At 69.3% G+C, this 96,402-nt stretch carries 97 protein-coding genes and 2 pseudogenes; 39 read left to right on the top strand and 60 right to left on the bottom strand.

From position 1 onward, the window contains the following. The 10 genes from ACFPZ3_RS61830 to ACFPZ3_RS61785 form a co-directional block, all read right to left on the bottom strand. On the bottom strand, nucleotides 1–444 hold a 444-nt coding region (locus ACFPZ3_RS61830; RefSeq protein ID WP_379523769.1), incomplete at its 3' end, for an NADH-quinone oxidoreductase subunit H. Then, entirely contained in the window at nucleotides 441–2,816 is a 2,376-nt protein-coding gene (locus tag ACFPZ3_RS61825) for an NADH-quinone oxidoreductase subunit G (RefSeq protein ID WP_379523768.1), read from the bottom strand. The genes ACFPZ3_RS61830 and ACFPZ3_RS61825, both read right to left, overlap by 4 nt. Further along, nucleotides 2,813–4,102: an NADH-quinone oxidoreductase subunit NuoF gene (gene nuoF / locus ACFPZ3_RS61820; RefSeq protein WP_379523767.1), complete on the bottom strand. Its 1,290-nt coding sequence runs from the start codon at nucleotides 4,100–4,102 to the stop codon at nucleotides 2,813–2,815. Before nuoF ends, ACFPZ3_RS61825 begins: the two co-directional genes overlap by 4 nt. After that, nucleotides 4,099–4,755, bottom strand: a complete 657-nt coding sequence (gene nuoE, locus ACFPZ3_RS61815) for an NADH-quinone oxidoreductase subunit NuoE (protein WP_379523766.1) — start codon at nucleotides 4,753–4,755, stop codon at nucleotides 4,099–4,101. The genes nuoF and nuoE overlap by 4 nt, the downstream gene beginning before the upstream one ends. A gap of 64 nt (nucleotides 4,756–4,819) precedes the next feature. Continuing rightward, on the bottom strand, nucleotides 4,820–6,145 hold the full coding sequence (locus ACFPZ3_RS61810; RefSeq protein ID WP_379523765.1) for an NADH-quinone oxidoreductase subunit D: 1,326 nt from the start codon (nucleotides 6,143–6,145) through the stop codon (nucleotides 4,820–4,822). Further along, nucleotides 6,142–6,846 (bottom strand): NADH-quinone oxidoreductase subunit C, encoded by a 705-nt coding sequence (locus ACFPZ3_RS61805; RefSeq protein WP_379523764.1) that lies wholly within the window; start codon nucleotides 6,844–6,846, stop codon nucleotides 6,142–6,144. The genes ACFPZ3_RS61810 and ACFPZ3_RS61805 overlap by 4 nt, the downstream gene beginning before the upstream one ends. After that, nucleotides 6,843–7,394, bottom strand: coding sequence for a NuoB/complex I 20 kDa subunit family protein (locus ACFPZ3_RS61800; RefSeq protein WP_379523763.1), 552 nt, complete (start codon nucleotides 7,392–7,394; stop codon nucleotides 6,843–6,845). The genes ACFPZ3_RS61805 and ACFPZ3_RS61800 overlap by 4 nt, the downstream gene beginning before the upstream one ends. Before the next feature lies 1 nt (nucleotide 7,395). Then, on the bottom strand, nucleotides 7,396–7,791 hold the full coding sequence (locus tag ACFPZ3_RS61795) for an NADH-quinone oxidoreductase subunit A (protein ID WP_379523762.1): 396 nt from the start codon (nucleotides 7,789–7,791) through the stop codon (nucleotides 7,396–7,398). Nucleotides 7,792–7,855: 64 nt separating this feature from the next. Continuing rightward, entirely contained in the window at nucleotides 7,856–9,094 is a 1,239-nt protein-coding gene (locus ACFPZ3_RS61790) for a geranylgeranyl reductase family protein (protein WP_379523761.1), read from the bottom strand. A gap of 299 nt (nucleotides 9,095–9,393) precedes the next feature. Then, nucleotides 9,394–10,263 (bottom strand): helix-turn-helix domain-containing protein, encoded by an 870-nt coding sequence (locus ACFPZ3_RS61785; protein WP_379523760.1) that lies wholly within the window; start codon nucleotides 10,261–10,263, stop codon nucleotides 9,394–9,396. Between the two features lie 347 nt (nucleotides 10,264–10,610). Here ACFPZ3_RS61785 and ACFPZ3_RS61780 point away from each other — a divergent pair, with 347 nt between their 5' ends. Further along, entirely contained in the window at nucleotides 10,611–11,282 is a 672-nt protein-coding gene (locus tag ACFPZ3_RS61780) for a hypothetical protein (RefSeq protein ID WP_379523759.1), read from the top strand. On the opposite strand, the gene ACFPZ3_RS61775 is transcribed toward ACFPZ3_RS61780, so the two are convergent. After that, the gene (locus tag ACFPZ3_RS61775) at nucleotides 11,269–11,985 is read right to left on the bottom strand and encodes a demethylmenaquinone methyltransferase (protein WP_379523758.1); all 717 of its coding nucleotides are present in this window, start codon (nucleotides 11,983–11,985) and stop codon (nucleotides 11,269–11,271) included. The two genes, ACFPZ3_RS61780 and ACFPZ3_RS61775, sit on opposite strands and share 14 nt — an antisense overlap. Before the next feature lie 107 nt (nucleotides 11,986–12,092). Here ACFPZ3_RS61775 and ACFPZ3_RS61770 point away from each other — a divergent pair, with 107 nt between their 5' ends. Next, nucleotides 12,093–13,298 (top strand): hypothetical protein, encoded by a 1,206-nt coding sequence (locus ACFPZ3_RS61770; protein ID WP_379523757.1) that lies wholly within the window; start codon nucleotides 12,093–12,095, stop codon nucleotides 13,296–13,298. Here the strand turns inward: ACFPZ3_RS61770 and ACFPZ3_RS61765 are convergent. Beyond that, the gene (locus ACFPZ3_RS61765; protein ID WP_379523756.1) at nucleotides 13,295–13,513 is read right to left on the bottom strand and encodes a DUF4229 domain-containing protein; all 219 of its coding nucleotides are present in this window, start codon (nucleotides 13,511–13,513) and stop codon (nucleotides 13,295–13,297) included. The genes ACFPZ3_RS61770 and ACFPZ3_RS61765 overlap by 4 nt on opposite strands. A gap of 256 nt (nucleotides 13,514–13,769) precedes the next feature. Here ACFPZ3_RS61765 and ACFPZ3_RS61760 point away from each other — a divergent pair, with 256 nt between their 5' ends. Next, entirely contained in the window at nucleotides 13,770–13,991 is a 222-nt protein-coding gene (locus tag ACFPZ3_RS61760; protein WP_026214226.1) for a BldC family transcriptional regulator, read from the top strand. Nucleotides 13,992–14,166: 175 nt separating this feature from the next. Here the strand turns inward: ACFPZ3_RS61760 and ACFPZ3_RS61755 are convergent, their stop codons facing one another. Both ACFPZ3_RS61755 and ACFPZ3_RS61750 read right to left on the bottom strand, forming a co-directional pair. After that, the gene (locus ACFPZ3_RS61755) at nucleotides 14,167–14,409 is read right to left on the bottom strand and encodes a hypothetical protein (RefSeq protein WP_379523755.1); all 243 of its coding nucleotides are present in this window, start codon (nucleotides 14,407–14,409) and stop codon (nucleotides 14,167–14,169) included. A gap of 10 nt (nucleotides 14,410–14,419) precedes the next feature. Further along, nucleotides 14,420–15,496 carry a hypothetical protein gene (locus ACFPZ3_RS61750; protein WP_379523754.1) on the bottom strand — a complete coding sequence of 359 codons (1,077 nt, stop codon included), beginning with the start codon at nucleotides 15,494–15,496 and terminating at the stop codon, nucleotides 14,420–14,422. 138 nt (nucleotides 15,497–15,634) lie between these two features. Between ACFPZ3_RS61750 and ACFPZ3_RS61745 the strand changes: the two genes are divergently transcribed. Beyond that, complete coding sequence (locus tag ACFPZ3_RS61745) at nucleotides 15,635–15,928, top strand: PLD nuclease N-terminal domain-containing protein (RefSeq protein WP_379523753.1); 294 nt, start codon at nucleotides 15,635–15,637, stop codon at nucleotides 15,926–15,928. On the opposite strand, the gene ccsA is transcribed toward ACFPZ3_RS61745, so the two are convergent. The 6 genes from ccsA to ACFPZ3_RS61715 form a co-directional block, all read right to left on the bottom strand. Then, the gene (gene ccsA, locus ACFPZ3_RS61740; RefSeq protein ID WP_379523752.1) at nucleotides 15,925–16,893 is read right to left on the bottom strand and encodes a cytochrome c biogenesis protein CcsA; all 969 of its coding nucleotides are present in this window, start codon (nucleotides 16,891–16,893) and stop codon (nucleotides 15,925–15,927) included. The genes ACFPZ3_RS61745 and ccsA overlap by 4 nt on opposite strands. Next, nucleotides 16,883–18,454, bottom strand: a complete 1,572-nt coding sequence (gene resB, locus ACFPZ3_RS61735) for a cytochrome c biogenesis protein ResB (protein WP_379523751.1) — start codon at nucleotides 18,452–18,454, stop codon at nucleotides 16,883–16,885. The genes ccsA and resB overlap by 11 nt, the downstream gene beginning before the upstream one ends. Beyond that, nucleotides 18,454–19,176 carry a cytochrome c biogenesis CcdA family protein gene (locus tag ACFPZ3_RS61730; RefSeq protein WP_379523750.1) on the bottom strand — a complete coding sequence of 241 codons (723 nt, stop codon included), beginning with the start codon at nucleotides 19,174–19,176 and terminating at the stop codon, nucleotides 18,454–18,456. Before ACFPZ3_RS61730 ends, resB begins: the two co-directional genes overlap by 1 nt. Beyond that, on the bottom strand, nucleotides 19,169–19,735 hold the full coding sequence (locus ACFPZ3_RS61725) for a TlpA family protein disulfide reductase (protein WP_379523749.1): 567 nt from the start codon (nucleotides 19,733–19,735) through the stop codon (nucleotides 19,169–19,171). Before ACFPZ3_RS61725 ends, ACFPZ3_RS61730 begins: the two co-directional genes overlap by 8 nt. Nucleotides 19,736–19,806: 71 nt before the next feature. After that, entirely contained in the window at nucleotides 19,807–20,445 is a 639-nt protein-coding gene (locus tag ACFPZ3_RS61720) for a histidine phosphatase family protein (RefSeq protein WP_379523748.1), read from the bottom strand. Between the two features lie 59 nt (nucleotides 20,446–20,504). Beyond that, the gene (locus ACFPZ3_RS61715) at nucleotides 20,505–21,425 is read right to left on the bottom strand and encodes a LysR family transcriptional regulator (protein WP_379523747.1); all 921 of its coding nucleotides are present in this window, start codon (nucleotides 21,423–21,425) and stop codon (nucleotides 20,505–20,507) included. A 193-nt stretch (nucleotides 21,426–21,618) separates the two neighbouring features. Between ACFPZ3_RS61715 and ACFPZ3_RS61710 the strand changes: the two genes are divergently transcribed. Both ACFPZ3_RS61710 and ACFPZ3_RS61705 read left to right on the top strand, forming a co-directional pair. Continuing rightward, nucleotides 21,619–22,500, top strand: coding sequence for an EamA family transporter (locus tag ACFPZ3_RS61710; RefSeq protein WP_379523746.1), 882 nt, complete (start codon nucleotides 21,619–21,621; stop codon nucleotides 22,498–22,500). 49 nt (nucleotides 22,501–22,549) lie between these two features. Beyond that, complete coding sequence (locus tag ACFPZ3_RS61705; RefSeq protein ID WP_379523745.1) at nucleotides 22,550–23,389, top strand: ATP-binding protein; 840 nt, start codon at nucleotides 22,550–22,552, stop codon at nucleotides 23,387–23,389. A gap of 151 nt (nucleotides 23,390–23,540) precedes the next feature. On the opposite strand, the gene hemL is transcribed toward ACFPZ3_RS61705, so the two are convergent. After that, nucleotides 23,541–24,830, bottom strand: a complete 1,290-nt coding sequence (gene hemL, locus ACFPZ3_RS61700) for a glutamate-1-semialdehyde 2,1-aminomutase (RefSeq protein ID WP_379523744.1) — start codon at nucleotides 24,828–24,830, stop codon at nucleotides 23,541–23,543. A 105-nt stretch (nucleotides 24,831–24,935) separates the two neighbouring features. Between hemL and ACFPZ3_RS61695 the strand changes: the two genes are divergently transcribed. Both ACFPZ3_RS61695 and ACFPZ3_RS61690 read left to right on the top strand, forming a co-directional pair. Further along, nucleotides 24,936–25,169, top strand: coding sequence for a type II toxin-antitoxin system VapB family antitoxin (locus ACFPZ3_RS61695; RefSeq protein ID WP_379523743.1), 234 nt, complete (start codon nucleotides 24,936–24,938; stop codon nucleotides 25,167–25,169). Further along, a complete protein-coding gene (locus ACFPZ3_RS61690; RefSeq protein ID WP_379523742.1) occupies nucleotides 25,169–25,576 on the top strand; it encodes a PIN domain nuclease in 408 nt (135 codons plus the stop codon). The genes ACFPZ3_RS61695 and ACFPZ3_RS61690 overlap by 1 nt, the downstream gene beginning before the upstream one ends. A gap of 2 nt (nucleotides 25,577–25,578) precedes the next feature. Here ACFPZ3_RS61690 and ACFPZ3_RS61685 read toward each other — a convergent pair whose 3' ends face one another. The 6 genes from ACFPZ3_RS61685 to ACFPZ3_RS61660 form a co-directional block, all read right to left on the bottom strand. Further along, nucleotides 25,579–26,208, bottom strand: a complete 630-nt coding sequence (locus ACFPZ3_RS61685; RefSeq protein ID WP_379523741.1) for a bifunctional DNA primase/polymerase — start codon at nucleotides 26,206–26,208, stop codon at nucleotides 25,579–25,581. 171 nt (nucleotides 26,209–26,379) lie between these two features. Further along, nucleotides 26,380–27,363 carry a porphobilinogen synthase gene (gene hemB, locus ACFPZ3_RS61680; RefSeq protein ID WP_379523740.1) on the bottom strand — a complete coding sequence of 328 codons (984 nt, stop codon included), beginning with the start codon at nucleotides 27,361–27,363 and terminating at the stop codon, nucleotides 26,380–26,382. Further along, entirely contained in the window at nucleotides 27,360–28,904 is a 1,545-nt protein-coding gene (locus ACFPZ3_RS61675) for a bifunctional uroporphyrinogen-III C-methyltransferase/uroporphyrinogen-III synthase (RefSeq protein ID WP_379523739.1), read from the bottom strand. The genes hemB and ACFPZ3_RS61675 overlap by 4 nt, the downstream gene beginning before the upstream one ends. Further along, nucleotides 28,901–29,821, bottom strand: a complete 921-nt coding sequence (gene hemC / locus ACFPZ3_RS61670; protein WP_379523738.1) for a hydroxymethylbilane synthase — start codon at nucleotides 29,819–29,821, stop codon at nucleotides 28,901–28,903. Before hemC ends, ACFPZ3_RS61675 begins: the two co-directional genes overlap by 4 nt. Further along, nucleotides 29,818–31,074, bottom strand: coding sequence for a glutamyl-tRNA reductase (locus ACFPZ3_RS61665; protein WP_379523737.1), 1,257 nt, complete (start codon nucleotides 31,072–31,074; stop codon nucleotides 29,818–29,820). The genes hemC and ACFPZ3_RS61665 overlap by 4 nt, the downstream gene beginning before the upstream one ends. Beyond that, on the bottom strand, nucleotides 31,071–31,748 hold the full coding sequence (locus ACFPZ3_RS61660) for a redox-sensing transcriptional repressor Rex (RefSeq protein WP_379523736.1): 678 nt from the start codon (nucleotides 31,746–31,748) through the stop codon (nucleotides 31,071–31,073). Before ACFPZ3_RS61660 ends, ACFPZ3_RS61665 begins: the two co-directional genes overlap by 4 nt. Nucleotides 31,749–31,862: 114 nt before the next feature. Between ACFPZ3_RS61660 and ACFPZ3_RS61655 the strand changes: the two genes are divergently transcribed. Beyond that, nucleotides 31,863–32,099 (top strand): glutaredoxin family protein, encoded by a 237-nt coding sequence (locus tag ACFPZ3_RS61655; protein WP_379523735.1) that lies wholly within the window; start codon nucleotides 31,863–31,865, stop codon nucleotides 32,097–32,099. Here ACFPZ3_RS61655 and ACFPZ3_RS61650 read toward each other — a convergent pair. Next, nucleotides 32,093–33,577, bottom strand: coding sequence for a putative quinol monooxygenase (locus ACFPZ3_RS61650; RefSeq protein ID WP_379523734.1), 1,485 nt, complete (start codon nucleotides 33,575–33,577; stop codon nucleotides 32,093–32,095). The genes ACFPZ3_RS61655 and ACFPZ3_RS61650 overlap by 7 nt on opposite strands. 179 nt (nucleotides 33,578–33,756) lie before the next feature. Between ACFPZ3_RS61650 and ACFPZ3_RS61645 the strand changes: the two genes are divergently transcribed. Both ACFPZ3_RS61645 and ACFPZ3_RS61640 read left to right on the top strand, forming a co-directional pair. Beyond that, nucleotides 33,757–34,407: a sigma-70 family RNA polymerase sigma factor gene (locus ACFPZ3_RS61645; protein WP_379523733.1), complete on the top strand. Its 651-nt coding sequence runs from the start codon at nucleotides 33,757–33,759 to the stop codon at nucleotides 34,405–34,407. 59 nt (nucleotides 34,408–34,466) lie between these two features. Further along, on the top strand, nucleotides 34,467–35,111 hold the full coding sequence (locus ACFPZ3_RS61640) for a DUF5667 domain-containing protein (RefSeq protein ID WP_379523732.1): 645 nt from the start codon (nucleotides 34,467–34,469) through the stop codon (nucleotides 35,109–35,111). Here ACFPZ3_RS61640 and ACFPZ3_RS61635 read toward each other — a convergent pair. Beyond that, on the bottom strand, nucleotides 35,081–36,229 hold the full coding sequence (locus ACFPZ3_RS61635) for an RNA-guided endonuclease InsQ/TnpB family protein (RefSeq protein ID WP_379523731.1): 1,149 nt from the start codon (nucleotides 36,227–36,229) through the stop codon (nucleotides 35,081–35,083). The two genes, ACFPZ3_RS61640 and ACFPZ3_RS61635, sit on opposite strands and share 31 nt — an antisense overlap. 127 nt (nucleotides 36,230–36,356) lie before the next feature. Here ACFPZ3_RS61635 and tnpA point away from each other — a divergent pair. Next, a pseudogene (tnpA, locus tag ACFPZ3_RS61630) lies at nucleotides 36,357–36,605 on the top strand (IS200/IS605 family transposase); the annotation flags it as partial. Between the two features lie 69 nt (nucleotides 36,606–36,674). After that, nucleotides 36,675–37,538: an HAD family hydrolase gene (locus ACFPZ3_RS61625; RefSeq protein WP_379523730.1), complete on the top strand. Its 864-nt coding sequence runs from the start codon at nucleotides 36,675–36,677 to the stop codon at nucleotides 37,536–37,538. Between the two features lies 1 nt (nucleotide 37,539). On the opposite strand, the gene ACFPZ3_RS61620 is transcribed toward ACFPZ3_RS61625, so the two are convergent. From ACFPZ3_RS61620 to ACFPZ3_RS61580, 9 genes are all read right to left on the bottom strand, one after another. Then, nucleotides 37,540–38,544 carry an LCP family protein gene (locus tag ACFPZ3_RS61620; protein WP_379523729.1) on the bottom strand — a complete coding sequence of 335 codons (1,005 nt, stop codon included), beginning with the start codon at nucleotides 38,542–38,544 and terminating at the stop codon, nucleotides 37,540–37,542. Between the two features lie 2 nt (nucleotides 38,545–38,546). After that, nucleotides 38,547–39,125 carry an RNA polymerase sigma factor gene (locus ACFPZ3_RS61615; RefSeq protein ID WP_379523728.1) on the bottom strand — a complete coding sequence of 193 codons (579 nt, stop codon included), beginning with the start codon at nucleotides 39,123–39,125 and terminating at the stop codon, nucleotides 38,547–38,549. Nucleotides 39,126–39,183: 58 nt separating this feature from the next. After that, nucleotides 39,184–39,969: an SDR family NAD(P)-dependent oxidoreductase gene (locus ACFPZ3_RS61610; RefSeq protein WP_379523727.1), complete on the bottom strand. Its 786-nt coding sequence runs from the start codon at nucleotides 39,967–39,969 to the stop codon at nucleotides 39,184–39,186. Between the two features lie 58 nt (nucleotides 39,970–40,027). Continuing rightward, nucleotides 40,028–40,924 (bottom strand): lysophospholipid acyltransferase family protein, encoded by an 897-nt coding sequence (locus ACFPZ3_RS61605; RefSeq protein WP_379523726.1) that lies wholly within the window; start codon nucleotides 40,922–40,924, stop codon nucleotides 40,028–40,030. After that, a complete protein-coding gene (locus tag ACFPZ3_RS61600) occupies nucleotides 40,921–41,916 on the bottom strand; it encodes an NAD-dependent epimerase/dehydratase family protein (RefSeq protein WP_379523725.1) in 996 nt (331 codons plus the stop codon). The genes ACFPZ3_RS61605 and ACFPZ3_RS61600 overlap by 4 nt, the downstream gene beginning before the upstream one ends. A gap of 22 nt (nucleotides 41,917–41,938) precedes the next feature. Further along, a complete protein-coding gene (locus ACFPZ3_RS61595; RefSeq protein WP_018654693.1) occupies nucleotides 41,939–42,037 on the bottom strand; it encodes a 30S ribosomal protein bS22 in 99 nt (32 codons plus the stop codon). A gap of 176 nt (nucleotides 42,038–42,213) precedes the next feature. Then, nucleotides 42,214–42,417, bottom strand: coding sequence for a helix-turn-helix domain-containing protein (locus tag ACFPZ3_RS61590; RefSeq protein WP_026214222.1), 204 nt, complete (start codon nucleotides 42,415–42,417; stop codon nucleotides 42,214–42,216). Nucleotides 42,418–42,730: 313 nt separating this feature from the next. Continuing rightward, entirely contained in the window at nucleotides 42,731–43,513 is a 783-nt protein-coding gene (locus ACFPZ3_RS61585) for a phosphatase (RefSeq protein ID WP_379523724.1), read from the bottom strand. A 14-nt stretch (nucleotides 43,514–43,527) separates the two neighbouring features. Then, nucleotides 43,528–44,691: an acetoin utilization protein AcuC gene (locus ACFPZ3_RS61580; protein WP_379523723.1), complete on the bottom strand. Its 1,164-nt coding sequence runs from the start codon at nucleotides 44,689–44,691 to the stop codon at nucleotides 43,528–43,530. Between the two features lie 121 nt (nucleotides 44,692–44,812). Between ACFPZ3_RS61580 and ACFPZ3_RS61575 the strand changes: the two genes are divergently transcribed. The 4 genes from ACFPZ3_RS61575 to ACFPZ3_RS61560 all read left to right on the top strand — a co-directional run bounded on the left by ACFPZ3_RS61575 (nucleotide 44,813) and on the right by ACFPZ3_RS61560 (nucleotide 48,356). Then, a complete protein-coding gene (locus ACFPZ3_RS61575; RefSeq protein ID WP_379523722.1) occupies nucleotides 44,813–45,988 on the top strand; it encodes a sensor histidine kinase in 1,176 nt (391 codons plus the stop codon). Next, nucleotides 45,985–46,644, top strand: coding sequence for a response regulator (locus ACFPZ3_RS61570; protein WP_379523721.1), 660 nt, complete (start codon nucleotides 45,985–45,987; stop codon nucleotides 46,642–46,644). Before ACFPZ3_RS61575 ends, ACFPZ3_RS61570 begins: the two co-directional genes overlap by 4 nt. Nucleotides 46,645–46,725: 81 nt before the next feature. Continuing rightward, nucleotides 46,726–47,616 carry an ABC transporter ATP-binding protein gene (locus ACFPZ3_RS61565; RefSeq protein WP_379523720.1) on the top strand — a complete coding sequence of 297 codons (891 nt, stop codon included), beginning with the start codon at nucleotides 46,726–46,728 and terminating at the stop codon, nucleotides 47,614–47,616. Continuing rightward, nucleotides 47,613–48,356, top strand: a complete 744-nt coding sequence (locus ACFPZ3_RS61560) for an ABC transporter permease (RefSeq protein ID WP_379523719.1) — start codon at nucleotides 47,613–47,615, stop codon at nucleotides 48,354–48,356. The genes ACFPZ3_RS61565 and ACFPZ3_RS61560 overlap by 4 nt, the downstream gene beginning before the upstream one ends. Nucleotides 48,357–48,358: 2 nt before the next feature. On the opposite strand, the gene ACFPZ3_RS61555 is transcribed toward ACFPZ3_RS61560, so the two are convergent. The 5 genes from ACFPZ3_RS61555 to ACFPZ3_RS61535 are packed head-to-tail and all read right to left on the bottom strand — an operon-like array spanning nucleotide 48,359 to nucleotide 53,328. Beyond that, complete coding sequence (locus tag ACFPZ3_RS61555; protein ID WP_379523718.1) at nucleotides 48,359–49,543, bottom strand: ABC transporter permease; 1,185 nt, start codon at nucleotides 49,541–49,543, stop codon at nucleotides 48,359–48,361. Next, on the bottom strand, nucleotides 49,540–50,223 hold the full coding sequence (locus ACFPZ3_RS61550) for an ABC transporter ATP-binding protein (RefSeq protein WP_379523717.1): 684 nt from the start codon (nucleotides 50,221–50,223) through the stop codon (nucleotides 49,540–49,542). The genes ACFPZ3_RS61555 and ACFPZ3_RS61550 overlap by 4 nt, the downstream gene beginning before the upstream one ends. Next, nucleotides 50,220–51,569 (bottom strand): efflux RND transporter periplasmic adaptor subunit, encoded by a 1,350-nt coding sequence (locus ACFPZ3_RS61545; RefSeq protein WP_379523716.1) that lies wholly within the window; start codon nucleotides 51,567–51,569, stop codon nucleotides 50,220–50,222. Before ACFPZ3_RS61545 ends, ACFPZ3_RS61550 begins: the two co-directional genes overlap by 4 nt. Before the next feature lie 35 nt (nucleotides 51,570–51,604). Further along, complete coding sequence (gene proC, locus ACFPZ3_RS61540; RefSeq protein WP_379523715.1) at nucleotides 51,605–52,399, bottom strand: pyrroline-5-carboxylate reductase; 795 nt, start codon at nucleotides 52,397–52,399, stop codon at nucleotides 51,605–51,607. Nucleotides 52,400–52,446: 47 nt separating this feature from the next. Next, nucleotides 52,447–53,328, bottom strand: a complete 882-nt coding sequence (locus tag ACFPZ3_RS61535; RefSeq protein WP_379523714.1) for a proline dehydrogenase family protein — start codon at nucleotides 53,326–53,328, stop codon at nucleotides 52,447–52,449. 62 nt (nucleotides 53,329–53,390) lie between these two features. Here ACFPZ3_RS61535 and ACFPZ3_RS61530 point away from each other — a divergent pair, with 62 nt between their 5' ends. The 8 genes and pseudogenes from ACFPZ3_RS61530 (at nucleotide 53,391) to ACFPZ3_RS61495 (ending at nucleotide 65,451) form a co-directional block, all read left to right on the top strand. Next, nucleotides 53,391–53,849 (top strand): hypothetical protein, encoded by a 459-nt coding sequence (locus ACFPZ3_RS61530; protein WP_379523713.1) that lies wholly within the window; start codon nucleotides 53,391–53,393, stop codon nucleotides 53,847–53,849. 115 nt (nucleotides 53,850–53,964) lie between these two features. After that, a complete protein-coding gene (locus tag ACFPZ3_RS61525; RefSeq protein ID WP_379523712.1) occupies nucleotides 53,965–57,762 on the top strand; it encodes a LamG-like jellyroll fold domain-containing protein in 3,798 nt (1,265 codons plus the stop codon). 227 nt (nucleotides 57,763–57,989) lie between these two features. Then, entirely contained in the window at nucleotides 57,990–59,861 is a 1,872-nt protein-coding gene (gene dnaK, locus ACFPZ3_RS61520) for a molecular chaperone DnaK (RefSeq protein ID WP_379523711.1), read from the top strand. Further along, nucleotides 59,861–60,451, top strand: coding sequence for a nucleotide exchange factor GrpE (gene grpE / locus ACFPZ3_RS61515; protein WP_379523710.1), 591 nt, complete (start codon nucleotides 59,861–59,863; stop codon nucleotides 60,449–60,451). The genes dnaK and grpE overlap by 1 nt, the downstream gene beginning before the upstream one ends. A 22-nt stretch (nucleotides 60,452–60,473) precedes the next feature. Continuing rightward, the gene (dnaJ, locus tag ACFPZ3_RS61510; RefSeq protein ID WP_379523709.1) at nucleotides 60,474–61,658 is read left to right on the top strand and encodes a molecular chaperone DnaJ; all 1,185 of its coding nucleotides are present in this window, start codon (nucleotides 60,474–60,476) and stop codon (nucleotides 61,656–61,658) included. 4 nt (nucleotides 61,659–61,662) lie between these two features. Beyond that, a pseudogene (locus ACFPZ3_RS61505) lies at nucleotides 61,663–61,986 on the top strand (heat shock protein transcriptional repressor HspR); the annotation flags it as partial. Between the two features lie 33 nt (nucleotides 61,987–62,019). After that, nucleotides 62,020–64,593: an ATP-dependent chaperone ClpB gene (clpB, locus tag ACFPZ3_RS61500; RefSeq protein WP_379523708.1), complete on the top strand. Its 2,574-nt coding sequence runs from the start codon at nucleotides 62,020–62,022 to the stop codon at nucleotides 64,591–64,593. Between the two features lie 168 nt (nucleotides 64,594–64,761). After that, complete coding sequence (locus tag ACFPZ3_RS61495) at nucleotides 64,762–65,451, top strand: hypothetical protein (protein ID WP_379523707.1); 690 nt, start codon at nucleotides 64,762–64,764, stop codon at nucleotides 65,449–65,451. Between the two features lie 165 nt (nucleotides 65,452–65,616). On the opposite strand, the gene ACFPZ3_RS61490 is transcribed toward ACFPZ3_RS61495, so the two are convergent. Beyond that, nucleotides 65,617–66,147, bottom strand: coding sequence for a tetratricopeptide repeat protein (locus tag ACFPZ3_RS61490; RefSeq protein ID WP_379523706.1), 531 nt, complete (start codon nucleotides 66,145–66,147; stop codon nucleotides 65,617–65,619). Between the two features lie 173 nt (nucleotides 66,148–66,320). Between ACFPZ3_RS61490 and ACFPZ3_RS61485 the strand changes: the two genes are divergently transcribed. Continuing rightward, nucleotides 66,321–66,641 carry a hypothetical protein gene (locus tag ACFPZ3_RS61485; RefSeq protein WP_379523705.1) on the top strand — a complete coding sequence of 107 codons (321 nt, stop codon included), beginning with the start codon at nucleotides 66,321–66,323 and terminating at the stop codon, nucleotides 66,639–66,641. On the opposite strand, the gene ACFPZ3_RS61480 is transcribed toward ACFPZ3_RS61485, so the two are convergent. Genes ACFPZ3_RS61480 through ACFPZ3_RS61465 form a run of 4 tightly spaced genes read right to left on the bottom strand, consistent with a single transcriptional unit; the run spans nucleotide 66,642 to nucleotide 71,032 of the window. After that, nucleotides 66,642–67,283, bottom strand: coding sequence for a TetR/AcrR family transcriptional regulator (locus tag ACFPZ3_RS61480; protein ID WP_379523704.1), 642 nt, complete (start codon nucleotides 67,281–67,283; stop codon nucleotides 66,642–66,644). It abuts the gene before it with no gap. Nucleotides 67,284–67,339: 56 nt separating this feature from the next. Next, nucleotides 67,340–69,025, bottom strand: a complete 1,686-nt coding sequence (locus tag ACFPZ3_RS61475) for an SDR family oxidoreductase (protein ID WP_379523703.1) — start codon at nucleotides 69,023–69,025, stop codon at nucleotides 67,340–67,342. A 42-nt stretch (nucleotides 69,026–69,067) separates the two neighbouring features. Beyond that, nucleotides 69,068–70,141: a CapA family protein gene (locus ACFPZ3_RS61470; protein ID WP_379523702.1), complete on the bottom strand. Its 1,074-nt coding sequence runs from the start codon at nucleotides 70,139–70,141 to the stop codon at nucleotides 69,068–69,070. A gap of 60 nt (nucleotides 70,142–70,201) precedes the next feature. Continuing rightward, a complete protein-coding gene (locus tag ACFPZ3_RS61465) occupies nucleotides 70,202–71,032 on the bottom strand; it encodes a helix-turn-helix transcriptional regulator (protein WP_379523701.1) in 831 nt (276 codons plus the stop codon). Nucleotides 71,033–71,171: 139 nt separating this feature from the next. On the opposite strand from ACFPZ3_RS61465, the gene ACFPZ3_RS61460 reads away from it, so the two are divergent. Both ACFPZ3_RS61460 and ACFPZ3_RS61455 read left to right on the top strand, forming a co-directional pair. Next, a complete protein-coding gene (locus ACFPZ3_RS61460; RefSeq protein ID WP_379523700.1) occupies nucleotides 71,172–72,557 on the top strand; it encodes an MFS transporter in 1,386 nt (461 codons plus the stop codon). A gap of 140 nt (nucleotides 72,558–72,697) precedes the next feature. Beyond that, nucleotides 72,698–74,146: a catalase gene (locus ACFPZ3_RS61455; RefSeq protein WP_379523699.1), complete on the top strand. Its 1,449-nt coding sequence runs from the start codon at nucleotides 72,698–72,700 to the stop codon at nucleotides 74,144–74,146. Nucleotides 74,147–74,276: 130 nt separating this feature from the next. Here the strand turns inward: ACFPZ3_RS61455 and ACFPZ3_RS61450 are convergent, their stop codons facing one another. Continuing rightward, nucleotides 74,277–74,501: a DUF397 domain-containing protein gene (locus tag ACFPZ3_RS61450; RefSeq protein ID WP_379523698.1), complete on the bottom strand. Its 225-nt coding sequence runs from the start codon at nucleotides 74,499–74,501 to the stop codon at nucleotides 74,277–74,279. A gap of 53 nt (nucleotides 74,502–74,554) precedes the next feature. Then, nucleotides 74,555–75,415, bottom strand: coding sequence for a helix-turn-helix domain-containing protein (locus ACFPZ3_RS61445; RefSeq protein WP_379523697.1), 861 nt, complete (start codon nucleotides 75,413–75,415; stop codon nucleotides 74,555–74,557). A 664-nt stretch (nucleotides 75,416–76,079) separates the two neighbouring features. Here ACFPZ3_RS61445 and ACFPZ3_RS61440 point away from each other — a divergent pair. From ACFPZ3_RS61440 to ACFPZ3_RS61415, 6 genes are all read left to right on the top strand, one after another. Beyond that, a complete protein-coding gene (locus ACFPZ3_RS61440) occupies nucleotides 76,080–76,295 on the top strand; it encodes a hypothetical protein (protein WP_379523696.1) in 216 nt (71 codons plus the stop codon). Between the two features lies 1 nt (nucleotide 76,296). After that, the gene (locus ACFPZ3_RS61435; RefSeq protein WP_379523695.1) at nucleotides 76,297–76,944 is read left to right on the top strand and encodes a hypothetical protein; all 648 of its coding nucleotides are present in this window, start codon (nucleotides 76,297–76,299) and stop codon (nucleotides 76,942–76,944) included. Nucleotides 76,945–77,068: 124 nt separating this feature from the next. Further along, nucleotides 77,069–79,249, top strand: coding sequence for a molybdopterin-dependent oxidoreductase (locus ACFPZ3_RS61430; protein ID WP_379523694.1), 2,181 nt, complete (start codon nucleotides 77,069–77,071; stop codon nucleotides 79,247–79,249). Nucleotide 79,250: 1 nt separating this feature from the next. After that, nucleotides 79,251–79,862, top strand: a complete 612-nt coding sequence (locus ACFPZ3_RS61425) for an HD domain-containing protein (protein ID WP_379523693.1) — start codon at nucleotides 79,251–79,253, stop codon at nucleotides 79,860–79,862. A 120-nt stretch (nucleotides 79,863–79,982) separates the two neighbouring features. Further along, entirely contained in the window at nucleotides 79,983–80,804 is an 822-nt protein-coding gene (locus ACFPZ3_RS61420; protein WP_379523692.1) for a Rieske 2Fe-2S domain-containing protein, read from the top strand. A 29-nt stretch (nucleotides 80,805–80,833) separates the two neighbouring features. Beyond that, nucleotides 80,834–81,658, top strand: coding sequence for an NAD(P)H-binding protein (locus ACFPZ3_RS61415; protein WP_379523691.1), 825 nt, complete (start codon nucleotides 80,834–80,836; stop codon nucleotides 81,656–81,658). On the opposite strand, the gene ACFPZ3_RS61410 is transcribed toward ACFPZ3_RS61415, so the two are convergent. The 4 genes from ACFPZ3_RS61410 to ACFPZ3_RS61395 form a co-directional block, all read right to left on the bottom strand. Beyond that, nucleotides 81,655–81,876 (bottom strand): hypothetical protein, encoded by a 222-nt coding sequence (locus tag ACFPZ3_RS61410; protein ID WP_379523690.1) that lies wholly within the window; start codon nucleotides 81,874–81,876, stop codon nucleotides 81,655–81,657. The two genes, ACFPZ3_RS61415 and ACFPZ3_RS61410, sit on opposite strands and share 4 nt — an antisense overlap. Before the next feature lie 23 nt (nucleotides 81,877–81,899). After that, on the bottom strand, nucleotides 81,900–82,655 hold the full coding sequence (locus ACFPZ3_RS61405) for a sulfite exporter TauE/SafE family protein (RefSeq protein WP_379523689.1): 756 nt from the start codon (nucleotides 82,653–82,655) through the stop codon (nucleotides 81,900–81,902). A gap of 59 nt (nucleotides 82,656–82,714) precedes the next feature. Continuing rightward, entirely contained in the window at nucleotides 82,715–83,605 is an 891-nt protein-coding gene (locus ACFPZ3_RS61400) for an SPFH domain-containing protein (protein ID WP_379523688.1), read from the bottom strand. Between the two features lie 119 nt (nucleotides 83,606–83,724). After that, nucleotides 83,725–84,513, bottom strand: a complete 789-nt coding sequence (locus tag ACFPZ3_RS61395; RefSeq protein WP_379523687.1) for an ABC transporter ATP-binding protein — start codon at nucleotides 84,511–84,513, stop codon at nucleotides 83,725–83,727. A 68-nt stretch (nucleotides 84,514–84,581) separates the two neighbouring features. On the opposite strand from ACFPZ3_RS61395, the gene ACFPZ3_RS61390 reads away from it, so the two are divergent. After that, the gene (locus ACFPZ3_RS61390; RefSeq protein ID WP_379523686.1) at nucleotides 84,582–85,301 is read left to right on the top strand and encodes a hypothetical protein; all 720 of its coding nucleotides are present in this window, start codon (nucleotides 84,582–84,584) and stop codon (nucleotides 85,299–85,301) included. On the opposite strand, the gene ACFPZ3_RS61385 is transcribed toward ACFPZ3_RS61390, so the two are convergent. Both ACFPZ3_RS61385 and ACFPZ3_RS61380 read right to left on the bottom strand, forming a co-directional pair. Beyond that, nucleotides 85,286–85,906: a response regulator gene (locus ACFPZ3_RS61385; RefSeq protein ID WP_379523685.1), complete on the bottom strand. Its 621-nt coding sequence runs from the start codon at nucleotides 85,904–85,906 to the stop codon at nucleotides 85,286–85,288. The genes ACFPZ3_RS61390 and ACFPZ3_RS61385 overlap by 16 nt on opposite strands. Then, entirely contained in the window at nucleotides 85,903–87,012 is a 1,110-nt protein-coding gene (locus ACFPZ3_RS61380; protein WP_379523684.1) for a GAF domain-containing sensor histidine kinase, read from the bottom strand. The genes ACFPZ3_RS61385 and ACFPZ3_RS61380 overlap by 4 nt, the downstream gene beginning before the upstream one ends. 92 nt (nucleotides 87,013–87,104) lie before the next feature. On the opposite strand from ACFPZ3_RS61380, the gene ACFPZ3_RS61375 reads away from it, so the two are divergent. From ACFPZ3_RS61375 to serB, 3 genes are all read left to right on the top strand, one after another. Beyond that, nucleotides 87,105–87,761 carry an SDR family oxidoreductase gene (locus ACFPZ3_RS61375; protein ID WP_379523683.1) on the top strand — a complete coding sequence of 219 codons (657 nt, stop codon included), beginning with the start codon at nucleotides 87,105–87,107 and terminating at the stop codon, nucleotides 87,759–87,761. After that, on the top strand, nucleotides 87,758–88,768 hold the full coding sequence (locus tag ACFPZ3_RS61370; protein ID WP_379523682.1) for an S-adenosylmethionine:tRNA ribosyltransferase-isomerase: 1,011 nt from the start codon (nucleotides 87,758–87,760) through the stop codon (nucleotides 88,766–88,768). The genes ACFPZ3_RS61375 and ACFPZ3_RS61370 overlap by 4 nt, the downstream gene beginning before the upstream one ends. 75 nt (nucleotides 88,769–88,843) lie before the next feature. Next, complete coding sequence (gene serB, locus ACFPZ3_RS61365) at nucleotides 88,844–90,064, top strand: phosphoserine phosphatase SerB (RefSeq protein WP_379523681.1); 1,221 nt, start codon at nucleotides 88,844–88,846, stop codon at nucleotides 90,062–90,064. On the opposite strand, the gene ACFPZ3_RS61360 is transcribed toward serB, so the two are convergent. The 4 genes from ACFPZ3_RS61360 to ACFPZ3_RS61345 all read right to left on the bottom strand — a co-directional run bounded on the left by ACFPZ3_RS61360 (nucleotide 90,051) and on the right by ACFPZ3_RS61345 (nucleotide 95,143). Next, nucleotides 90,051–90,530 carry a SixA phosphatase family protein gene (locus ACFPZ3_RS61360; RefSeq protein WP_379523680.1) on the bottom strand — a complete coding sequence of 160 codons (480 nt, stop codon included), beginning with the start codon at nucleotides 90,528–90,530 and terminating at the stop codon, nucleotides 90,051–90,053. The genes serB and ACFPZ3_RS61360 overlap by 14 nt on opposite strands. Before the next feature lie 210 nt (nucleotides 90,531–90,740). Then, entirely contained in the window at nucleotides 90,741–93,062 is a 2,322-nt protein-coding gene (locus ACFPZ3_RS61355; RefSeq protein ID WP_379523679.1) for a sodium-translocating pyrophosphatase, read from the bottom strand. Between the two features lie 1,309 nt (nucleotides 93,063–94,371). Beyond that, a complete protein-coding gene (locus ACFPZ3_RS61350) occupies nucleotides 94,372–94,791 on the bottom strand; it encodes an ATP-binding protein (RefSeq protein WP_379523678.1) in 420 nt (139 codons plus the stop codon). A 1-nt stretch (nucleotide 94,792) separates the two neighbouring features. Further along, nucleotides 94,793–95,143 (bottom strand): STAS domain-containing protein, encoded by a 351-nt coding sequence (locus tag ACFPZ3_RS61345; RefSeq protein ID WP_043629845.1) that lies wholly within the window; start codon nucleotides 95,141–95,143, stop codon nucleotides 94,793–94,795. A 409-nt stretch (nucleotides 95,144–95,552) separates the two neighbouring features. Here ACFPZ3_RS61345 and ACFPZ3_RS61340 point away from each other — a divergent pair. Continuing rightward, a partial coding sequence (locus ACFPZ3_RS61340; RefSeq protein WP_379523677.1) for a DEAD/DEAH box helicase occupies nucleotides 95,553–96,402 on the top strand: 850 nt, incomplete at its 3' end.

Below are 96,402 nucleotides of genomic sequence, written 5' to 3'. Positions count from 1 at the left end.
CACCACGCCGTAGACGGAGACGGCGCCCATGGCCAGCATGAACAGCACCGCCACCGGCAGATCCACCAGCTGCAGCGGGGTCTTGACCCCGAACATGCTCACGACCGGCCCGAACGGCACGATCGAGAAGGCCAGGAAGGCCGGCACCACCATGATGACCGGCGCCAGCAGATAGAGCGCCTTGTCCACCGTCCGCGGGAACAGGTCCTCCTTCAGCCCCATCTTCAGGCCGTCGGCCACGGACTGCAGGAGGCCGAACTTACCGGCCCGGTTGGGCCCGTAGCGGTTCTGCATCCGCGAGATCAGCTTGCGCTCGAACCAGACGCCGAACAGAACGCCCAGCATCAGGAAGACGAACAACATCACGGCCTTGATGATGGTGATCCACAGCGGGTCCTTGCCGAAGTCGGCGAGGGTGGGATCGGCCGCGAGAACGTGGGTCATGATGCGCTCCCGATGGTGACGATGTCGCCGGCCACCGCGCGCAGGTCACGCGTGACCGAGCAGCCGCCGGAGTTCGAGGGCACCCAGACCACCCGGTCGGGCAGGTCGGCGACGCGGACAGGCAACGTCACGGTGTCACCCACGACGAGCTTGTCACCGTCGGCGATGCCCAGCTCGGCTGCCGTGCTCTCGGAGACCAGTGCTTCGGCGGTGCGGGCGGTGCCCGCGAGGTACGGCTCACCGTCCTGCAGCCTGCCGTCGTCGAGCAGCAGGTGCCAGGTGGCCAGCAGTGCCTGCCCCTGCTCCGGCACCTCCTGGGTGCGGGTCAGGGAGTTCGGGGCGCTGATGCGGCTGCCGCGCCAGGAGCCCAGGCCGGACAGCTCGCGCCGGGCGGCCTTGGCGTCCGGCAGGCCCAGGTGCACGTCCATCCGGTCGGCCAGGTTGCCCACCACGGCCAGGTCGGACTGCAGGCCCGGCACCTTGAGCGGGGCCTCGAACGAGCGGCCCCTGCCCTCCCAGTTGACGAACGTGCCGCCCTTCTCCTGTACGGAGGCGACGGGCAGGACCACGTCGGCGCGGTCGGTGACGGCGCTGGCGCGGATCTCCAGGCTGACGACGAACGGCGTGTTCTCGAGCGCTTCGAGCGCCGCCGCCGGGTCGGCCAGGTCGTAGGGGTCCACGCCGGCCACGACCAGCGCGTCCATTTCGCCGGCGCGGGCGGCGGCCAGGATGCCGTCGGTGTCGCGGCCCGGCGTGGCGGGCAGCGAGGCCACGTTCCACGCCCTGGCGACCTCGGCCCTGGCCGTCTCGTCGCCCACCGGCCGGCCGATCGGCAGCAGGTTGGGCAGCGCCCCCGCCTCGACCGCGCCACGCTCGCCGGCCCTGCGCGGGACCCAGGCGATCCTGGCGTCGGAGGCGGCGGCGACGCGTACGAGGGCGGACAGCGCGCCCGGCACGGTGGCCAGCCGCTCGCCGGCGAGCACGACCGTGCCCTCGGCCAGCGTGCCGACCAGGTCACCGATCGCGTCGGCCTCGGCGCCCGGCGCGGTGCGGATGAGCGTGCCGCCCATCTTCGCCAGGCTCGGGAAGGCGAACGGCGCGATCGCGGTGACCTTGAGGCCCCTCTTCATCCACGCCTTGCGCAGGCGCAGGAAGACGATCGGCGACTCCTCCTCGGGCTCGAACCCGACGAGCAGCACGTGCGGGGCGTTCTCGAGATCGGCGTAGCTGATCTCGATGCCCTTGCCGGCCACCGCGTGCGCCAGGAACTGCGCCTCCTCCGCGGAGTGCGGCCTGGCGCGGAAGTCGACGTCGTTGGTGCCCAGGGCGAGCCTGGCGAACTTGGCGTAGGCGTAGGAGTCCTCGACCGTGACCCGGCCGCCGACCAGCACACCGGCCTTGCCGCGGGCCTTGGCCAGGCCCCTGCTCGCGACCTCCAGCGCCTCCGGCCACGAGGCGGGCACGAGCACGCCCTCCTCGTTACGGATCAGAGGCTGCTTGAGGCGGTCGGGCTGGGTGGCGTAGGAGAAGGCCCAGCGGCCCTTGTCGCAGTTCCACTCCTCGTTCACCTGCGGGTCGTTGCCCGCCAGGCGGCGGGTGACCCGGCCGCGCCGGTGGTCGGTGCGCTGGGCGCAGCCGGAGGCGCAGTGCTCGCACGCGCTGGGCGTGGAGACCAGGTCGAACGGGCGGGCCCGGAACCGGTAGGCGGCGCCGGTGAGCGCGCCGACCGGGCAGATCTGCACCGTGTTGCCGGAGAAGTAGGAGTTGAACGGCTTGCCGTCGGCGACCCGCACCTGCTCCTTGGCCCCGCGCTCGAAGAACTCGATGAGCGGGTCACCGGCGATCTGGTCGGAGAAGCGGATGCAGCGCGCGCACTGGACGCAGCGCTCGCGGTCGAGCAGCACCTGCGTGGACAGCGGCAGCGGCTTGGGGAAGGTCCGCTTCTGCTCCTGGAACCTGGACTCGCCCTGGCCGTTGGACATGGCCTGGTTCTGCAGGGGGCACTCGCCGCCCTTGTCGCAGACCGGGCAGTCCAGCGGGTGGTTCATGAGCAGCAGCTCCATGGCCCCGCGCTGCGCCTTCTCGGCGACCGGCGAGGTGAGCTGGGTCTGCACCACCATGCCCTCGGCGACGTCGATCGCGCACGACGGCTGCGGCTTGGGGAAGCCGCGGCCGTTGCCCGCGTCGGGGATGTCGACCAGGCACTGACGGCAGTTGGCCGCCGGGTCGAGCAGCGGGTGGTCGCAGAACCTGGGGATCTGGATGCCCAGCAGTTCGGCGGCTCTGATGATCAGAGTGCCCTTGGGGACACTGACCTGGAACCCGTCGATGGTCAGGGTCACCAGGTTCGTTTCGGTTTCTACGACGGTCACTGCTCACCCCAGAGAGTGGACTTCTTCGGGTCGAACGGGCAACCGCCGATCTCGAAGTGCTTGAGGTACTCCTCGCGGAAGTACTTCACCGAGGAGTGGATCGGGCTGGTCGCGCCGTCACCCAGTGCGCAGAACGAGCGGCCGAGGATGTTGTCCGCGATGTCGGTGATCGTGGCCAGATCCTCTTCGCCCCCCTGGCCCTTCTCCAGGCGCTTGAGCACCTGCTTGAGCCAGTACGTGCCCTCGCGGCAGGGCGTGCACTTGCCGCAGGACTCGTGGGCGTAGAACTCGGTCCAGCGCAGCACCGTGCGGACCACGCAGGTGGTCTCGTCGAAGATCTGCAGCGCGCGGGTGCCGAGCATGGAGCCCTTGGCGCCGACCGCCTCGAAGTCGAGCGGCACGTCGAGGTGCTCGTCGGTGAAGATCGGCGTGGAGGAGCCGCCCGGGGTCCAGAACTTGATCTCGTGACCCTCGCGGATGCCGCCCGCCATGTCGAGCAGTTCGCGCAGCGTGATGCCGAGCGGGGCCTCGTACTGGCCGGGCCTGGTGACGTGGCCGCTGAGGGAGAAGATGCCGAAGCCCTTGGACTTCTCGGTGCCCATCCCGGCGAACCAGTCGGCGCCGTTCCCGATGATGGAGGGAACACTGGCGATCGACTCCACGTTGTTCACCACAGTAGGCGAGGCGTACAGGCCCGCCACGGCCGGGAACGGGGGCTTGAGCCGCGGTTGACCTCTGAAACCTTCGAGCGAGTCCAGCAGCGCCGTCTCCTCGCCGCAGATGTAGGCGCCCGCGCCGCTGTGCACGACCAGCTCCAGGTCATATCCGGAGCCGAGGATGTCGTTGCCCAGATAGCCCTTCTCATACGCCTCCCGCACGGCCGCGTGCAGCCGCCGGATCACGTGGAGCACCTCGCCGCGCACGTAGATGAAGGCGTGGTTGGCCCGGATCGCGTAGGAGGTGATGATGATGCCCTCGACCAGCGCGTGCGGGTTGGCCATCATCAGCGGGATGTCCTTGCAGGTCCCCGGCTCCGACTCGTCGGCGTTGACGACGAGATAGTGCGGTTTGCCGTCGCCCTGCGGGATGAAACCCCACTTCATGCCGGTGGGGAAGCCCGCGCCGCCGCGGCCGCGCAGGCCCGAGTCCTTGACGGACTGGATGACGGCGTCGGGCTCCATGCCCAGCGCCTTCTTGGCCGCCTCATACTCGCCGTACACGTCGAGTGTGAAGGAATTCGGCTGATCCCAGTTCGCGGTCAGGATCGGTGTCAAAGTCGTCGTCATGCTTCTGGGGCCTTCCATCCCTTGGCCTTGGCGACCTTCAGGCCCTCGAGTGAGGCACCGGCGGCCGACGGACCGTCGCCCGCGAGGTCGTCGGGCAGTCCGGCGAGCACCCGCGAGGCCTCCTTGAAGCTGCACAGCCTCTTCGGGCCGCGCGTGGGCCGCACGTCCTTGCCGTCACGCAGGTCGTCCACGAGCTGCTTGGCCGAGTCGGGCGTCTGGTTGTCGAAGAACTCCCAGTTGACCATCATGACCGGGGCGAAGTCGCAGGCCGCGTTGCACTCGAGGCGCTCCAGCGAGATCTTGCCGTCCGGGGTCGCCTCCTCGTGACCGACGCCGACGTGCTCGGTGAGCTCGTCCCAGATCTGGTCGCCGCCCATGACCGCGCACAACGCGTTGATGCACACGCCGACGTGGAACTCGCCGGCGGGCTTGCGCTTGTACATGGTGTAGAAGGTCGCCACGCCCGTGACCTCGGCCTTGCTGACGCCCAGCATCTCCGCGCAGAACTCCTGCCCGTCGTCCGTGACGTAACCGTCCTCGGACTGCACGAGGTGGAGCAGCGGCAACAGGGCGGAGCGGGTCTTCGGGTAACGCCCGATGATCTCCTTGGCGTCTCGTTCGAGACGCTCCCGGACCTCCGGTGAATATGTCATGAGCGTGCCTCCGGCCCACTCATGACATGAGTGCTGCGTCTAATTGTGTGCTCGACAAGCTCGCTCACCTGTCCACACCTCCCATGACGGGGTCGATAGAAGCCACTGCGGCGATCACGTCGGCGATCTGGCCGCCCTCCGCCATCGCGGGAAAGCCCTGCAGGTTGCAGAAGGACGGCTCGCGGAAGTGCACGCGGTAGGGCCGGGTGCCACCGTCGCTCACCACGTGGGCGCCGAGTTCGCCCTTGGGCGACTCGATGCTGGCGTACGCCTGCCCGGCCGGCACCCTGAAGCCCTCGGTCACCAGCTTGAAGTGGTGGATGAGGGCCTCCATGGAGGTTCCCATGATGTGGGCGATGTGGTCGGGCGAGTTGCCGAACCCGTCGGGGCCGAGCGCGAGCTGCGCGGGCCAGCCGATCTTCTTGTCCTCGATCATCACCGGGTCACCCTTGAGCGGGCCGGCGATGCGGTCCAGGGCCTGCTCGACGATCTTGAGGGACTCTTCCATCTCCTTCATGCGTACGAGATAGCGCGAGTAGACGTCGCAGCCGCGCTCAGTGGCCACGTCGAACTCGTAGGTCTCGTAACCGCAGTAGGGCTGCGACTTGCGCAGGTCCCACGGCAGCCCGGCGGCGCGCAGGATCGGGCCGGTGATGCCCAGGGCCATGCAGCCGGTCAGGTCGAGGTAGCCCACGTCCCTGGTGCGGCGCGTGTAGACCGGGTTCTCGTCGAGGAGCTTGCGGATGTCCTTGATCCGCTTGGGCATCTCCTTGAGGAACTCACCGACCTTGTCCACGGCCCCCGCGGGCAGGTCGACGCTGACGCCGCCCGGCCTGACGTAGGCGTGGTTCATGCGCAGGCCGGTGATGTACTCGAACAGGTCCATGATCATTTCACGATCGCGGTACCCGAAGAGGAACGGCGTAGTCGCGCCCAGCTCCATGCCGAACGTGCCCATCGCGACCAGGTGCGAGGAGATGCGGTTGAGCTCCATCATCATCACGCGGATGGCCTGCGCCCGGTCCGGGATGCGGTCCTCGACGCCGAGCAGCTTCTCCACACCGAGGCAGTAGGCCGTCTCGTTGAAGATCGGCGAGAGGTAGTCCATGCGGGTCACGAACGTGGTCCCCTGGGTCCACGTCCGGTATTCCATGTTCTTCTCGATGCCGGTGTGCAGGTAGCCGATGACGCCGCGCGCCTCGGTGACCGTCTCGCCGTCGAGCGTCAGGACCAGGCGGAGCACGCCGTGCGTGGACGGGTGCTGCGGGCCCATGTTGATGACCAGGCGCTCTTCCTCGCGGTCGCGCACATTGGTGACGACCTCGTCCCAGTCGGCTCCGGAGACGGAGTAGACCTTGCCCTCGGTCGCCTCGTCATAAGCGGTGCTCATGAGTAGCTCCTCCTCTGGTCGGGCGACGGGATGGTGGCGCCGCGGTATTCGACCGGGATGCCGCCCAGCGGGTAGTCCTTACGCTGCGGGTGACCGTCCCAGTCGTCCGGCATCATGATCCGGGTGAGCGCGGGGTGACCGTCGAAGATGATCCCGAAGAAGTCGTACGTCTCGCGCTCATGCCAGTCATGACCAGGGTAAACGCTCACCGTGGATGGAATGTGCGGGTCGGAGTCAGGTGCGCCGGCCTCGACGCGTACACGCCGGTTGTGGGTGATCGAGCACAGGTGGATGACCGCGTGCAGCTCCTCGCCCGCCAGATGCGGGTAGTGCACCCCGGACACGCCGAGCGAGAGCTCGAAGCGCAGCGCCGGGTCGTCGCGCAGCTTCTGGCAGACCTCCACCAGCCGCTCCCGCTTGACGTGCAGGGTCAGCTCGCCGCGGTCCACGACCACGCGCTCGATCGCGTCGTCGAACGCGAGGGTGTCGACGAGCTCGTCGAAGTAGCTCCCGTACGGGCGGGGCGTCGAGATCTGCGGCGCCCTGCGTACGACGAGGCCGCCGTAACCGGAGGTGTCACCGGTGTCCTCCGCCCCGAACATGCCACGCCGCGCGACGGGCGACTCGGGCACCGCGGGAAGCGGCGCCTCCGGGGTCTGCCCGCCTTCCGGGCTACCGGGGAGGTTGTCGGGCGAGGTCACTTCGCGGCCCCCTGGTCGATCAGCGGCAGCGTCCGCAGCGCCTGCAGCTCGAGGTCCTCGATCTGCTTGGCGCGGTGCGCGCCGAACTTCATGTTCTGGATCTTGTCGTGCAGCTTGACGATCGCGTCGATGAGCATCTCGGGCCGCGGCGGGCAGCCCGGCAGGTAGATGTCCACGGGCACGATGTGGTCGACGCCCTGCACGATGGCGTAGTTGTTGAACATGCCGCCGCTGGAGGCGCACACGCCCATGGAGATGACCCACTTGGGCTCGGCCATCTGGTCGTAGATCTGACGCAGGACCGGGGCCATCTTCTGGGAGACCCGGCCGGCGACGATCATGAGGTCGGCCTGACGGGGAGATGCCGAAGCGCGCTCCATACCGAAGCGCGCCAGGTCGTAGTGGGGGCCACCGGTGGCCATCAGTTCGATGGCGCAACACGCGAGGCCGAACGTGGCCGGCCAGACGGAGTTCTTACGCGCCCATCCGGCGGCCGCTTCGACCGTGCTGAGGATGAACCCGCTGGGGAGTTTTTCTTCGAGTCCCATTTCAGTCCCACTCCAGACCCTTGCGGCGCCACACGTACGCGTAGGCGACGAGCACGGTGACGATGAACAGCAGCATCTCGACGAGCGCGAACAGCCCCAGGCCCGAGGAGAGCACGCGGCCGAGGTCGTCCGTCTGCGGAGCGAACGAGACGGCCCACGGGTAAAGGAAGATGATCTCGATGTCGAAGACGATGAAGAGCATCGCCGTGATCATGTATTTGAGTGGGAACCGTCCACCACCGACAGGCTGGGGCGTCGGCTCGATGCCGCATTCGTAGGCGTCAAGCTTGGCGCGGTTCCAGCGCTTGGGACCGGTGAAGGGAGCGATGGCGACCGAGAAGATCGCGAAGCCCCCCGCGAGAACGGCGAGCACCAGGATGGGCACGTAAAGGTCCATCGCTACGCCTCCTCTGGAGTCGCCGCGCGCGAGGGCGCGCAGCCAGATCTGTTGATTGCGGGATTCATGCTCGTGGCGCGACCTTTGAGAGTGCGTTGATGATCATGTCCGACGCATCGCCTCGCCGGTCGGTGAGATTACCAAGGAGTTTGAGCGCGAAGCGCATCAGCCTCGGGTGGGGCAACCCGTGCCTGGTGCCGAAGCTCATCACACCCGGCTTTCCGATCGCCTCGACGAAATACCTGCCGAGTGTGAAGTAGCCGCCGTAGGCGTCCTTCAGCACTCGAGGATAGGTCCGCAGGGTCCGCTCTCGCTCCGCGGGGGTGGCTTCCCTGAGGGCCTTCGCGATGATCTCGGCGGCGATCTCACCGGTCTCCATGGCGTAGGCGATGCCCTCGCCGTTGAACGGGTTGATCGCTCCGCCGGAGTCTCCCACGAGCACCAGGCCGCGGGTGTAATGGGGTTGCCGGTTGAAGGCCATCGGGAGCGCGGCGCCGCGGATGGGGGCCGTCATGTTCTCCTCGGTGAACTCCCACTCAGGGGGCATGGCCTTGCACCATTGGCGCAGCAGGTCCCGGTAGTCGATGTTCTTGAACTCGGCGCTGGTGTTGAGCAGGCCGAGCCCCACGTTGGCGGTGCCGTCGCCGACGCCGAAGATCCAGCCGTAGCCGGGCAGCAGCCGCTCCTCCGCCCACAGCTCCAGCCAGATCTCAAGGTAGTCGTCGTCGTGGCGCGGGCTCTCGAAGTAGGTCCGCACGGCCACACCCATCGGGCGGTCTTCCCGCTTGTGCAGGCCCATGCCCAGGGCCAGGCGGGTGCTGTTGCCGTCGGCGGCCACCACAACGGGGGCGCGGAAGACGCGGCCGTCCTTGGTCGTCACGCCGACGATGTGGCCGCTGCGGTCGTCGAGCACCGGTCCTGTGACGGTGACGCCCTCCATGAGGTGCACACCGTTCTTGACCGTGTTGGCCGCGAGGATCTGGTCGAAGTCCTGGCGGGTGCGTACGAGCCCGAAGTCGGGGAAACGATCGAGCTGCGGCCAGTCGAGGTCGAAGCGATGCCCCCCGCCGACGACGCGCAGGCCCTTGTTCCTGACCCAGCCGGGGGCGTCGATGTCGATGCCCATGTTCTGCAGCTGCTTGACCGCACGGGGGGTCAGGCCGTCGCCGCAGACCTTCTCCCGGGGGAACTTGGTCTTCTCCAGGAGCAGCACGTCGAGGCCGGCCTGCGCGAGATAGAAGGCGGTCGTGGAGCCGGCTGGACCGGCGCCTACGACGATGACGTCTGCATCGGCAGTGCTCATGGTCGCGCCCGCTTCGCCACTCGTTGGCTCCTACGTCGCTCTCTGGCGTCGAGCACCTGCGCTTGGCCGATGGCTGTTGGCACGGTCACTGGACTGATCCTGTCCCTACATGCTCGAAGGCTGTGGGGTGTCGCGCCTTCGTTCCTTTGTGAACCCCTTCACAAACTTACCGGCCCGTAGTCTACTGCTTTTCCTGTACATAGTGGCAGTCGGGGGCCCGTTCTGTGATCCAGGGGGACGGCGTGTCGCCTGTGGCAGCGCGGTCATGATCGTCACGCTAGCAGCAGGGCCTCACGCGATCAGAGCCCGGCCAGTGAGGCGATGCGATCTCGAGATGCTTCTTCGTCGAGTGCGGCCTCCCGGAGAAGATCGAATAACAAGAAATAGCGGTAGACCCGCTCCTCCGATTCGATCAGCTCCAGCGCCGGATAGTCCTCGGTGTAGACCACGTCCGCGGAGATCGGCCCGAGCAGCGGCATCGAGGGGAATTCCAGATGCACGAAACTCGACAGGTCGATCGGATGCGCCTGCTCCAGCAGCAGAACATGAATGGTGATATTCGGCAGGTCGGAGAGTTTCAGCAGATGGCGTAACTGCTCGCGCATCGTCGCCACGTCGGCCTCGCCGAACCTGCGGCGCAGAGCGGCCTCCTCCACCACCGCCGTGTACGTCAGCCGGTCATCGGTCAGCAGTTGCTGGCGGCGCATGCGCGCCCGGGTCCTGCGCTCGATCTGGGTGGGCGTGGCCAGTTCGACCGCGCGGTAGAGCCGGGCCAGTTCGGTGGCGTAGGGGCGGGTCTGCAACAGGCCGGGCAGAACGTTGTTGTTCCAGGCCTTGATCTTGCGCGCCCCGTCCTCCAGCCCGATGTACTCCAGCGCGGTCTCCGACAGGACATCGGAGTAGGGCTCCCACCAGGCCTTGGCGGTGTGGTTACCGGCCAGTTCGAGCAGCAGGCCGGAGTTTTCCTCCGCCTGGTAGTGCTTGAGCAGCTTGGCGACGTCCTTGACGGACGGAGCGACCTGTCCCGTCTCGACGCGGGAGAGCTTCGAGGTCGACCAGTGCAGCGCCCGCGACACCTGAACACCGTTGATCCCCAGGTCCTCGCGAAGCCGCCGCAGCTCAGAGGCGAGTTTCCGGCGACGGAGTATCGGATTGATCTCGCCGATCACCCAGCCTCCTCTCGGACGTTCGACTTATGTGCCCGAAAGCGCTGGGCACAATCGTCGCCGGGAAGGATGAATTGCGTTCCGGAAGGAATCCCCGCCGTCATCTCTGCGGGAATTGCACCGGGCCGCCCTCCGGCACACCCTAAGGGTAGCCCGCAGAGTGGAAAGCGGGCCAGATGGAAACGAGGTTTTCGCCAGACGCGAGCGGGCGGATGGTGGGACCCCATCCGCCCGTGACCGCGCAGCACCCGACTCTGACCGAAGAGCTGGAAATGGGAGCGGCGGACATGGCCGACGCTACACGTGGCAGCGGAGATCACAAGGGTGGATGGCGGCGATTAACCATCGCCGTGAACCGGTGGTTCTGGAGCGGATCCAACGAGTTCGCGAGACAGCAGGGATGGGAGATCGACCGGTCGGCCCGGGGCGGGCGCAGATACCGCGACCCCCGGTTCGAGTCACGCAAGAAGGAGATCCTGGAGGGCACACCCCAGGAGGAGCCGGTCAGTGAGCCGCCTCCGCGCAAGTTCAGCCCCGGGGACGGCTTCCCCAGGAAACATCCGAAGGTGGCCAGGGCACACGACCTCATCGCGACCACGGGCCTGGTCTGGCGATGGCGGGCCGAGATCGCCCTGGCCTGCGCCGTTCCGATGGTCGCCGTCCCGCTGCTGCGGTGGCTGGGGCCGGCGGCGGCACTGCTGCTCGCGGGGGCGGTGCTCGCCGGCGGCGTGATCCCGGGGGTGCGCAGGGCCGCGGGCCGGCTGATCGTACGCCACCGGTTCCAGGGCCTGTGCCTGCGTACGTCGACGCGTACGCCGGAGGGCCGCCTGCCCCTCGTCGTCCACACCCGGTCGACGCCCGACGGGGCGGCGCTGCTGATCTGGTGCAGGTCGGGCATGAGCCCCGAGTTGTTCGAGGACTACATCCCCGAGATCAAGGTCGCCTGCTTCGCCAGGGAGGTGATCCTCCACCGGCACCATCGCCACGCCCACCTGCTGACGATCGAGCTCAGGCGGGCTTGAACCCTCTGTGCACGGCGACGATCCCCATCGTGAGATTGCGCCAGGCCACTCGTTCCCAGCCGGCGTCCTGGATCGTCCGGGCCAGCGTCGGCTGGTCGGGCCAGTCTCTGATCGACTCGGCCAGGTATTCGTAGGAGTCGTCGTTGGACCCGAACACCTTGGCCACCATCGGCAGCAGCCGCATCAGGTATTCGCGGTAGACCAGGTCGAACACGCCGACCGTCACGTGCGAGAACTCCAGGATGACCAGCCGCCCGCCCGGCTTGGTCACGCGCGCCATCTCCCGCAGCGCCTGCCCGGTGTCGTGCACGTTGCGCAGCGCCACGGAGATCGTCACCGCGTCGAACACCCCGTCGCCGAACGGCAGCCGCAGCGCGTCACCCGCGACGAACGGCACGCCCGGCCCCGACAGCGCGTTGCCGCCGTGCCGCTGCACCCCGGTGCGCAGCATGCCGAGCGAGAAGTCGGAGGCGATCGCCCGCGCGCCCAGCGTGGTGAACGAGTCGGTGGACGTGCCGGTGCCGGCCCCCAGGTCGAGCACGAGCTCCCCGGGCCCCGCGTCGACGGCGGCGGCCACCGCCTTGCGCCAGAGCCTGACCTGGCCGAGGGAGATTACGTCATTGACCAGGTCGTAGCGCCGGGCGGTGCGATCGAACATCGCGGCGACCTCATCCGGCTGTTTGTCCAACTGAGCGCGCGTCATGCCCCACAGCCTATGGGGAGGAGCCCCCGGGTCCGCTGTCATGCCCTTCCGGGACAATCGACGGAAAGTAGCAGCATGATTACCCAACGTCTGCTAGATATTGGCGAATGCTTGCCCGTGTCGCCCTTGCGGCGATCATCGCCTCGGCTCCCGTCGCGCATTCGCGCGTCGTGTCGGCCGACCCGATCGACAGCACCCCCCATGTGCTCGACGGCATCGTCAACGCCATCACCGTCATCGGGCGCACCGTCGTCGTCGGTGGCTCGTTCAGCGAAGTGAGCGATCCGGACCGTGGAACGATCCATCCGCGCGACAACCTGTTCGCCTACGACCTGGTCACCGGCCGCGTGCTGCAGGACTTCGCGCCCAGCGTCGGCGGCCCCGTGCACGGCCTGGCCGCCGGCGACCGCGGCACCGTCTACGTCGGCGGCGAGTTCGAGGGCATCGACAACCGGGCGGCCCGCGGTCTGGCCAGGGTCAACCTGGCCGACGGCACTCTCGTGCCCGGCTTCGAGCCGGGCATCGGCGGCGGCATGGTGAGCGCGCTGGCCAGGCGGGGTCCGAAGCTCTATGTCGGCGGCGACTTCATCCGGCCGCGCACCGCGCTGGCCGGGCTCGACGCCACCACGGGCGCGCCGGACCCGGCCTTCGACATCACGCCGGGAGCGTCACTGACGTCGACGGTGAAGGTCTACGCGCTGGCGCTCTCCCGCGACAGGCTCGCCGTGGACGGCTCGTTCACCACGCTCGGCGGCCGGTCCAGGCCGCAGCTCGGGCTGATCGACGTGGGCGGCGCCACCGCGCGGCTGGCCCCGTGGCGGACCGAGGTGTACGCGCGCAAGTGCGCGCCCGCGTTCCCCTCCTATGTGCGCGGCCTCGACTTCTCCCCCGACGGACGCTATTTCGCGCTCGTCACCACGGGCGGCGCCAGAGGCGGGATGTGCGACACGGCGGCCAGGTTCGAGACCTACACCAGTGGCTCGGCCATCAGGCCGACCTGGGTCAACAGCACGGGCGGCGATTCGCTCTACGCGGTCTCGGCGACCGGGGCGGCGGTCTACGTCGGCGGGCATCAGCGCTGGTTGGACAATCCGCGGGGCCGCGACTCCGCCGGTCCTGGCGCGGTGTCACGGCCCGGCATCGGCGCCATTCATCCGCGTACCGGAAAGGCTCTGAGTTGGAATCCCGGGCGGGAGCGCGGCATCGGTGTGAAGGCGTTTTACGCGCACGGCAGTGGACTACTTGTCGGTAGTGACACAACGAGACTCGGACGGGAGTACCATGCCCGGATTGGCATGTTCCCCCTGCCCTAGTCGTCTTGTGGCTTCGGTTGGTCGATCTTGTGGCTGAGGCGTTCGCTCATGGCGTCGCGCTGCTTGGACAGCAACACGTAGCTCGCTATGCCGCTGATCAAGAAAGAAGCCAGGATCAGCACTAGCGGGTTTTGCAGTCCGAGCAGGGCCAGAACACCGAGGGTCACGCCAAACAGCAGGATCCGGCACAGGGTGTAAACGAGAACAGGACGCACGGTTCGAGGTTACTCGGACCTGCGCGGCGGTCGCTCTTCGCATCGGACGCGAGCGCTGCTACTGTTCCCAGTTAGGGAGTTTCGTAAAGAAACACCCACGAGAGCCCCAAAGAGGCTCTATCATATAACAATCGGGCAGTCAGCTGATAACAACCCGTGATCTTTGTAGAAAACCACGGATAAATCAGGCTTCGCTCGACACACTGGTTACCTGTCCGCCCGCTGGCAGGAAGCGGGATGCGAGGGGGAGAGATTGGTGGAGAGTAGCAGCGAGCGTCTGCTGACCCCAGGAGAGGTTGCCGCCCTCTTCCGGGTAGACCCAAAGACGGTTACGCGCTGGGCAGCGGCAGGCCGCATCAGCAGTATCCGCACCCCCGGAGGGCACCGGCGCTTCCGCGAGTCGGAAGTTCACGCCCTTCTTCGAGGCGAGGACGTTCTTACGGCCGACAGGCCAGCAGGTGAGTCCCCGCGCGTCTGACGTTCCGTCAAGTCGGTGATCCTGCACGGCGGGCCGCTTTCACAGTGGCCCGGCGCCGCCAGGATCACCGCTGGCGGAACCCTCTGTACGACGTGCTTTCCGGCCACACTTACGTACGGCGAGCACAGGGCGGCGCCAACCGCAGACCGTGGCTGGCGCCTGTCCGTTGCTCGTCTCAGGCATCTTCCTGCTGCGCCTTGAAGGCCAGGAACTCGCGCTCCAGGTCGTCGTTCTCCTCTTCCCAGCGACGGCGGCGCACTTCGGCCTCCTCCTCGGTCAGCGACTCCGGCAGCCACTGTTCGTAGTCGGGATCACCAGGCCGCAGTTCCACGTACGCGTTGCCGATCAGACGCCCGTCTTCGCTGGCCAGGCTCTGCGGCACGCGCAGGGTCCCGTCCGCGAGCCGGATGACGTACATCGCCGATCACCTAGATTCCGTAGCGCCGGTTGAAGAACAGCATGATGTCGAGCGCCAGGCGCGTGTCTCCCCCGAGCATGTCCACGAGGGCCGGGCGCTGGCGGGAGGCGATGGCGGCGAAGGCGTCGGCGAAGAACTCCTTGCGGCCCAGTCCGCCTCCCTGGCGGTGGAACGTCGAGGCCAGCAGCGGGATCGCCGTGTTGTAGAGACGTACAAACTCGGGCGAGTCCGACACCCAGTCGCCGTATGCCGAGTCGATGTCGTCGATCGCGTGGCCGGCCTCGTGCATCATCACGTCGGGTGTGGGCGAGGGGCGGTCTCCTACGACGATCTTGCGGTCGCCGTACGCGCCCGCGCAGATGTCCCAGGTCGCGCGGCCCGACGGGAGCGGGGCGCCGCGTAAGTAGCCCATGTCGTCGAGGTCGGGCACTCCCCCAGGACCGACGTAGATGCCCTCCAGGCCCGTCGCGAGCAGTTCCTTCAGCCGTTCCGGCAGCCTGGCCAGGCTCTCCACGGCCCTGATGACCTCCGGCGACGGCGGTCCCTGCCTGGCGTCCCACTGGCGGTGCAGGATCGTCTCCAGCCTGCCGCAGTGGCGCAGGCCGTCTCCGCGCGAGGGCGCGTCCGGGCGGTCGGGCTGGGCTCTGGGGGGCTGGTCGGGCAGCTCGAAGTCGTACCAGGTGTAGCGGGGGCGGTCCATCATGACGGCGGCCGGCAGGCGTTCGACGCGTTCGCGTATCGCGAAACCGTCCCAGGTCGCCGCCTCGGGCGAACGCCGCCCGTTCGGCGCGCCCGGCCACGTCCTGCGCTCGGGCTCCTCACTACCGGGCCGCATCCCGCGCTCAGACTCCTCACCGCCGGGCCACATCCTGCGCTCGGGCTCGCCGCCGCCGGGCCACGACAGCCGCTCGGGGCGCTCGTCACGGTGCTTGTCCCGGGTCTTCCTGCGGGTATCCGACCAGAAGGAGCGCTCGGCGTCGGGGGGAGCCTCGCCGCGGCGGGAGAAGAGGTATGACCCGCGCCGCCACCAGCGACCTCGCCGATGCCGGCCTTTGTCGCTCGGAGCCTTGTCGTGAGAAAAGGCCATCGCACCCCTCAACGCCCATGGAGCCCCGTGGAGACCGCCACATCCGATTCCACCGTACGACGTCGATCTTCCGCTAGTCACCCGAAATGGGACATCGGGCAGCACGATCAGGTCGCATCATGGCTTACAGTTCGGGTCATGGCAGGTGTTCTGATCGGCCTGGCGCTGCTGGCCTTCTGGCTCTTCTCACTGTTCGACGTGGTCACCACGCCGGAAGACGAGGTTAGGAACGTACCAAAGGCACTTTGGGTCCTCATCGTCGTGCTCATCCCGCTGCTCGGCGGCCTGGTGTGGATGGCCCGCGGCCGTCCGCGGGCTCCGCGCGCGCCGTGGCCCGTCCCCCCGGGTCCCGGCATGCCGAAGGGACCGGACGACGACCCCGACTTCCTGCGCGACCTTGAGCGCCGCATGCGCGGCGATGACATGAGTTAGTCCACGTCGGCGTAGCTGTGCAGCCCCTCGATGAAGATGTTGACCCCGACGAGGTTGAACATGAGACAGCCGAACGCCATGAGCTGCACGATCGTCGCGGCCCTGCCCCGCCATCCCGCCGTCGCCCTGGCGTGCAGGTAGGCCGCGTAGGCCACCCACGTGATGAAGGACCAGACCTCCTTGGGGTCCCAGCCCCAGTAGCGGCCCCAGGCGCGGTCCGCCCAGAGTGCGCCCGCGATGACGGCGAACGTCCACAGCGGGAAGGCGAACACGATCGCCCGGTGCGCCACCCGCTCCAGATCGGCGCGGGAGGGCAGGCGTGACATCCCGTCTCCGCGCACGAGGTAGAGCACACCGGACACGCCGGCGATCGTCAGCAGGCCGCTGGAGATGATCGCGGCGGTGACGTGGATGGCGATCCAGTACGAGTTCAGCGCGGGCATGACCGGCCCCGCGACGGTGTAGAAGAACTTGACGGCCAGCCCTAGCCCGAGCGCGGTTGTGAGCATGACGAACGCGCCCATGAAGCGCACGTTGTGGCGGAGCTGGGTGCCGAGGAACGCGGTCACGGCGGCGAAGCAGATCGCGACCACGAACTCGTACATGTTGCCCCAGGGCCACCGGTCCGCGGACAGGCCGCGGGTGACGATGGCGCCGAAGTTAGCGGCCCAGCCGAGCCAGGCGAGCGCGAGCGCCACCGTGCCGGCCCTGGCGGCCCCGGGGGACGCTTTGACGGGGACCTGCTCCGACGCGGCGGCAGCGGGCACGTCAGACGCGCCTCCCGCCGCCCCGACCGCGACCGGCAGCTTGACCTCGACCGGCGTCTCGACGGCGGCCTCCGCCTTGTTCGGGCGGGATCGGCCGAAGGCCAGCTCGATCGCGAAGCCGACCATGGCGAACACGTAGAGCAGCACGGCTGCGACGACGAAGAAATCGCTCAGCTCGGCGAGTTGTTCAGCGGACATACTTCTCTCCTGCTGATAGAACCTTGACGATGTCGGCGAACTCCTCCGCGAAGCCCGCCGCGGAGCCCTCTGTACGGGTCAGGCCGCCCACATGGACCCGGCCTTCCTGGATCCGCACGAACACCCTGCGGCGGCGGATCATGAGCGAGAGCGCGATGGCGACGACGGCCGTGCCGGCCGCGAGCAGGGCGGCCATGCGCCCGGGATCGTAGGCCGTCTGGAGCGTGATCCACTCCTTGACGCCGGTGAACTCGAGCTTGCCCAGCCCGTCGGGCAGGTCCACCGACTGCCCGACGGCCAGCGGCTTGGGCGCGTTGGACCCCATGATCAGGCGTTTGAGTTTCTTCTCCACCTCGGGCTCGGCCAGCATGTAGACCGACTGCGGCTTGCCCGAGCGCACGCCCAGGTCGCCCGAGAACGCCCCGAGCACCTGCACCTCGGGGTTGAGCTCGCCGGGGAAGGCCGAGGCGTAGCCGCCGTTGGTCAGCGGCACGCTGGTGGGCAGGAACCGCAGCAGGAACCCGAGCTGCGACGGCTGCGCGTCGGGCACCTTGACCACGCACCCGGAGGTCATCGTGGCCTTCTCCTCGATCAGGCAGGCCACCGGCCCCTCGAAGGCCACCTGCCCCTTGCCGTCGGTGACCTTGAACACAGGCGCGTAGCCGTTGCCGATCAGGTAGGTCTGCGTGCCGTTGATCTCCAGCGGATCGTTGACCTTGAGGTCGTAGTCACGAGCGGGCGCCGTCGGCGAGTCGTTGACCTTGAGGCGGGCCGTGTAGTCGAGCGCCTGCCCCTTCTTGTCGCCGGTGACCTGGTAGGACACCTTGAAGTCGGCGAGCTGGAAGGAGAACGGCTCCAGCGACTCGGCCGAGACCTGGCTGCCCGGGATGAACCGGTCATAGGCCGCGACGGTGTTGGCGAACCCGTCGCCCTCGACGACCAGCACGTTGCCCCGGTAGCCGAACAGGGACCCGGCGCCGATCGAGAGCAGGATGCCGAGCAGGGCGACGTGGAAGAACAGGTTGCCGGTCTCGCGCAGGTAGCCCTTCTCCGCCGACACCCAGCCGTCGCCCGTCACGACGCGGAAGCGCAGCTTACGCAGCCGCCGCGCGGCCTCCTCGGCCTCCAGGCCATCCTCGAGAGAGGCCTCGAAGGAGGCGGAGTGCGGCAGGCGGGACAGGTTCTTGGGCGCGGCCGGCGGCTTGCGGCGCAACTCGCGCACGTAGACCGCGGCACGCGGGACGACGCAGCCGATCAGCGACGCGAACAGCAGCAGGTAGACGGCGGCGAACCAGGCCGAGGTGAACACCTCGAAGAGCTGGAACCTGTCATACCACTCGGCCAGTGTCGGGCTCTGCTCGTAGAGCCGGGCCACCTTGTCGGGATCGACACCGCGCTGCGGCACCAGCGAGCCGGGCACCGAGCCCAGCGCGAGCAGGAACAGCAGGATCAGCGCCGTCTTCATCGAGGTGAGCGTGCGCCAGGTCCAGCGCAGCCAGGCCACCGGCCCGAACCCGGCCTGCCTGGGCGCCTGCTCCTTCTCCAGCTCCTCGACGCTCATCAGATCACCGGCTCGAAGGCGCCGATCAGTCCCTGCATGGCCGCGATCATCTCTCCCCAGAGCCCGGTCACGAGCAGCACGCCGACGGCGACCATCATGCCGCCGCCGACCCTGGTGATCAGGCGCGAATGCTTGCGGATGGCCCGGAACGTACGCAGTGCCCGGCTGTAGGCGAGCGCGGCGGCGACGAAGGGCAGGCCGAGGCCCAGGGCGTACGCGACGGCCAGGAGTGCGCCGCGGCCCGCGCTGCCCTCGTTGAGCCCGAGCGTCAGCACGACGGCGAGCGTGGGCCCGATGCACGGCGTCCAGCCGAGCCCGAACACCACTCCGAGCAGCGGCGCGCCCGCCAGGCCCGCGGCGGGCAGGCGGTGGATGCGCACGTCGCGCATCAGCCCAGGCAGCACGCCCAGGAAGGCCAGCCCGAGCACGATGGTCAGCACGCCGAGCACCTGCGTGATGATCTCCGCGTTGCCCAGCATGACCGACCCGAGCCCGCCGAACAGCGCCCCGCTGAGCACGAACACCAGCCCGAACCCGGCCACGAACAGCGCCGTCCCCAGCACCAGCCGCCCCCGCTTGGGGTCGGCGCTCATGCCGGTGACGTAGGACAGGTAGCCGGGCACCAGCGGCAGCACGCACGGCGAGAGGAAGGACACCACCCCGGCCAGCACCGCGATGGGCACGGCCAGCAGCAGCGAGCCGGAGGCGACGACGTCATTCATCGCGCACCTTGGTCACCGTGTTCATCAGGTCGTTGTACTTGACCGCGCCCAGCGCCCTGGCCGCGATCCTGCCCTGTTTGTCGATGATCAGCGTGGACGGGATGGCCGCGGGCGGCACGGTGCCCTGGAAGGCCAGCGCGACCTTGCCTGGCTGGTCGAAGAGGTGGGGGTAGCCGGTCTGCTCCGTACGCTCGAACGCCCGCGCGTCGGCCTGGCGGTCCTTGAAGTCGACCCCGAGGAACCGCACGCCGCTGTCCTTGGTCTTGGCCGCGACCTCCTTGAGCACCGGCGCCTCCGCCCGGCACGGGCCGCACCACGACGCCCAGAAGTTGAGCACCACGACCTTGCCCTTGTGCGCGGCCAGCGAGGCGGTGGCGCCGTCAAGGGTCGGCCCCTCGATCGCCGGCGCGGCCTTGCGCTCGCCCGCCTCGAACACCTGCATCTTCCCGTCGCCCGCGACGAATCGCGTGTCGCCGGCCTGCGGCTGAGCACTCTGGTTGCCGGCGCAGCCCGCGGCCAGCACGACCAGGAGAACGAGGGGAATGAATGTGGCGCGCACGGAGGAAGATCTCCTTGTACTACAACCGGTAGAGCTTGCAACTCTACCGGTGGGCCCCCGCGCCCCGGACATCAGGCCCCGGGGACGGAGGGCCCCGTCTCCAGGGATCCGGCGGGCTCGCTGTAGCCGATGCTGACCAGGCGGTCGCCGTCGAACATGAGCGTGGTGAGGCTGGCCAGCGCGCACTGCCGGCGCCGCGGATCGTGCCAGAGCCTGCGGCCCTCGGCGGCCGACCTGAGCGCCCAGATCGGGAGCTGGTGGCTGACGAGCACCACCTCGTGCCCGCGCGCCGCCGCCCTGGCGTCGTCGATCACCGACTTCATGCGGCGGACGATGACCGGGTAGGGCTCGCCCCAGGATGGGCGCAGCGGGTTCCAGAAATAGCGGTAGTTGCGCGGGTTTCGCAGCACCGACAGGCCCTGGCCCAGGGCGCGCCCCTCCAGGAGGTTGCCCGCCTCGATCAGCCGGGGGTCCTGGACGACGTCGAGACCGAGCTTCTCCGCGAGGGGAGCCGCGGTCTCCAGGGCGCGTTCGAGCGGTGAGCTGTAGAGAGCGACGATGTCACGGCCGCCGACCGCCTTGGCGACCGTCTCGGCCATGAGGTGGCCCGTCTCCGAGAGGTGGTATCCCGGCAGCCTGCCGTAAAGGACGCCTGCGGGGTTGTGCACCTCACCGTGGCGCAATAGGTGAACGACGGTGGTTTCAGCCATGGTGCGCACAGCCTATCCGCTCGCCCGACTCGTGCCACCAGGGCCCACGCCGACGCGGCTCAGCTGACGGCCCAGGCGTTCTCCTGCTTCCTGCTCGCCTCCGCCAGCGCCTCGACCATGGCCCTGATCGCGGGCCTGCGCGCCGCGTCCGTACGCCACACCGCGTAGATGCGGCGCGTCTGCCGCGGCCTGATCGGGACGAGCCGCGCGCCGTCGGGCACGCAGTCCCGGCCGAGCCGCGGCACGATCGCGCAGCCCAGGCCCGCCGCCACCAGCGCGAGCTGGGTCGGGTATTCGTCGGCCATGCACCGGATCTCCGGCTCCAGCGAGGCGCTGCGCAGCGTGAACACCAGCCAGTCGTGGCAGATCGTGCCGGGCGTGGAGCTGATCCACTGCTCGCCGTGCAGCGCCGCCAGCTCGACCTCCCGCTCCCCGGCCAGCGGATGACCGGCCGGTACGGCCACGTCGGCCACGTCGTCGAGCAGCGCCGCCTTGGACAGGCCCTCGGGCACGGCCATGGGCCGGTTGAGCCAGTCCTGGATGATGCCGAGGTCCAGCTCGCCTCGGGACACCTCGCGGATCACCCGCTCAGGCTCGCGCTCGTTGAGCTGGACGTGCAGGTCGGGATGGCGCTGCTGGAGCTCGGCGAGCGCGCCGGGCATGAGGCCGCGCACGGCTGTGGGGAAGGCGGCGATGTTCAGCCGGCCGACGACCTCGCCGCGCAGCGCCTCGAAGTCGGCCTCGGCGGTCTCGACGAGGGCGAGGATGCGCTCGGCATGGTCGGCCAGCAGCCCCGCCGCGTCCGTCAGGCGCACGCCGCGGCCGTTGCGCTCCATGAGCCGCGCGCCGGTCTCCCGTTCCAGCTTGGCGATCTGCTGGGAGACCGCCGACGGGGTGACCATGAGCGCGTCAGCCGCTGCTCCCACGGACCCGTAGACGTGAACGGCGTGAAGGGCCTTGAGCCGGTTCAAGTCCAACATGTAAGCCAGCCTAAACGGTTTAGCGTAGAAAGTCTCGCTTGTGGTTGAATGTGTAGCGTATGAAAATAGTTGCATGAGAATCATCAAGACGAAGAAGCAGCAGACCGGCTCCGTGTCCTACCTCCAGGCGCTCGCCGAGCAGGCGCGCGACCAGCGCATCCGTTACCAGAAGCCCACTCGCTGAGCTCTCTGAGTGACCCCCCGCCATCTCGCCCTCGCCGTCGGCCTCGCGGCCGTCTGGGGCTTCAACTTCGTGGTCATGCAGGTGGGCCTGGAGCACTTCCCACCCCTGCTGTACGCGGGCGTGCGGTTCGCCATGGCGGCGTTCCCCGCCCTGCTGTTCGCAGGCCGGCCCGGAGTCGCCTGGCGCTGGGTCGCCGGGGTGGCGGCCACCATCGGGGTCGGCCAGTTCGGACTGCTGCTCGTGGGAATGCGAGCGGGCATGCCGGCCGGCCTGACCTCACTCGTCCTGCAGATGCAGGCTCTGTTCACCGTGGTGTTCGCGGTGAGGCTGCTCGGGGAGCGGCTCACCGCCCGCCGCGTGCTCGGGCTGACCGTCGCGTTCGGCGGTCTCGCCCTGGTCGCGGTCGACTTCGGCCTCTCCGGCCCGCTCGGAGCCTTCCTCCTGTGCGTGGCCGCCGCGGCCGCCTGGGGCCTCGGCAACGTCGTTCAGCGCCGCGCCGCCCCGCCCGACTCGCTGCGCTTCATGGTCTGGGTGAGCGCCTTCTCCGCGCCCCCGCTCCTGCTGCTGTCTCTGGTGCTGGAAGGCCCACCGGTGCTGACCTCCCCCGTCGAGGGCTGGTTGTCGCTGCTGTACGTGGCCTTCGTCTCCACCCTGGGCGGCTTCGGCGTCTGGGGCTGGCTGCTGCGCCGGTACGACGCTTCGACGGTGGCGCCGTACACGCTGCTCGTGCCGGTGTTCGGCATGTCGTCGGCGGCGCTCGTCACGGGTGAGCCCCTGTCCTGGCCCAAGCTGCTGGCGGCGGCGCTCATCGTCTCCGGCGTCCTGTACGCCGGCACCAGACCCCGCCGCCCCTCACTCCCCGAACCCGCCCCGGCACGTCGGCCGTCCTGACGCCCCCGATCGGCGATTCCACGAGCCGGATTCCCGCGAATCAGGGAAAATGAAGTCCGCGAAACTGGGAAAACCCGCCCCGCGGATCTGGGAAAACCAACTCCGCGAAACTGGGACTCAGAGTACGCGCGACCGTTTATTCCCAGGTGAGGGGCAACATGGATCTTCTACCCCGGAGGTCCTGCGCCTTGCCTCGCCGGTCGCGATCCGGTCCTGGTTCCGCGGCTACCTGGACACTGTGATCTTCCGCGACATCCGTGAGTTCGCCCACGTCAACAAGGCGCAGGCGATCCCTGACCTGATCGCGCACGTCGCGGAGGGGCTTGGGCTCGATGTCGCGACCGTACGCACGTATCTCGCGTATTTGGAGACCGTCTTCCTGGTCGCCTCCGCACCGGCTTGGTCCAACAATCTCTCTTCTCGGGTGACCCACGCGCCCAAGACGTACGTAACCGACAGCGGGTTGGCCGCGTACCTCATGGATGTGGACGCCGAATCGCTCCTCTCGCCGGGTCATCCCGCTCTCGGCGGGCTCCTTGAGACCTTCGTCTTCGCCGAACTCGTCAAACTTTCGACCTTCGCGCGGCGGCACGTCACTGTGCGCCACTACCGCGACAGGGAAAAGCGCGAGATCGACTTCATCCTCGAACGCCGGGACGGCAGCGTGGTGGGCATCGAGGTCAAGGCCTCCGCCACGCCCAAGAGCGAGGACGCCAAGCATCTGCGCTGGTTGAGAGACAAGCTCGGCGACAAGTTCCAGGCCGGTTACGTCCTGCACCTCGGCAGGACGAACCTCCCCTCGGGTGACCGCATCTTCTTCTCACCCTTGTCGGCGCTGTGGGGTCATGCGACACCCGATGCGCTCGTACCGAGCCTGCCCTCACTCTGAAGAATGACAGCGACCACTTTCACCACCTCCGAGGGCGAGGTTCCGCGCTGGAACTGGGGCGCCTCCAGGAACGGCGAGCGGCGGGGTGCTGGACTGGCGGCCGTCGGGATCCTCACAGCCGCCGGCCCGCGCGCCGACCGATGGGCGGCGATCACAGAATGGCGGCGGCCGCCTTCGCCGCCGCGGGAAGGGCCTCGGCGACGCGGCCGATCGCCTCGTCGTCGTGCGAGGCAGACAGGAACCACGCCTCGTACGCCGACGGCGGCAGGTAGACGCCCTGGTCGAGCATCGAGTGGAAGAACGCGGTGAACGCGGCCGTGTTCTGTGTCTTGGCCTCGGCGAAGTTCGTCACCTCGGCCTCCGTGAAGAAGATCGAGAACAGGCTTCCCGCCCGCTGCAGCCGATGCGGCACCCCCGCCGCCGCGAGCGCCTCTGAAGCGAGATCGCCGACCTTGCCCGCCGCCGCGTCCACCCGCGCGTACGCCGCCGCGTTCAGGGCACGCAACGTCGCCAGCCCCGCCGCGCAGGCCAGCGGATTGCCGGACAACGTCCCCGCCTGGTAGACGGGCCCTTCGGGAGCGAGGCACGCCATGACATCGGCCCGCCCGCCGAACGCCGCGGCCGGCAGCCCCCCGCCCATGACCTTGCCGAACGTCATCAGGTCGGCCTCCACCGGGTCCAGCCCGTACCACCCAGCCTGGGAGACCCGGAACCCCGTCAGCACCTCATCCACGATGAGCAACGCCCCGTTGGCCGTGCACAGCTCGCGCAGGCGCGCGTTGAAGCCGGGCCGCGGCGGGACGATCCCCATGTTCGCCGGGCACGCCTCCGTGATCACGCACGCGACGTCCGCCGCCGCGAACGCCTCCTCGACAGCCGCGACATCGTTGTACGGCAGCACGATCGTGTCCGCCGCCGACGCCCCCGTCACCCCAGGCGTGTCCGGCAACCCGAACGTCGCGACCCCGGATCCCGCGGAGGCCAGCAGCGCGTCCACATGCCCGTGGTAGCACCCCGCGAACTTGATCACCTTCGACCGCCCGGTGAACCCCCTGGCCAGCCGCACCGCGCTCATCGTCGCCTCGGTGCCAGAACTGACCAGCCGCACCTTCTCGACCGGCGCCACCCTGGCCACGAGCTCCTCTGCCAGCTCCACCTCGCCCCGCGTCGCGGTGCCATAGGAGAACCCGGTCGCCACGGCCTCTGACACGGCCTCGACGACCGCGGGGTGGCGATGCCCGAGGATCATCGGCCCCCAGGAGCAGACCAGGTCGACGTAGCTGTTGCCGTCGACGTCCGTGAGGTAGGGCCCCTGGCCCGAAGCCATGAAACGCGGCGTGCCGCCCACCGCGCCGAACGCGCGCACCGGAGAGTTGACGCCTCCCGGCACGATCTGGCGGGCGCGGGCGAACAGGTCCTCGGATTTCTGTGTACGGCTCACGCGACCCAGATTAGCCGGGGCAGTCGCCGATCCCGAGATCGGGCACAGGCGAGCTATAGTGACTATGTACATAGCCTTTAGTGGTTACCAACATTAGGGGGCAACGTGTCAGTCACTCAGGTCGACATAGACGACGACACTCTCAAAGAGGCCATGAGACTGATGGGCACGACGACGAAGAAGGAGACGGTGAACCTCGCTCTTAGCGAGTATGTCGCGCGGATCAAGCGGATCGAGGCGCTGGACAGGCTCGCCGCCCGCGGTCAGCGGGGCGAGTTCGACCAGGCCGCGGCAGCGCGCCAGGCATCGAGAACCGCCTGGAAAGACGCGATCACCTGATGGCCTACCTCATCGACACCTCCGCGCTGTGGTACGTCCTGCGGAACACCGAGGTGCTGGAGGCATGGGCCGATCGGATCACGACGCAGCCGCTGCGGATTTGCGAACCGACCAGGACGGAATTCCTCTATTCGGCCACAGGTCCAGCTCACCGGGACGAACTGGAAGACGATCTCAATATCCTGTGCGAACTGACACCCGTCCCTAAGTCGGCTTGGAGATGGGTCGAGAACGCGCAGTACAAGCTGACGCAGAAGGGGCAACACCGTTCCGCCGGCGTCGTGGACCTGCTGCTGTGCGCCACCGCCGTGCATCATGGGCTCACGGTGCTGCACATTGACGATGACTTCGCCACCGTGGCCGGCATCATGACCGAGGTCGACCAGCGCGACATCCGCCGGTTCTGACCTCAGTCGGCCAGCCACTCCAGGATGCGCAGCGGATCGGGCAGGGGCCGTCCGTCGGGGGGCCGGAGCCAGGTGGCGGGCCGGCCGCCGGGCAGGGTCGAGGGCGGCGCCAGGACGTAGCTGTCGCGGCAGTGCCACCGCAGCCCAGGCGTGTCGTCAATGGTGGCGGGGTCGCAGTCGAGGTGGCACGACCACCACTCGTCCTCGTCCTCGGGGTTGCCCCGGGTGGCCACATAGAACAAGACCCGGTCGCCGTGAGCGGCGACCGGGCCTGAGTGGGCGTCGGCGGCGTCGATCCTGGTGAGGGCCGACAGGCCCGCGGCGAGCGGTACGTCGAAGACGTCGAACACGCGCCCCGTGGGCAGAATCACATTGGCCTCGGGCTCGGCCTGCCACCAGCGCGTGAGCAGGGCCGGGTCGGTCGTGGCCTGCATGTGCCAGGCGGGGGACAGCGGATGGGCACCGGGGTCGGGACAACCGAGGCGGTCGCAGGAGCAGGCGCGCCGCCCGTGTGGCAGCGGATAGGCGCCCGGCACGACGGGCCAGCCCAGGGCGGCATATTCGAGCAAGGTTCCGATACGTGTCGGCCGCGCCCGCTTTTTGGTACGCCGAGCCAGTGGTACCCCCACCATGGTGTCTCCCGTCGACTCACAGTGCCTGAGGAGGTCCCGTCTCCGGGCGGCACTATCGGCCGCCAACCGCGCGGGCAGCAGGAATCTGCACCTATGCGCACGCGGGACACACCAGCACTTGTCATGCAACTCTAACCCACGGGCCCCAGGAGTTGACGGGAAACCCCTTGGTTAGAGCCTTCGCGCCACTTCGGTGGCCCAGTACGTCAGGATCAGGTCGGCCCCGGCCCGCTTGATCGAGACCAGCGATTCCATGATCATCCGATCCCGGTCCACCCAGCCGTTGGCCGCGGCGGCCTCGATCATCGCGTACTCGCCGCTCACCTGGTAGGCGGCCACCGGCACGTCCACCTCGTCCCTGAAGCGGGTGATGACGTCGAGGTAGGCCAGCGCCGGCTTGACCATGACCGCGTCCGCGCCCTCGGCCAGGTCGAGGCGGACCTCGCGCAGCGCCTCCTCCAGCGGCCCCGCCGGGTCCTGCTGGTGGGTGCTGCGGTCGCCGAACTGCGGCGCGCACTCGGCGGCCTCGCGGAACGGGCCGAAGAAGGCGGAGGCGTATTTGGCGGAATAGGCAAGGATCGGGATGTTTCCGTAACCGGCCCCGTCCAGGGCCGCGCGGATCACCCCCACCTGGCCGTCCATCATCCCGCTCGGCGCCACCATCTGCGAGCCCGCGGCGGCCTGGGCCACCGCGATCGAGGCGTACCGCTCCAGCGTGGCGTCGTTGTCCACGTCACCCGACGGCGTCAGGATCCCGCAGTGCCCGTTGTCGGTGAACTCGTCGAGGCACGTGTCGGCCATCACCACGATGGAGTCGCCGACCTCGGCGTTCACCTCACGCAGCGCCACCTGCAGGATCCCGTCGGGATCGTCGGCGGCCGAGCCGCGCGCGTCCTTCACCGCGGGGATGCCGAACAGGATCAGCCCGCCCACCCCGGCCTCGGCGGCCTCGCGGGCGGCCTTGCGCACCGAGTCGCGGGTGTGCTGCAGGACGCCCGGCATCGAGGCCACGGGGTTGGGCTCGGAGATGCCTTCCTTGACGAACACGGGCAGGATCAGGTCCGCGGCGTGCAGCCTGGTGCCGGCCACCATCCGGCGCAGCGCGGGGTTGCGGCGCAGCCGCCGGGGGCGGGCGACGGGGAATTGCGCGCTCATTTGGCTCTCCTTCTGGCGCCCCGGCGGTTCTGTGAGGGCCGGCGCGGGGTGTCGCCCACGGCCAGGGCCGCCTGACGCTGCTTGGCTCCGAACTCGGCCACCGCGGCGGCCAGGGCGGAGGCGGATGGCGTGTCGGCCATGACGTCGACCCGGAGCCCGAACTCCTCGGCCGTCTTGGCCGTCTGCGGCCCGATGACCGCGATCACGGTGACGTTGTGCGGCTTGCCCGCGATCCCCACCAGGTTGCGCACGGTGGAGGAGGAGGTGAAGAGCACGGCGTCGAAGCCGCCGCCCTTGATCGCCTCGCGGGTGGGCGCGGGCGGCGGCGCGGCCCGCACGGTGCGGTACGCGGTGACGTCGTCGCACTCCCAGCCCAGCTCGGTCAGCCCGGCGACGAGCGTGTCGGTGGAGATGTCGGCCCGCGGCAGCAGCACCCGGTTGATCGGGTCGAGCATCGAGTCATAGGGCGGCCACTCGGCCACCAGCCCCTCGGACGACTGCTCGCCGGAGGGCAGCAGGTCCGGCTTGACCCCGAACTCGACCAGGGCCCGCGAGGTCGCGTCGCCCACGGCGGCCACCTTGAGCCCGGCGAAGGCACGGGCGTCGAGGCCGTATTCCTCGAACTTCTCGCGTACGGCCTTGACCGCGTTCGCGCTGGTGAAGGCCACCCACTCGTAGCGCCCCGTGACCAGGCCCTTGATGGCGCGGTCCATCTGCTGCGGCGTGCGCGGCGGCTCGACCGAGATGGTCGGCACCTCCTCGGGCACCGCGCCGTAGGCCACGAGCTGATCGGACAGGCTGCGCGACTGCTCCTTCGTACGCGGAACCAGCACCCGCCACCCGAACAGCGGCTTGGTCTCGAACCACGACAGCTTGTCGCGCATCCCGACGGCCTCGCCGACCACGATCAGCGCGGGCTCGGTGAACCCGGCGTGCTTGAGGTCGGCCTGGAGCCGGCCGAGCGAGGACACGACGGTGTACTGCTCGGTGGTGGTGCCTGCGCTGCTGACCGCGACGGGCGTGGTGTCGGGCTTGCCGCCGGCGATGAGGGCCTTGCCAATGGCCACCGCGTCGCCGATGCCGCTGTAGATCACCAGCGTGCCCCGGCAGGCGGCGTGGTCGGCCCAGTCCTGGTCCTGGGCGGCGTCGACCACCCTGAACTCGGGCACGCCGGTCGCCGGCGGGATGCCCGCGTAGGTGAGCACGGCGGTCGCGGGCGGCACGCCGGGCACGATCTCGAAGTCCACCTCCGCCGCGGCGCAGGCCGCGACCTCCTCGGTGATCGAGGAGAACAGCATCGGGTCGCCTTCGTACAGGCGCACCACGAACTGTCCCCGTGCCGCGCGCTTGACGAAGTCACCCTCGGCGACCTCGACGTTCTCACGGCAGTGACGCAGCAACGGGGTTTGTGTCTCGTCGTCGAGCACCACGGCGTCGGCCTTGGCCAGCAGCTCGGCGGCGCGGAGCGTGAGTAGGTTGGGATCACCGGGACCCGCGCCCACGAACGCGACGAAACCGGAGGTCGGACTATCGGAGCTCAATGGGAATGCTCCCCCATCAATCTGTCGGCCCCTTCGGCGAGCATCTCGGCCGCGAGGAGGCGGCCCAGGTTCGCTGCCTCCGAAGGAGAGCCGGCGGCGGACTTGCGGACCGCTTCGCGGCCGTCGATGGAGACGACCACAGCGGTCAGGTTCAGAGTGTGCCCGTCATCGGACGCGAAAGCACCCACCGGTGCGGCGCATCCGGCCTCGAGAGCTGCCAGAACGGCGCGTTCCGCGATCACCGCGGAGCGGGTACGGGGGTCGTCGAGGACGCCCAGGAACTCGATCAGATCGGCGCGGTCGGAGCGGCACTCGACGGCCAGCGCCCCCTGTCCTGGGGCGGGCAGCAGCTCCTCGACCTCGAAGATCTGGGCGATGTCGGCGCTGCGGCCGATCCTGGTCAGCCCGGCAGAGGCGAGCACGACCGCGTCCAGCTCACCCGAGGTGACCTTGCCGATGCGCGTGTCGGCGTTGCCGCGGATCGGGACGTATTCCAGATCGGGACGCAACGCGCTCAGCATGGCGACGCGGCGCGGCGAGCCGGTGCCGACCCTCGCGCCCGGCGCGAGGTCGGCGAACTTGTGCGAGCCGACCAGCGCGTCGCGGTGGTCGTGCCGGGCGGGGATGGCCGCCAGCGTGAAGCGCGGGTCCTGCTTGGTCGGCAGGTCCTTCAGCGAGTGCACGGCGAAGTCGACCTCGTCCTCGAGCAACTTGTCGCGCAGGGCGCCGACGAACACGCCCGTGCCGCCGAGCTGCGCCAGGTGCGCCTTCGTCACGTCACCGAACGTGGTGATCCCGACGAGCTCCACCGCGCGCCCGGTGCGCTGGGTGTAGGCGTCGGCCACCATCCCGGACTGCGTGGTCGCCATGAGGCTGCGGCGGGTGCCGAGGCGCAGCGTGGCCAACCGCGTCGTCACAGCTCCACCTCTCTCACGGCCTCGGGCATCTTCGGATCCAGGTTGAACAACTCCCGCAGGGCTTCCGCATAATGATCGCCTCCTGGGCAGGTGGCGAGCTGCTTGACACGCACAGTCGGCTCGTGAAGCAGTTTGTCGACGACCCGCTGCACGGTCATGGCGACCTCGTCCTTCGCCCGATCGTCCAGGTCGGGCACCCGCATCAGCAGGCGGCCGAGCTCCGACTCGACCACGCCGGCCGCCTTGCTGCGCAGCGCCACCACGGTCGGGGTGACCTTGGCCGCCCGTTCGGCGTCGAGGTAGGCGCGCAGCTCCGCGGCGACGAGGTCGCGTACGGACCGTACGGCGTCGCCCTCGCGTGAGCCGATGCCGGACTCCTGGATCGTCTCCAGGTCCACCAGGGTAATGCCGGGAACCTCGCGCACGGCCGGGTCGATGTCGTGGGGCAGCGCCAGGTCCAGCAGAAACGCGGGCCTGGTGAGCATGCCGGCGGTGATGAGGTGACGGCCGGCGCCGGTGCAGGTGATGACGATGTCGGCCGCGGCGAGTTCGGCGGCCACGGCGGTGAACTCGACCGCCCGCCCGCCGACGGACTCGGCCAGCCGGGCGCCCCGCTCGTAGGTGCGGTTGGCCACGACGATGTCGGTGACCCCGGCGCGCGCCAGCGTGACGGCGGCCAGCGAGCTCATGGAGCCCGCGCCGACGACCAGGGCCCTGCGCCCGGGCAGCTCGCCCGCCAGGCCGAGGCCCGCGGAGACGAGGGAGGCGCCGTGCTTGTCGATGCCGGTGTCGTGGTGCGCCCGCTTGCCGACCCGCAGCGCCTGCTGGACCAGCTCGTTGAGGGTGGCGCCGACGGTGCCCTGGCGCTGCGCCAGCTTGAGCGCCTGGCGGACCTGCCCGAGGATCTGGCCCTCGCCGACGACCATGGAGTCGAGGCCGCACACCACGGAGAACAGGTGCTCGACCGCCCGCTCCTCGTAATGCACGTAGAAGTGCGGCGTCAGCTCTTCCACGGGGACGCCCGAGTGCTCGCCCAGCAGCGTGCTGACGGCGGTGACGGCGGCGTGGAAGCGGTCGACCGTGACGTAGACCTCGACCCGGTTGCAGGTCGAGACCACCATGGCCTCCGCGACGCAGGGATCGCTCTGTACGTCGTGCAGGAGCTTGACGAGCGCGTCGCCAGTCATCGAGACACGCTCCAGCATGGCCACCGGTGCGGTCCGGTGGCTGAGTCCTATAGCCAGAACACTCACTGACTGTCCACCGCCATGAGTGGCCCCCCAGCCTTGCGTTGCTCGTGGAACGCGAGAATCTGCAGTTCGATTGATAGGTCGACTTTACGGACATCGACGCCGTCGGGGACGGAAAGCACAACTGGGGCGAAGTTCAGGATGCTGGTGACGCCCACGCCGATCACGCGATCGCACACCTTCTGCGCGGCTGCCGCCGGTGTCGCCAGAACCACGATCGAGACCCCACGCCGTTTGATCACGGCTTCCAATTCGTCGATGTGCTCCACATTCAACCCCGCGATGGTGTCGCCCACGACTTCGGGGTCGGCGTCCACGAGCGCCGCGACCCGGAAGCCTCTGGAGACGAAACCGCCGTAGTTGGCCAGCGCGCGGCCGAGGTTACCGACTCCGACGATCGCGACCGCCCAGTCTTGTGTCAGGCCGAGCTCACGGGAGATCTGGTAGACGAGGTATTCAACGTCATACCCTACGCCGCGGGTGCCGTAGGAGCCGAGGTGTGACAGATCTTTGCGCAATTTGGCGGAATTGACCCCGGCGGCCACGGCCAGGTCCTCGGAGCTGACGGTCGCGACACCCCGCTCGGCCATCCCGTGCAGCGCCCTGAGGTACAGCGGAAGCCTGGCGACCGTCGCCTCGGGAATGCCCCGGTCACGGGGCTGGGACGGGCTCTTCACGTGCCGGTGCTCCAGGGAACGGGCGGCTTGGGGCCGCGTGAACGGAATCGGACCGCCTTTCAGGTTAATCCCTTTGTGAACCGATGCACAAAGTCAGCGGGGTACGGTTGCGTTATGCATCGCATCACGTTGCTCTCCAAGCCCGGCTGTCACTTGTGTGACGACGCGCGCGAGGTCGTCGCCAGGGTGGCGGGCGAGCTCGGCGTGCCGTGGGAGGAGATCAGCATCGAGAGCTCCGAGGAGCTCCAGGAGAAATACCGGGAGATGATCCCGGTCACACTGATCGACGGGGTGCAGCACGACTTCTGGCGGGTGAGCGAGAGCCGGTTGCGGGCCGCCCTCGCTCAGTAGACGGCCATGGGCAGCGGCACCACCTTCGCGGCGTTGACGGTGAGCTCGATGACGTTGGTGGCCAGCACCATCGACTGCCGCTCGTTGACGAACCGCTCCACGTGCGGCTGGCGCTGGTGGTCGCGATAGGCGACCTCGTCACGGTAGAGCTCGTAGACGATGCGCTGCAGGGGGGCCGACTTGACCGCGTGGCAGGCGTACACGAGGGTGTCGGGCTCGCCCCTGCGCACGGCCTCGACGGTCGCCTCGGCCAGCCGGTCGAACGCGTCGCCCGCGCCGTCCATGATCGTGAAGACGGTGAGCAGGCCGAAGATGCTCGGTGAGGGCTTGCCCGAGCCGGGCTGCTGCTGCTGCGCGGGCGTGAACACGTCGGCGCCGGGATAGACCGCTCCCGTTCCCGGCATGGCGTAGTCGGGCCGCTGGGGTCCGGTGCCGTTCATGATGTAGCCGGTCGAGGGTCCCGCGTCGGGCGGCGGCGCCATGCGGGCGGCGTAGTCGACCTCCTGGTCGCCCGCGCGATACTCGGCCACCAGGTCCCCCAGCCCCGAGGACCTGCGCGGCGGCAGGTCGGCGGGCGGCGCCGGCTCCCGCATCGCTCCGCGGCCGGGAGGGGGCGGCGGCTCGTCGCGGAACATCCGGCGCTCGTCCATGGCCAGGGGCCGCTCCTCGCGGAGCGCCACGGGCTCGTCCCTGAGCGGCGGACGCTCCACGCGCGGCGGCATACGCTCTTCCCGGCGCTGAGAGCGATCGTCACGGCGTGGGGAGCGATCGTCGTGCTCTGGGCCGAAGTCGTCCTCGTCGTCGTCCTCGTACGGCGCCAGCGGCCGCAGCACGGTGTACCAGACCGCCGCCGCGGCGACGGCGAGCAGCGCCGTGGCGAACAACGGCGGCACCGCGAACCTCATCGCACCCACGAGCGCGAGCCCCGACGGGACGACGACCACGGTCGCGTGCAGGTTGTCGGTGTCGTATTCGTCGCCGTTGCGCCACTTGAGCCCGGCGACCACCAGCATCGCCAGCATGACCACCACGTCGATGACGTGTACGCCGATCAGCAGGTAACTGGGGACGAGGTTCCAGTGGTTGGCGGCGGAGGGCAGGGACTTGCCCATCTCCTCGGTCTTCAGCGGGTCCCAGACCATGATCACGGCGGCCACGACGGTCAGCGCGATGCCGAACAACCACGCCAGGAACCTGGGAGGCGCCTTCTCCGACAGCAGCTGCACCAGCCCGACGCCCAGCCACAGCGGCGCCAGCAGGGACCCGGTCACCTGATAGACCCGGAAGGTGAACCCGCCGAAGCCCATGAGATAGCCGAAGCCGATCACACCGAGTGATAGGCACAAAGCCACGACTGCAACGGTCCAGGCGACCAACCACCCCTCAGGCTCGTCGCGGAGTCGTTGGATCAGGGCTCCCGCCGCGATCGCGGCCAGGAGCGCACCGGCAAGAGCTAGGACAGCAACGAGGATCTCCATGGTGACTCCAATGCTGCCGGACGATGCCTCCCAGCCGGTAGCCGAAGAGGGAACGGGTCGGTCCAACACGGTATCCGCCGATTACGCCTAGTCATGCACCCAAGCCGTGGATTGTGGAATTTCCGGTTGATTTCTAGAGTGTTCGAGCACGCCGCACCCCTTACCCCTAGGGATACCGGATGCCTGACTCGTCGCCGTTCGCCGGGCTCCTCGCTCCAGCGGTCGCTGGACCTGCCCGGACGGGCGAGCTCGCCGTGCGCGAAGACGTGCGCGAAGACGTGCCCGATGACCTCCGTACGCTGGTGACGCATGCCAAGAACGGATGCACGCAGTCCTTTGGCACGCTCTATGACCGCTATGTGGACCTTGTCTACCGCTACATCTACTTCCGGGTCGGCTCCCATCCGCTGGCCGAAGACCTCACCAGCGAGACCTTCCTGCGCGCCCTGCGCAGGATCGGCGACTTCACCTGGCAGGGCCGCGACTTCGGGGCCTGGCTCGTGACCATCGCGAGAAACCTGGTGACCGACCACTTCAAGTCGGGCCGCTATCGGCTGGAGATCCCGACGGGCGAGGTGATGGACGTTCCACTCGACGGCTCCCACATCCCGGAGAACGCCGTGGTCACGGCCATCATCAACGATCGGGTGCTGCGCGCCGTACGAGATCTCAATCCCGAACAACAGGAATGCGTGGTCCTGCGCTTCCTGCACGGCCTCTCGCTCGCGGAAACCGCGCTGATCATGGGGAAGAAGAGTGGAGCGATCAAAGCGCTGCAGTTCCGGGCCGTACGGTCGCTGGCCAGAGCCCTCAAGCACGACTTGGCGTAACCTCCACCATCCGCCCCTCGTTAAGCAGGTGTCATGGCCGCAACGGTCGGGGAGCCGTCATGAGTAGGGGGCGCCGCCGACGAGAGCGCGTGCTGGAGCAGCTCACCGAACTTCGGGAGCTGCCGCTCGGCGGTGGGCCGGAACCGGCCTTCAGGGAACGACTGCGCGCCGAGCTGCTGTCCGGCGCGCTCGCAACGCGGCAGGAGCAGGAGACGGCCGCCAAGCCGGCCTCGCACCGCCGCCCCGCGCGGCGCAGGCCGCTGCTGTCCCAGCTCGCCGCGCTGGGGCTGGCGACGGCGATGACGGTCTCCTCCTTCGCCACCTACCGGGCGGTACCCGGTGACTCGCTCTACCCGCTCAAGCGCGCCGCCGAGAGCACCTTCGTCCATCTCACCTCCGACGACGCCAAACGCGGCGAGCGCGAGCTCAACGCGGCCAAGACGCGCGCCAATGAGGTCGCCAGCCTGCTCGGCTCGTCCACAGACGGCCCGCTGATCAACAAGACGCTGAAGGACATGGAGGAGTCGACCCGGGCGGGCATCCGCCGGCTCGAACGCGCCGAGCCCCGCTCACCGAAGATCAAGAAGTTCGCGCGGGACCAGGAGGAGACCGTCAAGCCCATGCTTCAGCAGCTCGGCGAGGATCAGCTGGCCCAGGCGGAGGGCTATCTCGACTACATCGAGGGTCTGGTCGCCCCTGAGTAGTTGACCTGCTCCTCACCCTGAAGGGGCGGGGATTCCCGTGCTCTGGAACGGGGTGCTTGGCGTTTCGCGGACCCGGCTGGGTCTCCACGCCCTGAGACGACCGGCCCGGCCGCCTGTCCTTTGGACTTGATGTTCCTCGCCCCGACGATGTCGGCGTGCTCGGTGTGCCCGCAAGAGGTGCAGGAGAAGATCGCTTGGCTCTTGCGGCTCTTCTCGTCCACCTTCCCGCATGCGGGTTCCGGGCACGTCTGGGACGTGTACGCGGGGTTGATCTTATGGATGGCGCTGCCGGTGTAGCGCGCCTTGGAGCGCAGGGCGACTTCCAGGCCGTACCAGCCCTTGTCGAGAATCGCCTTGTTGAGCCCGGATTTAGCGGCTGCGCCGTTGCGCAGGAACCTGCCTGGCCGGGCGGGGTCGGGCTTCGGCGTGACGGCCGCGCTCATGCCCTTGGTGTTCAGCTCTTCGATGACCACGTGCCCGTACCCGCCAGTGAGTCGGTGCGCGGTCTGCGCGTTGAAGTCGGCGCGCCGCCACCGCACCCGCCGCATGATCTCACCCATCGCGGCCCTGACCCTCTTGCGCCGCTTCGATCCCTTCGTGGTGCGGGCGAGTTGGCGTTGCAGCCGGAGATACCGTTGCGCTTCGCCGGGCGTGAGATACCCGGGGTCGTTCTTTCGATGCCCTGGCATCTGCGGTGGCGGACGCGTGGAGGAGACACCGCCGGTTGCGGCGTGGCGGCGGTCGAAGAACTCCCCGTCGGAGGTCACGGCTGCCGTGACCACCCCCCGGTCCACGCCTACCCATCGCGGGGACGCGTGTTGCTCACGCTCGGCGATGCCATCGTCGATCAGGAAGCTGATGAACCAGTGCCTGCCGTCCCGGGACACGGTCGCGGACCTGACGCTTCCCCCGAGCCGGCGCGACATGCGAAACCGGGCCCAGCCGAACTTGGGCAGGTACACCCGCCCCCACTTGCGGCCGATCCGCTCTACCGGCAGGTGTTTGGCGGTAGGGAACCGAAACGAGGGCCACCACTTCGCCTTCGACTTCCAGCGCACCTTCCACGTGCCGTGCTTGCGGCACGCCTCGTCCAGGTCCTTGAGGGTCTGCTGGATCACCTGGGCGGGCGCGTCGACGAGCCAGTCGCAGTACGGGTCCTTCTTGGCCTCAGCCAGTTGCCTGCACTGCTCCTCATAAGCGATCCCTGCTGCGCCGCTGCGCAGACATCATGATCGAGGTGTGTGACAGTTCAACGGCGAGCACGACCACGTCCACCTGCTCGTCCATTACCCGCCCAAGGTCGCGATCAGCAAACTCGTCAACTCGTTGAAGGGCGTCTCCTCGCACTACCTGCGCAAGGAGTTCACCGGCCGGGTCGACCCCGCCGTCATGCACGGCCCCTTCTGGTCGCCCAGCTACCTCGCCGCCTCCTGCGGCGGAGCACCACCATCGATCATCGAGGCGTACATCGAACAGCAGCGCCGCCCCACCTGAGGTCCCGAGCAACGCCGAGGGCCTTCTGCCAGCCTTTGGGTAAGTAAGCTGAAGCCCATGTGGCGGCTTATGCGACGACGACAGGAAGTGCAGCCCGAGGTCGCCGGCGAGGCCGCGGCGCAGGCGGCGGTGACCGTCGCCCCGGCGAACCCGGACCTGCAGGCCGCGGCCTTCTTCGACGTGGACAACACGATGATGCGCGGCGCCTCGATCTACCACTTCGCCAGAGGGCTGGCCACGCGCGGGCTGTTCACCACGTCGGACCTGTTCAAGTTCGCGGTGGGGCAGGCGGTGTTCCGGCTGCGCGGCAACGAGAACCCCGACCACATCGCGGTGGCCAGGGAGACCGCGCTGGCGTTCGTCGCGGGAGCCAAGGTCGACGACGTCGTACGCCTCGGCGAGGAGATCTACGACGAGGTCATGGCCGACCGCATCTGGGGCGGCACCCGGGCACTCGCCCAGCGGCACCTCGACGCCGGCCAGCGGGTCTGGCTGGTCACCGCCACGCCGGTCGAGCTGGCCAGGGTCATCGCGCAGCGGCTCGGCCTGACCGGCGCGCTCGGCACGGTCGCCGAGACCAGCGACGGCGTCTACACCGGGCGGCTGGTCGGCGACCTGCTGCACGGGCCCGCCAAGGCGGAGGCCGTCCGGGCGCTGGCCCGCAGGGAGGGGCTCGACCTGGCCCGGTGCACCGCCTACAGCGACTCGGCCAACGACCTGCCGTTGTTGTCGCTGGTGGGGCGTCCCGTGGCCATCAACCCGGACAGCGAGCTGCGTGAGCACTCCAAGAAGCACGACTGGCCGATCAGGGACTTCCGCACCGGGCGCAAGGCCACGATGACGGCCCTGCCGATCGCGGCGGGCCTGGGGGCGGTCGCGGGCGGGGTGGCCGCGGGCATCGCCCTGCGCCGGCACTACCGCGGCCGCCCCTGAGCTACTTCAGCGACTTGAACAGCTTGTTCGCCTCCGGTTGTTTCCACTGGAGCCGGTTGCGGTCCGGGGGGAAGGGCTCCCAGGGCACGGCGACGAAGTTCACCTTGGTGCCGGCGAGTTGTGTGGCGAGCTCGTACATCTCCTCCACGCCGAGATCCGTCTTCACAGCCGCTCGCACCGCCCCGAGGAAGCTCTTGACCTTGCCCGGGTCGGTGAGCACCTGCCGCTGCGCCTTCTTGAGCATCGCCAGCATGAGCGCCTGCTGCCTCTTGATCCGCGAGACGTCGGAGCCGTCGCCGTACTGGCGCAGCCGTGCCCAGCCGAGGGCCGCCTCCCCGTTGAGCATGTTCTCGCCGGCGGGCAGCTTGAGCTTCGCCTTGCGGTCGTCCACCGGCTCCGGCACCTTGACGCTCACGCCCCCGAGCGCGTCCACCATGTTCTTGAACCCGGCGAAGTCCATCTCGACCGTGTGGTGCAGGCGCAGGCCCGTCAACTTCTCCAGCGTCGTCCTGAGGCAGGCGGCCCCGCCCGAGTTGTACGCCGAATTGATCATGTCGGCCCTGGCCGGGTCGGAGCCGCAGCGCGGGATGCGCACGATCGAGTCGCGCGGGACGCTGACCGCGGTGGCCCTACCCCTGTCGGCCGGCACGTGGACGATGATGATGGTGTCGGAGCGCTGGCCGGAGCCCTGGCTCAGCGGACCGTACTCGGCGTTGCGCTCTCCGGCCCGCGTGTCCGAGCCGATCACCAGCACGTTGCGGGCGCCGCTCATGTCCACCGGTTCGGCCCCGGCCGGCGGCGCGGCCGTGTGGTGGTCTCCGACGAGCAGCGTGGGCACCGCGACGGCGGCGGCCGTGGCGACGGCGACGAGCCCGGCCGCCCACCATCCCGTCCACCTGCGCCGCGGGCGGTCGCGCAGGAAACGGTCGCGCTGGCGGACGAGCGTGGGAGGCGGTTCGTGCTGGAGCCCGGCCCCGAGGTCTCTGAGCAGGTTCAGGTCGTCCATCCTCACTCCTCCTCCATCGGGTTGGCGTCGCCGAGCGCGGCACGTACCTTCCGCCTGCCCCTGTTGAGGCGGGAGCGCACGGTTCCGATCGGGATGCCGAGCGCTCGCGCGGCCTCCTCGTAGGTGAGATCGCCCCAGGCGATCAGCAGCAGGACGTCGCGGTCCTTGGCGGACAGCGCGGCCAGGGCGCCGGCCAGCTCCGAGCGGACGGCCTGGGCGGTCACGCCGGCCGCCACCCGGTCGGCGGGCGACTCCACCTCGGAGTCGACAGGGGCGCGCAGGAGGGCCCGGTAGCGGGCGGCCTCCGTGCGGCGGTGGCGGGAGATGAGCTTGGTGAGGATGCCGAAGAGCCACGGCCTGGCGTCCTGGTAGGCCAGGTCGTAGCTCCTCCTGCGGGAGAAGGCGACCAGGAACGTCTCTCCGACCAGGTCCTCGGCGGGGCCGGGGCCGAGGCGTTGGGAGACGTACCGGTAGAGCATGGCGGAGTAGCGGTCGAAGAGCTGGGCGAACGCCTCGGGTTCTGTCCACGAGGCGCTCACGAGCTCGGAGTCCGCACCCTTGACGGCGGGTTGCGTGATCATCTCCGCCCTTCTGTGGGGGATCGGTCACGGATGTCTTGCCACAACCCGCCTTTCAGGTTCAGATTTCCTTCAGCTGGCCTCCGTCGATCACGAACTCGGCGCCGGTCGTGCTGCCCGAGCGGGGGGAGACGAGCAGGGCGACCGCGTCGGCGATCTCCTGCGGGTGCACGAGCCGCCCGGTGGTGAGTTTCATCATGGCAGGAGCCACTTCGGCGATCACGCTGTCCTTGTCGGAGCCGGTCACGCCCGCCATGACCTCGGCCGCGCCGCCGTCCTTGGTCCACCAGTCCGTCAGCACCGCGCCGGGCGAGACGGTGTTGACCCGGATGCCCTGGGGCCCGTACTCCTCCGACAACGACTTGCCCACCGCCAGGACGGCCGCCTTGGCCGCGCCGTAGTCCACGTTCATGGCCCCGGGCTGCTTGGCCATCGTGGAGGACACGTTGACGATCGAGCTGCCGCCCCGCTCCAGCATGTGGGGTACGGCGGCGCGGATCATGCGTACGGCGGCGAACAGGTTGAACTCGAACATCGCCCGCCAGTCCGCGTCGTCCGGCGTCATGAACCCGAACCGCGGCAACGTCGTCCCGGGCGGCGGGCCGCCGGCGTTGTTGACCAGGATGTCGACGCCGCCGAACTCCTCGACCGCACGCGCGACGACCTGGGCCGGCGCGTCCGGGTCCATCAGGTCCACCGCGACGTGCGTCACCTTGGCGTCGGGAGCGGTACGGGACGCGGCGACCACGTGGACGCCCTCGTCCACGAGGGTCTGGGCGATGGCCAGGCCGATGCCCTTGGACGCGCCGGTGACAATGGCGACGCGGCCGGAAAGTTGAAGATCCATGAGGGTTCCCTTCGGTGTGTTCGCTCAGAGAACACCGAGGGGCCCATGGAGGTTGCAGTCAGAGGAACGGCGGGAAGGCGTGCCCTCTGCGCAGCCGCAACTGGTTGAGCAGTTGCTGGATGACCTCGCGCACGTGGTCGGTGATGTTGAAGACCAGCATGGGGTCGTCGGCCGCGGAGGGTTCGTACTCGTCGGTGCGGATCGGCTCGCCGAACTCGATCATCCACTTCGACGGCAGCGGCACCAGGCCGAGCGGCCCGAGCAGCGGGAAGAACGGGGTGATCGGCAGGTAGGGCAGCCCCAGCATCCTGGCCAGGAACTTCAGGTCGCCGATCTTGGGATAGATCTCCTCGGCCCCGACGATCGCGGTGGGCACGATGGGCACACCGGCGCGGATGGCGGAGGCCACGAAGCCGCCGCGGCCGAAGCGCTGCAGCTTGTAACGCTCGGAGAAGGACTTGCCGACGCCCTTGAACCCCTCGGGGAACACCCCGACCAGCTCGCCCTTGCGCAGCAGCCGGTCGGCGTCCTCGCGGCAGGCCAGCGTGTGGCCGGTCTTGCGCGCCAGGTGGCTGAGGAACGGCAGCTGGTAGACCAGGTCGGCGCCGAGCAGCCGCAGCGGCCTGCCCGCGTCGTCGTGCAGCGCCACCTGCAACATCAGCGCGTCCATCGGCAGCGTGCCGGAGTGGTTGGCGACGATCAGCGCGCCGCTGTCGTCGGGGATGTTCTTGAGCTCGACCGTCTCGACCCTGAACCAGTGGTTGTAGAGCGGCCTGATCAGCTCGAGGACGACCTTGTCCGTCAGCTCGGCGTCGTAGCCGAACTCGTCGACCTCGTAGTCGCCTGTGACGCGCCTGCGGAGGAAGGCCAGCAGCCTGGCCATCGGGTCGGGCTCCTCGAAGGACGGCGCCGCGCTGATCGGGATCACGCCGGCGTCTTCGTGGGGAACGCTCAAGTACGGACACCTCCGAGCGGCCGCAGGCCGCGAGAGCGCAGGAAGTCGTCGAAGGCGGCCCCGGTGGTGAACTTGGGCTTCCAGCCCAGCTCGACCTCCAGCCTGGAGCTGTCGACCGCGCGGCCGTGGCTCATCAGCCTGACCTGCTCGGGCGAGTATTCGACCAGCCCGATCCTGCGTACGGCGCTGCCCAGCACCCTGAAGGCGGGCGAGAACAGCGGCAGCGACGGCCGCCCCGCCCTCCTGGCGCACTGCGACAGCAGCAACACACCTGCCCCGGCCACGTTGTACGTGCCGGGGTGATCTTCGGTCGCCATCCGGCGCAGCACCTCGACCGCGTCGTCCTCATGGACGAACTGCAGCCGCGGGTCGAAGCCGAACACGGTCGGCAGCACCGGCTGGGTGAAGTAACGCGTCAGCGGCGAGTCGACGCCGGGACCCATGAAGTTGGCGAAGCGCAGCAGCGACACGGTGACGTCGGGACGGCGGCGCGCGAAACCCCGCACGTAGCCCTCGACCTCGGCCGCGTCCTTGGCGTAGCCGTGGATGGGGCCGTCGTGCGGCTCCAGGTCCTCGGTGAACACCGCAGGATCCCGCGGCGACGAGCCGTAGACGGCGGTGGTGGAGCGCACCACCACGCGCCGCACGGTCGCCGACCTCTGGCAGGCACCGAGCAGCTGCATGGTGCCGATCACGTTGTGCTCTTTCATGGCCGCCCTGCCACCGCTCCTCGACGGAGCGCTGACCAGACTCATGTGCACAACGGTGTCGATGTCCGCGGCCGCGATCACCTGGGTGATGTCGGGGCTGCGCAGATCCACACGGACGAATTCCGTCCGACCGAGAGAGATGCCGCCGTCTCGCGTCAGCGAGGGGGGCGGCACTGTGTCCACTCCGATGACGCGACTGATGTCCGGGTCCGCCGCCAGAACGCTCGCCACCCGGGCGCCTATGTGGCGCGAGACCCCGGTGACGAGCACGGTGTGGGTCATCAGCGCCTCGCAGCTGCGTCGGTTACTTCTTGTTACGCCGCTGGATGCGCGTCTTCTTGAGCAGCTTGCGGTGCTTCTTCTTAGCCATCCGCTTGCGGCGCTTCTTGATCACAGAGCCCATACGGGACCCCCAGGTACTGATAGCAAGTATGAACCGATGTGCGAGCGCACACCGGCTCACAGACTACCGGCGATCCACGGTGGATCGCCCATTGGGGGGCGAGAGCCCGGTCGCATCAGCGGCGGCCGGGCCTCTCCCGCGACAGCATTCACGACACGGCCTGGCGTGTCGCTACGTCAACCTGCCTCGATGTAGGCCTCCCGCAGATAGTCGTGTACCGCCTGCTCAGGCACCCTGAACGATCGGCCGACTCGGATGGCCGGCAGCTCGCCAGAGTGAACGAGCCGGTACACCGTCATCTTGGACACCCTCATGACCGTCGCCACTTCTGCGACGGTCAGGAACTTCACCTCGCTGAGAGGTCTTTCGCCTGCACCCATCGGACGCCTCTTCCGCACGTGTTTCCGGGTTATCCCCACTGGTGCCATTGCTCACGCACGTGTACTGCCGTCAGCGTAAGTCGGGACTCCGAGTGCGCAAACCCCCTATTTTCTCAGCCGACGGAGCCACCTGTCAGCCGAACCAGCGAATTCGCTGGCCAAACAGCCTGTCCGAGCACGTCACCCGGACGTTGGAACTGTCCAAGCTGCCACATATAAGAGTCGCCGGAGCCTCGTCAAAAGTTGGCAAAGGGACAGCGAGCCCCTTGGAATGCAGGCGCGAAAAGACGGTATGGGGATGACCGAATTCGACTCAAAGGGCTCGTGAGACTCCTGTGACGAGTCTCTCGGTCAACGGAGCGTAGTAGCGCGGTAGCACATTGTCATCGAGTGGCACGACCACTTCAATTTTGCCTTCCGCCTCACCGACGAACAGCCCAGGGTCGTTGCAATCGGCGAACGCCACTGTCGGCACACCGGACTCCCCCGCCGCTCCCGCCCAGCCGTGATCGGCGATCACCAGGTCGGGAAGATCATCACCGAGCTCGCCGAGCATGTGCCGCATCGGAGCCGCGTCGTGGGTGTGCACGAGGGCTCCCCTGTCGTCGAGCATGGCGATGTCCTGGAGGTAACGGACCCTTCTCGGACGACCGAAACCCGACCCCGCGTACGTCCAGCCCTCCGCGGGCGACAACAGCCGAGCGCCCTTCGCCACGCACAGGGCGGCCAGCGACAGGTGGATGGCCAGCACGCCGGTGGGGTGCCCGGTGGCGAACAGGATGCGCGGGCTCGGCCGCGACAGCACCGCGGCGATGCGCTCGGCCATGGCGTCGGCCGCGTCGATCGTCAGGTCGGGGTCGATCGTGTCCTGGCCCCAGCGGTGCCCGGGGTCGGAGACGACGCCGGCGGACTTGGCCATCAGCGCCAGGATGTCGCGGTAGGACCACGGCTGATCGAAGGTCAGGCCGAGCGCGTAGTACGGGTCGCCGTTGGCCAGCGAACTGTAGTGGTCGAGGTTGTTCTCGCGCGAGGTCGCGACATCGCCCGCGATGCGGCTGTGGACAAGCTGTTCTCGAAGTTCGTCGCGGCTCAGCACTGGTTCTTTCCTCGTCAGGGCATCGGATCGAGGCCGTGCAGGGGGAAGACCGCGTGCCGGGTCGCCATGACCGCACGGTCAATGGGGTCCGCTGGATCATAACCACCGGAGAAGTCGCGAAATTCCGGGTTTCGGCCGTCCGTCATGGTGAGGGGCGGGGTCTCGCCCGTGCGTTCGCGTACGAACTGGCGCCAGTCCTCGCTCGTCGGCGTGGCCGGGTCGATCGGATGGCCCGCCATCTCGGCGATGAGGTGCGTCCACGCCCGTGGCACCACCTGCACCAGCTCGTAGCCGCCCCCGCCGGTCGCGATCCAGCGGCCGCCCGCCGTCTCGTGGGCCAGGCGGTGCAGGGCGGCGTAGGCGGCGCGCTGGCCGTCGACGCTGAGCATCAGGTTGGCCAGGGGGTCGAGCGCGTGGCTGTCGCAGCCGTGCTGCGTCACCAGGATCTCCGGCCCGAACTCGTGCAGCAGCGGCGGCACGACCGCGTGGAAGGCCCGCAGCCAGCCGGAGTCGCCGGAGCCGGCCGGGAGCGCGACGTTGACGGCCGTGCCGTCGGCGCCGGTCTCCTCGGGGAACCCGGTGCCGGGGAACAACGTGCGCGGGCTCTCGTGCAGGCTGATCGTCAGGACCCTGGGGTCGTCGTAGAAGACCGTCTGCACGCCGTCGCCGTGGTGGACGTCCACGTCCACGTACGCGATGCGGCCCGCCCCCTGCTTGAGCAGCCAGGCGATGGCCAGCGCCGGGTCGTTGTACACGCAGAACCCGCTGGCCTGGGCGGGCATCGCGTGGTGCAGCCCGCCCGCGATGTTGACCGCGTGCTCGGCCGAGCCCTCCCAGACCGAGCGGGCGGCGGCCAGCGAGGCGCCGGCGATCAGCGCGGACGCCTCGTGGACGCCCGCGAACGCGGGGTTGTCGCTCGTGCCCAGCCCGGCGCCGAAGTCGGGCAGGCCGGAGGCGGAGACCCGCTTGACGGCCTCGATGTAGTCGCGCTCGTGCACCAGGGCCAGCTCGTCGTCGCTCGCGGGCACGCAGCCCGCCATCTCGACCTTGTCGAGCACTCCGAGCTCGCGGGCGAGCGCCATGGTCAGCTCCACGCGCACGGGGGCGAGCGGATGGCTGGGGCCGAAATTGTAGGAGGTGAGAGCGTCGTCCCAGATCACCCGTGCCGACCGGCTCATGCCAACCCCTCCGCGTGCTCCCTCGCCTTGCGCAGACGTTACCGCAGCGCAGACGCCTCAGCGTAGCTTCGGTTCGGCGCGCGGAAGCTCTCCCCATATTTCGTGACTTATGGTCTTTAGCGTGGCGCGGGCCTTCGTGAAGTTCTGGCGACTCTTCCAGCGTCCCAAGGTGTTCGACCGGACGCTCGTGATCGTGCTGGCCCTTCCCTGGTTCATCGGGGCCGTCGCGCTGATCGGCCGGGGCGACACGAGCGTCGTCCCAGGTGGCGCGCACTACCTGCTGGGGCTGGCGCTGCTGCTCATGCGCCGTCGCCGCCCGGTCCTGACGGCGGCGCTGGTGGCGGCGGTGGACTTCGCAGGGCTCGCGACGCAGGTCGTGACGCTCACCAACTTGCCCACGGCCATCGCCCTCTACAGCGTGGGCCGCTACACCACCGGCCGCACGACCGCGATCACCGCGGCGGTCGCGGCCGTGTTCTACGCCACCACGATGGAGCTGTTCTGGCGCGCGCAGGGCGGCTGGGTGGCCGCCATGTTCCTGGTCGGGGTGTCCACGGGCGTCGGGCAACTCGTCCTGCTCAGGGCCGAGCTCAGAGACCGCGGCAGGCGCGAGGCCACCGACGCGGCGGTACGCGCCGAGCGGCGCCGCATCGCCAGGGAGCTGCACGACGTCGTGGCACACCACATCACCGTGATCAACGCGCTGGTCGGCGGCGCGCGGGCCACGCTCCCGCCGGAGCAGGTGGTCACCAGAGGCGCCCTGGAGAGCGCCGAGCAGACCGCCCGCCAGGCCATGTCGGAGATGCGCCGCCTGCTCGACGTGCTCAGGGCCGACGGGAACGAGGGCCCTGACGCCGCGACCGGGGTGGGCGCTGAGCGGTTGCCCGCACTGATCAAGGAAGCCGGGTCGGCCGGGGTGCCCGCCAGCCTCACCGTGACCGGGGATCCCGCCGAACTGCCCGCCGCCGTGGACCACGCGGTCTACCGGATCGTCCAGGAGGCGCTGACCAACACGCGCAAGCACGCCGCCGGCGCCAGGGCCAGCGTCCGCCTGGCCTACGAGCCCGCCGCCGTCGAGGTCGAGGTGCTCGACGACGGCCTGGCGAAGCGCGGGGGCCTGGCGAAGGACGGGGGCCCGGCGAAGGACGGGGGCCTGGCGAACGACGGGGGCACGCCGGGATTCGGGCTCGGCGGCATGGCCGAGCGGGTGGCCCTGTGCGGCGGCCGGCTCTCCACGGGCCCCCGGCCCGAGGGAGGATTCCGCGTGCACGCCCGCATCCCCCTGGAGAAGACATGACGATCAACGTGCTGCTGGCCGACGACTACGCCCTGGTGCGCGTGGGCTTCAAGCTCATGCTCGACGCGCAGCCCGACCTGTGCGTGGTCGGCGAGGCCGCGGACGGCGAGCAGGCGGTGGACCTGAGCAGGCGGCTGCGCCCCGACGTGGTGGTGATGGACCTGCACATGCCGGGCATGGACGGGGTGCGCGCGACCGAGCTGATCACCGCGGAGCTGCCGGGCGTACGGGTGCTCGCGCTGAGTACGTTCGACCTGGACGAGAACGTGGTAGCGGCGCTGCGGGCGGGCGCGAACGGCTTCCTGCCCAAGGACGTCTCCCCCGAGGAGCTGATCGAGGGCGTACGCGTGGTGTACCGGGGCGAGTCGGCCGTCGCGCCGCGCCTGCTGACCCGGCTCATCGGCGCCTTCGTCCGCACCTCGCCCCCGCGCCAGGAGGCCGCCCCCGAGCTGGGCGGCCTCACGGAGCGCGAGCGGGAGATCCTCGTGCTCATCGCCCGCGGCCGGTCGAACGCGGAGATCGCGGCCGAGCTGTCGGTCTCCCCCTCGACCGTCAAGAACCACGTGACGAGCCTGTTCGCCAAGATCGGCGTCAGGGACCGGGCACAGGCCGTGATCGTCGCGTACGAGGCCTCCCTGGTACACCCCGGAGACTAGGACCAGGGTCCTACTCCGCCCCGGCGGAAACAGTCCTCGGGCAGGAAGAAACCGCGCGTCCACGACGGCACGCTTGGGATCATGACCACGATCCGGGCTACGAACCTGAGCAAGCGCTACGGTGACACCGTCGCCGTGGCCGACCTGTCGTTCGACGTCCAGCCGGGCCAGGTGACCGGCTTCCTCGGCCCCAACGGCGCGGGCAAGTCAACGACCATGCGCATGATCCTCGGGCTCGACCGGCCGTCGGGCGGCTCGGTGCTCGTGGACGGGCGGCCGTACGCGGAGTTGAGCCACCCCCTGCGCAAGGTCGGCGCGCTGCTGGACGCCAAGGCCGTGCACGGCGGGCGCAGCGCCCGCAACCACCTGCTGGCCATCGCGCAGAGCAACGGCATCCCGAGCAGCCGGGTGGGCGAGGTGCTGGAGGCCGTCGGCCTGCGCGAGGTCGCCAGACGGCGGGTCGGCGGGTTCTCGCTGGGCATGGCGCAGCGGCTGGGCATCGCCGCGGCGCTGCTCGGAGATCCGGAGATCCTGCTGTTCGACGAGCCCGTCAACGGGCTCGACCCCGACGGAATCCTGTGGATCCGCACGTTCATGCGCAAGCTCGCGGCCGAGGGGCGGACGGTGTTCGTCTCCAGCCACCTCATGAGCGAGATGGCGCAGACGGCCGACCACCTGATCGTGATCGGCAAGGGCAGTCTCATCGCCGACACGAGCGTGCGGGAGTTCATCGGGCGCAGCTCCCAGGGGTACGTACGGGTCCGCTCGCCCCGGCTGGCCGAGGTGGCCGAGCTGGTCAAGGTGGGCGAGCTGCACCCCGACCACCTGCGCGTGACCGCGATGAGCACCCTCGAGATCGGCACGCTCACCGCGCGGGCCGGTCTGCCGCTGGAGGAGCTGACGTTCGTGCAGCCCTCGCTCGAAGCGGCGTACATGGAGCTGACCAAGGACAGCCTGGAGTTCTCCTCATGATCGACATTTTCCGGTCCGAATGGACCAAGATCCGCTCGGTGCGTTCCACGGTGTGGACGCTGGCCGTCACCGCGCTGCTGATGATCGGCATCGGGGGCCTGATCAGCGCCGCCGCCTCGGGCTCCGCCGACGGGCCCGTGCCCGGCGACCAGGTCGTCGTGCTGGGCCTGGCGGGCATCATGTTCGCCTCGCTCTCCATGGCCACGCTGGGCGTCCTGGTGATCTCCAGCGAATATCGCACGGGCGGCATCAGGACCTCGCTCATGGCCGTGCCGAAGCGGCTGCGCCTGCTCACCGGCAAGATCGTGGTGTTCACCGCGATGTCGCTGGTCGTGACCGTGCTCGCGTCGGCCGCCGCGCTCATCGTGAGCCTGGCGATCGCCCAGCCGCCGTCGGTCCCGATCGGCGCCGCTGTGGAGGCCGTGCTCGGGGCCGGTCTCTACCTGACCGCCTGCGGCCTGTTCGGGCTGGGTCTGGGCACCCTGGTCCGGCACACGCCCGGCGCGCTCGTGTCGGCCATCGCGCTGATGCTGGTGCTTCCCCAGCTGACCGCCCAGCTCCCGGGTCAGTGGGGCAGGATCGTGAACGAGTTCTTCACCACCAACGCCGGGATGCTCGTCGTGATCCCCCCGCGGGGCGAGGCCATGCTGGGGGCGTGGAGCGGGTTCGGCGTCTACCTGGTGTGGGTGGCCGCCGCCATGATCGCGGGCGCCGTCCTGCTCCAGCGGCGCGACGCCTGAGCTCATTCGGCGCGGAGGGCGATCACGGGGTCCAGTCTGCCCGCCCTCCGCGCCGGCGCCACGCCGAAGAACACCCCGACCGCCGCCGACACCCCGAAGGCCAGCGCGATCGACCACCAGGTGATCGTGGCCGGCACCTCGGTGAACGTGGAGATGGCCAGCGAGCCGCCGACCCCGAGCATGATCCCGATGAGCCCGCCGATCGTGGTCAGCAGCACCGCCTCGATGAGGAACTGGGCCAGGATGTCGCGCTGCCTGGCCCCCAGCGCCTTGCGCAGCCCGATCTCACGGGTCCGCTCACGCACGCTGACCAGCATGATGTTCGACACGCCCACGCCTCCGACCAGCAGCGAGATGCCCGCGATGGCGGCCAGCACGCCGGTGAGCATGCTCAGCACGCTGCCGATCGTGCCGAGCAGCGCGGTCTGGGTGACCGCCGAGAACTGCTCGCCCGGATACCTGTCCCGCAGCGCCGCCGTGACCCGGGCCGACAGCGGGTCGATCTCGTCAGGCCCCGAGGCGCCGACGGCCAGCCCGTTGATCCGCTCGATCCCGAGCAGCCGCTGCGCCGTCGTCACCGGGATGTGGATCTCCTGGTCGCGGGAGAGCCCGAACGTCTGCCCCACCGTGGCGTACACGCCCACCACCCGGAACCGCGCCCCCGCCACCGTCACCTGCCGCCCGATCGGATCCAGCTCGCCGAACAGCCGGTCGGCGACCTCCGAGCCCAGCACGGCGACCCTGCGCCGGGTGTCGACGTCCGTCTCGCTCAGCGGGCGGCCCTTGGCGAGGGGCCGGTCGAAGATGTTGACCAGGTTCTGGTCGGTGCCGACGACCGTGACGAACGCCTCGGTCCTGCCCACGCGTACGGTCTCGCCCGACTGCAACGAGACCGTCACCTTCGACGGGTCGCCCACCACGCGCCGCACGTACGCCACATCGGCCAGGCCGAGCCTGCTCTGGGAAGGGGCCGCGCCCAGGCTGATGCGGCCGGGGACGACGAGGATGATGTTCGTGCCCAGGCCGGAGATCTGCTTCTCGATCTCGTCCTTCGCGCCGGTGCCGATGGCCACCAGGATCACCACGGCCAGCACGCCGATGATGACGCCCAGCATGGTCAGCACGCTGCGCATCCGATTCACCCGCAGCGCTTCCAGCGCCATCACCAGCGCCTCGGCGCTGTTCATGCGGTGTCCCGCTCGATCAGGCCGTCGCGTACGTGGATCTGCCGCCTGGCGTGGGCCGCGACCGCCGCCTCGTGCGTGACGAGCACCACGGCCACGTCGCTCTCGGCGTTGAGCCGGTCGAGTATGGCCATGACCTCGGCCCCGTTGCTGGTGTCGAGGTTGCCGGTGGGCTCGTCGGCCAGCAGCACCTTGGGCTCGCCGACCAGCGCCCTGGCGATGGCCACGCGCTGCTGCTCCCCACCGGACATCTGCGAGGGCCGGTGCTCCATCCGGTGCCCGAGCCCCACCGACTCCAGCGCCGCGCGGGCCCTGGCACGCCGCTCGGCCCGCCCCAGCCCCCGGTACACCAGCGGCAGCGCCACGTTGTCCAGCGCCGTGGTCCTGGCCAGCAGGTGGAAGGACTGGAAGACGAAGCCGACCGTCTTGTTGCGCAACTCGGCCAGCTCGGTGTCGGACAGGCGGGAGATGTCCACCCCGTTGATCCTCAGCACGCCCGTCGAGGGCCGGTCGAGGCAGCCGAGCAGATGCATGAGCGTGGACTTGCCGGACCCGGACGGGCCGACGACGGCGGCGAACTCGCCCTGGTCGATCCGGAGCGAGACACCCCGCAGCGCCTCGACGGCCACGCCGTCGAGCTGGTAGTGGCGGGTCAGATCCACCGCCTCGATGGCGAGGGTCATGAGAGACGCTGCCCTTCCCGTACGGAATCCGCGCCCTTGACCACGATCCGCTCGCCCACGGACACCCCGCTCAGCACCTCCACGACGGCGTCGCCCTGGGCGCCGAGCTTGACCACGCGCCGCTGCGCCACGCCGTTCCTGACCGCCCACACCACGCTCTCGCGCCCGCTGGAGACGATCGCGGCGGCGGGGGCGGAGACGGCCGAGGGCGACTCGCGCACGGTCAGCCGCGTGACCGCGCTCATGCCCGGTTTGGGGGTGGGGGCCTTGGAGCCGTCGTCGAAGGCGCCGGGGCCGAGGGTGAGGCGTACCGGGTAGCTGACGCCGCCCGTGGTGCCCTCCATGGGGGTGACGCCGATGGCGGTGACGGCGGCCGTGTACGTGGCGCCGGGGACCGCGTCCAGTTCGACGGCGGCCTTCACCCCTTCGCGCACCAGCAGCACGTCCGTCTCGTCCACGTCGGCGTCCAGGGTGAGTTTGGAGACGTCGGTGACGGTGGCGATCGAGTCACCCGCCGAGACCGGCACCCCGGTGGCGACCGGCGTGCCCGCCGAGGTGGATCCGCCCGAGGGCACGGACGGGAGTTGCTGCCCGCCGCCCGGGAGCCGGCTGAGCAGGCCCTCGACGCCGCTCGGCGCCGCGCCGCCCGAGACGCGGCCCAGGGTGACGACGCCGGAGAACGGCGCCTTGATCGTCAGCGACTTCACCGCGCTCTCCGCCGCCTTGACCGCGGCCTTGGCCTGCGACTTCGAGACGGCCTGGAGCGAGGCCATGGAGGTGGAGATGCCGCTGGTCACGCCGGTCAGGACGCCGCTGATCGACTGGTTGAGCCGGGCGGTCAGGGACTCCAGGGCCTTCGTCTGCGCCTTGTGCTGGGTCTGGGCCAGGTCGATGGCGCTCAGGAGCTGCTTGCGGGCCCGCGAGTCCTTGACCTTCCGCGCCTCCTTGCGCGCCTTGGCGAAGTGGACGGCCACCTGGCGGTCGAACCCGCCGGTGTCGAAGGAGGGCAGGCGCACGTTCGGGGCGAAGCTCGCGGGGGTCGCCATCTCGGATGCCTGGCGGGCCTGGCGGAGCTGGTCCTGGGCCTGGGGTGAGCGGATCTTGGCGAGGGTCTCGCCCTTGCTGACGTGGTCGCCCTCGCGGACGTACAGCTTGGCGATCGTGCCCTGGGCGGGAGAGCGCAGTGTCGCCGAGGCACGCGCGCCGATGGTGGCGGGGGCCTCGACGACTTCGGTGACCGGTGCACGGCGCACGTCGGCGAGCTGGACGCCCGCCGGCTCCTCGGAGGTGCAGCCGGTCAGTGCTAAAAGGACGAGCAACGGGGCAGCCCCGCGACGGATCGTCACGCGACCCACCGTAGTAACCCGGGCGGCGCCGTGGGTCAGCCTGAGGCGAGTTGGCGGCCTCGGTCGCGGGCGGCCTCGATGGCCGCCAGGAACGCGGCCCTGACGCTGTGCCGTTCGAGCTCGGCGATGGCCGCGATGGTCGTGCCGCCCGGCGAGGTGACGGCCTCGCGCAGGATCACCGGGTGCTCCCCCGAGTCGCGCAACATCACCGCCGCCCCCACGATCGACTGCGTGACCATGTCGAGCGCGGCCGCACGCGGCATGCCGAGCAGGATGCCCGCGTCCACCATGGCCTCCACCAGGTAGAAGAAGTAGGCGGGCCCGCTGCCGGAGAGCGCCGTCGCGGCGTCCTGCTGGGCCTCGGGGATGCGCAGCACCTTGCCGACCGGCTCCAGCAGGCCCTCGGTGAGCTTGAGGTGGTCCTCGGTGGCGTGCGCACCGGCCGAGATCACGCTCATCGCCTCGTCGAACCTGATCGGCGTGTTGGACATCACCCGTACCACCGGCACCCGCACGCCGAGCCGCTGCTCGACGAAGGACGTCGTGATGCCGGCCGCGGCGCTGATCACCAGGCGTTCGGCGGGCACGTGGGGGGCGATCTCGGCCAGCAGCGTGCCCATGTCCTGCGGTTTGACGGCCAGGATGAGGGTGTCGGCGGACTTGGCCGCCTCGGCGTTGGTGACCGTGCGCACGCCGTAGGTGTCACGCAGCACCTGCGCGCGCTCCTCACGGCGGGTGGTCGCCATGATGTCGCCCGGCTTGAACCCCGCGCGCAGCAGCCCGGACAGCAGGGCCTCGCCCATCTTGCCCGTGCCCAGAATCGCGATCATTTCGGCCCCTCAGAAGGAAAACAGACCCTGCTCCGGCAGCCTATCGGCTAGCGTCGCGACGCCAGCGACCGCAGGAAGAAGGCCAGGTTGCGGGGGCGTTCTGCCAGGCGGCGCATGAGGTAGGCGTACCAGTCGGAGCCATAGGGTACGTAGACGCGCATGCGGGCTTCGAGCCCGGCCAGGCGGGTCTGCTCTTCAGGGCGCACGCCGTACAACATCTGGTATTCGAAGCCCGTCACGTCGCGTCCGTCGAGGACGGCGAGCGTGGAGGCGATGCGCAGGAGGCGGGGATCGTGCGTGGCGACCATGGGGTAGCCGGTGCCGGACATGAGGACTTTGAGGCACCGTACGAAGGAGCGGTCGATGTCGGCGGTCCTGGCGTAGGCGCCGGGAGCGGTGTAGGCCCCCTTGCACAGCCGCACGCGCGCCCCGCCCAGCTTCTCGCACCGGTCCAGCGAGTCCGGCAGGTATGCCTGCACCACCACCCCCACCTCGGGATGGTCCCTGCGCAGCGCGGCGTGCACGGCGTGCAGCCCCGGGATCGTGTCGTGCTCCTCGGCGTCGAGCGTCACCGTCACGCCACGGCCCTCGGCGGCCGCGCAGATGGTGGCGGCGTGGCCCTGCGCGAGCCGCTGCGACAACCGCAGCCCCAGCGCCGTGAGCTTGACCGACACGTCCGCGCCCGCGGGCAGCAGGTCGAGCAGCGACACGTAGGTGGCGACGGCGGCCCGCGCCTGCGCCTCGTCGGTCACCTCCTCGCCGAGGTGATCGACGCTGACGAGCAGCCCTCTGCGCGTCAGCTCGCCCACCACGGCGCCGATGTCGGAGGCGACGTAACGCCTGACCACGTCGGCGGTCAGCGGCGAGGTGGAGACGAGCCGCTCGGCGCGTCGGCTCTTGGAGATGGCCAGCATGGCCTGACGGAGCACGCGATCCACACTAACGATTTGAACCCCTCGCGGGCGTGATCCGTCGTATGGGTATGCGGACTATGACAGCGACTCTCCTGGCCGGATGTCTGGTGCTGGCCACGGGCTGCGGCACGGCCAGTGCCCCCTCGACCTCGGCGAAGCCCTCCGCGGACAAGCCCCCCGTCGTGTCGGAGCCGGTCACCACGGCGCCCACCACGGCCCCCGCGAAGGCCCCTGAGCCGGTCAAGCCGACGCGCAACGCCATCAACGTCCACAAGATCCGTTGGACCAAGGCCAAGGCCGTCTCGAAGGGCAAGAAGGTTCAACTCACCTGGTGGTCGGGGGTGGCGCCGTGCACGGTGCTGGACCGCGTCAAGGTGAAGGAGACGGGCAAGACGGTCATGATCACCCTGTACGAGGGCACCGCGCCCAAGGCCAGGAACACGTCGTGCATCATGATCGCGGTCGAGAAGACCACGACGGTCAAGCTCAAGAAGAACCTGGGCAAGCGCAAGGTGGTAGACGGCACCAAGTCGTGACATGTCCACATACGGACAACCCCAGTGACAAATGATCGATTTGTTGCGATACATCGATCAGAACACCAAGGCGTGGGGGCGCCAGTGGTGATGGCACGCTCCAATGGGGGAACCCGTGAGACGGCTCTTACGCTGCCTGATTTCCGCTGCCCTGATCATGACCGGCCTGATCGCGCTGTCATCCCCGGCGGCGGCGCTGCCCCAACGCTTCCACAAGCAGACCGTCTTCAGCGGGCTGATCAGCCCGACCAACATAGAGTTCGCCGCCGACGGCCGTGTCTTCGTGGCCGAGAAGGGCGGCTACATCAAGGTCTTCGACTCGCTCTCGGACACCACCCCCACCGTGTACGCCGACCTGCGTACCAAGGTGCACGACTTCTGGGACCGCGGCCTGCTGGGCATGGCCCTGCACCCGAACTTCCCGGCCGACCCCCGCGTGTACGTGCTCTACTCCCACGACGCCGAGCCCGGCGGCACCGCGCCCCGCTGGGGCGAGGTGAACGAGGACTACGACGAGTGCCCCTCGCCTCCCGGCCCGACGGGGGACGGCTGCCGCATCACCGGCCGCCTGTCCGTCATCTCCCCCACCGGCGCGGAGACCCCGCTGATCACCGACTGGTGCCAGCAGTACCCCAGCCACTCCATCGGCGATCTGCAGTTCGGCCGTGACGGCATGCTCTACGCCTCCGCGGGTGACGGCGCCAGCTTCGAGTTCCCCGACTACGGCCAGGACAACCAGACCGGCTCCGACGTCGTGCCGGACAACCCGTGCGGCGACCCGCCGAACGCGGTGGGCACAGCGCTGAGCCCGCCCAGCGCGCAGGGCGGCGCGCTGCGGTCCCAGGACGTGCGCACGACCGGCGACCCGACCGGCCTCGACGGCACGATTATCCGGATAAATCCGGACACGGGGGCTGCTGCGGCCGGTAACCCGAACGCGGGCAACGCCGACCCCAACACCGCCAGGATCGTCGCCCACGGCCTGCGCAACCCGTTCCGCTTCACCCAGCGCCCCGGCACCGACGAGATCTGGTCCGGCGAGGTCGGCTGGGGCGCGTACGAGGAGATCAACAGGATCACCAACCCGACCGGCGGCGTGGCCAACTTCGGCTGGCCCTGCTACGAGGGCCCGGGACGCGAGGACGGCTACGACGCCCTCAACCTGACGATCTGCGAGAACCTCTACAGCGCCGGCGCCTCGGCCCACACACAGCCGTACTACTCCTGGCACCACGGCCAGCGCCTCTACACCGGCGACCCCTGCACGCCCGGCAACCAGTCCTCCTCCAGCGGCGTCGCCTTCTACGACGGCGGCGCGTACCCGGACTCCTACGACGGCTCCCTGTTCCTGTCCGACTACAGCCGCAAATGCGTCTGGGTGATGACCAAGGGCTCGAACGGCCTGCCCGACCCGGCCACGATCACCTCGTTCGACACCGGCATCGGCACGGTCGAACTGGAGACCGGCCCGAACGGCGACCTGTTCGCGGTGGACTACGACAACGGCACGATCGTCCGCTACATCTTCGACAACGCGCCGCCCACCGCGGTGATCAACGCCATTCCGACCTCGGGCAGCGCCCCGCTGGCCGTCTCCTTCTCCGCCACGGGCTCCACCGACGCCGACGGCGACCCGATGACCTACGCCTGGGACCTCGACGGCGACGGGGAACTGGACGACTCGACCTCGGCCACGCCGTCGCGCACGTACTCGCAGATCGGCTCGTACGTGGTCAAGCTGCGGGTGCGAGACGACAAGGGCGGCCAGGGCGACGCCACGGTCACCGTCAACGTCGGCAACACCGCGCCCACCGCGACGATCAACACCCCGTTGCCCACCACCACCTGGGCGGTCGGCGACACCATCGGCTTCTCAGGCGTCGGCGCGGACCCGGAGGAGGGCACGATCCCGGGATCCCGCATGATCTGGCGCCTGATCATGCACCACTGTCCCGGGTCCTGCCACGAGCACGAGATCACCTCCTACACCGGGGCCTCCGGGTCCTTCCAGGCGCCCGACCACGAGTACCCGTCGCATCTGGAGCTGCGGCTGACCGTCACGGACGAGCACGGGCTGACCGACACCAAGAGCGTGTTGCTGCAGCCCAGGACCGTGAGCCTGACGTTCCAGACCAACCCGTCGGGGCTCCGGCTCGGCTTCAACCAGGAGCAGACGGTGACGCCCTTCACCCGTACGGTGATCGTGGGCTCCAGCAACCTCGTCACGGCGCCCTCACCGCAGGACGACCAGGCGTTCGGCACCTGGTCCGACGGCGGCGCCGGCACCCACAACTTCGCCGCGCCGGCGACCGCGACCACGTACACGGCGACGTACCAACCCACGCAGACCCCCGCGGGGCTGGTGGCCGCGTACGCCATGAACGAAGGCGCGGGCACCAGCGTCGGCGACGCCTCGGCCACCGGCAACACCGGCACGGCCACGTCCACCGCCTGGGCGGCGACCGGCAAGTACGGCAAGGCGCTGTCCTTCAACGGCACCAGCAGCTGGGTCACCGTCAACGACGCCGCCAGCCTTCGTCTCACCACCGGCATGACCCTGGAAGCCTGGGTCAACCCCAGCACCGTCACGAGCTGGCGAACCGTCCTCATGAAACAGCACACCGGCGGCCTCGCCTACGTCCTGTCGGCCGGCAGTGACAGCAACAGACCCCACACCGTCATCCACACCACCGGCGAAGTGGACACGGGCGGCACCGCCTCACTCGCCCTCAACACCTGGAGCCACCTGGCGGCCACCTATGACGGCACGACGATCCGCCTGTACGTCAACGGCACGCAGGTCAGCCAGCGCACCGCCGGCGGCCCCATCCGCACCGACAACGGCGTGCTCCGCATCGGCGGCAACAGCCTCTGGGGCGAATACTTCACCGGCCTCATCGACGAGGTACGCGTCTACAACCGGGCGCTGACCCCCATCCAGCTCCAGGCCGACATGAACACCCCGATCGGCCAGGAGCCGGCGCCCGACACCCAGGCGCCGACCGCTCCCGGCTCGCCCACGGCGACCGGCGGCGCGGGCAGCGCCCAGCTCTCCTGGACCGCCTCGACGGACAACGTGGCCGTGGACGGCTACACGGTGCACCGCTCGGCCACGCCGGGCTTCACCCCGTCGGGCGCGAACCAGGTCGGCTCCTCCCAGACCACCACGTTCACGGACGCGGGCCTGGCGGCCGGGACGTACTACTACCGGGTCCGCGCCTTCGACGCGGCCGGCAACGTGAGCACGTCGTCGGCCGAGGTCTCCGCCGCGGTCACCGCGCCGCCGACGAACCCGGGGCTGGTGGCGGCGTACGGGATGAACGAGAACGCCGGATCCACCGTCGCCGACGCCTCGGCCACCGGCAACACCGGCACCCTCACCAACACGAGCTGGACCGGCACCGGCAGGTACGGCCCGGCCCTCGCCTTCAACGGCACCAGCAGCTGGGTCACCGTCAACGACGCCGCCAGCCTTCGCCTCACCACCGGCATGACCCTGGAAGCCTGGGTCAACCCCAGCACCGTCACGAGCTGGCGAACCGTCCTCATGAAACAGCACACCGGCGGCCTCGCCTACGTCCTGTCCGCGGGCAGCGACAGCAACAGACCCCACACCGTCATCCACACCACCGGCGAGGTCGACATCGGCGGCACCGCCTCGCTCCCCCTCAACACCTGGAGCCACCTCGCCACCACCTACGACGGCACCACGATCCGCCTGTACGTCAACGGCACCCAGGTCAGCCAGCGCACCGCCGGCGGACCCATCCGCACCGACAACGGCGTGCTCCGCATCGGCGGCAACAGCCTCTGGGGCGAGTACTTCACCGGCCTCATCGACGAGGTACGCGTCTACAACCGGGCACTCAACGGCACCGAGATCCAGTCGGACATGAGCGCCCCTGTCACCTGAGCCATCTCCCTATGCGGACCCCGGTACGTGCCCACCGTGCCGGGGTCCGCTCTTTCCGCAGGAACCACCGAGCTCCCGATCCCGTTACGCGTGGTGTGCGCCGGAATCCCGGGAATGCTTTCGCACTCATCAGGGTTGAGTCGAGTAGGCTCAAGTCGATTGACAAAGCTGACAGATATCCATAGGTTGAGTCTGACCGACTCAACTTTGACTACAAGGACGTACTCATGGCACGTGCGGTAGGTATCGACCTTGGGACGACCAACTCCGTCGTCTCGATCCTCGAGGGCGGTGAGCCCACCGTCATCGCGAATGCGCAGGGCTCACGGACCACGCCGTCCGTGGTCGCCTTCGCGAAGAATGGCGAGGTCCTGGTCGGCGAGGTCGCCAAGCGTCAGGCCGTCACCAACGTGGACCGGACGATCCGTTCGGTCAAGCGCGAGATGGGCACCAACTGGTCCCAGGAGATCGACGGCAAGAAGTTCTCCCCGCAGCAGATCAGCGCCTTCGTGCTGCAGAAGCTGAAGCAGGACGCCGAGGCCTATCTGGGCGAGAAGATCACCGACGCGGTGGTCACCGTCCCGGCCTACTTCAACGACGCCCAGCGCCAGGCCACCAAGGAGGCCGGCACGGTCGCGGGCCTCAACGTGCTCCGCATCATCAACGAGCCCACCGCGGCGGCCCTCGCCTACGGGCTCGACAAGGAGCAGGACCAGACGATCCTGGTCTTCGACCTCGGTGGCGGCACCTTCGACGTGTCGCTGCTCGACGTCGGCCAGGAGGACGGCCACGGCTTCGTCGAGGTCAAGGCCACCTCGGGTGACAACCACCTCGGCGGCGACGACTGGGACCAGCGCGTCATGGACGAGCTCGTCAAGCGCTTCCAGAACGCGCACGGCGTCGACCTGGCCAAGGACAAGATGGCGCTCCAGCGACTGCGCGAGGCGGCCGAGAAGGCCAAGATCGAGCTGTCCAGCCAGTCCGAGACCAACATCAACCTGCCCTACATCACGGCCTCCTCCGAGGGCCCGCTGCACCTGGACGAGAAGCTCACGCGCAGCGAGTTCCAGCGGCTGACGGCCGATCTGCTCGATCGGACCAAGGGCCCGTTCCACCAGGTCATCAAGGACGCCGGCATCAAGGTCGCCGACATCGCCCACGTGGTGCTCGTCGGCGGTTCGACCCGCATGCCCGCCGTCTCCGAGCTCGTCAAGGAGCTGACCGGCGGCAAGGAGCCCAACAAGGGCGTCAACCCGGACGAGGTCGTCGCCATCGGCGCCGCCCTGCAGGCCGGTGTGCTCAAGGGTGAGGTCAAGGACGTCCTGCTGCTCGACGTGACCCCGCTGTCGCTGGGCATCGAGACCAAGGGCGGGATCTTCACCAAGATCATCGAGCGCAACACGACGATCCCGACCAAGCGCTCCGAGGTCTTCACCACGGCCGAGGACAACCAGCCGTCGGTGCAGATCCAGGTCTACCAGGGCGAGCGCGAGATCGCCTCGTACAACAAGAAGCTGGCCACCTTCGAGCTGACCGGCATCGCGCCGGCGCCGCGCGGCATCCCGCAGATCGAGGTCACCTTCGACATCGACGCCAACGGCATCGTCAACGTCTCCGCCAAGGACCTGGGCACGGGCAAGGAGCAGACGATGACGATCACCGGCGGCTCCGCGCTGCCGAAGGACGACATCGAGCGGATGATGCGCGAGGCCGAGTCCTACGCGGAAGAGGACAAGAAGCGCCGCGAGGAGGCCGAGGTCCGCAACAACGCCGACGGGCTCGCCTACCAGACGGAGAAGTTCCTCCGCGAGAACGACGACAAGGTCCCCGGCGACATCAAGACCGAGGTCAACGACGCCCTGGCCGAGCTGAAGAAGGCTCTTGAGGGCACCGACACCGACGTCATCCGCAACTCGGCGGAGAAACTCGCCACGGTCAGCCAGAAGATGGGCTCCGCGATCTACGCTCAGAGCCAGGGCCAGCAGGCCGGCGGCGAGGGCGTCCCGCAGGACGCCACGCCCGGCCAGGACGAGAAGGCCGACGACGACGTGGTCGAGGCCGAGATCGTCGATGATGACCAGCCGAAGAAGGACAAGTGATGCCGCCGCGTGAAAACGGGCAAGAGGAGCCAGTGATCCGCGACAACCGCAAGATCGACCCGGAGACGGGCCAGGTCAGAGAGGCGTCGGCCGTGCCGCAAGACATCCCGGCCGACGTGCTCGGCCCGCACGACGGCGAGCTGGCGGCCCAGCTCGCCGAGCGGACCGCCGACCTGCAGCGCGTCCAGGCGGAGTACACGAACTACCGCAGGAGGGTCGAGCGCGACCGGGTCGCGGTTCGTGAGCAGGCGGTCGCCGGGGTGCTGGCCGAGCTCCTTCCCGTGCTCGACGACATCGGCAGGGCTCGTGATCACGGCGAGCTGACCGGCGGCTTCGCGAAGGTGGCGGAGTCGCTGGAGTCGGCGGTCACCAAGCTGGGCCTCAGCGCGTTCGGTCAGAAGGGCGACCCGTTCGACCCGACGGTCCACGAGGCGCTGATGCACAGTTATTCGACGGAAGTCACCGAGCCGACCGCCGTCGAAGTGTTGCAGCCTGGATACCGGATGGGTGACAGGGTGCTGCGCCCGGCGCGGGTGGCCGTCGCCGAGCCGGAGGACGCTCCACCCGCGTCCAATGACGACGACAACTGATCACAAGAACGAAGGGCCGCAGATGAGCACCAAGGACTACCTGGAAAAGGACTACTACGCCGTCCTTGGTGTGCCCAAGACCGCCACCGCCGACGAGATCAAGAAGGCCTACCGGAAGCTGGCCAGGCAATACCACCCCGACACCAACCAGGGCGACGCGACCAAGGAGACCAAGTTCAAGGAGGTCTCCGAGGCTTACGACGTCCTGTCCGACAGCAAGCGCCGTAAGGAATATGACGACGCGCGCACGCTGTTCGGGTCCGGGGTGGGTGGCCAGCGGGCCGGCGGTGGCGGTTTCCCGTTCGACTTCGGCGACCTTTTCGGCGGCACCGGCCAGCAGGCCGGCGGTCAGGGCGGGGGTGCGGGCGAGCGGCTCGGCGACCTGTTCGGCGGGCTGTTCAACCGTGGCGGGGGCGCCACCCGGACAACCGGCGCGACCAGGCCGCGGCGGGGCCAGGACATCGAGTCCGAGGTCACGCTGACGTTCACGGAAGCGGTCGAGGGCGCCACCGTCTCGCTCAGGCTGACCAGCTCCGCCGCCTGCACCGCGTGCAGCGGCACCGGCGCCAAGGCGGGCACGACCCCCAGGGTCTGCCCCACCTGCGAGGGCACCGGCGCGGCCAGCCGCAACCTGGGCAACTTCGCCTTCTCCGAGCCCTGCCGCGACTGCAAGGGCCGCGGGCTGCTCGTGGACGATCCCTGCCCCGTGTGCGAGGGCAGCGGCCGGGCCAAGAGCACCCGCACCATCCAGGCGCGCATTCCCGCGGGGGTGGCCGACGGCCAGCGGGTCAAGCTCAAGGCGAAGGGCGCTCCGGGCGAGAACGGCGGCCCGGCGGGCGACCTCTACATCCAGACGCACGTCAAGGCGCACGCCGTGTTCGGCCGGCTGGGCGACAACCTGACGATCACCGTGCCGGTGACGTTCACGGAGGCCGCTCTCGGGGCCGAGATCAAGGTGCCGATCCTCAAGGGCCTGCCGGTCACCCTGCGCATTCCCTCGGGCACGCCCAACGGGCGCACGTTCCGCGTCCGCGGCAGGGGCGTCACCAGGAAAGACGGGACCAAGGGCGACCTGCTCGCCAGCGTCGAGGTGATCGTGCCGAAGACGCTCGACGACAAGTCGCGCGAGCTTCTCACCGAGTTCAACACCGCGACCGCGGGTGAGGACCCGCGCGCTGAGCTCATTCAGCGAGCCAGAAGCGAGTAAGCCGATGGACGCCAACTATTTCGACCTGTCAGATGACACCCCTGTCTATGTGATTTCGGTGGCCGCGCAGCTGTCCGGGCTCCACCCGCAGACGCTGCGCCAGTACGACCGGCTCGGGCTGGTCAGTCCTGGCCGCACGGCGGGGCGCGGCCGCCTCTACTCGACACGCGACATCATCCAGCTCCGCGAGGTGCAGCGGCTCTCCCAGGAGGAGGGCATCAACCTCGCGGGGATCAAACGGATCCTCGAGCTCGAGAACGAAGCTCTGCGGCTGCGTGAGGAGGTTCATCGCCTGCGCGCCGAGATGCGGATGGTCAGAGCGCTGATCCGTTACGAGCTGCCACCGGGGGCCTAGAAAGACATGGACTACAAGCTCACCCAGAAGAGCCAGGAAGCGCTCGCGGGTGCCATGCGGCGTGCCGCCGCGGAGGGCAATCCGGAGATCTCTCCCGCTCACCTGCTGACCACGCTGCTCTCCCAGACAGGCGGCACCGCCGTACCCCTGCTGGAGGCCGTCGGCGCCGACTGGCGCACGATGCGCGCACGGGTGGAGGAGCAGCTCGCGGCGCTCCCGAAGGCGCAGGGCTCGACGGTGGGGGCGCCGTCCAGTTCCCGGCAGCTCCTGACGGTGATGAACACCGCGGCCCAGCACGCCAACCGTCTCGAAGACCTCTACGTCTCGACCGAGCACCTCCTGGTCGGCCTGGCCGCCGACGGCGGCCAGTCGGCGGAGCTGCTCAGGGCGCAGGGCGCCACGCCGCAGGCGCTGCTCGACGCGTTCGAGAAGGTACGCGGCAACGCCCGCGTCACCAGCGAGACCCCTGAGGACACCTACCAGGCTCTGGAGAAGTACGGCGTCGACCTGACCGAGCGCGCCCGCGGCGGCAAGCTCGACCCGGTCATCGGCCGTGACTCCGAGATCCGCCGCGTCGTCCAGGTCCTCAGCCGCCGCACCAAGAACAACCCGGTGCTCATCGGCGAGCCAGGCGTCGGCAAGACCGCGGTCGTCGAGGGCCTGGCCCAGCGCATCGTGGCCGGCGACGTGCCGGAGTCCCTGCGCAACAAGCGCCTGATCTCACTCGACCTGGGCGCGATGGTGGCCGGCGCGAAATACCGCGGTGAGTTCGAGGAGCGGCTCAAGGCCGTGCTCTCCGAGATCAAGGAGAGCGACGGGCAGATCGTCACGTTCATCGACGAGTTGCACACCGTTGTCGGCGCGGGGGCCGCCGAGGGCGCGATGGACGCCGGCAACATGCTCAAGCCCATGCTGGCCCGCGGCGAGCTGCGCATGATCGGCGCGACCACGCTCGACGAATACCGCGAGCGCATCGAGAAGGACCCGGCGCTGGAGCGCCGCTTCCAGCAGGTCTACGTGGGCGAGCCCACGGTCGAGGACACGATCGCGATCCTGCGTGGGCTCAAGGGCCGCTACGAGGCACACCACCAGGTGCAGATCGCCGACGCCGCGCTGGTGGCCGCCGCCGCGCTGTCCGACCGCTACATCACCAACCGCTTCCTCCCCGACAAGGCCATCGACCTGGTCGACGAGGCCGCCTCGCGGCTGCGCATGGAGATCGACTCCCGTCCCGTGGAGATCGACCAGCTCCAGCGCAACGTGGACCGGATGAAGATGGAGGAGCTGGCCCTGTCGAAGGAGACCGACGAGGCCTCCGTCCAGCGGCTCGATCGGCTGCGCCAGGAGCTGGCCGACCGCCAGGAGGAGCTCAACGCCCTCGTCGGCCGCTGGGAGCACGAGAAGGCCGGGCTCAACAAGGTCGGCGAGCTGAAGAAGCAGCTCGACGAGGCGCGCGGCTCGGCCGAGCGGGCCCAGCGCGACGGCGACTTCGAGGCGGCCTCCAGGCTCATGTACGCCGAGGTGCCCCGGCTGGAGCAGGCGCTCAAGGCCGCCTCCGACGCCGCGCCGCCGGACAACGCCATGGTCAAGGAGGAGGTCGGGGCCGACGACATCGCCGAGGTGATCTCGTCGTGGACCGGCATCCCCTCGGGGCGGCTGCTTGAGGCTGAGACGGCCAAACTCCTCCGCATGGAGCAGGAGCTGGGCAGGCGGCTGATCGGGCAGCAGCAGGCCGTACAGGCCGTCTCCGACGCCGTACGCCGCAGCCGCGCCGGCATCGCCGACCCCGACAGGCCGACGGGCTCGTTCCTCTTCCTCGGGCCGACAGGCGTGGGCAAGACCGAGCTGGCCAAGGCGCTGGCGGACTTCCTGTTCGACGACGAGCGGGCGATGACCCGCATCGACATGAGCGAATACTCCGAGAAGCACAGCGTGGCCAGGCTCGTCGGGGCGCCTCCCGGCTACGTCGGCTACGAGGAGGGCGGCCAGCTCACCGAGGCCGTCAGGCGGCGCCCGTACACCGTGGTGCTGCTCGACGAGGTCGAGAAGGCCCACTCCGAGGTGTTCGACATCCTGCTGCAGGTGCTCGACGACGGCCGGCTGACCGACGGCCAGGGCCGCACGGTCGACTTCCGCAACACGATCCTGATCCTGACCTCCAACATGGGCTCGCAGTTCCTCGTCGATCCCAAGCTGGAGAACGGCGCCAAACGCGAGGCGGTCATGGGGGCGGTGCGCAGCTCGTTCAAGCCCGAGTTCCTCAACCGGCTCGACGAGGTGATCCTCTTCGACGCGCTCGGCACCGAGGAGCTGGCGCAGATCGTCGACCTGCAGGTCGAGCGCCTGGCCCTGCGCCTGGCCGACCGCAGGCTGAGGCTGGAGGTCACGCCGGCGGCCCGCGAGTGGCTGGCGATGACGAGCTACGACCCCCTCTACGGCGCCCGCCCGCTGCGCCGCCTGATCCAGTCCGCGATCGGCGACAAGCTGGCCAGGTCGGTGCTGTCCGGCGACGTCGTGGACGGCGACAAGGTCCTGGTCGAGCTGGGAGACGACGAGCTGCTCATCCAGCGAGGGGCGTGACACGACGCGTGCGGGGCCCGCCGGGCTCCCGCGTGTCATGGCACGGTCATTCCGGCCACCCGCTGGGTAAGGTTCGCCCCACTCTTCGGACAAGCCGCGCTCGCGCGCCCCGGCAGGTGACTACGTTCGGCGTTCGTCGGATCACCGAATCGATCAGGGGGACGTGTGATGTCATTCCAGAAGATCCGGGGCATGGTTGCGGTGGCCGCTCTGACCGCGGGTGTCAGCTGGCTGTACGCGGGCCCCGCCATGGCCCAGAGCTGCCCGGACGCCGAGCCGGCGCTGCTGTCGGCCAACTCGATCGGCTCCTACTGTGACGAGCACACGAAGCTGCGCGTGAACGACGGCGGCTCGGGCAGCGGACGGATGGTCACCCATGAGAGCACCAAGCTGGCCATGGCGGCCGGGGAGCTGGCCAGGCGGCTCGGCCTGACCGGCCTGGCGACGGGCAAGGAGGTGCTCGGCGTCGCGGACCTGGGCGGCATGGCCGCCACCTGGAGCATGCCGTCGCTGGCCTCCGCGTCGCCCGCGCTGCTCCCCACGCTGCCGGGACCGATCGGGATGAAGGATCTGTCGACGATGGCGAGCGTCCCCACTCTGGCGGAGCTGCCCGAGATGCCGCAGCAGAAGAAGCTGCCCGGCGAGACGTCGCTCGGCCAGGCCCTCCAGCGCGACAACGTCACCGGCTCCGGGTCGCCGCTGGACGTGGCGGAGCCCGTGCACCAGGTCGGGGCGCAGGTCATCAACGTGCTGTTGCCGAAGGCCGTCGAGAGCGTCGAGGGCACCTCGATGTTGCCGGGCGGGCAGCTCGTCACGACCGGATTCACCGGAGTTTCGCAGAGCCTCGGACTGCGATGAGCCACCTCGTCCGGGCGCGGGTCGTGCCTGCCGCGCCCGGCTTCCCATGACCGCGGGGGTCGCGGTCGCCCGGCTGCGACCCCCGCGGTTTCAGTTTTCCGGCAGTTTCAGCCATTTCCACGCATTTTCCGGCATGACAAAGACGGACGTGCCGGACTCGCGGCCTCAGGAGACGAGCTCGTCCAGCTCGTCCTCGGGGAGTCCGAGATCGACCCTGATGCGGTAGCGGGTACGCAGCAGCGCCCCCTGCTCTGGATCGTTCTCATCACACCGCAGAGCGGCCTGGGTGGCCCATTCGAGCCCCCCTTGCAGGTCTCCATAGGCCACCAGGGTCTCGGCGATCGTATGTGCGGTCGCCGTGGAGACATCTCCCTGCGCGCGTATCGTCTCGATGACCTCCCTCGCCTCGTCAGGCCGGTCGAGCTCGAAGAGCGTGTCGGCGATGCCGGCACGCGGGTCGAAGCCTGCCTCGCCACCGTCCTCGACCGCGCGCTGGAAACACTCCATCGCGCGTGCCGGCTGCCCCGCCGCTCGCCACTCCTCGGCGGCGAGGACCAGGATGGATGCCCTGGAGACGTCGCCCGACGAATAGTCGAGCGCGACGTCGTAGAGCCGACTGGCCAAGGAACTGTGGTCGTCGGCCAACAGGGCCTGGTCAAGCAGATGATCAAGGTGCTCACGGGTCACATGCGCCACACCGCGAGACTACCGAGACCGGTGGCTGTTTGCCCGGTCAATCCACATCGCCGCTCACGTGCAAATTCGGTAACGTCTCGCCCAATCCTGCTCACAGTACGCGTGTCCGCGCAGGTCACAGGGCATATACGGGTCACTTTGCCGCCACGCGAGCGGAGAGGACCGTGATGGGCATGTCCAAGCATCTGACCTTCACGCTGGCGGTTGCCGTCGTGTTGTCGGCCCTCGTTCCCGGTGTCGCCGGCTATCTGTCGGCCCGTCTGGAGGCCATCGAGTCCGCGGAACGCAGCCTGCGGGCGCTGGAGAACCGCCTGGAGGTCCGCGAGGCGAGGGACGCCCGCCCGGTCTCGTTCCCCGCCCCGTGCCTTCGCAGACCCCTCACGCCCGGCTTCCAGCAGGCGCCCGCGACAGACCAGGGCAAGAACTGGCTCCGAGACGTGCCGGGCTGGCTGGCGGGCCCGCGCGAGCACTCAGACCTGACCGGCACGAACTGATCAGCGGGGCGACCAGGACCTCAGCTGACGGGACAGGAAGCCCCTGATCAGGTGCTTGGCCGCGTCGATGATCTCGGGCTCGCCCTTGGGGTCGCGACGGAAGGCCAGCTTGAGCACCGCGTCGCCCGCCTCGACCGCCACCAGCACGGCCAGGTCGAGTTCGCGGCTGTCGGCCAGCCCGAACTCCTTCAGGAACAACCCGCGCAGCCGCCCGGCGATCACCGTGTTGTTGTCGGAGTCGGAGTCGAGCAGGTTGAGGTCGACGGCGTCGCCGAAGTGCAGGCTCCTGAAGCCGGAGACCGTCCTGTGCATGTCGACGTAGATCTCGATGATCGCGTCGACGGCCTCCCACCAGCCGCGATAGTCCTCCTCCAGGAATCTGCGATCGACCCTGCGGACGAACTCCTCGACGTTGCGCCGGGTGAGCTCCTGGGTGATGGCCCGCTTGTCGGGGAAGAACTGGTAGACGGACCCGATCGCCACACCCGCCCGCTCGGCTATGCGCGTGGTGGACAGGGCCTCGTATCCGCTCTCGTCGAGCAATTCGGCACACGCGTCGAGCATGCGCTCGACCCGCCGTGCGCTGCGGCGCTGTGCGGGCTGCCGCCTGAGGGCTTTGGGGTGGACGCACTCATCATCCATTTGCGGCGAAGACACGGTTTCATCTTCTCCTGTATGGGCGATCGTTACCTGCCAATTTACGGATTTCTCTGTGGCCCGCTCAGCCTGGCGAGCCCGCGCATCGCTCGGGGTGAAATCCTGGACAGGGCATACCCGATTTTCCCCTCCAAGTTCACCGGTACGACGGCCTGATTTCTGTGTACGGCCCGCAGAATGTACGCGGCCACCCGCTCAGGCGGATACCCCCGCCGCGCCAGCGCGTTGACGACCCCTTCGCGGGTGCTCCCATCCGTGTACGTGGCATGGCGCGCGATGCCCGTGGAGACGAACCCCGGGCAGATGGCCGTCACCCCGATCCCCTGACCGGCCAGTTCGGCCCTGAGACAGTCGCTGAGCGCCTTCACGGCCGCTTTGGAGGTCGAGTAGGCGGGCAGCAGCCGCGACGGCGCGAACGCGGCCAGGGAGGCGATGTTGACGATGTGGCCACCCTCGCCGCGCTCGGCCATGGCGGCGCCGAAGAGCCGGCAGCCGTGGATGACGCCCCACAGATTGACGTCGATGATCCTGCGCCAGTCCTCGACGCTGTGGTCGAGGAACGGCCCGGCGACGACGACCCCGGCATTGTTCACGACAATGTCCGGTACTCCATATTCGGAGATGATATTTCGGGAAAAATCCTCCATCTGATCGGCATTCGCCACATCCACTCGCACACCGTATGCCGTACCGCCAAGGTCGTCGCCAATGGCATCAGCGGCCCGCTTCGCCGCGTCGATCTCGATATCCGCACAAACCACTTCCGCCCCGTGCGCCGCGAACGCCCGAGCCGTCGCCAGCCCGATCCCGGACCCGGCCCCGGTGACCACCACCAGCCGCCCCCCGAACGCGCCACGGGCCCCCGCCCGCCGCAGTTGCCTGCTCGCGGGCGCGCCCTCGGCGTGGTCGGCGAACTCCCCGATCATCCCCGCGACGGCCTCGGGCCGGCTCCGATGCGCCCAGTGCCCGGCCGCGATCTTCCGCCGCCAGAGTCTGGGCGCCCACCGCCCGACCGCCGCCAGCAGCTCCGGGGTGACGAAGGGATCCCGCGTGGCCTCGATGATCTGCACGGGCACGCCGGGCACGCGCGGATCGAGCCCGGTGTCGCCGAGGATGCCCGACATGTTCCTCCGGTAGAGCCAGAGCCCGTTGATCCCGTCCCTGACCAGGGTCTCCGCCGGCCGCGGCACGATCCCCTCGCCCCGCAACGTGCGGGAGACGATCCCCGGCATGACCGTCCGCCACGCCAGCTCCGGCAGCACCGGGAGCTGGAAGGCCCCGATGTACCACGACCTGACCCGCTGGGCCAGGACCTCGCGCCGCGGCCCGTGCCGCGTGAAGTCGCCCACCTGCCGTAACCCGGGCCCGCCGATGCTGGTGAAGGAGGCCAGCCGATCCCGGATCCCCTCCCGCCCGAGCGCCTCCCACCCCTGGATGGAGCCCCAGTCGTGCCCGACGAGGTGCACCCTGGAGTCGCCGATCACCGCGCCGAGGTCGTCCATCAGCCGGTCGAAGCCGTAGTCGCGCCGGTCGGCGGGGGCCGTGGACCGGCCGGCTCCGCGCACGTCGTACCGGATCACGTGGAAGCGGTCGCGCAGCAGCGCGGCCACCTCGTCCCAGACGCGGTGCGTGTCCGGGTAGCCGTGCAGGAGCAGCACTGCCGGGTCGCCCGGGTCGCCCTCCTCGAAGACCGCCAGCCGCACGTCACCGGACTCGACCCACCGCATCGCGACCTCCTATTGGACGGACTGTCCAACAGAATAGATCGATCAGGGTCGCGCGGCCAGCCCCGCGCAGGACCTCAGCTCCTTCCAGTCCGTCACGGCCTGGGTCCTGGCGGATCCCGTCATCGGCACGGGTAGGCCGCCCTGGATGGTGGCCGGGGTCCAGGCGTCCTTGAGGATCTTCCTGCCGTTGATCGTCAGCGTCAGCACGCCGGTCCTGCCGGTGGTGGCCGGGTTGGAGTTGTAGAAGACGAAGTTGCCCATGCCGTAGTTGACGTACGCGTCGTCCAGGTAGCCCGACCCCAGCAGGATGTGCGCGTGCCCGCCGACCACCACGTCGGCCCCCGCCTCGACCAGCTTGGGAGCCAGTGAGAGCTGCGCCTCGTTGGGGCACTTCTGCAGCTCGGTGCCCCAGTGCAGGTGGACGATCACGGTGTCGGAGTTCTTGCGCGCCTGCCGTACGGCCTTCAGCAGGGCGCCCTCGTTCTTGGCGGAGGCCAGCCCGCCCTTGTCCGCCGTGGCCGTCCAGGACTGGATGAACTCGGCGTCCATCACCTGGGTGGCCCCGATGACCGCGACCCGGTTGCCGTTCACGGTCCTTCGGTAGGGCCGGAACGCCTGCGCCGCGTCCGCCCCGATGCCCACCACGGGGAACTTGCTGCTCTTGATCGCTGCCAGCGTGTCCGCCAGCCCGCCGTCCATGTAGTCCATGCCGTGGTTGTTCGCCATGGAGGCGACGTCCACCCCGGCGGCCTTCAACGCGGTGAACGCGCTCGACGGCGCCCTGAACGTGAACTGCTTGCCAGGCGCGGGCGTCCCCCCTGTGGTGACGGCCGTCTCCAGGTTCACCATCGCCAGGTCGGCCTTGCGCAACACGTTCGAGATCGGCCCCAGCGCCGTGCGCGGGCTGGCCAGCCGCCCTCGCAACGCCCCTTCGAAGTGCACGTCCCCGCCGAAGGCGATCGTGAAAGGCCGCCGCTCCTTGGTCGGCTTCTCCGTGGGCGAGGCGGCCACGGGCTCCTCCGCCTGCTTACGCAGGGGTTCCCTTTCCGGTGCCGGCGAACACGCGGCCAGGGTCGCGACGACAGCGAACACCGGCAGAGCACGGGGGAGTTTCATCTACCGCCACTTCCGCTCGAATCCTGTCTTTCAGGGATCGAGCATGCCATGCAGGGCGGTTTACCGCGCAGTCCCCCTAGTCCCCATCAACTCGGACATAACGCCACGACTCTGGTCATCCATCGGTGTGTAGACGATGAGCCGGATCTCGGGAGCGGCCATGAGACTGGTCGTGCTGAAGCGCAACCTCCCGAGCTCCACGTGCTTGTAGCCCTTCACCCGCGGCCCCGGGTCCGCCACGTCCTGCCGCGCCCACAACCGCGCGAACTCCGCGCTCTCCGAGCTGAGCCGGCGCACGAAGTCCTGCCAGCAGGGATCGTTCGCGTGCCGGGCGTAGGCGCCCCTGAAGACGGCCACGGCCCGCGCCAGCTCGTGGTCGCGCTCCAGCAGCACCGTCGTGGGTGAAGGGGTGAGGCAGGTGTGCCAGAGCGAGTTGCGCTCCCCCTCGGGGGCGCGGACCAGCTCGGGGAACAGCGTCCCGTACGCGTCGTTCCAGGCCAGGACGTCACAACGGCTGTTGCTCACGCAGGCCGGCATGTCGCCGAGCCGGTCGAGTATCGCCCGCATCTCGGGCGTCACCTGTCCCGAGTCCACGGGCATCGGGTCGGCCGACTGCCCGGCCAGCCGGTAGAGGTGGTGCCGCTCGGCGCTGTCCAGCCGGAGCGTACGCGCGATCGCGTCGAGCACCTGGGCGCTGGCGTTGATCGGCCGCCCCTGCTCCAGCCACGTGTACCAGGTCACTCCGACGCCGGCGAGCAGGGCCACCTCCTCGCGGCGCAACCCGGGCGTGCGCCTGCGGGGCCCCGGCGCGAGCTCGACCATGTCGGGTGTGATCCGCTCACGACGCGTACGCAGAAAAGCGGACAGATCATCACGTCTTGCCTCAGCCACCCTCATTCCTCCACTATGGGGGGACACGGCGGCATTTAGCCAGTTACCGCCAATACCAGTATAAGTGGGCTCTCGTTACTGGTACTGGATGCCCGGCAGACTCGTCAGCATGTCGCAAACTGCCGCTTTTACCCCACCTGTGGGAACCAAGCCACCGGAAGCCTCCAAGGCCAGCGGCCTGCTCCTGGCGATCATCCTCGTGGGGCAGTTCCTGGCCATCCTGAACGTCAACATCGTCAACGTGGCCACCCCGACCATTGAGTCCGACCTGCACTCCTCAGGGGCGGGGCTGCAGATGATCGTCGCCGGATACACCATTGTCTACGCCGTACTTCTGATCACTGGAGCCAGACTCGGCGACCTGTTCGGTTATCGCAAGGCGTTTTTGGGCGGTCTGGCGGTCTTCACGGTCACCACGCTCGCCGCGGGCCTCGCGCCCGCGACGGGCTCGCTGGTGGCCTCCCGGCTGTTGCAGGGCGCCGGGGCCGCGATGATGATGCCGCAGGTGCTGACGTTGATCCAGCGTAACTACCAGGGTGCGGCCAGGGGCCGCGCGCTCGGCCTGTGGTCGTTGGTCGTCAGTGGCGGCATCGTGGTCGGCCAGGCGCTCGGCGGGATCCTGCTGGGCTTCGGCCTGGGCTGGCGGATCGTGTTCCTGGTGCTGGTGCCGATCGGCGCGCTGCTCCTGGTGGCCGGCATCCGGGTGCTGCCCGCCGACCAGGGCGGCGGCAAGACCGGGCTCGACCCGTGGGGCCTGGTGACCCTGTCCGCGGCCGTGCTGCTCCTCGTGGTGCCGCTGGTGCTCGGCCGGGATCTCGGCTGGCCGGTGTGGGGCTGGATCTCGATGGCGCTGAGCCTGGCGATGTTCGCCGCGTTCGTCCGCATCGAGCAGTGGGTGGCCGCCCGCGGCGGACGCCCGCTGGTGGACGCGCGCATGCTGCGCTCCCCCGGCATGCGCCCCGGCCTGGCGATCCTGCTGTTCGGCCCGGCCACGTGGGGCGCGTTCCTGTTCACCTCGGCCCTGCACCTGCAGGGCGACCTGCACCTGACGCCGCTGGCCTCCGGCATGATGCTGGTGCCGTGCGCGCTGGCCTTCGGCCTCGTCGGGCTCGCCTGGCCGCGCCTGCCGCCGCGCCTGCAGCGCCCGCTGGTGCCCTTCGGCTACGTGGTGGCCGCCCCCGCCTACCTCGGCCTCGGCCTCGTCGCCGGCGACGGCGGCGTCCTGTACGCGGCCATGGGCGCCCTCATCGGCGCCGGCCTCGGCGTGCAGGTCGCGGTGACCAACATGGCGACCGAGCAGGTGGACGGCGCGTACGCCTCCGACGCCAGCGGCGCGCTGCTCACCGTGATGCAACTCGGCCAGGTCATCGGCGTCTCCACGGTGGGCACGCTGTTCATCACGCTGAGCCAGGGCGGCGGCTCCGCGGCCTCCCTGACCACGGCCGTCGCCATGGCGGGCCTGGCCGTCCTCGCCGGGCTGAGCTCCATCTTCCTGGTACGCCGCCGCGTACCGATCGCCGCCTAAACTTGGATGGTTCCTTTACTTGAATCATTCAGGTTAAGGGCATAAGTTGGTCGTCATGGGGAACGCGACCCCTGCCTCGAAGTGAGCATTCCGAGGCACCTGACCGAGCCGTCAATGATGATCATTCGGAGGATCGCGCCATGACGACCAGGCCCATCAGCACCGACGACGCCGGCATCCCGGCCCCCAGCGACGAGCATTCGCTGTCCGTCGGGCCGAACGGCCCCCTGCTGCTTCAGGATCACTATCTGATCCAGAAGATGGCCCACTTCAACAGGGAGCGCGTCCCCGAGCGCGTGGTGCACGCCAAGGGCGGCGGCGCCCACGGCATCCTGCGGATCACGGAGGACGTCAGCCAGTTCACCAAGGCCAAGCTCTTCCAGAGGGGCGTGGAGACCCCGCTCTTCCTGCGCTTCTCGACCGTCGCGGGCGAGCTCGGCGCCGCCGACACCGCCCGTGACCCGCGCGGTTTCGCGATCAAGTTCTACACCGAGGACGGCAACTACGACCTCGTCGGCAACAACACGCCGATCTTCTTCATCCGCGACCCGCAGAAGTTCTCCGACTTCATCCACAGCCAGAAGCGCCGCGCGGACAACCACCTGCACGACAACAACATGCAGTGGGACTTCTGGACGCTCTCGCCGGAGTCGGCGCACCAGGTCACCTTCCTGATGAGCGACCGCGGCACGCCGTCCAGCTGGCGGCACATGCACGGCTTCGGCTCGCACACGTTCCTGTGGTACAACGCCTCCGGCGAGAAGTTCTGGGTCAAGTATCACTTCAAGACCGACCAGGGCATCCAGAACTACACCGCCGCCGAGGCCGCCGCCCTGCAGGCCACCGACCCCGACCACCACATCCGCGACCTGTACGACTCGATCAGGCGCGGCGACCACCCGTCATGGACGGTCAACGTGCAGATCATGCCGTTCGAGGCCGCCGCCGACTACCGGTTCAACCCGTTCGACCTGACCAAGGTGTGGCCGCACAGCGACTACCCCGAGATCACGATCGGCACGTTCACCCTGAACCGCAACCCGGAGAACTACTTCGCCGAGGTCGAGCAGTCGAGCTTCGAGCCGTCGAACCTGGTGCCCGGCATCGGCGCCTCACCCGACAAGATGTTGCAGGGCCGGCTGTTCTCCTACCCCGACACCCACCGCTACCGCATCGGTCCCAACTACCTGCAGCTCCCCATCAACCAGCCGCGCAACGCCGTCAACTCCTACAACTTCGACGGCCCGATGGCCTTCGGGAACCCGCGGGACCCGGTGTACGCCCCCAACTCGGCGGGCGGCCCGGCGGCCGACCCGTCCCTGTACGAGGGCGAGAACTACCACGTCACGGGCGAGATCCTGCGCTCGGCGTACGCCAAGCACGCCGAGGACGACGACTACGTCCAGCCGCGCGCCCTCTGGGAGAACGTGTTGTCCGACACGGACCGCGCCCATCTGGTGAGCAACATCGTCGGCCACGCCTCGGCCCCCGAGGTGACAGCGGAAACGAAACAGCGGGTCGTCGAATACTGGCGCAACATTCACAAGGACCTCGGCCAGGGCGTCGCGGGCGGCCTGGGCCTGAGCTGACCGGAGAAACAATAAAGCGGCGTGTCCCTCCCACGAGGGACACGCCGCCTTTTATTCGCCCCGCGTGTCTGACCGATAATGCGGAGGCTTTGATTCGATCGCAATCGTCAATGCTCGGTGGAGCCGTTCGTCATGCGCTGGCGGCCAGGGCGGCGAGGTCGAACTCGTTGTCCTGGACGCCTGCGACGAAGGCGGTCCACTCCGCCGGGGTGAACACCAGGACAGGGCCGTCGTGCTGCTTGCTGTCACGCAGCGCGACGTTGCCGTCCGCCAGTGGTGCCACCTCGACGCAGGCCGTGGCGCCGTTGCAATAGCTGGCCTTACGCCAGGCGGCCTTCGTGATGTCGTTGTGCATTTTCTCCCCAAAGGGTGCAAGAGGCGACGCTGCCTCTTTGTTGGGTGCTTCGTCTAACGCCAGAGCATCGCCTTGCGTTGAATGAGGACACGGGAGTCGTCCTCGTCCAGCGCCTGCGACACCATGTGGTCGAAAGCCGTCTCATAGCCGGCTACGCGTTCAAGATCGTCGACGAAGTGAGCAGTGTACAACTGTTCCAGATACACGACATCGTCAAATGCCGCGAACTTCAGATGAATAAACGCACCGGTGTTGACCGGGTGAAGTGAGTCCAGCGTCAGGACGTGCACGCTCACGTGCGGCAGCAGCGAGATCTCCAGGAGATGCTCCATCTGCCCACGCATGACCGACGGCTCGCCGAACCGGCGCATCAGCGCCGCCTCGTCCAGCACCACGCTCATCCGGCAGGCTTCGGGTCTGTGCAGGACCCGTCGCTGCCGGTCGAGACGGGCCTCGACCCGGCTCCGGACACCGCTGTGCGTGATGCGCACGATGCCGCGGGTGGCAAGGACGACCTCCCGCGCGTAGTCCTCAGTCTGCAGAAGGCCGGGCACAGCCTGGGGTTCCCAGTTGCGCTGGTGAGTGGCCTCCGCTTCCAGCCCGAGGAATCTTGTGTACTCCTCGGGCAGGGCGTCCTCGTAATCCTCCCACCAGCCCCGCTGCTCCGCGTCACGCAACAGGCCGAAAAGTTCATCGACTTTGTCCCCGTCGAGGTGGTAAAGCTCCGACAGAGCCTTGACGTCGTCGGAACTGGGCATCGTCTTGGCGGCCTCGATGCGGCTCACCTTGCTCGGGGACCAGCCGAGTTCCTTGGCCGCCCTGGCGCCGGTCAGCTTCCTGCGCTCCCGGAGGAGGCGCAGTTCCTGGCCCAGCCGGAGCCGCCTTACTGTGGGACTGCCCTGCTGCGATGGCACCGTCCACTCTCCTTCTCGGGAATGAAGGTGTAGCCGGTAGGGACCGTTTGGAGCCCGGCTTTCTGGGCCGTTCGCCCAATCTTACACTGCAAGTTGCATGTGTAGTGCCGCACAGCCTTGCCAGAAGGCTTTCACGGGGAGAGCGTAGGAGCAAGACAAGCTCCACGGGAACGCCAGCACTGAGGCAACTTTTCCGCTATGTCCGCTTCGCCCGACACTTGCGTGCAAGTTGCACGGCAAGGAGCGAAGAAAATTAAATCTTCCCTTGCTCAACGTATTGCACCATCGACGACCTCGGGGGACGATCTGAACCAGGAGGGTTCTCGAGTGGCGAGGGGGCCGGAGATGTCCGCACGGCCGTACACATCGCGCCTTCCGCTCACGATCGCGAGCCCGCACGAGGGCCGCCGCCCCGGCAACGTCGCCGTCCCGGAAACGAACATCCGCCCCAGGGAGGCCACTTGCCGGAAGGAACTCTTCATCTCCTGAGCAACGCACCGCTGAAGAACGCAGCACGAATCCGCTCATCGGAGCGTGAAAAAAGCCGGGCCGAGGCTGACCACCAGTTCGCCGCAAACAGGGCTGCCACCCTGCGGCGGAACCAGACAATCAGCCGTCGGACCGGCCAGAAGCCACCTCTAAATTGCCGCGAAAGGGGTCTTCTATGTACTCACAAGGTACCAAGGGACTCAGCCGAATCAAGTCCTGGATCCAGGAACTCATAGCGTCGGCCGACTACGAGATCTGCGTCGAGCCCGACGAGTTCGCCTACCGGGTGGGCTGGACCGTCTCCAAGACGGGCTTCGGCTCCCGTCGCTACCGCGACCCGCGCTTCGACCAGCTCCACACCCCGAGCAAGGTGACGGAGGAGGTGTCCTGACGTGCCGAGGAACCCACGCAACCAGATCTTCCCGGCAAGCGAGGACCTTCCCGCAGCCGGCGGCGGCGGGATCCTGGTCAGGCTCTGGCGGGCCCGCAGCGAGCTGCTGCTGCTCGCCGCGCTGGCGCTGTTCACGCTGACCCTGCTGGGGGCCACCCAGGAGGGCCGGTGGGTGCCCTTCGTCCTGCTGACCAGCGCCGTCTCCGTGCCGGCCGCCACGAGGATCGGCCGCAACTGGATCACCGCCCACTTCTGGTGCGTGGTCTCCAGGCACCGCCTGCAGCGGGTCTGCCTGGAGACCACCATGCACACCAGGGCCGGTCGCATCCCGCTGGTGTTGTGGATCACGCCGACGGCCACCGGCGAGAAGGCGCTGATCCTGGTCAGGGCCGGCATCAGCGCCGAGGCGTTCGAGGCGTACAGCGAGGAGATCGCGGCGGCCTGCTGGGCCCGCGGCGTGAACGTCTACCGGCACCGCCGGCGGGCCCAGTTCCTGATCGTGGAGATCGTCAGGCGCGAGGAGGCGCCGGGAACGATCACCCCCGGCCTGGACCGCCTGTACGGCCGCCGCGCCTGGATCTCCCTGAGACCCGATCTCGAGGAGCCGCCTGATCTGCGCACCGAGGTAGCACTGCCTCAGGTGGGCTGAGGACCTAGGGAATCCGGGAAATTCCCTGGGGTGCGAAGCCCCGGAGACCGCGGGGGCTCCGGGGCTTCCCCATGTGCCCGGTCCGCGCCAAGATGAGTTCATCTGGCGAACTCAGGGAGTCGTGATGACCTCGACCGTCCACCGGACCTGCCCCCTCTGCGAGGCCGTCTGCGGCCTGACGCTCACCCTCGACGAGGGCGGGCACGTGACGAGCGTCCGAGGCGACAAGGACGACCCGTTCAGCAAGGGCTTCATCTGCCCGAAGGGGGCCAGCCTCGGCCGGCTCGACGAGGACCCCGACCGGCTGCGCAAGCCGCTGATCAGGGAGGGCGACCTGTGGCGCGAGGCCGGCTGGGACGAGGCGTTCGCCGCCGTGAAGGCGGGGCTCGACCGGGTCGCCGACCGCGGCTCCGTCGCGGTCTATCTCGGCAACCCCAATGCCCACACCATGGCGGGCGCCCTGTACGGCGCACCGCTGATCAAGGCGCTCGGCACCCGCAACGTCTTCTCCGCCAGCACCGCCGACCAGATGCCCAAGCACGTGGCCAGCGGGCTCATGTTCGGCCACCCGCTGTCCATCCCCGTGCCCGACCTGGACAGGACCGACTACCTGTTCATGCTGGGCGCCAACCCGCTGGAGTCCAACGGCTCCCTGTGCACCGCGCCCGACTTCCCCGGCCGCCTCAAGGCCCTGCGCCGGCGCGGGGGCCGGCTGGTCGTGGTCGACCCACGCCGTACGCGGACCGCCGCGCTGGCCGACGAGCACGTCTTCGTCCGGCCGGGCACGGACGCGTACCTGCTGTTCGGGCTCGTCCACACGTTGTTCGCCGAGGACCTGGCCAGGCCGTGGCACGAGGTCAACGGGCTGGCGGAGGTGCGCGAGGCGGCCAAGCACTTCCCGCCCGAGGTCGTGGCCCGGCGTACCGGGGTGGCCGCCGAGGTGATCGTGCGGCTGGCCAGGGAACTGGCCGGAGCGCGCACGGCCGCCGTGTACGCCAGGATCGGCACGTGCACGGCCGAGTTCGGGACGCTGGCCCAGTGGCTGGTGGAGGTGCTCAACGTGCTCACCGGCAACCTCGACCGGCCCGGTGGCGCGATGTTCGCGAAACCCGCCACCGAATTCAGCGCGCGACGCAGGCCGTACAGCGTGGGCCGGTGGAAGAGCCGGGTCAGAGGGCTGCCCGAGGCGAACGGGGAGCTTCCCGTGGCCACGCTGGCCGACGAGATCGAGACGCCGGGCGAGGGGCAGATCAGGTTCCTGCTCACGATCGCGGGCAACCCCGTGCTCTCGGCACCCCACGGGGACCGGCTGGACGCGGCGTTCGCGGGGCTCGACTTCATGGTGAGCGTGGACCCGTACCTGAACGAGACCACCAAGCACGCGAACGTCATCCTGCCCCCGCCCAGGGTGCTGCAGTCGGGGCACTACGACTTCGCGCTGCTCGGGCTGGCCGTGCGTAACTACGCGCGTTACTCGCCGCCCCTGCTCCCGCTGGACGAGCGGCCCTCCGAGGCCGAGATCCTCGCCAGGCTGGCCATGATCGCCTCGGGGCTCGACGGGGACCTGGACACGTTCGTGATCGACGAGATGTTGCGCAAGGCCACGGAGACGGCCGGTTCCGGGATCGAGGGGCGGGATGCGGCGGAGCTGCGCGACCTGCTGGAGGGCGAGACGGGCGCGGAGCGGCGGCTGGACCTCATGCTCAGGCTGGGCCCGTACGGCGAGTGGGCCGGCAAGGGCGACCTGTCGCTGCGCAAGCTGCTCGACCACCCGCACGGCCTGGACCTGGGCGCGCTGGAGCCCCGCCTGGACGAGGTGCTCAAGACCGCCTCGGGGCTGATCGAGCTGGCCCCGCCGCAGCTCATCGAGGACGTGGAGCGGCTGCGCGGCAAGCTGGAGGAGGAGCCGCCGGAGATCGTCCTCATCGGGCGCCGCCACCTGCGCTCCAACAACAGCTGGATGCACAATGTGGGACCGCTGGTCGGCGGCAGCAACACCTGCACGCTGCAGATCCACCCGGCCGACGTGGCCAGGCTCGGACTATCCGGCGAGGCGGTGGTGCGCTCGGCGAAAGGCCAGGTCACGGTGCCTCTCGAAGCCACCGACACGATCATGCCGGGTGTGGTGAGCCTGCCTCACGGATGGGGTCACGCGGGCGGCGCGCAGAGCGTGGCGGCCGAGCACGCGGGGGTCAGCGCCAACACGCTCACCGACGAGACGACCATTGACGTTCCAAGTGGTAACGCAGTGTTCAACGGAGTTCCGGTCACGATTTCACCAACCGGGGTGATCATCGCACATTAGGGTGTCGCGCGTGACTATCGCGCCGGAAGAGGACCGCCTGAACGCCCAGATCGCCTTCGCCATCGAGATCGACAAGTTGAAGCGGATCATCCGCCGCAACCATCTGATCGACGGTTCGCGACGGGAGAACACCGCTGAGCACTCCTGGTACGTGGGCACGCTGGCGATGGTTCTCGGCGAGCATGCCCCACCCGGAACAGACCTCCAACGGGTGGTGGCCATGCTCCTGGTGCACGACCTGGTGGAGATCGACGCGGGTGACACCTTCATCTACGACCCGGTGGAGGTCGCCGCCCAGGTCGAGGCCGAGCGGGCCGCCGCCGACCGCATCTTCGGCCTGCTGCCGGGTGAGCAGGGAGTGTGGTTGCGGGGGTTGTGGGAGGAGTTCGAGGCCAGGGAGACGCCGGAGGCGAGGTTCGCCAAGGCACTCGACCGTTTCGCCCCGATCCTGGCCAACCACCACACCGAGGGCGGCACGTGGCCGCTGTTCAAGGTGAAGGCCGCTCAGGTCAGGGAGAAGGTACGGATCATCCAGGACGGCTCGCCCTCGCTCGGCGCGTACGCCCTGGAGCTGGTCGAACTGTCCGTGGCCAGGGGACACCTGTCCGAGTGATCCCCTCATGCCCGGGGTAGGGGACTTGTCGTGAAAGAGACAGTACGCGCGAGACGTCGTCAGTTGCGGGGTTTCGCCGGGCCGGTTGCCATCGCCGATCGGCTCGAAAAGTCGAAGGCCATGGACACACCGATCAGGGGGGTGGCCAAGTTCGTACGCCGGCGGCTGCGCCAGGGCCGCCTGCGCGACCTGCTGCACGGCGTCCCCCTGGGCGAGCCGCTGCACCCGCCACTGGCCACGATCAGCCTGGGTTGCTGGCTCTCCACCGCCGTGCTCGACCTGGCGAAGGCCGACCCGCGCGCCGCGCGGCTGCTGCTGGCCACGGGCCTGGCCAACGCGCTGCCCACGGCGGCGGCCGGGCTGACCGACTGGTCCTCGCTCCACCGCGAGCAGCAGCGGGTGGGTTTCGTCCACATGCTGGCGAACACGGCCGCCCTCGGCCTGTTCTCCGCCTCACTCGTGGCCCGGCTGCGCGGAAGTGAGCGGCCGGGCAAGATGTTGTCCTTCGCCGGGCTCGCCGTCGGCGGGCTCGGCGCCTATCTCGGCGGCCACCTGGCCTACCGCCAGGCCGCGGGGGCCAACCACGCGCCGCAGGTGACCCACCTGGTGCCGCTCGGCTGGCACGACCTCTGCCCGATCAAGGACCTGCCCGACGGCCGTCCCGTGGCGCGGCGGCTGGGCTACATCCAGCTCTTCGTGCTGCGCCAGGGCGACGCCGTGACCGTGCTGGCCGACCGGTGCCCGCACCTGGCGGGCCCGCTGCACCAGGGCAGGCTCGTGATGGAGAACGGTGAGGCGTGCGTGGTGTGCCCGTGGCACAGCAGCACGTTCCGGCTGGCCGACGGCTCGGTCAAGCACGGGCCCGCGACGGCTCCCGCGCCGGTGTTCGAGACGCGGATCAGGCGTGACGGGACGATCCAGGTACGGCCGGGGTTGACCTGAAGTTAGATTGAGGTCCTAGCGTCGGGGGCATGGGGAAGATTCTTGTGACCGGCGCGACCGGCAATGTCGGCAGGCATCTGACAACCCGTCTCGCCGAGGCGGGCCTGGAGGTTCGGGCGTTCGCCAGGCGGCCCGAGCGGGTCGAGGCGGCCGTGGAGGTCGTCCAGGGCGATCTGACCGTTCCCGGGACGCTGGAGCCCGCGCTGAAGGACGTGGAAAGCGTGTTCCTGCTCTGGCCGGGCTTTTCCACCGGAAACGCCGCCGAGGTGATCTCGGCGATCGCCGGGCAGGCGCGGCGGGTGGTGTACCTGTCGGCGCACGTGGGCGACGGCGGAGAGGCGCCCACGCACTACCAGGAGATCGAGGGGCTCATCCGGCGTTCCGGGCTCGGGTGGACGTTCCTGCGGCCCGGCGGTTTCGCGGCCAACACGCTGGGCTGGGCGGAGCAGATCAGGCAGGGTGTGGTGCGGTGGCCGTACGGGCAGGCGTCCAGGGCGCTGATCCACGAGCAGGACATCGCGGCGGTGGCCGTGCACGTGCTCACCTCGGCGGGACACAACGGCGCCGCGTACGAGCTCACCGGGCCGGAGGAGCTGACCCAGGCCGAGCAGGTCCGTGTGATCGGCGAGGAGAGCGGGCGTGAGGTGCGCTGGGAGGAGCAGCCGTCCGAGGAGGCCCTGGAGCGGTTGTCGGCGGCCTGGGGCGACCCCGCGTGGGTGCGGAGCGCCCTGACGACCTGGGAAGGCTTCGTGACCAGGCCCGAGCGGGCCACGGACACCGTGGAGAGGTTGCTGGGACGGCCCGCGCTGAGCTTCCGCCAGTGGGCGCGGGACCACGCGGCGGACTTCGCCTAGGCCTCGTCGGCGGGGTGCTCCACGAGGGCGAGGATGCGGCTGGACATGAACCTGGCCGTGCGGACCGGCGTGCCGGTGCGGGTGACTTCGCTCACTTCCACGAGCCCCCGCCGGTTGGCCACCTCGACCCGCCGGCCTGCGCGGGTGGCCGTGATCTCGTAGGTGCGAGGGGACGAGCCTCCCGCGTCGATGACGATCTCCACCCGGTCACCTTTCATGCCATGGTTATACCCATGCGCACTTATCCGTACACCAGTACGATAATGGCGACAAGTCCCACGAAAACGATGACCGCGCGCAACACCCGGGCCGGGATACGCCGCCCCAGCCTGGCCCCCAGGAAGCCGCCCGCGATCGCGCCCAGCGCCACCCCGGCCACGGCCTGCCAGTCCACGTCCGCGACCACCACGAACAACGCGGCGGCCACGCCGTTGACGATCAGCGCGAGGACGTTCTTGGCGGCGTTCACCCGCTGGAGGTGGTCGTCGAGGAAGATGCCGAGCAGGCCGATCAGCAGCACGCCCTGGGCGGCCCCGAAGTAGCCGCCGTAGATGCCGGAGGCCAGCACCCCGAGCCACAGCGCCGCGCCGCCGTGCGGGTGCGGGTTCTCGCGCCGCGCGGCCACCCAGGCGTTGAGCCTGGGCTGCGCCATGACCAGCACACAGGCCAGCGCGATCAGCACCACCACCACGATCTCGAACACGTCGGGATCCAGGAACAGCAGCAGGATCCCGCCGATCAGCGCCCCGAGCGCGGAGGCGGCTCCCAGGCGCACCAGGCGCTCACGCTGGCCCTGGAGCTCGGCACGGTAGCCGTACGCGGCCGTGAAGGACCCCGGCACGAGGCCGATGGTGTTGGAGACGTTCGCCGTCACGGGATCGACGCCGAGCGCCACCAGCGTCGGGAACGTGATCAGCGAGCCCGAGCCCACCACCGCGTTGATGGCCCCCGCCACCGCCCCGACGGCGCAGACCACGGCCAGTTCCCACCCCGTCACTCCTGAACCCCCCGATCGGACCGCCGCCACGCTGCCCGGTCAAGGCAGCGGCGGCCCGCTCACCGGGTGTCCGGATCCTTGGGAGGAGTAAAGAGACCACCCAGGTTTTCCAGGACCTTGCCCATTTCGGATGGGACGATCCAGATTTTATTGGCGTCGCCTTTGGCGATCTCGGGCAGGGTCTGCAGGTACTGGTAGGCGAGGAGATGCTGGTCCGGTTTACCCTCGTGGATGGCCTTGAACACCATGCCGATCGCGTCCGCCTGCCCCTTGGCGCGCATGGCCTCCGCCTCCGCCTCCGCCTGCGCGCGCAGCACGACCGCCTCCGCCTCGCCGCGCGCCCGCAGCACCGACGCCTGCTGCTCGCCCTCGGCCGCCAGTATCGCCGCCTGGCGCTGACCCTCGGCGGTCAGCACGGCGGCGCGCTTGTCGCGGTCGGCGCGCATCTGCTTCTCCATCGAATCCTGTATGGAGGCGGGCGGGTCGATGGCCTTGAGCTCGACCCGGTTGACCCGGATGCCCCACTTGCCGGTCGCCTCGTCCAGCACGCCGCGCAGCGCGGTGTTGATGTCCTCGCGCGAAGTCAGCGTGCGTTCCAGGTCCATGCCGCCGACCACGTTGCGCAGCGTGGTGACCGTGAGCTGCTCGACGCCGATGAGGAAGTTCGCGATCTCGTACGTGGCCGCCTTCGGATTGGTGACCTGGAAGTAGATCACGGTGTCGATGGACACCACCAGGTTGTCGGAGGTGATCACCGGCTGCGGCGGGAACGACACCACCTGCTCGCGCAGGTCGATCATGTCCTTGATGCGGTCGATGAAGGGCACCACCAGGTTCAGCCCCGGTGTCAGCGTGCGATGGTAACGGCCCAGGCGCTCGATGATGGCGGCCGTGGCCTGCGGGATGATCCGGATTGTCCGGGCCACCCCGAAGCCCACCGCCGCGACCACGACGATGGCGACGATGAGCTGCTCGACGGACATGACGACGCTCCGAAGTCGAGGGAACCGACTCCGTAGATCCTATTCAGTTTCAGGTTTGGCCGTCTTTTATCCGCATAAATGGTGATCTAGTGAGCGCGCGCGTACCACCGGCCCTCGGCGCTGCGCTCCAGCGAGAGCGGGACCCCGAACGTGTGGGACAGGTGCTCGGAGGTCATGACGTGCTCCATCGGCCCCTGCGCCACCACGGAGCCGTTGCGCAGCAACAGCCCGTGCGTGAACCCGCTGGGCACCTCCTCCACGTGATGCGTCACCAGCACCAGCGTCGGGGAGCGGTAGTCGCCGGCCAGCAGCGACAGGCGGCGCACGAGGTCTTCCCTGCCGCCCAGGTCGAGCCCGGCGGCCGGCTCGTCGAGCAGGAGCATCTCGGGGTCGGGCATGAGCGCGCGGGCGATCTGCACCCTCTTGCGCTCGCCCTCCGACAGGGTGCCGAAGCGGCGCCTGATCAGGTGGGCCGCGCCCATCATGTCGATCAGCTCGACGGCCCTGGTCACGTCGTTGGAGTCGTACTCCTCGGTCCAGCGGCCCATGATCGCGTAGGAGGCGGTCAGCACGAGGTCGATGACCTTCTCCTCCGGCGGGATCCGCTCGGCCAGCGCGGAGCTCGCCAGCCCGATCCTGGGGCGCAGATCGAACACGTCCGCCTGCCCCAGCCGCTCGCCCAGCACCTCGACCAAGCCGTCACTCGGATAGAGCAACGTGGCCGCGACCTGCAGCAACGTGGTCTTTCCCGCACCGTTGGGACCAATGACGACCCACCGCTCGTCCTCGTTGACCGTCCAGTCGATGCCGCGCAGCAGAGCCGCTCCGTCGCGCCTGACGGCGACGTCCTGGAGCCGCAGCACCTGACCACCCATCCCCGATACCTCCTTAGGAGTCACCCTCGGGACAAACCTATTGCAGGGCGAGCGCTTATCGTGGATCGGTGCGCCCTGAATCGACTGTCTGTCCATCCCTGGTCGCCTGGGGCAACGCGTGGCTGTCCGGTCATGTCGGGCTCGACGAGGCGGCTGACCACGTCGAAGCCACCGGTGGGCCCGCCGTCGCGGGCGACGTCCCCTTGCGTAAATACCTGGCAAACCTGCGCGCCGACGGGCTGTGCGAGTTCCGGCTCGCCCTGCCCGCGCCCGGAGACCCGCTGGGGTTGTCGGGGCCGGCGTCGTTCAACTCGGCCGCCGTGGACGTCGGCCAGGCCGCGATCGCCGTGCTCGGCGACCGCAACCTCGGGCTGGTTCCGCTGCCGGACCGGCGCGGGTCGTCCTATGTCGGAGTGCTGCTTGAAGTGCACGACTCCGGCCCCGTACGCCATGACCTGCCCTCGTTGGCCGAGGCCGAGCGGGAGTTGTCCGACGCCGTGCGCGCGGCCACCGAGGCCCTGTCGTCGGTGGACGGGCCCGCGCAGGACCGCCCCGACCGGCTGGAGCGCGGCGGCGAGCTCGCGCCCGGCTATCCGGGCCGGGCGCACCGGGTCTCCGCCCTCGCCACGCGCCTGGCCGTCGTGTTGTCCCTGGCCGACGAGCGCGGGCTCACCTCGGGTCAGGTCGCGGTGGGCGGGGCCGCGCTGCGCGAGCTCGACCGGGCGGTACGCCGTGCGCTCGTGGCGGCCCACCACGCGATCTTCGAGCCCAGTCATCCCAGCCCGTGACGCACGGCGTAGAGGGCGGCCTGGGTGCGGTCCTGAACGCCCAGCTTCATCAGCACGTTGGAGACATGCGTCTTGACGGTCTTCTCCGCGACGGCCAGGCTCCTCGCGATCTCCCTGTTGGAGCGGCCGGACGCGATGAGCGCGAGCACCTCACGCTCGCGCTCGGTCAGCGGCACCGGCGCGGGGACTCCGCCGTGTGACGACGAGGTCAGCATCGCCTCCGCCGCCTCGGGGGCGAGCAGCACCTGACCCCCGTGCACGGCCCGCACGGCCTGGACGAGCGCCAGCGGATCGACGTCCTTGTACAGGAAACCTGCCGCTCCCGCCCGCATCGCCGGGCCCACGTCGGACGGGTCGCTCACCGAGGTCAGCACCACGATCCTGGTCCCGGCGCCGGCCAGCCGCTCCAGCGCGCCGAGCCCGTCGAGCACCGGCATCTTCAGGTCCAGCAGCAGCACGTCGGGTGACAACCGCCCGACCAGCTCGACGGCCTGCGCCCCGTCACCCGCCTCGCCGACGACCGTGATGTCGTCCTGCAGGTCGAGGAACGTCCGCAACCCCTGCCGGACCACCGGATGATCGTCGGCGATCAGCACCCTGATCACACGCTCACCTCCACGCGTACGGTGGTCCCGCCGGTCGAGTCGACGCTCATGACTCCCCCGACGGACTCCGCCCTGTCACGCATCGACACCAGGCCCAGACCCCGCGTCTCCGCCTGCTCGAACCCGCTCCCGTCGTCGTGCACGGTCAGCGTCAGCTTGCCCTCCTCATAGACCAGGTCCACGCGGACGTCCTGGGCGCCGGAGTGCCTCAGCGCGTTGTGCAGCGCCTCCTGGGCCACCCGCAGCACCGCCACCTCCACCGCCGAGTCCAGCGGCGGCAGTTCCGGGCACTCGAAGGTGACGCCGGCCGGGTGGAGCCGGTCCAGCATGCGTACGTGTTTGCGCAGCGTCTCGGCCAGCCCGTGCCGGTCGAGCTCGGCGGGGCGCAACTCGACGATCACCGCCCGCAGCTCGGACAGCGCCTCGCCGGCCAGCCGCTGGACGCGGTCCATCTCGGCGGCGGCCTTGTCGGGGGCCTTGTCCAGCATGGTGCGCGCCGCCTGCGCGGAGAGCCTGAGCGAGAACAGCTTCTGGGTGACCGCGTCGTGCAGCTCCCTGGCCACCCGGTTGCGCTCCTCCAGCATCGCCAGCTCGCGGCCGCGCTCGTAGAGCCTGGCGTTGGCCAGCGCGATCGCGGCGTGCGCGGCGAACAGCGTGAGCAGGTCCTGGTCGTCCTGCGTGAACCCGCCGCCCGTGCGCTTGTTGGCCAGGAAGATGATGCCGAGCACCTGCTCGCCGTCGCGGATCGGCACCCCGAGGAAGTCCTTCATCACCGGGTGCGCCTTCGGCCACCACTCGAACCTGGGGTCCTTGCGCAGGTCGGGTAGCCTCGCCGGGGTGCCGTCGCGGAGCATGGCGCCGAGCATGCCGTGCTGCCTGGGCAGCGGCCCGATCGCCTCCCACTGCTTGTCGGTGAGCCCTTCCGCGACGAACTCGGCGAACGAGCCGTCGTCGTCGGGCACGCCGAGCGCGGCGTAGCGGGCGTCGAGCAGGCGTTGCGCCGAGCGTACGATGACCTGCAGGACCTCGCGGACCGACAGGTGGCGGGTGACCGCGAGCACCGCGGAGCTCACCGCCTGCAGGATCTCGTCTCGGTCGGAGGTCACCGCCCCACTCTATGGTCCTAGGTCCAAGTGCCCAGGCCTGGACCGGCCTCAGCCCGATGTGCGCCGCCCGCCGCGTTCCTAACGTCGGCGGTATGACGAACACCGCACTCATCACCGGCGCCTCCCGCGGCCTCGGCCTCGCCCTGGCGCGGTCGCTGGCGGCGGCGGGCTGGAACCTCGTGCTCACCGCCCGCGGCGCGGCCGACCTGGAGCGGGTGGCCAACGAGCTGGGCGCCACCGCCGTCCCTGGCGACGTGCAGGACCCCGAGCACGTCCAGCGGCTGGCCAGGGCGGCGCCCGAGCTGGACCTGCTGGTCAACAATGCCAGCGACCTGGGCGTGACGCCGCTGCCACCGCTGGCGATCTACCCGCTGGAGGCGTTCAGGGCACTGCTGGAGACGAACGTGACCGCGCCCCTCGCCCTCGTCCAGGCCACGCTGCCCGCCCTCCGAGCGGCCCGCGGCTCGATCGTGAACATCACCTCGGACGCCGCCACCGGCGCGTACGAGGGCTGGGGCGGCTACGGAGCCACCAAGGCCGCTCTGGAGCAGTTGTCCAACGTGCTCTCCGCCGAGGAGCCCGAACTGCGCGTCTGGTGGGTCGATCCGGGCGAGATGAACACCCGCATGCTCGCCGACGCCGTGGGCGCCGAGGAGGCCGCGGGCGCCGCGGACCCCGCCAAGGTGGCGGCGGCGCTGTTCGACCTGGTCGGCTCCCGTCCCGCCAGCGGGAAAGTGAGCCTGCAATGACCGCCGCGCTGGACTTCTCGCTGCCGCCCGGTCTGTCGGCCCACGAACCGCCCGAGGCCAGGGGGATGGCGCGGGACGCGGTACGCCTGATGGTCTCGCGTGGCGACCTGGAGCCGAGCCATCACCACTTCGGCGACCTGCCGGGGCAGCTGGAACCTGGCGACCTCATCGTGGTGAACAACTCGGCGACGCTGCCCGCGGCCGTCCGGCTCGACCGGCTGGCCGTGCACTTCTCCACCGCCAGGCAGGACGGGACGTGGCTGGTGGAGCTGCGCAGGCGCACCTCCAAGGCGTCCGAGCCCTACGGCGGGGGCGAGCCGGGCGAGTGGTTGCCGATGCCGGGGCGGGCCACGTTGCGGCTGATCGAGCGGGAGACGCCGCGGTTGTGGCGGGCGGTGCTCGATCGGGACGTGGAGGCGTACCTGGGCGTTCACGGGAAGCCGATCCGGTACTCCTACGTGGAGCGGGACTGGCCGATCGAGGCGTACCAGACGGTGTTCGCGACCGTGCCGGGGAGCGCGGAGATGCCCAGCGCGGCGCGGCCGTTCACCGCCGAACTGGTGACGGCGCTGGTGGCGCGCGGGATCGGGATCGCGCCGATCACGCTGCACACGGGGGTGGCCTCGCCGGAGAAGGACGAGGCGCCCTACGCCGAGCGGTACGAGGTGCCGGAGGCCACGGCGCGGCTGGTGAACCTGGCTCGTGAGAGCGGGGGTCGGGTGGTGGCGGCGGGGACGACCGTCGTACGGGCCCTGGAGACGGCCGCTGGACCCGACGGGCGGGTTTCCGCCTCAGGGGGCTGGACCAGGCACATCGTCACGCCGGAGGGCGGTGTGCGGGCCGTCACGGGGTTGATCACGGGGCTGCACGAGCCGCGGTCCAGTCATCTGCTCATGTTGACGGCCATCGCGGGGGAGGTGGCACTGGGGCGCGCGTACGAGGAGGCGTTGCGAAAAGGGTATTTGTGGCACGAGTTCGGCGATACGCACCTGATCCTCCAGCGCTGAAATCACGCTGCGTCCGCGCCCGAATGCCCTACCTGCTTCACGAGCATCGGACCGGGCGCAGTACCGTGGCTGGATGTGGACCAGCGCACCCTCCTGATCACACTGACCGGCCCCGACCGTCCGGGCGTTACTTCGCGGCTTTTTTCCGTGCTGTCGAAGTTTCCCGTGACCGTCGCCGACATCGAACAGGTCGTCATCCGAGGCCGGCTCACGCTCGGCGTGCTCGTCGCGTACGCGGGCGGCCCCTCGACCGGCACCGGCACCACCCTCGGCGCCGTGTGGACGGCCGTCGAGCGGGTGGCCGAGGACCTGGGCATGGAGGTGGAGCTCTCCACCGGGTCACAGGCCAAGGAACAACGCCGGCGCGGCCGCCTGTCGGTCAGCGTGCTCGGCGCCACCCTGCAGCCGGCCGCCATCGCGGGCATCGCCGGCCGCATCGCCGCCGCCGGCGCGAACATCGACCGCATCGAACGCCTCGCCCAGTGGCCCGTCACCTGCATCGAGCTGTCCGTCTCCGGCGCCGACCCCGCCGCGCTACGCGTCGAACTGGCCGCCGAGGCCGCCGCGCAGGAGGTGGACGTCGCCGTACAGCGTACGGGCCTGTCCCGGCGCGCCAAGCGGCTGATCGTCATGGACGTCGACTCGACGCTCATCCAGGGCGAGGTCATCGAGCTGCTGGCGGCGCACGCCGGCTGCCTGGAGGAGGTCGCCAGGGTCACCGAGGAGGCCATGCGGGGCGAGCTCGACTTCGCCGAGTCCCTGCAGCGGCGGGTGGCGCTGCTCGAAGGGCTGTCGGCCGAGGTGTTCGACCGCGTGCGCAAGGAGGTCGTGCTCACGCCCGGCGCCCGTACGCTGGTGCGCACCCTCAAGCGGCTCGACTACCGCTTCGCCATCGTCAGCGGCGGCTTCACCCAGATCACCAACGGCCTGGTGGACGAGCTCGGCATCGACTACTCCGCCGCGAACGTCCTCGAAGTCATCGACGGCAAGCTGACCGGGCGCGTCGTGGGCGAGATCGTCGACCGGCCCGGCAAGGCGCGGGCGCTGGAGAGGTTCGCGCGTGAGGCCCGCCTGCCGATCTCCCAGACGGTGGCCATCGGCGACGGGGCCAACGACCTGGACATGATCGCCGCGGCCGGGCTGGGGATCGCGTTCAACGCCAAGCCCGTCGTACGCCAGGCGGCCGACACCGCCGTCAACACCCCGTATCTCGACTCGATCCTCTACCTGCTGGGGATCTCGCGGGACGAGGTGGAGGCGGCGGACGCCGAGGACGGCGTGCTCACGACTCAGTGAGCTGCTCCTTGGGGTCCCAGCGCGTGAGCAGGCGTCCCTCGCCCATCGAGAGCTCCTCCCAGGCCGGCTCCACCTGGATCACCGCGAACGCCCCGGGCCGGAACACGTAGTCGCCCCCGGCCAGCCCCAGGGCCAGCTCGTGCACGCCCGGGTTGTGCCCGCACAACACCACGGTCGCCAGGCCGGGGTCGGAGCGGCGCACCAGCTCCAGCAACTCCTCCGGGTAGGCCTCGTAGATGTCGCGCTCGTAGCTGATCTCCCCCTCGGGGAAGGCCAGCTCGGCCGTGCGTCTGGTCCTGAGCGCCGGCGAGCAGAGCACCGCGTCGGGGTCCAGCCCCGCCGCCCTGATCTCCGCACCGGCCCGCCTGGCGTCCCGCTCCCCCCGATCCGTCAGTGGCCGCTCCCGGTCGGCCAGGCCGGGTACGTGGGCGGCTTTCGCGTGCCGTAGCACGATCAACGTACGCACTCGCTCATCCCGTCTTCGAAGCCCAGATGGCCAGCCCCACGATCACGGCCAGGACGGCGACCATCGCCAGCAGGATCAGACCCAGGGTCTTTCCACCGTTGGGCTGCTTCTCATCGTTCACGGGCCCAGTTTCCCACCGGCACCCCCAGGCCCCCCAACAGGAGGCGCCCGCCCCCTGAAACCAGGGAACGGGCGCCTCCTGCTGAGGAGCTACGACGCGACAGGCTCGTGCTCGCGGTTGTTGTTGTTGTCGGAGGCCGGCTCCGTGGCCACCGACCGCCGCTTGGACACGATGATGGCTCCGACCACCACGCCCACCGTGACCACCGTGACGCCGATGCGCACGGCCGGGTTGGCCGCGTACAGCACCACCGCGGGCGCCACCAGCAGCGCGACCAGGTTCATCACCTTGATCAGCGGGTTGATGGCAGGACCGGCCGTGTCCTTGAACGGGTCGCCGACCGTGTCGCCGATGATCGTGGCCTCGTGTGCCGGGGAGCCCTTGCCGCCGTGGTGGCCGTCCTCGACGAGCTTCTTGGCGTTGTCCCAGGCGCCGCCGGAGTTGGCCAGGAAGACGGCCATCAGGGTGCCACAGGCGATGGCCCCGGCCAGGAAGGCGCCCAGCGGGGCGTATCCCAGCGCGAACCCGACCGCGATCGGCGTCATGACCGCCAGCAGACCGGGGGTGGCCAGCTCGCGGAGCGAGTCGCGGGTGCAGATGTCCACGACCCGGCCGTACTCCGGCAGCTCCGTGCCGTCCATGATGCCCGGCCTGTTGCGGAACTGGTCGCGTACCTCGAAGACCACCCGCATCGCGGCGCGCCCGACGGCCGAGATCGCCAGCCCCGCGAACAGGAACACCACCGCGGCGCCGATGATCAGCCCGACGAGGACGTTGGGATTGTCGACGCCGAGGTTGAAGTTCTGGAACACGCCCAGCGAGCTCTTGATCGCCGCGTCGGCCTTGGCCAGCTCGGTCTCCACGGCCGTACGGAAGGCGCCGAACAGCGCGGTCGCCGCCAGCACGGCGGTGGCGATGGCGATGCCCTTGGTGATGGCCTTGGTGGTGTTGCCGACGGCGTCGAGGCTGGTCAGCACGCGAGCGCCGTCGCCTTCGACGTCGCCCGACATCTCGGCGATGCCCTGGGCGTTGTCGGCGACCGGGCCGAAGGTGTCCATCGAGACGATCACGCCGACCGTGGTCAGCAGGCCGGTGCCCGCCAGGGCCACCGCGAACAGCGCGATCGTCACGTTCCCGAACCCGAGCAGGAACGCGCCGTAGACCGCGCCGCCGATGATCAGAGCCGAGTAGACGGCCGACTCCAGGCCGATGCTGATGCCCGCCAGGATGACGGTCGCGGGGCCGGTGGCCGAGCTCTCGCCGATCTCGCGTACGGGGCGGCGGTTGGTCTCGGTGAAGTAGCCGGTGAGCAGCTGGATGGCGCTGGCCAGCACGAGACCGATCAGCACGGCGCCGATGGCGATGAGCCTCGGGTCGCTGTCCGACTGCACGTTGGAGCCGGTCAGACCGGAGAAGCTGCTGGGCAGGTACCAGAACGCGGCCGCCGCCACCAGCACCGCCGAGATCGCGGCCGAGATGAAGAAGCTGCGGTTGATCGCCGCCATGCCGTTGCGGTCGCCGGTGCGCATGCCGGTGATGAAGATGCCGATGATCGCGGTGATGACGCCGATCATCGGGACGATCAGGGGGAAGATCAGCCCCTGCTCGCCGAAGGCCACCTTGCCCAGGATGAGGCTGGCGACCAGCATGACCGCGTACGACTCGAACAGGTCGGCCGCCATGCCCGCGCAGTCGCCGACGTTGTCGCCCACGTTGTCGGCGATGGTGGCGGCGTTACGCGGGTCGTCCTCGGGGATGCCCTGCTCGACCTTGCCGACCAGGTCGGCCCCGACGTCGGCGGCCTTGGTGAAGATGCCGCCGCCGACTCGCATGAACATCGCCAGCAGCGCCGCCCCGAACCCGAACCCTTCGAGCACGCCGGGCGCGTCCCCCTGGTAGACGAAGACCACCACGGCCGCACCGAGCAGGCCGAGGCCCACGGTGAACATCCCGGCCACGCCGCCGGTACGGAAGGCGATGCGCATGGCGCGCTTCTCCCCCGAGTCATTGGCCGCGGCGGCGACGCGGACATTTCCGCGCACGGCCAACCACATGCCCATGAACCCGGTCAGCGCGGAGAACACCGCCCCGACCACGAAGAAGATGGAACGCCCGATGACTACGTTGGTGTCTCCAGGTAGCAGCAGCAACAGAAAGGGAATCACGACGACGAAGATCGCCAACGTGCGGAACTGACGCGTGAGATAAGCGGCGGCGCCTTCTTGCACGGCGCGCGCGATGTTCTGCATTCGTTCGGTGCCCTGGCCGTGGGACAGCACCTCACGCACCAGACCGCCTGCGACGGCTAGCGCGATCAGTGCGACCGCGGCGACCACGATCACGATGGTGAGATTGTTTGCGCTCAGGGCCAGATTGGACGCTGGCTCCGCTGCCAGCATGTGCCTGCTCATCGTTCTCCTCGGCAAGACCGGTCGTCCTGCCCGGGCGGTGCTGCACTCTTCCGCGGCGGGTGTTGCGGCACCATCCGGGTTGTGGGTGCCGCTTCCGGTTGAATCCGCATTCCGCCAGATCACCTTGGCCGGTGCCGGGAGTCTACGCAGGCACTCCGCGGATATGAAGGCTCTCGCGGTCGCTAATTGTGCGAGTGTCTGGTAATCCCCTGCCAGCGACCCGGTTTGGCATCTGACAAGCGAAATTTCCCTGGGTTTACGGTCCTAGCAAGGAAGAGAATCGGTCCGACCGAATCCCCGATTTGCTGGTACGACTCGCCGGGGGCCGAACCTGGGCCCCTCGTAACCGTGGATCCCCAGCCGAAAGGGGGCACTGCGCGCGAAGAGACCATTGGTGACCCACCTGGCCCTACACCCGTACTTCCGCCCGAAGACCCCTCCCCCCAACGAACACCGGCCGGTCGGCGCCTCGATGACGCGGTCACAACCTCAGGCCAGCCCAGACACCACCCACCCAGACCTCCACCGCCCACCGGCCACCACCGCCACCGCCATCGCACCGCCGCCACCGCACCACCGCCACCAGGCACCGCCGCCGCCATCGCCGCCACCGCCGGGCACCGCACCACCGCACCGCCGCCGCCGGGCACCGCCGCCGCCATCCCACCGCCGCTACTGGGCACCGCCGCCGCCACCGCACCGCTGCTACTGGGCACCGCCGCCATCGAAGGACCGTGCTCCGCCGCAGCTCACTCGGTGCGACGGCCGGTCACCATCCTGACCGCAGCGCGAAATCAGACCTCAGCCCGGCCCCGCGATACGGCCTCGCCGCCCCGCGACCACACACGCCCGGTCCCGGCGGGCAGAGGGAGCCAACGTCCGCTCCCTGAGACAGAGCCCGGCCCCAATTCCGGCACGTGCCCCGATACGCCGACCGCGCCGCCGACCATCCAGCGCACCAGCGCCGCGCCCTCACGCCGCCCCGCCACCTGCCCCGCCACTTGCCCCCGCAGGACCGGACAGCTCCGGACCCCGCTTCAGGCATGCAAAGAGGACCGACCGACCAGGCCCGTCACCCTCACGGTGAACCACCCGACCGACCAGCCCTCAACTCACGAACCATCACCAGCTCGTGGACCAGCCAAGCCTCACGAAACAACCAGCCAAGCCTCACGAACCGACCAGGCGCAGCGTCGCAAAACAACCAGCCGTAGGCAACAGCCCAACGCAGGCGTAAGACCAGCCGCCCTACCCACACGCCAAACGAAGGCAGGGACCCCATCCACCCCGAGACGCGTCTCGGAAGCAGTCAGACGCCGACAGCGGCCGGCCAGCTCATGCGAATGTTCGTCCCCTTAGGGCTGGGAAAGACCTCGACGTCATCGGCCAACCCCTCGATGACCGCGATGCCGAAGTTGGACATAAAGGAGTCAGAGAGCATGCCCAGGTCGAGGGGCTGTTCTTGCTTGATCTCTTCGCTGGGGGCATGATCGCTGACTGTAACCTCGAAACGCCCGGAGTCGTCTCGTAGCTCGATGCGGATGGGCTCGCCAGGGCAGTGCACGCGATGTGCCTCCACTGCCCGAGAGCACGCCTCACCCACGGCGAGCCTTACCTCGTCCAGCAGGGACTCCTCCACGCCGGTGCGGCGAGCGATCGCCGTCGCCACCAGTCGGGCGGTCCTCACATGCGCGGGGAGGGCGCTGAACGTCAGTTCGACGGTAGCCATGCTACTTGTCTTTGCCGTGAGCTTCCTTGGCCTCGTCGACCGAAGCGTAGATCCCGAAGACCTTGGTCAGGCCAGTGATCCGGAAGATCTTGAGGATCCGCTCCTGGGTGCAGACCAGCTCGAGCGAGCCGTCGTGCGCGCGTACCCGCTTGAGCCCCCCAACCAGGACGCCGAGGCCCGTGGAGTCGAGGAAGTCGACCTTCTCCATGTTCACAAGGAGGTGGAAGTTGCCCTTGTTGACCAGGTCTATGAGGAGCTCACGCAATCTCGGCGCCGTGTAGACATCGATCTCACCCTCGACCTCAACGATGGTGAGTCGGTCTTCGGTGCGGTGATCCAACTTCAGATCCACAGATCCTCCAGCGCCTCGCCTGCGAAAGTACTCTTGCGGGCCTGGCAATCTGGAACGTGGCCCCAGACTGTCCGACCCCGACGCGCGGCATTCAACCACGCGCCTGGCTTGTGTCTATACGAAATCACGATTCCCGGCGACTCTGCCCATCGATGCAAGACTGGAAACAGTGACTTCCACCGGATCCTCCCCACAACAGGCAGGTCCACTCCTCCACCACCTGCTTGGCGTTCCCGCACGTCACGAGCGTGTCACCCATGTGGAGCATGTTCCAGCACGTCAGGCGGGTCAAGTCCAATGGCCGGATTGGACGCCCGAAGTACTTGTTACGCGCTTGGCGAACCGCGGGGTGACAGGACTCTGGCCTCACCAGTACGAAGCCGCCAACCTGGCATTCCGTGGCCGAAACGTGATCATCTCCACGGGTACGGCGTCGGGGAAGTCACTCGCGTACCTCACCCCGGCGATCGCCTCCTGTCTCGCCGGCGGCACGATCCTCTACCTGGCGCCGACCAAGGCCCTGGCCGCCGACCAGCTCCGCGGCCTGCGTGAGCTGCGCATCACCCAAGTACGCGCGGCCTGCTTCGACGGCGACACCCCTTTCGAGGAACGCACCTGGGTACGCCAGCACGCCAACTACGTCCTCACCAACCCCGACATGCTCCACCGCGGCATCCTTCCCCGCCACGCGCAGTGGTCGTCGTTCCTCCGCCGCCTGCGCATGGTCGTCGTCGACGAATGCCACGGCTACCGCGGCGTGTTCGGCTCGCACGTCGCCCAGATCCTGCGCCGCCTCCGCCGGGCCTGCGCCCGCTACAACTCCGACCCCACTTTCCTGCTCGCCTCGGCGACGGCCAGCGAGCCGGGAGCGTTCGCCATGAGGCTGACGGGGCTTGAGATGGACGAGGTGACGGTGGACGCGTCGCCCAAGGGGTCTACGACCATCGCGTTGTGGGAGCCGCCTCTGACGGAACTGCGGGGCGAAGGAGGGGCTCCCGTACGCCGAACGGCCACCGCGGAGGCTGCGGACCTCCTGGCGGACCTCGTTCTGGCCGACGTACGCACCCTCGCCTTCGTCCGTTCCCGCCGAGGCGCGGAAACCGTCGCCCTCTCCGCCCGCGCCAAACTAGCCGACGTCGCCTTCTCCATCTCCCCACCCCTCCCACCCACCCGAACCCCACTAACCGACCCCCCTCCACCCCCACCCACGCAATCCCCACTGACCGACCCCTCTCCACCCCCACCCACCCAAATCCCCC

The organism is Nonomuraea insulae (assembly GCF_042656245.1).
The sequence above is the reverse complement of the archived record's forward strand: the minus strand, read 5'-3'. Positions and strand labels throughout refer to the sequence as shown.

Coding starts and splice junctions, on each gene's coding strand:
- nuoF (WP_379523767.1), bottom strand. CDS start 4,102: ATGACGACGACTTTGACACCGATCCTGACCGCGAACTGGGATCAGCCG.
- nuoE (WP_379523766.1), bottom strand. CDS start 4,755: ATGACATATTCACCGGAGGTCCGGGAGCGTCTCGAACGAGACGCCAAG.
- ACFPZ3_RS61810 (WP_379523765.1), bottom strand. CDS start 6,145: ATGAGCACCGCTTATGACGAGGCGACCGAGGGCAAGGTCTACTCCGTC.
- ACFPZ3_RS61800 (WP_379523763.1), bottom strand. CDS start 7,394: ATGGGACTCGAAGAAAAACTCCCCAGCGGGTTCATCCTCAGCACGGTC.
- ACFPZ3_RS61795 (WP_379523762.1), bottom strand. CDS start 7,791: ATGGACCTTTACGTGCCCATCCTGGTGCTCGCCGTTCTCGCGGGGGGC.
- ACFPZ3_RS61790 (WP_379523761.1), bottom strand. CDS start 9,094: ATGAGCACTGCCGATGCAGACGTCATCGTCGTAGGCGCCGGTCCAGCC.
- ACFPZ3_RS61775 (WP_379523758.1), bottom strand. CDS start 11,985: ATGACGCGCGCTCAGTTGGACAAACAGCCGGATGAGGTCGCCGCGATG.
- ACFPZ3_RS61770 (WP_379523757.1), top strand. CDS start 12,093: ATGCTTGCCCGTGTCGCCCTTGCGGCGATCATCGCCTCGGCTCCCGTC.
- ACFPZ3_RS61755 (WP_379523755.1), bottom strand. CDS start 14,409: ATGTACGTCATCCGGCTCGCGGACGGGACCCTGCGCGTGCCGCAGAGC.
- ACFPZ3_RS61750 (WP_379523754.1), bottom strand. CDS start 15,496: ATGGCCTTTTCTCACGACAAGGCTCCGAGCGACAAAGGCCGGCATCGG.
- ACFPZ3_RS61745 (WP_379523753.1), top strand. CDS start 15,635: ATGGCAGGTGTTCTGATCGGCCTGGCGCTGCTGGCCTTCTGGCTCTTC.
- ccsA (WP_379523752.1), bottom strand. CDS start 16,893: ATGTCCGCTGAACAACTCGCCGAGCTGAGCGATTTCTTCGTCGTCGCA.
- resB (WP_379523751.1), bottom strand. CDS start 18,454: ATGAGCGTCGAGGAGCTGGAGAAGGAGCAGGCGCCCAGGCAGGCCGGG.
- ACFPZ3_RS61730 (WP_379523750.1), bottom strand. CDS start 19,176: ATGAATGACGTCGTCGCCTCCGGCTCGCTGCTGCTGGCCGTGCCCATC.
- ACFPZ3_RS61720 (WP_379523748.1), bottom strand. CDS start 20,445: ATGGCTGAAACCACCGTCGTTCACCTATTGCGCCACGGTGAGGTGCAC.
- ACFPZ3_RS61715 (WP_379523747.1), bottom strand. CDS start 21,425: ATGTTGGACTTGAACCGGCTCAAGGCCCTTCACGCCGTTCACGTCTAC.
- ACFPZ3_RS61705 (WP_379523745.1), top strand. CDS start 22,550: ATGAAGTCCGCGAAACTGGGAAAACCCGCCCCGCGGATCTGGGAAAAC.
- ACFPZ3_RS61690 (WP_379523742.1), top strand. CDS start 25,169: ATGGCCTACCTCATCGACACCTCCGCGCTGTGGTACGTCCTGCGGAAC.
- ACFPZ3_RS61685 (WP_379523741.1), bottom strand. CDS start 26,208: ATGGTGGGGGTACCACTGGCTCGGCGTACCAAAAAGCGGGCGCGGCCG.
- hemB (WP_379523740.1), bottom strand. CDS start 27,363: ATGAGCGCGCAATTCCCCGTCGCCCGCCCCCGGCGGCTGCGCCGCAAC.
- ACFPZ3_RS61655 (WP_379523735.1), top strand. CDS start 31,863: ATGCATCGCATCACGTTGCTCTCCAAGCCCGGCTGTCACTTGTGTGAC.
- ACFPZ3_RS61650 (WP_379523734.1), bottom strand. CDS start 33,577: ATGGAGATCCTCGTTGCTGTCCTAGCTCTTGCCGGTGCGCTCCTGGCC.
- ACFPZ3_RS61645 (WP_379523733.1), top strand. CDS start 33,757: ATGCCTGACTCGTCGCCGTTCGCCGGGCTCCTCGCTCCAGCGGTCGCT.
- ACFPZ3_RS61640 (WP_379523732.1), top strand. CDS start 34,467: ATGAGTAGGGGGCGCCGCCGACGAGAGCGCGTGCTGGAGCAGCTCACC.
- ACFPZ3_RS61625 (WP_379523730.1), top strand. CDS start 36,675: ATGCGACGACGACAGGAAGTGCAGCCCGAGGTCGCCGGCGAGGCCGCG.
- ACFPZ3_RS61620 (WP_379523729.1), bottom strand. CDS start 38,544: ATGGACGACCTGAACCTGCTCAGAGACCTCGGGGCCGGGCTCCAGCAC.
- ACFPZ3_RS61615 (WP_379523728.1), bottom strand. CDS start 39,125: ATGATCACGCAACCCGCCGTCAAGGGTGCGGACTCCGAGCTCGTGAGC.
- ACFPZ3_RS61610 (WP_379523727.1), bottom strand. CDS start 39,969: ATGGATCTTCAACTTTCCGGCCGCGTCGCCATTGTCACCGGCGCGTCC.
- ACFPZ3_RS61600 (WP_379523725.1), bottom strand. CDS start 41,916: ATGACCCACACCGTGCTCGTCACCGGGGTCTCGCGCCACATAGGCGCC.
- ACFPZ3_RS61595 (WP_018654693.1), bottom strand. CDS start 42,037: ATGGGCTCTGTGATCAAGAAGCGCCGCAAGCGGATGGCTAAGAAGAAG.
- ACFPZ3_RS61590 (WP_026214222.1), bottom strand. CDS start 42,417: ATGGGTGCAGGCGAAAGACCTCTCAGCGAGGTGAAGTTCCTGACCGTC.
- ACFPZ3_RS61580 (WP_379523723.1), bottom strand. CDS start 44,691: ATGAGCCGGTCGGCACGGGTGATCTGGGACGACGCTCTCACCTCCTAC.
- ACFPZ3_RS61570 (WP_379523721.1), top strand. CDS start 45,985: ATGACGATCAACGTGCTGCTGGCCGACGACTACGCCCTGGTGCGCGTG.
- ACFPZ3_RS61565 (WP_379523720.1), top strand. CDS start 46,726: ATGACCACGATCCGGGCTACGAACCTGAGCAAGCGCTACGGTGACACC.
- ACFPZ3_RS61560 (WP_379523719.1), top strand. CDS start 47,613: ATGATCGACATTTTCCGGTCCGAATGGACCAAGATCCGCTCGGTGCGT.
- ACFPZ3_RS61555 (WP_379523718.1), bottom strand. CDS start 49,543: ATGAACAGCGCCGAGGCGCTGGTGATGGCGCTGGAAGCGCTGCGGGTG.
- ACFPZ3_RS61550 (WP_379523717.1), bottom strand. CDS start 50,223: ATGACCCTCGCCATCGAGGCGGTGGATCTGACCCGCCACTACCAGCTC.
- proC (WP_379523715.1), bottom strand. CDS start 52,399: ATGATCGCGATTCTGGGCACGGGCAAGATGGGCGAGGCCCTGCTGTCC.
- ACFPZ3_RS61530 (WP_379523713.1), top strand. CDS start 53,391: ATGACAGCGACTCTCCTGGCCGGATGTCTGGTGCTGGCCACGGGCTGC.
- dnaK (WP_379523711.1), top strand. CDS start 57,990: ATGGCACGTGCGGTAGGTATCGACCTTGGGACGACCAACTCCGTCGTC.
- grpE (WP_379523710.1), top strand. CDS start 59,861: ATGCCGCCGCGTGAAAACGGGCAAGAGGAGCCAGTGATCCGCGACAAC.
- dnaJ (WP_379523709.1), top strand. CDS start 60,474: ATGAGCACCAAGGACTACCTGGAAAAGGACTACTACGCCGTCCTTGGT.
- clpB (WP_379523708.1), top strand. CDS start 62,020: ATGGACTACAAGCTCACCCAGAAGAGCCAGGAAGCGCTCGCGGGTGCC.
- ACFPZ3_RS61495 (WP_379523707.1), top strand. CDS start 64,762: ATGTCATTCCAGAAGATCCGGGGCATGGTTGCGGTGGCCGCTCTGACC.
- ACFPZ3_RS61485 (WP_379523705.1), top strand. CDS start 66,321: ATGTCCAAGCATCTGACCTTCACGCTGGCGGTTGCCGTCGTGTTGTCG.
- ACFPZ3_RS61480 (WP_379523704.1), bottom strand. CDS start 67,283: ATGGATGATGAGTGCGTCCACCCCAAAGCCCTCAGGCGGCAGCCCGCA.
- ACFPZ3_RS61475 (WP_379523703.1), bottom strand. CDS start 69,025: ATGCGGTGGGTCGAGTCCGGTGACGTGCGGCTGGCGGTCTTCGAGGAG.
- ACFPZ3_RS61470 (WP_379523702.1), bottom strand. CDS start 70,141: ATGAAACTCCCCCGTGCTCTGCCGGTGTTCGCTGTCGTCGCGACCCTG.
- ACFPZ3_RS61455 (WP_379523699.1), top strand. CDS start 72,698: ATGACGACCAGGCCCATCAGCACCGACGACGCCGGCATCCCGGCCCCC.
- ACFPZ3_RS61450 (WP_379523698.1), bottom strand. CDS start 74,501: ATGCACAACGACATCACGAAGGCCGCCTGGCGTAAGGCCAGCTATTGC.
- ACFPZ3_RS61440 (WP_379523696.1), top strand. CDS start 76,080: ATGTACTCACAAGGTACCAAGGGACTCAGCCGAATCAAGTCCTGGATC.
- ACFPZ3_RS61430 (WP_379523694.1), top strand. CDS start 77,069: ATGACCTCGACCGTCCACCGGACCTGCCCCCTCTGCGAGGCCGTCTGC.
- ACFPZ3_RS61420 (WP_379523692.1), top strand. CDS start 79,983: ATGGACACACCGATCAGGGGGGTGGCCAAGTTCGTACGCCGGCGGCTG.
- ACFPZ3_RS61415 (WP_379523691.1), top strand. CDS start 80,834: ATGGGGAAGATTCTTGTGACCGGCGCGACCGGCAATGTCGGCAGGCAT.
- ACFPZ3_RS61410 (WP_379523690.1), bottom strand. CDS start 81,876: ATGAAAGGTGACCGGGTGGAGATCGTCATCGACGCGGGAGGCTCGTCC.
- ACFPZ3_RS61395 (WP_379523687.1), bottom strand. CDS start 84,513: ATGGGTGGTCAGGTGCTGCGGCTCCAGGACGTCGCCGTCAGGCGCGAC.
- ACFPZ3_RS61375 (WP_379523683.1), top strand. CDS start 87,105: ATGACGAACACCGCACTCATCACCGGCGCCTCCCGCGGCCTCGGCCTC.
- ACFPZ3_RS61370 (WP_379523682.1), top strand. CDS start 87,758: ATGACCGCCGCGCTGGACTTCTCGCTGCCGCCCGGTCTGTCGGCCCAC.
- ACFPZ3_RS61355 (WP_379523679.1), bottom strand. CDS start 93,062: ATGAGCAGGCACATGCTGGCAGCGGAGCCAGCGTCCAATCTGGCCCTG.
- ACFPZ3_RS61350 (WP_379523678.1), bottom strand. CDS start 94,791: ATGGCTACCGTCGAACTGACGTTCAGCGCCCTCCCCGCGCATGTGAGG.